The sequence below is a fragment of the Pseudomonas sp. WS 5412 genome (assembly GCF_012985615.1).
Classification (GTDB): domain Bacteria; phylum Pseudomonadota; class Gammaproteobacteria; order Pseudomonadales; family Pseudomonadaceae; genus Aquipseudomonas; species Aquipseudomonas shahriarae.
Map to the genome: position 1 here is coordinate 563,557 of NZ_JAARMB010000001.1, position 85,100 is coordinate 648,656.

Below are 85,100 nucleotides of genomic sequence, written 5' to 3' on the forward strand. Positions count from 1 at the left end.
AATGAACGCCAGCTCGCCGACCCTCGAGGTGCGGCGTAACAACCAGCTGCTGTGCCAGTTCCGCCTGGATACCGCCAATGCGCACAGTGAAAACGACGTGCTGATGATTGGGGATTTGCGCTGCACGCCGGACACCCTGGCCGACTCCACCTTTACCCAGCAGACCGCAGGTTGAGTGGCATGACGAGATTACCGACCACCATGAAACGCATCAGAACTTTGATCTGCCAGTTGGGAGGAGTAGGCGCTACGTTGTTGTTCAGTTCGACGGCGGTGGCGCTGACCCAGGACATCACGGCCGTGTTTACGCCGGACCCCGGCAATCCGTTTGTGAACCAGTTTCGTAATACAACGCCTATCAGTTCTATTTGCGAGTCTCACATTCCAAACCAGTGCAAGGCGTTGAATATCTTCAGCCTGCGGGAGTGGAACTTTGAGGCGTTATCCAACGGGCCGATCCTGGCCAACCATGAGAATGACCGCCAGGGCTATTACGTAAAAGTGCCATCCGAGTGGCGAGATGTGCTGGTGACGCATAACAGAACCGGGGAAGTCGAGACCGTAAAGATGCGTATTGCCGGGCTAGGTGGCGTCTGGACTGCGGCCAATCCGCCGGGGGTGGCGGCTTGGGCGCAACCTGGACGTGCATGGCATGCGCAATGGCAAAACGCTCCGAGCCCGTGCCGAAGTACTGGTCACCTTAAGTTTACCAATGCCTCTGCCACGTATTTCTGGTTGGTCCCTGAAGGAGCAGGCGCCTGTGGTCGCAAGCCCTCGCTGGATATTCCCAGGTTGCGCCTGTTCCAACTCGAGTATGCCTATGAGCTTAAAACCCCCAATCCGCTAGGCATGTCCAGCGGTGAATACTCTGGCAGCCTCACCTACACCATGGGGCCTGGGGGAGATTATGACTTCGGCGATGTGCTGATTCCGTCGGACAACCAACTGACCTTCAATTTCGCCCTGGAAGTGCAACACCAGCTCCAGGTGGACGTCCCCCCGGGCGGTAACCGTGTCGAACTGGTGCCCCAGGGCGGCTGGCAAGGCTGGGTGAACCAGGGGCGCAAGCCGGCACGGTTGTTCCGTGACCAGACGTTCAATATTTCCGCCTCGTCGCGCTTCAAGATGCAGATGGCCTGCGATCAGGTCGTAGGGGACACCTGCGCCTTGAAAAACACCACGGACGGTCATGAAGTGCCGCTGGACGTCAGCGTCAGCCTGCCCCATGGCCTGAACCGTGAAGACGGCAGCGCGGTGAATCGCCAGCCGCTGCTGCTCAGCGGCGCCGGCACCGAGCAGTTCAATCCGGGCTTCTACGTCAACAGGCGGCCCGGCACCCTGCACTTCGAGGTCAAGAAAGATTACGCCGAGCAGATGCTCAGTCGAGGCGGTAGCACCTACACGGGCCAGGTCTCAGTGGTCTGGGATTCACAAATATGAGCTGCCGTCAGATAGAGGCCGTCAGTGGTAGCGGCATGAATGTAGCGAAGTGGCTAGGGCGTGGCTCGCAGGTGGCGGCCAGCGTGTTACTGGCGTCGCTGGCAATGCCTGCAATCGCTGTGGAGATGAGCATTCATGCTGAGTTTCGGCCGGACCCTGCACAGCCGCACTTGAACAAGTTCGAGAACAAAACGCCCAGTGTTGGTTACTGTGTGTCATTCCCTGCCCAGTGTAAGTCCTTGAACATATTCAGCCTCAGGGCTGCTATTTCGGCTGAGTCCGTGACGCAAATCTCTGCGTTTCATACGGATCAACGGCAAGGCGCAATGTTTAAGGTCCCAACGGAGTGGCAGGATCTGACCGTGGTGCATCGGCAGACTCAGGAGACCGAGACGTTAAAGGTACGGATCATGGGGGTCGGTTCGACATATTCCATTCCCAACCTGATTAGCCTGGTCGGAGGGGGCGTGACCCCTTTGCAGGCTCATCAGAGAATGTGGACCGGCTCCAGTTGGGTGTACCCGCCGCGTACCTGCCTGGGCACCGGGGTGAGCCTTTATGGGACGATAACCTATGGGTTTTTCTGGCGAACACCCGTCGGCTCTCTATGTGCCAGACAGGCCAGGTTCGACATTCCCACCATGCGCTTAAACAGCCTGGAGTTTGCCTATGAACTCATCACGCCCAACCCATTGGGCATGTCTTCAGGGGAGTACATCGGTAGTCATCAATACACCGTAGGGCCCGGCAAGGACTTCGATTTGGGCGACGTGATGATGCCCAGCAGCCCTACGCTGACTCTGAATTTCACCCTGGCGGTGCAACATGACCTCAAAGTCGAAGTTCCCCCCAACGGCAACCGTGTCGAGCTGGTGCCCCAAGGCGGTTGGCAAGCCTGGCTGAATCAGGGCCGCAAACCTGCGCGTCTGTTTCGCGACCAGACCTTCAGCATTTCTGCCTCGTCGCGCTTCAAGATGCAGATGAGCTGTGAGCGGTCTATCGGCGACACCTGTGCCTTGAAGAACACCACCGACGGCCACGAGGTGCCGCTGGACGTCAGCGTGAGCCTGCCCCATGGCCTGAACCGGGCGGACGGCAGCGCCGTGATTCGCCAGCCGCTGCTGCTCAGCGGCGCCGGTACCGAGCAGTTCAATCCGGGCTTCTACGTCAACAGGCGGCCCGGCACGTTGCACTTCGAGGTCAAGAAAGACCACGCCGACCAGATGCTCGAGCGCGGTGGCAGCACTTACTCGGGCCAGGTCACGGTGGTCTGGGACTCGGAACTTTAAATGAGACTGATGAAGATGAAACATCTGTTGGCGCTGTGTGCGCTGTGCTGGTTGCCGATCTCGGCACCGGCCGCTCCCAACATCAATGTCGGGGTGTTCTATGACTACCTGGACGGCGATAAAAGTACCTACCTCAAACGGGTTTTCAACGGCGGTGACAGCACGGCATTTATCAAAGTCTCGGTGATGGAGATCCTCTACAACGCCGACGGCACCTCCGAGGAAGTGGAGCTCAAGAGCAACCTCGAGAACACCGCCCGCGACGGCTTGATGGCCACCCCGGCACGCCTGATCGTCCCTGCCGATGGCATGCAAGGCACACGTTTGCTGTACCTGGGCGAGCGCGACAAAGAGCGCTATTTCCGCGTGCGTTTTGTGCCGGTGATGCCGGAGCCGGAGGACGATTTTGCCGTCTCCAGCGACGAGCGCGAGGCCTATAAAACCAACCTCTCGGCCGGCGTCACGGTACTGGCGGGGTTCGGCACAGTGTTTTTCGTGCGGCCCAAGGTCACGCGCTTTGCCACCCGTATCGACGATCAGCCTACTGAGTATGGGATGCATAACGATGGCAACAGCGTGGTGGTGGTCGACCAGTTCAAGGACTGCGCCAGCGACGGTGCCCAGGAATGTTTGCCCGTCACCAAGAACCACATCCTGCCGGGCCGTGCCTTCAGCTTCCCCAAGCAGGCAGGGCGTACGTATCGCTTCACTCTGGTCGAGGGCAGCGAGAAAAAACCATATGAGGTCAAAGGCTAATGGTCATTGAAAGAGCACATAGGCACGGGCACCGCCCATGCAGAGGCTGCAAAGTCGTGTTGGCAGCGCTGTTACTGGTGGTTGTCACGTTGCTCAGTACCCAGGCCCACGCGATCCGTGAAGAGCAGGTGTTCGAGGTTTCCGTCACCATTCCCACCGCCGACTTTTATGTGCTGCCGATCAACCCGGTGTTTTTGGAGCGTGAGCAAGAAATGGCGTGGAACCTGGTGACCCGCACGCTCAAGCCGTTGCGCGAACACTTCGACGTGAAAAACAGCGCCGGCGGGATTGTCGCGCGCCTGGGCGATCTGCCGGTGCTGTCCAACGGCCGGCGCCTGATCCTGTTGAACGTGTCCTTCAACGGCCAGGTGCTGGACCTGACGGACACCCTGGTGGTGCCCGCCGATCAAGCGCGGGTCGGCAAGCGAGTGCTGTTGGACATTGCTGCCGTCGAGCCGGAGGACGGCTACGTGCCGGGCGACTATTTTGGCAGCGTTAACCTGATATTCGACGCGTTGCGACCGTAAGAGGTGGTTATGAAATACGTTTATGCAGTACTGGGCGCGTGGCTGTGGTCCTTCAATGCCTATGCCGGGCCGGCCATCAATGTCGGGGATTTTTACGATTACTTGAATGGCGACAAAAACACTTATCTCAAGCGCGTGTTCAATGGCGGCACCAGCACCGCGTTCGTCAAGATCAATGTCACCGAAATGCTCTACAAACCCGATGGCAGCTACGACGAAGTACCGCTCAAAAGCCAAGGCGACGGCATGGTGCGCGATGGTCTGATGGCCAGCCCGGCACGCTTGATCGTGCCGGCCAATGCGATGCAAAGCACGCGCTTCCTGTTTATGGGCGAGCGGGACCGGGAGCGTTACTTCCGGGTGCGCTACTTGCCCGTGGCGCCGGAAAAGGACGATGACTTTGGCGTCAACGACGAGGACCGCGCGGCGTATGAGGCCTCATTGACGGCAGGTGTGCGGGTGATGTCGGGGTACGGCACGGTGTTCTTTGTGCGGCCCGAGCACAGCCGTTTCGATACCCGCACCGAAAACGGTGGCCGCACCTACACCCTGCGCAACGCCGGCAACACCGTCGTGGTGGTGGATGAGTTCAAGGACTGTTCGGTAGCGGATCGCACGGACTGCGCCCCTGTGACCAAGAACCATATCTTCCCGGGGCGGGTGTTCAGCTTTGAAAAACAGGCCGGGCGGACCTACCGGTTTTTCCTGGTGGAAGGCAGCTCCGAGAGAGTCGTCGAGATCAACGGCTAGGGCGCGCGGCACAAGGTGTGGCCAGCGGGCTGCAAATAGGGCGTCAGCACCGGCGCCATGCCCTTGAGCACCTGTACCGGCAGCGCCGAGGTAAACGTGAAATTCTGCGCACCGTTGCCGGGGACAAAGGCGGTCAAGGTACCGAAATGCCGGTCGCCGATATAGAACACAAACGTCGCCGTGCGGTTGATTGCCTTGGAACTGAGGACGCGCCCGCCGGCGCCAATGGCTTCGATGCGATTATCCCCGGTGCCGGTCTTGCCGCCCATGGCCAGTGGCGTGCCGTCGGCCAACTTGAAGCTGCCCGACAGCCTTTTTGCGGTGCCCGCGTCCACCACCTGGGACAGCGCACTCCGTAGGGCTGTGGCGACTTCGCTGGGCATCACCCGCTTGCCTTTATCGGGGTGGTTCACCAGCCGGGTTTCATAGGGCGTGCCCGGGGCGAAGTGCAGGCTGTCGATCCGCAGCGTCGGCTCACGTACCCCATCGTTCAGGATCGTCCCTACCAGTTCCGCCAAGGCTGCCGGGCGGTCACCGGAGCTGCCGATGGCGGTGGCCAGGGACGGCACCAGGTGGTCGAAGGGATAGCCAACCGCCTGCCAGCGCTGATGAATATCGAGGAACGCCTCAATCTCCAGCATGGTGCGGATACGGCTGTCCCGGGCGCTTTTGTGGCGGCTCTTGAACAGCCAGCCATAGACTTCCTGGCGCTCGTACTGGCTGGCGGCGACGGCCTGGGTGAAGGTGGCGTCGGGGGTGTTCAGCAGGTAGCCGAGCAGCCACAAGTCCAGTGGGTGGACCTTGGCGATATAGCCTTGGTCCGGCAGGTCATAGGCGCCGGGACCGTAGTCTTGATAGAGCTTTTCCAGGCGCGCATCGGTGAGTTTTTCCGCGGCCTTGGTGCCGGTCAGATGGGAGCGCACAAAGCTGTTGAAGCTCTGCTGGCTGGCCTGGGGCAACAGGTACCGGTGCACGGCGGCCAGGCGAATGGCGGTGGGGTGAATGCTGTCGAGAAAAGTCGCTAGCCGGGCCTGGGTGTCCTTGTTGCGGTACTTTTTCCAGAACCGCAGCAAAAAGGTCTTGCCCTCGCGGTCGGCAAACTGGGCCAGGTATTCCTGGCGGCGCGGGTCGTTGTCGTCCTTGAGCAACTGGGCGCTGTTGCCCGGTGCCTGGTAGGTGCTGTAGCGCACCAGGTCACGCATCAGCCGGATAAACGGCAGGTTGATGGATTCGCGCAGGGCATCACGCAGGGTCGGGTTGCGGCCATTGTCTTCGTTGCGAAAGTTATTGAAGTGATGCAGGCCGCCGCCGGTGAAAAAACGTTCGCCGGGGCTGGCGGAGTACTGCCGGTCGAGGGCCGCGTCGAGCATGTTCGCCAGGCTCCGGTCGCTGTTTTGCACCAGGTAATCCACGGCCCAGCGGGACAGGCGGTCCTGCTCGTCGAACACGACTTTTTTCAGCGCGGCGGGCGTCTGCCCGGCATAGCGCGCGTGCAGTTCGCCGATGATTTGCAGGTAGGTGGTGAGCACCCGCAGCTTGGCGGTGGAGCCCAGTTCCAACTTGCTGCTCTCGTTGATATCGAAGGGTTGGTCGGTGTTGTCGGTTTGCACCCGCACCCGGGCGCCGTCGGGTGTCATTTCGTAGAGGTTGAAGCTGTAGCGCACCTGAGCGGTGCTGGCCGCGGTCAGCAGGCGCGGGCCGAGCAGGCCGAGTTGGCCGGCGACGCTCGGGTCTGCCAGGCGCTTGAGGTACTCGGTGGCCTGGGTTTGCAGATCGCTTTGCAGGGTACTGGTGGCGGCCAGGTCGAGGCGGTCCAGGTCGTACAGCGAACGGTTGAGCAGGGCGGCCAGGCGGCTGCGGGCGACGCTGATGCCCTTGTTGGTTTCGATTGGCCGGAGGGTGGGTTGCTGCTGCCAGTCCCGATAGTTGACCTGACTGGCCAGGGCCGCCGTGGACAGTGCCGGTTCGATCACGCCGTTCTGGGCCAGCAGGCGGATATGGCTGTCGGTGAGCTGCGCCAGTTCATCGCGGCCCTTGGTCAGGTAATGGGACGGGCGGCGCTGGGCAATCATCAGCGACAGCACTTCACGCAGGGCCAGGCCTTTTTGCGCCAGGGATTGCGGGTCGCTGCCGGCGAGCAGGGCGTTGGTCTGGTTGAAGTCCGCGCCGTACCACACCCGCAGGCCCTCGGCCATGCCATGCACTTCGCCATGCCCCGGCACTGCCGACAACGGCACGCTGTTGAGGTAATCGCGCACGAGGTTTTGCCGTGCCTTCAGTGTCTGCGGACCATTCTGATAAGTGCGCACACTGGCGGAAATCATCTGACGAATTTTTTCGCCGCCGGACAGGGTCAGCCCGTCGGGGGAGTGGCGGTACTTTTCCAATTGCGTGGCGAGGGTGCTGCCGCCCGCCGTCTGGCCGGGCAAGTGCAACACTTTGGCGACCTGGGACCAGGCCGCCTTGGCAAAGCGCGGCCAGTCCACGGCGGGGTTGGCCTGGGGCTGGGCGGGGTTGAGCAACTCGCGGTTTTCGATAAACAGCAGGCTGTTGACCACCAGTGGCGGGATATCGGCAAAGGAAGGGTAGAGCTGCTGCGGGTAACTGAACTGGTACAGCGCGGTGCCACGGCAATCGGTGATCGACAAGCCCGCCTGGACTTTCTCGGCATAGGGCACGAACAGGCCGTGGCGAGTGTGGTTCATCAGCGCGTCGGAGAAGCGCGCCTGGGACTGGATCAGGTAATCGCGCTTGAGCAGCCTGGGTAAGAAGTCACCCAGGGCGCTGTAGCCCAGGCGCTGATCGAACGGGCCGGCACCGGGGTAGACGATGGCATCGCTGGGGCCGGGCTGCACGCTATAGGTCAGGGTTGCCGCCAGGCGACTGAACTCCCGCGCCTGCCACTTGGACGTGCGCATTTCCCGGGAAGCGGCAAACCCCAGCGCGATCAGGCCCATTACCAGCAACAACCACAACATACGCCAGGCATAGCGTCGTTTGCGGGGCTTTTGGGGCGGTGGCTGTTCATCCGGGCTGTCGGTTGGCACCGCAGCCTTGACCGAATTGGTTTGCCACGAAGCACCCATAGTCGATTGATCCATTCACGCAGATTGATCGGACTTGTCTGAAGCTTAGACGCTGGTAGGCGTGTAGGAAGGATTTGTGTGGAGTGTGAGATTTTGGCCGAATGCACGTGGCGGGGTGCGGGGGGATCTACCTATCTCTCCTGTGCAGGTGTTTGGGTGGGTGTGCATACCCGTTGTTTACAGCCAGCCCTCTGAATGTCTGCAAACACCGCGAGCGGTGGTCAGGCAAGGGGACAAGCCCCCACGCCAGCACACCGCAGGGAAGGCCCGTCCTAGAGCCATCCCCACAGGTAAATCCGCCAAAGGTAGGGGCATGACTGTGCACCATCCTTGTGCAATACTCGCCGCCGTTTAATGAAGGCAATTCCTACATTGCCCAGGTGATGCTCCTCCGTAAAAGGCGCTTTTGCCGAGAGTTCTCGCTGAATCTTGCTGTTTATTGAGTGAAAAGCCCTGCTCATGGCTTTTTATACTGCACCCCCGCTGAGCGGGCCCGGATTCTAGGGCCAGGCAGGTTTGCCCAAAAGGCAGCCTGGCAGGAGGGCGTCGTGGCGATCCGCCGTGATGCCGGACACTCGGTGGTTCATATCCAATAACAAAATGAGGTTGTACCCCTATGCCTGTTGGCAACCATCTGCCCCATGGCGAGACCGCTCAAGGCGGTCCGCTCAAACGCGAACTCGGCGAACGGCATATTCGTTTGATGGCGCTCGGCGCCTGTATCGGTGTCGGTCTGTTCCTCGGTTCGGCCAAGGCCATCGAGATGGCCGGCCCGGCAATCATGTTGTCCTACATCATTGGTGGCCTGGCGATCCTGGTGATCATGCGCGCCCTCGGTGAGATGGCCGTACATAACCCGGTGGCCGGTTCCTTCAGCCGTTATGCCCAGGATTACCTCGGCCCGTTGGCGGGCTTTCTTACCGGCTGGAACTACTGGTTCCTCTGGCTGGTGACCTGCGTTGCGGAAATCACCGCCGTTGCCGTGTATATGGGCGTGTGGTTCCCCGATACGCCGCGCTGGATCTGGGCCCTGGCGGCTCTGATCAGCATGGGCACGATCAACCTGATCGCGGTAAAAGCCTTCGGTGAGTTCGAGTTCTGGTTCGCCCTGATCAAGATCGTCACCATCATTGCCATGGTTATCGGCGGTGTCGGCATCATTGCCTTTGGTTTCGGCAACGACGGCGTGGCGCTGGGGATTTCCAACCTGTGGGCCCACGGCGGCTTTATGCCCAATGGCGTGCAGGGCGTGTTGATGTCCCTGCAGATGGTGATGTTTGCCTACCTCGGCGTGGAAATGATCGGCCTGACCGCCGGTGAAGCGAAGAACCCGCAGAAGACCATCCCCAATGCCATCGGCTCGGTGTTCTGGCGCATTCTGTTGTTCTACGTCGGCGCGTTGTTCGTGATCCTGTCGATCTACCCGTGGAATGAAATCGGCACCCAGGGCAGCCCGTTTGTGATGACCTTCGAGCGTCTTGGCATCAAGACGGCTGCCGGCATCATCAACTTCGTGGTGATCACCGCCGCGCTGTCGTCGTGCAACGGCGGGATCTTCAGCACCGGGCGCATGCTCTACAGCCTGGCGCAGAACGGCCAGGCCCCGGCGACCTTCGGTACCACCTCCAGCAACGGCGTGCCGCGCAAGGCCCTGCTGTTGTCGATCTTCGCCCTGCTGCTGGGGGTGTTGGCCAACTACCTGGTACCGGACAAGGTCTTCGTATGGGTCACCTCCATCGCCACCTTCGGTGCGATCTGGACCTGGGTGATGATCCTGCTGGCCCAGCTCAAGTTCCGTAAGAGCCTGAGCCCGGCCGAACAGAAGGCCCTGAAGTACCGCATGTGGCTGTACCCGGTCAGTTCGTACCTGGCCCTGGCGTTCCTGGTACTGGTGGTGGGCCTGATGGCTTACTTCCCGGATACCCGCGTGGCGCTGTATGTGGGCCCGGTGTTCCTGGTATTCCTGACCGTGCTGTTCTACGTCTTCAAGCTGCAGCCGACCCAGGACGGTCTTGGCGCGCAACGTTCGGCGTAATCCCCTGACCCCTGGCCTGCCTGTTTGCTTCACAGGCAGGCCAGTCGCGCTTCAGACGTGCATCAACGTCCGTTGCGTGCCCTCGGTCAACTGACGCACAAGGCGGTTCTGTTCGGCCGTTTCCTCGTCGAGCAGTTGCTGGTGGCGGGTCCAATACTCATCCGAGTCCTTGGTCGGAAACTCCTGATTCAGCGCGCCGACTTTGTAAGCGATGGTGCCCTTGACGGTGAAAAACGCTTCCGGCTCGCTGCTGGCCAGATACTCGATCCAGAAGTCGGTCATCAAGATTGCTTCCTGCAACGCCGGTGACTGGCCGAGTGCCCGCAGACTCCTGCGCGCTTCATTGACCACCTCGTCGGTGACGTAAACATCCACGGTGTACAGCAACGCCAGTGGATAAAACGGCAGGTTGAATTCACGGGCCAGTTTGTCCCGCAGGTAAACGGTGACCTCGGCGGGGTCGACTTCAAGCCCGGCCTGCTCGCGCTCAAGAATAAACCGGTCGCAAAAGTGATCCAGCTGGTTCAGGTAAAAGCAGCTCTTGGCCAGCTCCAGCAATGCCCTGTCGGCCAGGTAACTCCTTGGCTGCTGCTTGGCCTGATGGATCCGGTGATGCAGCTCCATGTTGGTAAATGCCAACAGGACGCTGTCGCCGCAATTGCCTGAGCCATAGGTATTGAGGCAGACCGTGTTGCGCAGTTGCGTCGACTCGCCCATGGCGATCAGCAAGGTCCAGACCCGCTCGGTCAGGCGCGCCCTCGATGCCGTGTGGCGATAGGCGTGGGTTCGCTTCAGGTCACGCAGCACCCGGAACACATCATCGGCCCTGGCGGTTTCATTCGCTTTCAACTGTTCCCACAGCTCTCGGCGGGCGGGCACGTCTTGTGCTGCGACGCCTGTCAGCCAGGTGTCGAGGTCGTTTGCCGCTACGGGAGCATGGGCCGGTGTGCGAAGTTGCCCGCCCAGGCGGATGCCGGTATCCAGGCGGTATGTGTCGATGCGCGCCAGGGTCTCGGCGGACAACGGGTTTTCATGGAGCAGGGTGTTGCGATTGGCAGTTTGCAGCCATGGGTTGGTGAAAACCTCTTCAGGGACGCTGGTGATCCCGTTTGCCTGCAAGTGCAGTTCTGTCAGGCTTGGCAGGGCGCTGGCGCCGATGGGCCACTGAGTGATGCCTGTATTGGCCAGGTGCAAGGTATTCATCTGCAGCATCCGGCTGACATCCGGTACGAGGGTCAGGTCCGGATTATCGTTCAGATCGAGTTTCTGCAGGTTGACCATGCTTGCCAGGCGTTGCACAGACTCTGGGGTCAAGTGCAGGTCGTTGTCGTTCAGGTCAAGGTGGGTAAGTGTGGTCATGTCGGTGATCGCCTGGGGCAGTTCAGTCAGGCGACAATCAATGCGCAATGCCTTGAGCTGGGTGAACTTGCCAAGAAACTCCGACCCTGTCGCAGGGAACGCATTGCCGGAAATCCGCAGGTATTCAATGTGATTGAAGCCGGTGGTGCCCGTCAGGAATGACGCAGGAGGCAAGCCTTCGTCGTCCAGTTGCAACTCCAGCGAGGGCACGTTGAATAGCCCGGCGATGTAAAACGTAGCGTTTTCCTGACGCCATGCGCTGCGCAGTTGGTAGGCAATATGGCGTCGCCTTCCGCGGTTCATGCCCAGGGGATCGTTGAGTTCGTTGTCGGTCGGCAACAGGGTTTCACTCCAGCGCGACAGCTCCACATCCATGGCCTGATACTCCGCCTGGCGGCGTTCCAGTTCGAGCAGTTTTTCTGGGTCGGTCATGTTCAATGACTGCAGCAGTCGCCGTGCATCGTCATTGTTGAAATGGGGGTACAGCTCTTGGACCTTGGCCACCAGGTCCGGTGGCCGGGGGCCGCGAAAAGGCCAGATTCGTTGCCATAACGGATACACCAGGAACGAACGGTCAACACCCATCGCCGGTTGCATCCAGGGTTGCAGGTGTGGGATATCCAGCAGGCCCTTGATTTCAATACGGCGGGCGAAGGCCAGTTCGGCAAGCTGGTACTGCAGCTCGGCGATACCGCTTTGGGTGTCAACCTGAATCAAGCTCTGCTCGGCAGCAGACAAGGTACTGAGAATGACCCGCAGCAATCTGTTCGATGGCTGGCCCAGCGGTTCGCCCTGTTGGTCATAGGCCTGATACCCCCGGTTGGTCCTGGCGATCGTCTTGCGTGATGTCCCCACCAGATGCCCTGCCGTTTCCAGCAAGCGTCCCTGGTTGTCCCATTCGCGAATATCAATACGCAGGGTTTTCGGCCAGGCGGGCAGGAGCCGCAGCAGGTACAGGGTGATCCGGTCGCTGTCGGCATTGGCGCAGGCATCCACATACAGGCCTTCGTACGCACGGTTCAGGCGCAAGTCGTGGGCACTTGTGCGCGCCTGTTCCGCCAGGCGCAGGCTCAATTGGTTGTGCTTATGCAGTTGTCTGAGCTCCCGTGACGAGGCCTGGCCCAGGATCGCCTTGACCGTGCTGGTGGGCAGGTCCGGGTGTTTGGCCTTGAAACGCCGCTCTTGCTCGGTGCCGCCGGACTCGCTGCGTCGGTACAAAGACTTGAGGAGTTGCGCCCGCTCCCGTTCGGTGTATTCGACGATCCGGGTGACCAGTTGGACCAGACGCTGCTCGGTGGTCTTGGGGACCTGCCCCAGGAGGCCCTCGATAACGTCATCGTGGGGCACGATGGCCTCGAGCAGCCGGGCACTTTTGAACTGCGCATCGGTGACCGTCACCACCTGGTTGTCGGGCCGCTGGTGCTCGGGGTATTGGTGGGTGACGCGATTATCGCGGTCGACAATCTGCAATACGTGGGTGTCGGGCCATCCGGGCAGGCTGGAAATCACCAGCAATTGCAGGTCCGGACGGGCGAAAGGGTTGCTGGGCAGGGCATACATCGCCTCGATGAACCGGTTGATTTCCTGGTCGATGCGCAAGCGCTTGCACGTATCGGCCAGCAGCGGCGGCGATGCCCGATTGCCACGGTGTATCTGGCGCAATACATGGGGCGGGGTGTCGCTCAGGGCGAGAATGGACGTGGCCATATCCTTGGGGAATGCGTAGTGGTCGCTGCCGAGGCGATAGAGCAGGCTGTGGTCATCCCAGCTCATCGGGTTCTCGCTGGACAGGCGCCAGGCACCTTCACCGTTGTGCTCCAGGGTCGGGGTGTCGACGCCGACCTTTTGCGGGTGCATGAGCCGCCACTTGAATACCCGTCTGTCATAGATGATCCGATACCAGGAGCCAAACAGGGGCAGGTAATGGTCACCGCTGAGGGGAAGCAGGCCCAGGGCGTCGAGCTGCAGTTTGTGTGGCAAGGACAGGGTGTGTTCGTACTGCGCCAGCGAACCGTTGGCCAGCCTGACAAAGCCTGAAGGGCCGCGCTGGTTGCTCATGTAGTCGCCCAGGGTAGCGCGCAGGCCCAGGGCATCGGTTTCGCTGCTCATGCTGAGTAGCTGCCGTTCATGGGGTTGCAGCACTGAGCCAATGGCCAGGTAGAAGCTGTCCACCGCCGGTGACACGGCAATCGTGCCGGCATTGCGCATGTCATAGGCCTCGTAGACGCCTTCGCCGAAGTGGCGCAGTTCCACGGTGAGGTCGTCGGGGCCGCTGGAGACATAAGGGCGGGCGATGGTGTCAGCGATCACTTCGGTGATGACGAATCTGCGTTTGAGACGTTGCTGTATCAAGGCGGAAGCGAACTCCCTGGCCCATTGGTCGGCGTCGTTGTTGAACTGACGGGGGTGATACAGCGCGTCGATGGCGGCGTCGATGCGCAGGGCGGTGCGGTGAGTCTCCAACAGCTCATAAAAGGCCGTCGGCAAAAGCCCGCCACGCAGGTAGGCCTGTTGTTGGCTTGGGCTCAGTGGATGCTGTTCCAGCAGCCGTTGGAGCAGTGCCGGTGACAATGGGCTGTTGAGGTCGCGCATTTTTTTCAGCAGCGGGGTGACGGCCACCAGGGGCTCTGCTGCCTTGACCGGCAAGAAACGCCGGACAGAGGGGGGCGGCAGTTGCTCGCTTTTTTCATAACTGGCGTAGTTCACCAGGGCCGCGAACAAGGCCGTGCGTTCGCGCCGTGCCAGGTCTGCAACGGCACGGCGCACTGCCATGATCCGCTGGGCGGGCGTGGCATCGGCTTGCTCCGTCAGGCCCAGTTGCGAGGTGTCGGGCTGCAGGCTGATGACCAGGTCCAGCAGGGGGGCGGCGCGGTAGCGCGGCTGGCCGCGATAACGTTCGGCCTGGTAACTGCCGTCTTCGTTGCGCACGATTGTCAGGGTCGTCAACCCAGGCACCCGCTGTTCAGTCTTGCCAAAGGTTTCGATCACTGAGCGTTGTGGGTCGCTGATGCTCAACAGGACTGCGGCGGGCCACTCGGGCAGTTGGGTCAGCAGGCACAGCACCACGCTATCGCCATAGGGGGGCAAATAACCGGCTTCGTGGAAGTGTTCGATAATCTGCTGGATCACCTGATCGGCCTGCAGGCGCCGCACGCCTTCGATCAGGTTCAGGGGGGGCGGTGCGCCGCGCCAGACATTTTCCAGGATGGCGCGGGAGGTGGCGGTGCTGCGCAGCATCCGTTCCAGGTCGACCGGGGAGATGATCGACGAACCATTGTGCAGCATCTGTTGCAGCAACTGCGTATCCGACAGGTTTCGGGTGTGGTGCAAGTCGAAGGTCCAGGCTTGCAGGTGCGGGGCAAACACAATCGCAGGCTTGTAGGCGCTGCGGCTGTTCTTGAGCACGTAGCGCTGATTGTGCTGGTCGTGGATGACCTCGGCCACCAGGGTCTGGCGCTCGTGCTGCAGTTTGACGTACTGCCTGCCTTGTACGGTGAACACGCACAGGGCATCGGCACTTTTACCTTCGAGCAGGTATTGCTGGTCATGGGCGTAGTGGCGGGCGTCGGGTTTCCACAATTCATCCACGCCGTCGGGGCGCGTGACCTTGCGCGGGTTACCCAGCTGTTGCAGGTAGTGGAGCATGCGCTGGCGATGGGCTTTGCCGGCAACGCTGATCAAGCGCCCGCTGACGGCCAGATCGGCGACATCGGTCAGGGTCGAAGCGAAGCCGCTGGCGTCGCCCTTGATGGCTTCATCCAGGCCTGCGCTGACGCTGTAGGTCATGCTCCCGAGCACCGCCAGTTGCATGACCCGATTCATCCCCGTGACCCCACCGGGCAGGGGGGTGAGCAACAGTTGCAGGACTTCGTTGGCGATAGCGGCGGTGGCGTCCTTGAGCGCTTGCCAGTCGGCTTCGGAGCGGGTGTTGGCGAGGGTGTCGATATCGGCCTGGCAGCGCTGGATCTGGCGATAAGTCAGGGCTTGCAGCAGGGTTTCGGTGGGGCCGGTGGCAGGGTCGGTGGCGAAATGAATGTCGTTGAGCGTCTGTTCCGGGAAGGCTTTGTGAAAGCCGTCATACAGAAGCCCGGCCAGCCAGTTCATGCCCTCGGGGCGTGGTTCCTGGGTCAGCAACGGCCGGAACAACGACAGGCCTACCAGCGGTAATTGGCGGGAAAACCAGCCGAGGTCGCCTTGCTGGTGACTGTCGAGCAACTGCTGGCGAAAATCAGCCTCGGCCGAGCGTGCGTCGCGGTGGTAGCGGAACGCGCCGCCGGGGCGAAAGGGGAAATAGGACAGCACCGCGAGGCTGGCCACTCTGATCAGCAGCAATGGAACGGGAATCGCACTCTGCCAGGGCACAAAGGGCACGGCAATCACGGGGGTGACGCCGGAGGTCAGGCTCAGGCTCTCGACGACCAGGGGCGGCCCGTTGCCCTCGATCAACGCCGTGAGGCTGTCGTATACTGCCTGGGTCATGCCGTTGTGGGCACGGTTGCGCCAGGCGTCCAGCGCATCGAACCGCAAGAGTGCCAGCGCCGCCTCGCTCATCAACCGGCGCAGCGTGCCGCTCTCGCCGAGTGTGGCCTTGATCTTTACTTGCAACTGGTGGCCCAGGTCCAGCTCGCGGGCGATGGCGATGAACGCCCGGGCGCTGAGGCTGCGATCGCCATCGGGGCCTACCACGCGGCTGGCGTCCACCAGGCTGTAGCCGGAGTCCTGGCGAATGGCGGAGGTAAAGCCGAAATTCACGCAGGCGGCTTCCCACAAGGTCATGCTCTTGACGTGTTCGATTTCGCGCAGATTGCTATCGGAGCGGCGGGGCACGCGGATGTGGCTGCCCGGCTGACGATCCCAGGGCAAGGCTTGCTCGACCTTTTCCAGGTAGGTGGTCTCGAAGCGGTATAACTGCGGGTCGCGTCCGCCGATCCGGTTGCGCAACTGCATCAGGCCGTCTGTCTTGAAGGCCCGGACCACTCGCTCTTTCTCGGTTTCAACCGCCGCCAGGGCTGCGAGAGCGTCGCGTTGCAGCTGCAGAAAGCGTTGTTTTTCCTGGGTGTCCAGGCCATCGAGGGCCTGGAGAACGTTGCGCTGGATCAGCTCCAGCGCCTGTTGTTGGGCCCAGGCGGTACTCGATTGCAGATTGCCAGACAGGCCGTTGAGTAATTGATGAGTCGGCATGTGCTCTACCTTTCACGATAAGTGGAAGGTAGATGGAATCAGCCCGCACCCAGGCTCGGGGGCTAACTATTTAAGGGGCGCTCATCACTGCGCCGGGCCTGGTCCAGTTGCTTGTTGAACTCCAGCCATGCCGCCAGCCCAGCCATCAACGCCAGGCCCAGCAGTGCACTGAATATCTGCATAGGCCAGGCGTCGTCGACCTGGGCGTTGAGCATATCCGCCAGCGGCGCCAGTAAGACCCCCAGGCAGAACACTTCCAGGGAATAGCGACCCATGCGGCAGCTTTGTTGCGCCAGCCAGTTTTGTGTCCAGGCGCGGCCGGGCAGCAGCTTGGCGGTGACATAGGCCAGGGCGAGGAAGTGCAGCAGGCGCACCGGCGACAGATCGGTCTTGCTGATCGGGTACAGCAGGTTACTCAAGGCGGCGGGCATCAGCTCATCGTGGATCTCGGGCCAGCGCCAGGACACGGTAATCACGCCGGCCAGCAGTGTGTAGGTGGCGGCGGCAAGAAACAGCGGTTGTCGCTGCAACGGCCGGGTCTCAGGTGCATGGGGCTGCCCGGCGCGGATTGCCGCCGCGCCGCCGAGCACGAACAACAACTGCCAGGTCACCGGGTTGAAGTACCACACGCCATCGGCAATCGCCGCCAGGTTCCAGCCCAACTTGGGCGCCAGCAGGTACACCACCAGCGACACCGCCACCACCGCCAGGGGCGCGCGCACCAGTACCGGCAGCACCAGCGGCAAACCGAGCAGCAACACGATGTACAGCGGCAGCGGGTCCATCAGGTTGGGCTTGAAGCGCAGCAGCAATTCATCGGTCAGGGCTTGCTGCGGGTTGGTGATGAAGTGCGTGAGGCCCATTTCCTGGACCAGGTCGCGGGTCTCTACCTTGCTGTTGGCGAAGAAGACGATGCCCATCAGCATCGCCAGCAAGAAAATATGCACCACATACAACACCCAGGTACGGCGCAGGATTTTCAGGCTGACCATCCAAAAACCTTCGCGCTGCAACACTTTGCTGTAGGCCAGTATCGAGGCGTAGCCAGCGAGGAACACGAAGACTTCGGCGGCATCGCTGAAGCCGAAGTTACGCAGGGTGATCTGACCAAGGGGGTTGTGAGGCACGTGATCCCAAAAAATGAAAATCAACGCCAGGCCTCGAAAAAAGTCGATGCGCGGGTCGCGTCCGTTAAGCATGGCTGCGGGCTCTTGAACAGTGGGTTAAATAGTGACCCGTGAGTATCGGCAATGGTCCTGCCGCGCGTCGGGCGGGCGCAGGTTGGCGGTATTTGTAAGCAATTGCAAAGGATGGGTATTACTGAATGTCTCAATTTCGGGATGGGATTATACCGTCGGTCGTCTAACCGTCCCCACCTGTTATTTCTGACAGTAGACGAGGTTTTTTCGGCATGGCTTGCTTGCCCATCGACGGCGATGGGCAACGAGGCGCGATGGTGGCATGGGCAGACTATGGATGGGGTTCTCCACCTACACGGTGATCGGCATCGCCAATACGGTGATCCACTGGCAGCTGTTTTTCGTGCTCCGGGCCGCCTTTGATCTGAGCCAGGCCTTCAGCAATTTCCTGGCCTTTTGCGTGGCGGCGACCTTTTCGTTTTTTGTGAATGCCACTTTCACCTTTGGTATGGCGGCTTCGCTGGGCCGCTACCTGCTGTTCATCTTCTGCCTGGGCAGTTTGAGCCTGGCGGTGGGGTGGCTGGCGGATCGCTGGCGCTTGCCCGGGCTAGTCACCGTGGTGGTGTTTTCCCTGGTCAGCCTGGTGTGCGGTTTCCTGCTATCGAAGTACTGGGTGTTCCGCAGGTCCGCCCCATGAGGCTCTCGCTGATCGTGCCGTTGTTCAATGAGGAGCAGGCGACACACCTGTTTTACCGGGCCGTACGCCAGGAGCCGTCGTTGCAGGATCACGAAGTCGAGATCGTGTTTATCAATGACGGCAGCACCGACCGCACGGCTGATATCGCCAGGGATATCGCGTTGGCCGATAGCGATGTGGTGTTGATCAACTTTTCCCGCAATTTTGGCAAGGAACCGGCACTGTTTGCCGGCCTGGAGTACGCCAGCGGTGAGGCGGTGGTGCCCATGGACGTCGACTTGCAAGACCCGATTGAAGTGGTCGCGCGCCTGATCGAGAAATGGAAGGAGGGCGCCGATGTGGTCCTGGCCAAGCGTCGTGATCGCTCCAGCGATGGCTACCTCAAACGCCACAGTGCCTCGATGTTCTATCACCTGCTCAATCGCATCGCCTACACCCATATCGAAGAAAACGTCGGCGACTTCCGCCTGATGGACCGCAAGGTGGTGGACGTGATCAAGGCGTTGCCGGAGCAGCAACTGTTCATGAAGGGCGTACTGTCCTGGGCCGGGTTCACCGTGGCGATCGTCGAATATGACCGGGTTTGCCGGGTGGTCGGCCACAGCAAGTTCAATGCCTGGAAACTGTGGAACCTGGCGCTGGAGGGCATCACTTCGTTCAGCACCTTGCCCTTGCGGTTATGGAGTTACATCGGTGCCGGTATTTCGTTATTGGCGCTGGGGTACGCGGGGTATCTGATCATCGCCAAATTACTGTTTGGCAATGAGGTGCCGGGGTATCCGTCGCTGATGACGGCGATTCTTTTTTTAGGCGGTGTGCAACTGATCGGGATTGGCATATTGGGGGAATATGTGGGGCGGATCTATATGGAAGCCAAGCATAGGCCGCGGTATGTAGTCGCCAATGTAGTGAAGAACCAGGGGACGCCAGATGAGTCAATTTGATGGGGTGGCTATGGGCGGTGTTGATAACTCGAAGCGAACAAAAATTGATATTTCCCTGGCTCTTATAGCGTTCTATTTTTTTGTGTTGTTGGTTTCAGTGGGGGTGCGGTTTGCCGAGTTGACTGAAACAGGTATATGGCTTGATGAGGCTTTCAGCTTGCTGCTGAGTATGAAGCCGCCTTCTGAAATTCTGTTTCATACGGCCCGTGATGTTCATCCGCCACTGTACTATCTGATGTTACATGAGTGGATCAAGGTGTTCGGTAATGGCGCTTTTGCCGCCCGCAGTCTGAGTGTGTTTTTTGGGGTTGTTTCGGTGGCGCTGGGGATCTGGTTGTCGCACCTGTTGCTCCCTCGACGTGCGGCAATGCTGGCAAGCATATTATTGGCGATCTTTCCGGCGGCCGTTCGCTACAGCCAGGAAGTTCGTATGTACTCGTTCCTGGGGGCTTTGATGCTGGGCGCGACGATTGCATTTATCTACTGGCTTGACCGTCCGCAGAGTAAAGTTCCGCTCACCCTGTACATCCTGCTGATGGTGGCAGGGCTTTATACGCACTATTTTGCGGCTTTATGCCTATTGTCCCATTGGGCCTATATTTCGCTTCTGGCAACGTCTCGACAGATAAAATATAAGTATCTGTGGAGTCGTAGTTGGTGGCTGGCCAATGGTTTGATTGTGATTTGTTTTTTACCCTGGTTGCCCAGCCTGCTAAATCAATTGACGTATTCGAGGTTGGACTGGATCGCCAAGCCGGGTATTAAGGAATTGGTCGAACTGACTTGGTTTTTTCTGAATTTCAGTGAAGGTCAGCAGGTGCCTGTCTGGGGGTTTTATGGCCTGGCCTTGGTGGTGTGGATAGCGTCCGTATTTATTTGTCTGTGGGATGCAAGTGATCGAAAAAATAATGCACTTCTTGTTGTGTATGTATGGTGCCCGATAGCGGCGATCATGCTGGTGTCATTGTTTTGGCCGCTGCTGTATCCACGTTATTTTTTATTTGCCGGGCTGGCGTTGCCTCTCGTCATTGCAATGGCGCTGGAGGGCGTGTCGACACGAAGTAAGTCGGCGTTCGTCATCGGTTTTTCAGCGGTTATTCTGCTTGAGTTGAGTGGTTTGTGGCATGTGTATAACAAGACGTGTACGTGGTGTTATGAAAACAATCAGCTGGGCGCGCTGGCCGATTATGTTGACCACACTTCGCAGCCGGGAGACGGGGTGTTGGTGCTGGAGCCTTTCATGCACTTGTCCATGATCTATTACCTCAAGAACGAACGCCCTGCGATGCAGTACACACCAATAAACGCGGATGGCACATCAGGGCGTCCCAACGGGTATCAGATTTCCACACTGATTCAAGACAGGGCCGATCAGATCTATGTCGATGACCTGGAATCGCTCACAACGGCCTCAGGCCGACTTTGGCTGATTGATGCCCAGGACCGTGGCACCCTCACGCGAAAGCTTCCTGCCCATTGGCAGTTGCTTGGCACCTATAGGGTAGGTAAGGAAAAAGCCCAGCTTATGGCTATTTGCCCGTTGGCGAGTGGCTGCCAGAAACCGCCTCTTCAATGACGGATTAAAACCCATCCATCAACAACACCCGGCAAGGCTTGGCCTGATACGCGTTGATCTGCGGCACCAGCCGGGTGAAGTGTTCGGTCTGGCAGTGGGCATCCAGCGCGGCCTGGTCGGGCCATTGCTCGATAAACACAAAGTGCCCCGGGTCTTTCTGGTCGACGAACAAGTCGTAGGCGATGCACAGCGGTTCCTGGCGGGTTTTTTCCACCAGTTCGGCGTACCAGGGGCGCACGGTTTCCAGGTGTTCGGGTTTGATAAAGTCTTCGGCGATCACTTTCAACACAACAGTTGTCCTTTAAGCCGCTTCTACTTCATGGGGCTCGAAACTGTCGGCCCGCGCCATTTGCCACATCCGCGAATAAAACTCGCCGTTCACTTCACCGGTCAGCAGTTCCCCTGGCTTGAGGAACACATGCAACTGCGAGAACAGCTTGATCTCGGTGGCTGACATGCGCCGTACCAGGTGTTTGGCCGACAACTGCGAAGGGTGATCCAGGCCGGCCGCCGCGAGCATTTCCGCGAGGGCCTTAAGGGTGTTGCGGTGGAAGTTGAACACGCGCTGGGCCTTGTCCGGTACCACCAGTGCGCGCTGGCGCAACGGGTCCTGGGTGGCCACGCCGGTTGGGCATTTGTTGGTGTGGCAGCTCTGCGACTGGATGCAGCCGATGGCGAACATAAAGCCCCGGGCCGAGTTGGCCCAGTCGGCGCCGATGGCCAGGACGCTGGCGATATCGAAGGCGCTGACGATCTTGCCGCTGGCGCCCAGTTTGATTTTGTCCCGCAGGTTCAGGCCCACCAGGGTGTTGTGCACAAACAACAGACCTTCACGCAGGGGCACGCCGATATGGTCGGTGAACTCCACGGGGGCGGCGCCGGTGCCGCCTTCCTTGCCGTCGACCACGATAAAGTCCGGCAGGATCCCGGTCTCGAGCATGGCCTTGGCGATGCCCATGAACTCCCACGGGTGGCCCAGGCAGAATTTGAAGCCCACGGGTTTGCCGCCGGACAATTCACGCAACTGGGCAATAAAGTGCATCAGCTCAATCGGCGTGGAGAAGGCACTGTGGCGTGACGGCGAGATGCAGTCTTCGCCCATCATGATGCCACGGGTCTCGGCGATTTCCTTCGTCACCTTGTGATTGGGCAGGATCCCGCCATGGCCGGGCTTGGCGCCCTGGCTCATCTTGATTTCGATCATCCGTACCTGCGGGTTTTGCGCCTGCACGGCAAAGCGTTCGGGGTCGAAACGGCCGTCGCTGGTGCGGCAGCCGAAGTAGCCGCTGCCCAGCTCCCAGGTCAGGTCGCCGCCATTTTCCCGGTGGTAGGCGCTGATGCTGCCTTCGCCGGTGTCGTGGGCGAAGTTGCCGAGCTTGGCGCCCTGGTTGAGGGCGCGGATGGCGTTGGCGCTCAACGAGCCAAAGCTCATGGCCGAGATATTGAACACCGACGCCGAGTACGGCTGGGTGCACTGCGGGCCGCCGACCACCACGCGAAAGGCGCTGGGGTCGCTCAACGGGGCCGGGCGCATGGAGTGGCCGATAAATTCGAAACCGGACTGGTACACGTCGATCAGGGTGCCGAAGGGTTTGTCGGCGCTTTCATTCTTGGCCCGCGAATACACCAGCGAACGCTGGGCCCGGGAGAAGGGCAGGGCGTCGCTGTCGGACTCCAGCAGGTACTGGCGGATTTCCGGGCGAATGCCTTCCACCAGGTAGCGGATATTGCCCAGGATCGGGTAGTTGCGGCGCACCGCGTGGGGGCTTTGCAGCAGGTCGAACACGCCGATCAGGCTGAGCACGCCGGTCACCAGGGTCATCGGCCAGAGCCATTCGTGTTGGATAAAGGGGAGGCTGGCGAGGGTGAAAATGACACACACGGCAAAGAATGCATAACGGCTAAGCAACGACAGGCTCATACGGTTTCCTTGGGTTCGGACGCTCTATGACCTGTAGGAGCCTGCTCCTACAAGGTTCTATTCTTTATGCGGGTTCACGGTTCAACACGGGGCCCAGCTTACGGTCGAGTTCCTTGCCGGGGCAACCGCAGAGAACCCAAGCCTCTCTTGGTATTGCAATACGTTCTCGTTTAGGTGCATTATTTACGTTACTGTATAACATATTAATCCTGCCCAGATGCCCCGGAGGCCCTATGAAAGCTGGTATTCACCCCGACTACCGCACCGTGCTGTTCCACGATACTGCCGCCGATGTGTTTTTCCTGATCGGCTCCACGGTCGACACGGATCGCACCCACCAACACACCGATGGCAACACTTACCCTTACATGGCCCTCGACGTGTCCAGCGCGTCCCACCCGATCTACACCGGCCAGCAGCGCAAGACTCAGGTCGAAGGGCGGATTGCCGGGTTCAACAAGCGGTTTGCCTCGTTTGGTTCCAGCCCCAAGCCCGCTGAAGCCTGAACAGCAGAGGCGTCACGCCGCTGTCTGCCGGATCGGCAGCACCACCCGAAAGGTGGTGCCCCTGCCGACTTCACTGCTCACCGAGATATCCCCGTGGTGTTTCTTGACGATGCCATAGGACAGCGACAGCCCCAGGCCCGTGCCTTCGCCCACCGGCTTGGTGGTGAAAAACGGGTCGAAGATTTTCTGCAGGCTGTGGGGCGCAATCCCGCAGCCGTTATCCGCCACCTCCAGCCACACCCGATCGCCCTCGACCCCATTGCTGAGGGTGATCGTGCCGCGTTCCGGGCCCATGGCCTGGGCTGCGTTGATCACCAGGTTCATCACCACCTGGTTGATTTGTGAGGCCAGGCATTCAATCTCGGGCAGGGGCTGGTAGTGCTTGATCACGTCCGCCTTGTGCTTGAGTTCACTGGCCACGATGTTCAGGGTCGAGTCGATCCCTTGCTGCAGGTTCGCCCATTGCCATTGCTCGTCGTTATCGACCCGGGAGAAGTTCTTCAGGTCTTTGACGATCTGCGTCACACGGCCGATGCCGTCCTTGGATTCGCGGATCAGGATCGGGATGTCCTCCTTGAGGAAGTCCAGGTCCAACTCGTTGCGCAAGGCGCTCAGTTGTTCAAGGCAGTCACCGGGCGCCAAGGCTGCCTCAGCCTGTTGATAGGCGTCGAGCATGCGCTGCAATTGTTTGAAGTCACTCTCCAGCGTGCCAAGGTTGGAGGTGACGAAGCCCACGGGGTTATTGATTTCGTGCGCCACCCCGGCGGCCATCTGCCCCAGGGAGGCCAGTTTCTCCGATTGGATCAACTGGCTTTGTAGCTGCTTGCGTTCGTCGATTTCCTGCTGCAAGGCCTGGCTGGCGAGGGTCAGTGCCTCGGTGCGTTGTTCTACCAACTGCTCCAGGTGCCCGGTCTTCAGGCGAGCACGACGGGCCATGTCCCATTTGGCCGCCAGGGTATTGGCCATCTGCTGGACTTCGATATTGTCGAAGGGCTTTTTCAGGATCAGCAGCCGGTCGTGGGCCTTGAGACGCGACAGCAACTCTTCCCAGGAGTAATCCGAGTAGGCGGTACACACCACCACTTGCAGGTCCGGGTCGACCTTCCAGAGTTCTTCCATGGTCTGTGCGCCGTCCCAGCCCTGGGGCATGCGCATGTCGACAAAGGCCAGGGCGTAGGGGCGTGCTTGTTGCATGGCGGTACACAGTAGTTGCAGGCCCTCCTGGCCGCCATAGGCCGAGTCAAGTTCAAACGGTGGGGCCTGGGGTTTGGCGGCCTCGCCAAACAGTGCGCTTTCCATTTCGTCCAGTGCCGCGTTCTGTTCCATAGGCGGCATGAGGATCTTGCGAAAGTCTTCGTGGATCGACGGGGTGTCGTCAATCAGCAGGATGCGCCGGTTCGGGGGTTGATTCATGGTCAGGTCTCGGCACGCTCAAGAGGGATTTGCAGGGTAAACACGGCCCCCAGGCCGGGCCCATCGCTGTGTGCGGTCAGGTGACCATTCATTTCGATGGCGGCCAGGGCACAGCTGTGCAGGCCGAAGCCGTGGCCTTCCTTGCGGGTGGTAAAACCATGGGTAAAGATCCGCGTCATGTTCTCTGCGGGGATGCCTTCGCCTTCGTCCTTGACGCTGATCTGCAGGGTGTCGCCCTCCACGGCCTGGACCGTCAGGGTTATCTGGCGTGGCCGGTCGCTGAGGTTGGACATGGCGTACTTGGCGTTGCTGATCAGGTTCACCAGAATCAACAGCAACCGGTGTTTGTCGGCCATGACCTCGGGGACCGGCTGATAGTCCTTGACCACGGTGACATGGTGGCGACTCAAGGCCCCGGAATTCATGCGCAGCGCGTCTTCGACCAGGGCGCTGATATGGACCGGTTCCAGCAGCTTGGAGGCGCCAGCATAGGACTGCTGGGTGGAGACGATGTCCTTGATGTGGTCGACGCTCTTGGTCAACTGCACCAGTTCATCGGCCATGCCTTGCTGCTCGATGGCAATCGCGTCCACCAGTTGATTGAGGTATCCCGGCAACATTTTGCCCTTGTCATCCTCCGTCAGGAAGGTGCCCAGGTCATGGGGATGCTCGTTGATCAACTGCATGGCCTTGCCCAGCCCCAGGGCCTTGCTGGCCCGCAGCTTACGGGTGACCAGGTCGGCGGACACATTCACGCTGTTGAGCACGTTGCCGACGTTGTGCAGCACATTCGTGGCGATTTCCGCCATGCCGGCCTGGCGGGCGCTGTCGAGCAGCTCGCTCTGGGCGTCCTTGAGTTCCCGGGTGCGTTCCTCGACCCGTTGTTCGAGGCTTTCGTTGGCGGCCTGCAGGGCGCGGTTGACCCGGTTGATCTCGGCGAAGCTGCGTAACAGGCGAACAGCCAGGTACACCAGTACCAGCATCAATAACGTCGAAAACACCAGCAGGTAACGGTGGTACTTCTGCTCGGTCAGTTCGGCGACCCGTTGATCCTGGTCGAGTTGGTTGGTCATGACGTCCAAGTGCTCGGACAGCGGGATTGCGGCGATGCGCTCAAGCAAACTGTTGACCACCGGTTGCTCACGCAGAATCAGGGCAATGTGCTTGCTGAGAAGCTCGATAGGGCTCTGGAAATCCCCAGGCAGGTGTTCTTTGTTGATCGCCAGTTTGTTCAACCCGACAAGAATCTCTGCGGCCTTGTCATTATTGGCAACCAGCGCGAACTCAAGACTGCTGAGCAACAAGTCGTAGGTGTCGCTGGTAACGTCTTGCAACTGCAGGCGGCTGTTGTCGTCCAGCAGTCCGAACTGCGCCTGGATATCGTCCTCGGCGGTCGGCAGGAAGGCCAGGGAGTTGCGCAGCAAGGCGTTATGGGATTTGAACTGGTCCACCAGCCGCGCTTTTTCCTCGACCGCCGCTCGATAGTTGTTCTGTTCCCATTGCCATTTGGTTGGATCGGCATGCTGGTGCAGGTGCTCGCGCACCTCCAGCTCGGCCCAGAGGCTGTTCATCTCGTTGAGGGGCGCGACCAGCGGGTCGTAGTTGTGGGTCAGGGCGATCCGCGCCTTGAGCACCTCGCTGTCCCATTGCGCGTTCAATTGCTTGATATGGCGGATCAGGTCCCGGGACGGGGTGTAGTTGCTGCTCTGGTCGGTGGAAGACTTGATGTACAAAAAAACCAGGATCGAGGCCAGCACTAAAGTGACGAAACCGAGCAGGGCCAGGCTGGCGCGGCGAGTCAGCTTCATAGCGGCTTGCCCTCCCACTCGCCGGTCAGTGTCTTGAGGAACAGCGCAATCCGGGCCTTGTCATCCGCCGACGGCGTGCGTCCCAACTGGTACTTGAACATCACGTCGATCGCCTCGTCCAGGGTCTTGGCCGAGGCGTCGTGAAAGTACGGGGCGGTGACGGCGACGTTACGCAGGCTGGGCACTTTGAACACATGGCGGTCTTCCTCATCCAGGGTGACCAGGTAGCGCCCCAGGTCCGCGTCCACCGGGTTGCCGCGGTCCTTGAAGTAGTCACCCAGCACGCCGAACTTCTGGTACATGTTGCCCCCGATGTTGACCCCTTGATGACAGGCAATACAACCGTACTCCTTGAAGCGCAGGTAGCCCTGTTTTTCGTCATAGCTGAGGATGTCGGTGTTGCCCAGCAGGTACTGGTCGAAGCGTGAATTGGGCGCGAGCAGGGTGCGTTCGTACGTGGCCAGGGCATTCTGCACGTTGGCGGCCGTGACGCCATCGGGGTACGCCTGGGTGAATGCGCGTTGATATTCAGGCGCAGCGGACAGCGTCGCGACCACGGTTGGCCAGGTGTTACCCATTTCCACGGGGCTGGTCACCACTTGTTCGATCTGTGCCTCCAGGGTGTCTGCCCGGGCGTTCCAAAACTGTTTGAAGTTCAGGCTGGCGTTGAACACCGTGGGCGTGTTGAGGGCCACGGGCTTGCCGTCGAAGCCCAGGGAGAAGGGTTTGTCATCCGCGCCGCCTTTGTCCAGGCGATGGCAACTGGCGCACGACAGGGTGTTATTGATCGAAAGACGCGTTTCATTGAACAGCCGACGCCCCAACTCGACACGGGCGGCATCCAGCACCGGCGTTCCAGGCAGCGGTTTGAGCGCCTCATCGAGTGGCGCTGCGAGTGCCGTTGAACCGCCCAGCCATACGCCGAATACCAGGCTTATGACCCATACCGACGGGTAACGCGGTGATGTATTGCTCAACTTCAATTCCTTGTGAGCAGAGAATCATTGATCCGGCATCAGATGATGTGGGCCGGTTTGCAGCAGCCGGGCAAAATCCTCGGCCGCCACGGCTTTGCTGAACAGATAGCCCTGGCCCTCCTCGCAGTGCCGGGCCTTGAGGAACTCCAGTTGTTCGACGGTCTCCACGCCCTCGGCAATGATATTGAGGTCCAGGCTCTTGCCCAGGCTGATAATGGCACTGATCAATTGCATGTCCTGGGTGTTCTCGCCCAGGCCACGAACAAACGACTGGTCGATTTTTAGCACATCGACGGGAAAGCGCCGCAGGTAACTGAGGCTGGAGTAGCCGGTGCCGAAGTCATCAATGGCCAGCCGCACCCCCATTTTTTTGATCTCGTGCAGGATGGCAATAGTGTCCTCGACGTTTTGCATCAATACACTTTCGGTAATCTCCAGCTCCAGCAGGGCGGGCGCCAACCCTGTCTGCTCGAGTATGGTCGCAAGGTTGCTGACAAACTCGCGCTGACGGAAGTCGATAGCCGAGATGTTCACCGAGACACAAATGGGCGCCAAGCCCTGGGCTTGCCAGCGTTGCGCCTGTTCGCAAGCCTGGCGCAAGACCCACTGGCTCAAGGGCACGATCAGGCCGCTGTCTTCGGCCATCGGGATGAAGTCCGATGGGTAGACCCAGCCATGAGCCGGTTGAAACCAGCGAATCAACGCTTCGGCGCCGACAATCCGCCCACTCTTCAAGTCCAGCTTCGGCTGATAGTGCAAGACGAACTCATCGCGCTCCAGGGCCAGGCGGATAGCGGCCTCCAGGGTCTGCTGCTGGCGCGCGATGAGGTTCATGTCTTCGATAAAAAAGCTGAAGTTGTCCGGCCCCTGTTCCTTGACGTTACGCATGGCGGTTTCCGCCTTCTTGATCAGCTCCACGGCGTTGAAACTGTCATTGGGGTAAATGCTGATGCCAAGGCTGGCAGTGACACGCAGGTCATGGCCCGCCACATGGCGGGTGCGGCCCAGAGCCTTGAGGACCTTCTCGGCAATGCTTTTGGTTTGCTGGGGGTGATGAATGTCGTTGAGGATCATCACGAACTCGTCGGCGCCATAGCGGAACACCGAGTCGGATTTGCGGACCGTTGCCGCCAGGTCCTCGCCGACCTGTTGCAACACTTGATCGCCCACGGGGTGGCCCAGGGCGTTGTTGATACGCTTGAAGCGGTCCAGGCCAATAAACATCACGGCCAGTTGAGTATCGTGGCGCCGGCCCAGGGCAATGGCCTGCGTCAGTCGGTCGCCGAGCAACGTGCTGTTGGGCAGGCCGGTGAGGGCATCGTATTGCAGCAGGTGCGAGACCTTGAGCAGTTCCTGGACCCGTTCTTCGATCGTGCGCTCCAGGTTCGACACCTTGAGCAGCGCATCCTGTGCCAACTGCCATTTCCAGGTCAGGGCACTGGCCATCTGACGGATTTCCAGATGGTCGAAGGGTTTTTTCAGGATCAGCAACTGATCGCTGAACTTCAGGCGCGCTTCAATCGCTTCGAAGGAGTAGTCGGAATAGGCGGTACACAGGGCGATTTGCAGGTTGGAGTCGATGTTCCACAGCTGCTCGATGGTCTCCAGGCCATCCCATCCCGGCGGCATGCGCATGTCGATGAACGCCAGGGCGTATGGCGCGCCATCAGCCAGCGCCTGGCTCACCAACGCCAGGGCTTCCTGGCCCTGGTAGGCGGAGTCCAGGGTGTAGCGCTGGTGAACCGCGGGTGCCGTACCGAACAGGCTTTGCTCGATACTTTCCAGCGTCTGGTCAGCGATGGCCTCGGCACAGAGGATTTTGCGGAAGTCCTGATGGATAGAGGCCGTATCGTCAACGATCAGAATGCGTCGGTTTGCATGTTTAGGGCGCTGGCTCATGACCCGGACCCATCGGCATGCAACAACATGGAGGGGTGCATAAGGATTCCTTTCCGCAACGGGTGAGAGGAGTGAGTCAATTGCTGACTCTATGTACAAGCGTAGTCGGCTCCCTTGAATTAGTCGGCCAGTTGGCGTCAAATCAACGGCAGCTCACCCTTTGACGTAGAGCGCTGATTGCCTGGGCAAGCACCGCGCAGTCAACGGCAGGTGCAAGGGTTAAATCTAGTTCAAGTTTGAGTAGGTGTCGCCATGGATGAGCAACTCGCTACAACTTCTCCCTACAGGCCCACGGTTTTGCTGGTCGATGATGAAGAGTCGATCCTCAACAGCCTGCGCCGCCTGCTGCGCGGTCAGCCTTATGACGTCTTGCTGGCCGGCAGCGGTGCCCAGGCGCTGGAAATCATGGCGGCCCAACCCGTGGACCTGGTCATGACCGACGCCCGGATGCCGGCCATGGACGGGGCGACGTTGCTGGCCGAAACCCATCGCCTGTACCCGGCGACGTCGCGCATCCTGCTGACGGGCTACGCCGACCTGACGATGATCATCAAGGCCATCAACGAGGGGCAGATCCACCGCTATATCAGCAAGCCGTGGAACGATGATGAACTGCTCCTGATCCTGCGCCAGTCCCTGGAGCATCAGTTTTCCGATCGCGAAAGGCTGCGCCTGGAGCAACTGACCCGCGAACAGAACGATCAACTCAAGGCGCTCAATGCCACCCTGGAAAAGCGCGTCCTCTCGCGCACCAGCGAGCTGCAACAGACCGCCGACATGCTTGACCTGGCCTACGATGAACTCAAACGCAGCTACGTGACCGGCACCGAAGTCTTTTCCCTGCTGGCCAACCTGCGCCTGCCCAAGGAAAAACAGACCAACCGCCCATTGATCGAGCTGATCCGGGTGTACTGCCGAGCCCAGTCGATGGATGAGTCCAGTGTGCGCGACCTGACCATGGCTGCGGCGCTGTACAACGTCGGCAAGTTGAGCTGGACCGACAGGATGATGATCGCTCCCGCCGACCTGTTGCACAGCACCGACCGCGAGCTGTATCGCACCTACCCGACCCAAAGCGAATCGCTGCTGATGACCCTGGAGCCGATGAAGGATGCGGCGCGCATCATCCGCCATCACCAGGAACGCTGGGACGGCAGTGGTTTCCCCGACCACCTCAAGGGCGATGGGATTCCGTTTGGCTCGCGTTTGCTGAAGTTGGCGGTGGACTTTATCGAATTGCAGCGCGGCTTGATTCTGGAGCGGCAGATGAACAGCGACGAAGCGCTGCTGTACATCCGCAAATACGCCGGGCGCCTGTATGACCCGGATATGGTGGAAGACTTCGTCCAGGCCTGTGCGGCCTTCCTCAGCGACGTGACCCTGGGCGACCCGACGGTCAAGGTGCTTGGCACGCGGGAATTGGCCGAAGGCATGATCCTGGCGCGCAATCTCAATGCCGACAACGGCATGCTGTTGCTCAACGCTGGCAAGGTGCTGAACCTGCCGCTGGTGGACAAGCTGATCGCCTTTGAAGCGATGGAAGGCGCCAAGTACAGCGTGTTCATCAAGGAGCCTGACGAACCGCTCCCCGCTCAATAAAAAATCACACAACCTGTGGCAAGGGGGCGACCAGCCTTGTTGTGGCGAGCGGGCTTGCCCGCGCTGGGCTGCGAAGCAGTCCTAATCAGGCCACCGTGTTTTCTCAGTTGGAGCTCGGTGGGTGGTCTGGGGCGGCTTCGCCGCCCAGCGCGGGCAAGCCCGCTCGCCACAACAAACCCGTCATCACAAAAAATCGGCCACAAAGCTGGCAGCGCAGCGCAGGGTCGTGTGATCCTTTGCGGCCTTTACTCCAAGGCGTTTATTTCATGTCCCAGACCATCCGTATCGCCGCCGCCCTGTTGATCGGCAGCGACGGCCAGACCCTGCTGGTGCGCAAGCGCGGCACCCAGGCGTTCATGCAGCCGGGCGGCAAGATCGACGCGGGCGAACAACCGGTGCAGGCCCTGGCACGTGAGCTGTACGAAGAGCTGGGGCTGCGTATCGACTCGGCCCAGGCACACTACCTGGGCCACTTCTCGGCGCCGGCGGCCAACGAGCCGGGGTTTACCGTGGCGGCCGAGCTGTTTGAAGTGCGTATCGACGTGCCGGTAACGCCCGCTGCCGAGATCGAAGAAGTGCGCTGGATCGACCCGGCCGGCGACGGCGGCCTGCAACTAGCGCCCTTGACACGTGACTTGATCCTGCCGTTTTATCGCGCATCGCTGACCACTACTGCCTGAACTGTCGGGCGCAAAGGACTGAGCCGTGATCCCCCTCAATGAACTGCTGATTTTTGCCGCCGCCTCGCTGCTGCTGGTACTCACGCCCGGGCCGAACATGATCTACCTGATCTCCCGCTCGATCTGCCAGGGCCGCAAGGCCGGGGTCACGTCGTTACTGGGGGTGGTCGCAGGTTTTTTTGTGCACCTGTTCGCCGCGGCTGCCGGGTTGACCGCAGTGTTTCTCACGGTGCCGGTGGCCTATGAAGTGCTGAAATGGGCCGGCGCGCTATACCTGCTATGGCTGGCCTGGCAAGCAGTGAGACCGGGCGCCCGTTCGCCGTTCGAGGCCCAGCAACTGCCCGCCGACTCGCCGCGCAAGCTGGTGACCATGGGCTTTCTGACCAGTGCCCTGAACCCGAAAATCGCGGTGTTCTACCTGTCGGTATTCCCGCAGTTCATCACCCCGGAGCACGGTTCGGTCTTCACCCAGAGCCTGATGCTGGGCTTTACCCAGATCAGCGTCAGCTTTGTGGTCAACCTGCTGATCTCGCTGTGCGCCGCGAGCATCGCCGCCTGGTTTATCCACAACCCCACGTGGCTGGCGGTGCAGCGTTATTTCATGGGGTTTGTGCTGGCCGCCCTGGCGGTGCGCCTGATGCTGGAGCAACGGCGCAGCGCGTGAGCAATCAACGGACTGCGCTGACCCCATCCAGGGTCGAAAACGAGGTGTCCTTGGCCGTCAGCAAAAAGTCGCGCATGTACGGCGCATCCAGCATATCCGCGCGGATCCCGGCGTACAGCGTGGCAAACAGACCCCTCTCGCCCAACCGCTTGGCCTTCACATAACCCCGCGAGCTGTACTCGTGCAGCGCCCAGTGGGGCATGCCACACACGCCGCGTCCGCTGGCCACCAACTGCATCATCATCACCGTCAGCTCCGAGGTACGGACCTGGGCCGGCTCGACGTCGGCCGGCTCCAGGAAACGGGTGAAGATGTCCAGGCGGTCGCGCTCCACCGGGTAGGTGATCAGGGTTTCGCTGAGCAGATCCTCGGGCACGATGTACGGCTTATTGGCCAGGGCGTGCTGGTTGGCCACGGCGAGCATCGCTTCGTAGGTGAACAACGGCACATAGGTGATGCCCGCCAGCTCCAGCGGGTCGGAGGTCACTACCAGGTCCAGGTCGCCACGGGCCAGGGCTGGCAGCGGGGCGAAGGCAAAGCCGGAAGCCAGGTCCAGCTCGACTTCCGGCCAGGCATCGCGGAACTGGTCGATGGTCGGCATCAGCCACTGGAAGCAGCTGTGGCACTCGATCGCCATATGCAGGCGCCCGGCGGTGCCGCCGGCCAGGCGTGCGATATCCCGTTCGGCACCGCGCAGCAGCGGCAGGGTGGCGTCCGCCAGTTGCAGCAGGCGCAGGCCGGCGCTGGTGAAGCGTACCGGTTTGGTCTTGCGCACAAACAGCGGCATGCCCATGCGCTCTTCCAGCTCTTTGAACTGGTGGGACAGTGCCGACTGGGTCAGGTGCAGGCGCTCGGCGGCTTCCACCAGGCTGTCGGCTTCGCGCAAAGCGTGCAGGGTCTTGAGATGACGGATTTCGAGCACGGGCTCTCCATGAAGATAATTTGTGACAAGTTCGGATAGCGTGAGTTTGTCTCATGTTGCCAATTCTGTCGACCATGACCGCTGGGCACTCTTCATCAAACTGTCACGTAACTGTGGCAGCGCGCTTGAACAAACTTCATCAGACTCGCGCTCTACTGGGGTTCTGCGTTTCGGTGTTTTTCATGCGCGTGTTGCTTTTACTGGCCGCCTTATTGTTCGGCCTGCCGTCTTTTGCGGCTTCTCGATGTGATGTCAATGTCCCGACTGAGCGGGTCGCCCTGGACCAGGTGAGCCTGGCGTACCAGAGCATCGGCCGTGCTTCCGACCCCGCGTTGCTGCTGGTGATGGGCCTGGGCGGGCAGTTGATCCACTGGCCGGACGAAGTGGTGGTCGCCTTGTGCCAACAAGGTTTTCGGGTGATCCGCTACGACAACCGTGACGTTGGCCTGTCCACCTGGCGCCAGGCCCCGGCCAGCGCCAACCTGACCTTTGAAGTGCTGCGCTACAAACTCGGCCTGCCGGTGGCTGCGCCCTACACCCTGACCGATATGGCCGACGACGCCCTGGGGTTGATGGATGCGTTGCAGGTGCGCCAGTTCCATGTACTGGGCGCGAGCATGGGCGGGATGATCGCCCAGCATCTGGCGGCGATGGCGCCGCAGCGCGTAGAAAGCCTGACCCTGATCATGACCAGCTCCGGCGCCGAAGGCCTGCCCGCGCCGAATGCCGCGCTGGTGCAGCTGCTGTCGCGGCGCAGTGCGCCCAACCGTGAAGTGGCCCTGGAGCAGCAGGCCGACTTGCTGGCCGCCCTGGGCAGCCCCCAGGTTGAGGATGATCGCCAGGCGTTGCTGCAGCAGGCGGCGCAGTCTTACGACCGGGCATTCAACCCCGAGGGTGTGAAGCGCCAGATCATGGCCATCCTTGCCGAACCGAGCCGGGTGCCATTGCTCAACCAACTGCGCGTGCCGACCCTGGTGGTGCATGGCACGGCCGACCCGTTGTTGCCGGTGATGCATGGTGTGCACCTGGCGGCGCATATCCAGGGCAGCCAGTTGCGGCTGATCCCGGGTCTGGCCCATCGTTTTCAGGAAGCGTTCAAGGCGCCGTTGCTGGCGGCGGTGTTGCCGTACCTGCAAGCCCACCGCGAAGAGGCGGCGCATTGGGCGCAGGTTGAGCCCCTGGCCCCCGCCAAGGTTTTATGACGGCCGCGTAGAGGTGTATGGTGCGAACTTTGTGGCGTGTAATGCCTGCGAGGTTGCCTGAATGAGTACTTCCCTGAAAATCGACTTTGTCAGCGACGTGTCCTGCCCCTGGTGCGTCATCGGCCTGCGCGGCCTGACCGAAGCCCTGGACCAACTGGGCGCCGAAGTGCAGGCCGAGATCCACTTCCAGCCCTTCGAGCTGAACCCGAACATGCCCGCCGAAGGGCAGAACATCACCGAGCACATCACCGAGAAATACGGCTCCACTGCCGAAGAGTCCCAGGCCAACCGCGCGCGCATCCGCGACATGGGCGCCGCCCTGGGCTTTGCGTTTCGTACCGATGGCCAAAGCCGTATCTACAACACCTTCGACGCCCATCGCCTGCTGCATTGGGCCGGGCTCGAGGGCTTGCAGTACAACCTCAAGGAAGCGCTGTTCAAGGCTTACTTCAGCGATGGCCAGGACCCGTCCGACCACGCCACGTTGGCAATCATTGCCGAGAGCGTTGGCCTGGACCTCAAGCGCGCAGCCGAGGTTCTGGCCTCGGACGAGTACGCCGCAGAAGTCCGCGAGCAGGAGCAGCTGTGGGTATCACGCGGGGTGAGTTCGGTGCCGACCATCGTGTTCAACGACCAGTACGCGGTCAGTGGTGGGCAGCCGGTTGAAGCGTTTGTCGGTGCAATCCGCCAGATCATCAACGAAGCCAAAAGCTAACAAACACCACCGACCAAATGTGGGAGCGGGCTTGCTCGCGAAAGCGGTAGATCAGCTAAGTATCTCTTGACTGACCCACCGCCTTGGCGAGCAAGCCACATGGGTTCCTGGCCCATCCCTTGCATTACCCCCCTAAAGCCCCGCCGGTAAGCGGCTGGGCACTGCCAGGGGGTGAAACATTACCTTGAATATTCTTGATCTCGACCACAGCCTCACAGCCCAGGCACCCATCGCCCGGCGTCTGGCCAGTGGTCAAGCGACGCGCCTGGACCTGCTCGACCTGGGCCCGAAACTGCGCCTGTGGTCCACCGAAAAAACCTGGAAACGCTTTGTCCAGCGCCTGGCCCAACGGCCCCGGCCAAGCACGGCGCGCCCGGAAATCTTCTTTGTCGGCTCCGGCGACTATCACCACCTGACCCCGGCTTTTCTCGCCGAAGTGCAGGAACCTATCAGCCTGATCCACTTCGACAACCACCCCGACTGGGTACGCCTGGCCCCGCGCCGACACTGCGGCTCATGGGTCAATCAGGCCCTGAAGATGCCGGCGATCCAGCGCATCGTCACCCTCGGCCCGTGCAGCGATGACCTGCATAACCCGCAACTGCGCGGCGGCAATCTTGGCGCCCTGAAGCGCGGGCATTTGCAGTTGTTTCCCTGGCAGCACGCGCCGTCGAAAGTCTGGGGTCGGGTAGGGGATGGCGCCGGCCATGCACAACAGGAAAACCACCTGCACTGGCGCAACCTCGCTGAGCTCGACTGGCCTGCATTCCTTGAGCAAATGATCGCCAGCCTGCCCACCGAGGCGGTATGGATCACCCTCGACAAGGATGTGCTGGCCAGCGAAGACGCGGCCACCAACTGGGACCAGGGCGGCATGCGCTTGACGCACCTGCTGCAAGCCCTGCGTGCGTTGGCGGCGAGCAAGCGGATCCTTGGCATCGACGTATGTGGTGAGTTTGCCCAGCCTGCGTTCAGCAACGCCTTCAAGCGCTGGGAAGCCAAGTCCGACCAGCCGCCGGCCGCACGCTGGAGCGCTGAGGATCTGCTGCGTAACGCCACCACCAATGAAGCGTTGATCAACCTGTTCGAGGAGCTGTTCCCGTGACCCTGACCGTCGTGTTGCTGGTGGCCTTTTCCATCGTTCTCGATGTGATCGGCCAGTTGTGTTTCAAATTGGGCCTGGACCGCTTGCCCGAACTCGAAGGCGGTTTTCGCCTGAATGCCTTCTGGGGCCAGGTGTTTAATGCGCCGTTGCTGTGGGCGGGCATCGGCGCCTATGTCATCGAATTCTTTGTCTGGCTTGAAGCCTTGTCCCGCGCGCCGTTGAGCCTGTTGTTCCCGGCCGCCGCACTGGCTTACTGCGGGGTGGTGTTGGCGGGCAAGGTGATACTGGGCGAAACCGTCAGCCGCCGGCGCTGGCTGGGCACGATGGTGATTACCGCCGGCGTGATGTTGGTGGCTGTAGCAGGAGCACAATCATGAGTTCGCAAGAGATGGCTATCCGTCCGGTTGGCTGGCTGCATGGGCGCCTGGGCACCGTAGTGTTATGGGCGTTGTTGATCCTCACCGAAAGCGCCGGCCAGTTGTTTACCAAGGTGGCTGGCGATCAAATTGGCCAGATGGATTTCAATTGGCAATGGTTGGCGGCGGTGGCGGTCAACCCGGGGATCCTCGCGGCGATCGCCTGCTATATCGGCGCGTTCTTTGTGTGGATGCTGATCCTGCGGCGCAGCAGCCTGTCCCTGGCCTTCCCCCTGAGTTCGCTGGTGTTTGTGGTGGTGCTGCTCGGCTCGTGGTTGGGGCTGGGCGAGCACATCAGCTTCCTGCACTGGGTGGGCGTGGTGGTGATTATTGGCGGGATTGCACTGCTGGCCGAGGGCGAAGAAAACTGAGCCCAGACTGGAATGACGGACAAATATGGGAGCGGGCTTGCCCACGATGCAGGCGCCGTGGTGTATCAGCTACACCGCGGTGATGCTATCGCGGGCAAGCCCGCTTCCACACAATCAATCGAAGGTGTAGCTGATCGCCGTCTGCACCTGTCCCTGGTTCACCTCGCCGGTCTGGCGCACGATGCTGCTGTCCGCCGCTGATCCCAGCAGATGCACCCAACTGGCACTGGCCAGCAACGACCATTTGGGCGCCAGGGGAATCTGCACGCTCTGGGTCAGTGTCAGGTTCTGGAACCCGCCGCTGGCGTTGTACGGGCGAATCCCGGAGCCTGCCGCTTCCTGCTCATCCACCCCGAAAAACGTCTGGGTCTGGCGGCCATCGGCAAAATGCGCGACCAGCCCCGTGCTGCCAATCACCGCGCCGCCCAACGGGTAACCCAGTTCTCCGCCGAGCTTGCCGAGCACGCCGCTTTGCGCGCGGGCACCGCCCACGGCCCGCCCCAGTTGCGCGTAGACCCGCCAGAAGTCCGCTGGCGCGTACTGGATAAACCCGCCGACCTCGGCCATGTCCGATACATCCCGCAGGCCCTTCAGCGGCCCGTTGGCCGTGCGTCCCGCCAGGTAATTGAGGTACGGCCCGGCACTCAAGCCATTGCTGTTGAGCGCACTCCAGGTCAGGCCGTCATCGGTATCGAGGCTGACATCTCCCCAATCCAGGTCGAAGTAGGGCACCGGCACGGTCTGATAGCGGCTGGCGGCGGGTTCCCGTGGCTGATAGCTCAGGCCCAGGCCCACCTCGCCGCTGATGTCGGCCGCTGCTGCCGAACCCATCCACAGCCCCAGGACGCCGGCGAATACCCGCGAAGTCACCCTGAACATATTGCTTGCTCCTCTTGCAAAATATGCGCGCATGAACGCGCAGGCGCAGGGCCCTACGCAAGCACTCATGTTGTTTGTAGCGACCTACAAAAATTGTAGCTTGGGCGCTGGGTATTTCACCGCGACATGCGGCAGAAGCCCGGCCCCATTGGGTTTTGTGCACTTGGCACAGTCCCTGCTCTAACCCTGGTACAAGCGCATCCGCGCTGTCATCTCCAAGGTAAACGCAGATGAATGACTGGCATATCGTGTGTGACTTCGATGGGACCATCACACCCACCGATGTCATCGACAATGTTCTCCAACGCTTCGCCGGCCCCGAGTGGGAAACCATCGAGCAACAATGGCTGGATGGCCATATCGGTTCCCGCGAATGCCTGAGCCGCCAACTGGCATTGATCAAGGCGACACCGGCCGAACTGCTGGCGTATTTCGACACCGTCGAGATCGACCCGGACTTCCCGGACTTCGTCGACCATGTCCTTGGCCTGGGCGCGTCCCTTGAAGTGGTCAGCGACGGCATCGAGCAAGGCATCGCGCGGATCCTTTCGCGCAACTACGTGACCCTGCTGCCGATCATCGCCAACCGCCTGCGCCAGGTTGACCAGAACAGCTGGCGCATCGACTTCCCCCATGCCAGCGACGCTTGCCGCGCGGCCTCGGGCAACTGCAAATGCAAGTCCACCCCGCGTAACAAACGGGTGTTGGTGATCGGCGACGGCAAGTCCGATATGTGCGTCTCGACCACCGCCGATTTTGTTTTCGCCAAGGGCAGCCTGGCCCAGTACTGCCAGGCCCACGCCATCCCCCATCTGCGCTTCGACACCTTTGCCGAACTGCCGGCCTTGCTGGCCAGGCTGCCCCAGGGCATCGCCGCCAACGCCACCCATTTCACTTCCGAAAATCAGGAACTCTTTCATCATGTCTGATATCCGTATCGCTACCGCCGAAGACCAGGTTCTGCTGGATAAAGAAGCCAAATACTGCTCCTACGGCGACACCGTCCACTACATCGACCCGCCGCGTATCTTCAGCCGTTGCGAAGGCTCCTACGTGTGGGACACCGAAGACCAGGCCTACCTCGACCTGCAAATGTGGTACTCGGCGGTCAACTTCGGTTATGCCAACCCGCGCCTGAACAATGCGCTGAAACAGCAGATCGACACCCTGCCGCAAATCGCCAGCCAGTACCTGCACAAGGGCAAGATCGAGCTGTCGGAAATGATCGCGGTGGATGCCAAGAAAAAATTCGGCCTCGATGGTCGGGTGCATTTCAACGTCGGCGGTTCGCAGTCCATTGAGGACTCGCTGAAGGTGGTGCGTAACGCCACCAACGGCAAGAGCCTGATGTTCGCCTTCGAGGGCGGTTACCACGGGCGTACCCTCGGTGCGTCGTCCATCACCTCCAGCTATCGCTACCGTCGCCGCTACGGCCACTTTGGCGAGCGCGCCAACTTCATCCCGTTCCCGTACCACTTCCGTGGTCCCAAGGGCATGACCAAGGAAGAGTACGGCAGCCACTGCGTGCAGCAGTTCGCCCGTCTGTTCGAGACTGAATACAACGGTGTGTGGGACCCGAAAGTCGGCCAGAGCGAGTACGCAGCGTTCTACGTCGAGCCGATCCAGGGCACCGGCGGCTACGTGATCCCGCCGATGAACTTCTACAGCGAACTCAAGCAGGTGCTCGACCAGCACGGCATCCTGATGGTGGTCGATGAGATCCAGATGGGCTTCTGGCGCACCGGTAAGTTGTGGTCGATCGAGCACTTCGATGTGCAGCCGGACGTGATCGTGTTCGGTAAGGCCCTGACCAACGGCCTCAACCCCCTGGGCGGCATCTGGGCCAAGGAAGAGTTGATCAACCCGAAAATCTTCCCGCCGGGTTCCACCCACTCCACCTTCGCCTCCAACCCGCTGGGTACGGCGGTGGGCCTGGAAATGTTCAAGATGACCAGCGAAGTCGACTACGGCGCGATGGTCATGGCCAAGGGCAAATACTTCCTTGAAGGTCTGCAAGAGTTGCAAAAGCGCTTCCCGATCATCGGCGACGTCGATGGCCTGGGCCTGGCCCTGCGTTGTGAAATCTGCGGTCCCGATGGCTTCACCCCGGACAAGGCGACCCTGGACTACATGGTTGACGAGGGCATGAAAGGCGACATGCTGGTAGACGGCCAGAAGCTCGGGCTGATCCTTGATGTGGGCGGCTACTACAAGAACGTGATCACCCTGGCGCCGTCCCTGGAAATCAGCTACCCGGAAATCGACCTGGGCTTGAAGCTGCTGGAGCAACTGCTGACTCGAGCGATGAAGCGGTGAACCCGGCCGATATCGATCTCGGCGAAGGCAACGCCGGCTTCGTTCTCGGCAACGGTCCGGTCGGGGTCTTGTTGATCCACGGCCTGACCGGCACCCCGACCGAGTTGCGTCGGGTCGCCCAGGGCCTGGCCAAGGAGGGCAACTGCACCGTGTATGTGCCGACCCTGGCCGGGCACTGCGGGGGCAACGAAGACCTGCAGGCCACCGGTTGGCGCGACTGGTACGAGGGCGTGCGCAAGACCTTTGTCGGCGTGCAGCAGCGCCATGCGCAGGTGTTCGTCGGTGGCTTGTCCATGGGCGCGGTAATGTCGATGTACCTGGCCTCGGAGTTTCCGGGCCAGGTCGCCGGGTTGCTGATGTACTCCACGACCCTCAAGTACGACGGCTGGAGCATCAACAAATTTGCGTTCATCACGCCGTTGCTGATCCGTATTCCGTTCGGTGTGCGCCTGTTCCGTTTTACCGAGAAGCCGCCCTACGGCATCAAGAACGAACGCCTGCGGGCCATCGTCGAGCGGCAGATGAAGGAGGGCGAGAGCAGCGAGGCCGGGTTGTTGACCATGGAAGGCGTCACTGTGCGCGAGCTGCACTGGATGAATGCGGTGGTGAAGAAACGCATGCCGTCGATCAAGACCCCGGCGCTGGTGCTGCACTCCATCGAGGACGACATCACCAGCCGCTGGAACGCCGACTACGTGGAACGCCACCTGGGGGGGCCGGTGACCAAGATCCTGTTGGACAACTGCTATCACATGATCACCGTCGACCTGCAATACCGCCGGGTGATCGAGTTGAGTGCCGACTTTATCGAGCAGCACACCGGTTCAAAAATGGGCGATGTCTCGTTCTGCGAGCCCGCGCTGGCGGCGGCACAGTAAACATTGATGTTGCCTGAGCCACCGCTATCGCAGCCTCGCGGGGCAAGACAGCCCCTACAGGAGCACTTACAGGGATATTCCGATGTGATCACCGCACACACCTTCCCGAGCATCCACGCCATCGAACGCAGTGCCTGGAATGACTGTTTTCCCCAGGCGTTGGAGGATTGGGATTACTACGTCGCCGTAGAAAACGCTGCCATCGACGACTTCCAGTGGCGCTACCTGGCCCTCTATGAGGACGGGCAACTGCTGGCCGTCGCCCCGGCGTTCATCACCCATTATCGCCTCGATACCACCGTGTCGGGCATCGCCAAACGCTTTACCCAACGCCTGGAACGCTGGTGGCCGGGAGCGTTGCGCCTGGGCTTGTACGCCATCGGCTCGCCGGTGGCCGAGCAATGCCATGCCGGTGTCGCCAGCCATGTGCCCGCTGCGCGCCGCAGTGCGCTGTTGGAGCAATTACTGGTCGCGGCGCGTCGGGATGCCGATGCATTCGGCATCGGCCTGCTGGCGGTCAAGGACGCGCCGAGCCTGGATCAGGACTGGGCCGACAGCTGCAAGACCGCCGGCCTGCATAGCATGCCGAGTTTGCCTACCGGGTTGCTGCCGCTGCCCTACGGCTCAGTGGATGCCTATCTGGGCTCCCTGGGCAAATCCACGCGCAAGGATTTGCGGCGCAAGCTGCGTGCGCCGGGGCCACAGGTGGAGTGGCGGGACAATGTCGATGATGTGTTGCCGGATATCATGCGCCTCTACGAAGCCACGCTGGCTCGCGCCGACCTGCAATTCGAGCGCCTGCCTGCCGGTTATTTCAGCCAGGTGCTCGCCCAGCTTGAACAACGGGCGCGCTGTGTACTTTACTGGGTGGATGGGCAACTGGTGGCGTTCAACCTGGTGCTGCTGGACCAGCACCGGCTGATCGACAAGTTCTTTGCCCACGACCTGGCCCACAGCCGCGAACATAACCTGTACTTTCGCAGTTGGCTGACCAACGTCGACTACTGCATCGAGCACAATATTGCGTTGTACGAGTGCGGGCAGGCCGGGTATGCCAGTAAGCTACGCCTGGGCTGTGAGTTCGCCGGCAATACGCTGTTCTTCCAGCACCGCAACCGGCTGCTCGATACCCTGCTCAAGCTGGTAAAAGTGTTTATTCGCCCGGACCGATCCGACCCTGCCATGGCTGCTGCAATAAGCGAAACCCGATGATCGCCAAAACCCGTCAGAAAGCCCGCCCATTTGCCATTTCCCGCTGGAGCCTGCAGCGCAAGCTGGTGTTGGCGTTCTGGCTGGTGACGGTGATCCCGACCATGATCGCCGCCGAGCTGGCAGCCACCACCCTGTCGCAGATTTTCGACAGCAACGTGCGCATCTGGCTGCAAGAGTCGACCCGCATCGTCAAGGATGAAGTCAGCGACATCCTGCACGACAACGCCCGTGTGGCGCAGATCTTCCTGCGGTATGTGCGTCCGCCTTCCAGCCATGAAGCGATGCGTCATGACCGTTTGATCGCGGACATTGCCCGCGCCACTGATATTGATGTGGTCACGCTGATTCGCAGCAGTGACAGCAAGGTGATGTTCAGCACCGTGGGCGATGATGTGGTGAAACAAATCAGCCTCGCTCCCAATGCCGTGTTGCAAACCGTGCAGGTCGGCGGCGTGGCCACCGGGGCCGTGATTTCCTCGTTCGAGACCAGCCAGGATGGCGTCGACTACGAACTGTTGGTCGGTACCTACCTGGACAGCAGCTTCCTGACCAGCGTCGCCGAGGTGCACTCCCTGGACTTGCGTCTGTACCTGGCCAATACCGAAGGCTTTTCGGAGATCTTCTCTACTCAGCGTTTTGAAGACCACCCGACCCGCGTGCCGAAATCCGTGGAAACCCTGCTGCGCAGCACCAAGCAGCCCAGTGAACAGTTCACCAGCAACTACAGTGGCCTGTACTGGCCGATCTTCAATGACACCGGCGAGTTACAGGGCGTGATCTTCAGCGGCCTGCTGCGCCACACCAGCCTGGTGGGGCTGGTGAACCAGAGCAATCTGTTTGTGCTGATCTTCCTGCTCAGTTCCGCTTTGTCCCTGGGGGCCGGTGTGCTGGTCTCCCGGCACCTGACCCGGCCACTGCGCGAATTGTCCCAGGGTGTGAGCGCGGTGATCAGCGGCAACTACCAGCACCGCGTGGCCGTCACCGGCGGTGACGAGCTGGCGCAATTGAGCAGCACCTTCAACCATATGACCGAGCGCCTGGGCGAGTTGCATCACCTCGAAGCCCAACTGCGCCGCCGCGACCGCCTGCATGCCCTGGGCGAAGTGGCGATGGGCCTGGCCCATGAAATCCGCAACCCGCTGGGCATCATCAAGACCGCGACCCAACTGCTGCACCGTCGCACGGACCTGCCGGAGACCGACAAGCGCCACCTGGAATACGTGATCAGCGAAGTCAGCCGGATCAATGACCTGATCACCGATTTCCTCGACTTCGCCAAGCCCAGCGAACCGCTGCGCAGCCAGCAACCGGCGCGGCCGCTGGTGGAAGAAATCCTCGGTTTCTGCGCGCCGGAGCTGGCCAGCCACGCCATCGACGCCCATCTCGACGACCAGGCGCCGGGTGCGACCCTGTATGTGGACGCCAAGCAATTCAAGCAGGCCTGCCTGAACCTGATCCTCAACGCCATCGACGCCATGCCCCAGGGCGGGCGCCTGACCTTGAGCATCAGCCGTGTCGATCACTACACGGTGATCAGCATCAGCGATAGCGGCCAGGGCATCCCCCCTGAAATGATCGAGCGGATCTTTACCCCCTTTGTTACCACCAAGGCCTCGGGCACCGGCCTGGGCCTGGCGAAAGTCTATTCAATCATGGAGAGTCACGACGCCAGCATCGAATGCACCAGCGAGAAAGATGCCGGCGCCACCTTCAGCCTGTACATTCCGGCCAACGGTGAAGATGACGGCGACGACGAGGACAGTCATGACACATAACATATTGGTGGTCGACGACGAGCCCAAGCTCTGCGATTTGCTGTCGTCGGCCCTGAGCCAGAACCATATCCAGGTGTTTATCGCCGGCAATGGCCTGCATGCGCTCAAGGTGCTGGAGCAGGAGGACATCGACCTGGTGATCAGCGACTGGCGCATGCCCGGCATGGACGGCCCGCAACTGCTGGCCGAGATCAAGGTGCGCTACCCGCAATTGCCGGTGATCGTGATGACGGCCTACAGCACCGTGAAAAATGCTGTGCAGTCCATGCGTAACGGTGCCTACGACTACATTGCCAAGCCCTTCGATATCGACGAGCTGGACATCACCGTGGCCAAGGCCTTGCAGTTTCGCGACATCATGCGCGACAACGCACGGCTGCGTGCCGAACTCGATGAACATGCCCAGTTCGATAGCCTGGTCGGGGAAAGCCCGGCGTTCCGCCGAGTGTTGCAGGCGGTGGATTCGGTGCGTGAAAGCAACGCCACCATCCTGTTGACCGGCGAAAGCGGCACCGGCAAAGAAATGGTCGCCCGCGCCATTCACAAGCATGGCAACCGTGCAGACAAGCCTTTTGTGGCGGTCAACTGCGCGGCGATCCCCGAAGGCTTGCTGGAAAGCGAAATGTTCGGCCATCGCAAGGGTGCGTTTACCGGCGCCGTGGCCGACCGGGTAGGGCGCTTTATGCAGGCCGACAAGGGCACGCTGTTTCTCGACGAAGTGGGGGATATGCCCCTGGCGTTGCAGGCCAAGATCCTGCGCGCCTTGCAGGAACGGGTGATCGAGCCGGTCGGCGACCCGCGTGAGCGCAAGGTGGACGTGCGGGTGATCGCCGCCACCAACAAGAACCTGCTGGAAGCGGTGGCGAACAAAGAGTTTCGCGAAGACCTCTACTACCGCCTGAATGTGTTCCCGATCCCACTGCCAGCATTGCGCGAGCGCGTCGAAGACATCGCCCCGCTGGCCCGCCACTTTGCCCGCAGCCTGAGTGCCAACGCCGGTAAACGCATCACCGGCTTCAGCCCCGACGCCTTGCAGGCCATGGCCGCCTACAACTGGCCGGGGAACATCCGCGAGCTGCAAAACTGCGTGGAGCGCGCGACCATCGTCGCCTCCAGCCCGGTGATTGAAGATATCGACCTGCCGGCCTACCTGTTCGCGTCCCAGCCGACCGAGCGGGATGTGACGACAATCCTCAGCGAAGGCCCAGGCGTGCCCCAGGACCTGGACGCGGCGCTGGCCGAGGTGGAAAAGGCCTACATCCTCGCGGCCTTGCAGGAGAGCAATGGCGTACAGGCGGCTGCGGCGTCGCGGATTGGCATCTCCGAACGCAGCTTCTGGTACCGCTTGAAAAAGCTGGGGATCCAGATCGACAAAATCGTACGCTGAGCCCTGGGAACCACACATAAGCAAATGTGGGAGCTGTCGAGCTTTAGCGAGGCTGCGATGCAGGCAGCTGGGTTTTTCAGGTGTACCGAGTCGACCCCATCGCAGCCTCGCCGGGGCTCGACAGCTCCCACAAGGGATTGGGGAATCACAGGGATCAAATGTGGGAGCTGTCGAGCTTTAGCGAGGCTGCGATGCAGGCAGCTGGGTTTTTCAGATGTACCGAGTCGATCCCATCGCAGCCTCGCCAGGGCTCGACAGCTCCCACAAGGGATTGGGGAATCGCAGGGATCAAATGTGGGAGCTGTCGAGCTTTAGCGAGGCTGCGATGCAGGCAACTGGGTTTTGCAGGTGTACCGAGTCGATCCCATCGCAGCCTCGCTGGGGCTCGACAGCTCCCACAAGGGATTGGGGAATCGCAGGGATCAAATGTGGGAGCTGTCGAGCTTTAGCGAGGCTGCGATGCAGGCAGCTGGGTTTTTCAGGTGTACCGAGTCGATCCCATCGCAGCCTCGCTGGGGCTCGACAGCTCCCACAAGGGATTGGGGATGCACACTGAGCAAATGTGGGAGTTCTCGAGCTTTAGCGAGGCTGCGATGCAGGCAGCTGGGTTTTGCAGGTGTACCGAGTCGACCCCATCGCAGCCTCGCCGGGGCTCGACAGCTCCCACAAGGGATTGGGGAAGCACACTGAGCAAATGTGGGAGCTGTCGAGCTTTAGCGAGGCTGCGATGCAGGCAACTGGGTTTTGCAGGTGTACCGAGTCGATCCCATCGCAGCCTCGCCGGGGCTCGACAGCTCCCACAGGGGATTGGGGAATCACAGGGATCAAATGTGGGAGCTGTCGAGCTTTAGCGAGGCTGCGATGCAGGTAGCTGGGTTTTGCAGGTGTACCGAGTCGATCCCATCGCAGCCTCGCCAGGGCTCGACAGCTCCCACAAGGGATTGGGGAGCCACACTGAGCAAATGTGGGAGCTGTCGAGCTTTAGCGAGGCTGCGATGCGGGCAACTCGGTTTTATGGGGGTACCGAGTGGGTCCAGTTCCCACAGTGGAGCCGTGGAGTGTCAGGCGTGAATTCGAATCCACACACTCACCAGCACCGTCGCCGCCATCAGCCACGCCACCGCGGCCACCGCCAGGGAGGCCTCCAGGCGCATGCGGTCGACCATCACATACAGCGTCGCCAGGTACACAAAGTACGGAATGATCGACCACATGCCGAACACAATAGTGGTCTTCAGGTCGTCCACCGAGCGGCCCTTGCCGACGATGTAGTGGGCGATCAGTGCGAAGGTCGGAAACAGCGGCACCAGGCCGGCGATGTAATAGTTCTTGGTTTTGGCCAGCACCGCCAGGAGCAACACCACCGCCGCTCCGAGGGCGGCCTTGAAGACTAAATCCACGCATGACTCCTTAGTGGCTCAGGCCGTATTTCTTGACCTTGTCGAACAGGGTGGTCTTGGCCATTCCCAGTTCCAGGCTGGCCTGGGTCAGGTTGCCGCCGCTGCGTTGCAGGGCGTCGCTGAGCAGGTTGCGTTCAAAGGCTTCCACCGCTTCGGTAAAGGCCAGGCCATGGTTGTCGGGGCTGGCGCCGCTTTTCTTGAAGGCGGGCAGGCCCAGGGCAAAACGTTCGGCGACGTTGCGCAGTTCACGTACGTTGCCGGGCCAGTCATGGCTCATCAGGCTGGACAGGGTCTGGTTGTCCAGCTCCGGGGCGATGCGGTCGAAGCGCAGGGATGATTGCTGCAGAAAGTGTTCGAACAACTGCAGGATATCTTCGCGGCGCTCGCGCAGCGGTGGCAGTTCCAGGGTCACCACGTTCAGGCGGTAGTACAAGTCGCTGCGGAACTGGTTGGCGCGGCTCAAGTCGTCGAGGTCGGACTTGGTCGCGGCAATCACCCGGCAATCCACCGCCACGCTCTGGTTCGAACCCAGGCGCTCCAGGGTGCGCTCTTGCAAGACCCGCAGCAGTTTGATCTGCAGGTTCATCGGCATGCTTTCCACTTCGTCGAGGAACAGCGTGCCTTCGTGAGCATGCTCGATCTTGCCGATCCGCCGTTTGCCCGCACCGGTAAAGGCGTTGGCTTCGTGGCCGAAAATCTCGCTCTCAAACAGGTTTTCCGGCAGGCCGCCGCAGTTCAGGGCGACGAACTGGTGGGCGTGGCGGCGGCTAAAGTCGTGCAGACAGCGGGCGACCAACTCTTTGCCGGTGCCAGTCTCGCCTTCGATCAGCACGTTGGCCGAGGTGTCGGCGACGTTGGCGATCAACTCGCGCAGGTTCTGCATCGCCGGCGAGCGCCCGATGATCCGGCCTTCCAGGGAGTCACGTTCGGCCAGTTGCCGGCGCAGCGCCCAGACTTCCCGGGCCAGGCCACGCTGTTCGAGGGCGCGGCGCACCACGTCCACCAGGCGCTCCGGAGAAAAGGGTTTCTCCATGAAGTCATAGGCACCGTTGCGCATCGCGCCCACTGCCATGGAAATATCGCCGTGGCCGGTGATCAGCACCACCGGCAGGCTTTTATCCAGGGCCTTGAGACGGGTCAACAGCTCCAGGCCGTCAATGCCGGGCAGGCGGATGTCACTGATGACAATGCCGGCAAAATTCTCGCCGACACGCTTGAGTGCCTCTTCAGCGCTGGCCACGCCGACGCTGGGAATATCTTCCAGGGCCAGGGCTTGCTGGCAGCCGAGCAACACATGGGGATCGTCTTCGACAATCAGCACGGTCAGCTCGGTGTTGGGTTGGCTGTTCATATCGACTCGCCGGGTTGATGGCCTGCCAGGGGCAGGCTCAGGACAAAGGCTGTACCACCAGCGGCCGGATGCTCGACGGCCAGGTTGCCGCCGGTGGCTGCGGCAAGGCTGGCCGACAGGGTCAGGCCCAGGCCCAAGCCTTGCTCGCCGGGTTTGGTGGTGAAAAAGGGTTCGAACAAATGTTTGCGGGTCTCAGGGTCGATGCCATGCCCGTTGTCCCGCACCCGCAGGCGGTATTTGCCTTCGCTGATGTCACTTTCCAGCCACAGCTGCGGGGCGGGTTGGGCGTGCATCGCGTCCAGGGCGTTGCCGATCAGGTTGACCAGGATTTGCTCCAGGCGCGTCTGGTCGATCTGCAACATGGCCTGGCTGAACTGACGGTGTACGGTCAGCGGCAGGCTGTCGAGGCGGCTGCCCAGAACCTGGAACGCCGCATCCACGGCCTTGCCCAGGCTGGCTTCGCCCTGGTCGTCACCCCGCCGGGCAAACGAGCGCAGGCTGGCGGTGATGCGTCCCATGCGGTCGATCAGTTCATTGATGGTCTTGAGGTTGGTGCTGGCAGTATCCAGGGCGCCGCGCTCGAGGAAGCGCACGGTATTGCCGGACAAGGTGCGCAGGGCCGCCAGCGGCTGGTTCAGTTCATGGGCGATGCTGGTGGACATCTGGCCGATGGCCGCTAATTTGCCGGCCTGGACCAATTCGTCCTGGGCCCGGCGCAGGGTTTCTTCGGCCTGGCGCCGCTCGCGGATCTGCGCCTTGAGCCGTTCGTTGCTGGCGCGCAGGTCGGTGGTGCGCTCGGCAATCCGCCGCTCCAGCTGGTTGTTGGCTTCCTGCAGGGCCTCGCGGGCGGCCAGGCGTGTGGCGATTACCTTGCGCCGCTCATTCCAGGCAATCAGCAGGAACGCCACCAGGGCAAAGGCCACCGCAACGAGGATGCCCTGGTTGATCGCGGCCTGGCGCAGGTCGTTGAGCGGGGTGAGCAGGGTGAAATTCCACGGTGTGTCGTTCAGGGGCCGGGTCTGGGCCAGGTAGGTGACTTCCCGGTCGTCGGCCACCACTTCACTGTTGGCCGGGAAGGTCAGTTTTTCGGTGCCGGTGTCGAGCTGTTCGCGGGCCAGGGGTTGCAGTTCGTTGAGGGTCGCCCAGTAATATTGCAGGCTGCGGGCCAGGCGCTCCTTGGTATCGTCGCTCAGCGGGCGCACCGCCTTGAGCCGGCGTGCCGGGTCGCTGGAGAGGATGATGATGCCGTTCTCGTCGCTGACAAAGGCTTCCAGGCGCGCGCGCTGCCAGCGTTCTTCCAACGCTTCGAGGCGCACCTTGACCACTGCGACACCAATGATCTTGCCGTGTTCTTCCAGGCCGTGGGCCAAGTAGTAGCCAGGCTCGCCATTGGTGCTGCCGATGCCATAGAAACGGCCCGGCTGGCCACGTACGGCATTCTGGAAATAGGCGCGGAACGACAGGTCTTCACCGAGGTAGCTGTCGACATCGCGCCAGTTACTGGTGGCCATCACGCGGCCGGTGGTGTCCATCACATAAATCGCCCGACTGCGGCTGCGCCGGTTCAGGCCTTCGAGGTATTCGTTGACCGCTTGCCGGTGTTCCGGGTTCGGGTCGGCCAGCAGTTTGGAGACGCTGGATTCCAGCTCCAGCAGGCTGGGCAGGTAGGTGTACTTGCTGATCTCACTCTCGACCGTGCGCGCATGCAGCTCCAACTGGCGCTCGCCGTTCTCGCCCAGGGTCCGGATGCCGTAGTACTCGCTGGTCCAGAAGCCGATAAAACCCAGGCCGATCATCAACAGGATGATCAGGGGCGGCAGGAACAGCTGGCGAATCAGACGAGGCTTCACGGCAAGGGATGGCGGTGCGGCGCGATAGAGGGTGGGGTCGCATTTCATCACAGATGCCTTGGGTCAACCAGCGCTTGCCTGGACCAGTGTGGGGGGGCGGGCTTGCCCGCGATGACGGTAAGTCAGCCACAGAGGTTGACTGATATGCCGCAATCGCGGGCAAGCCCGCTCCCACAGGGCCCGGTTTCTACAGTGGACGCTGTGTTGTGCTTAGTGCTGCAGGATTTTCTCGAGGAAGTGCTGCGCACGTTCGGAGCGGGCGCTGATATCGCCGAAGAACTCTTCTTTAGGGCAGTCTTCGATGATCTTGCCGGCATCCATGAAGATCACGCGGTCGGCCACTTTGCGGGCGAAGCCCATTTCGTGGGTCACGCACATCATGGTCATGCCTTCCTGGGCCAGTTGCACCATCACGTCCAGTACTTCGTTGACCATCTCCGGGTCCAGGGCCGAGGTCGGTTCGTCGAACAGCATGACGATCGGGTCCATTGCCAGAGCACGGGCAATCGCCACGCGCTGCTGCTGGCCGCCGGACAGTTGGCCCGGGTGCTTGTCCTTATGTGCCGACAGACCTACACGCTCCAGCAATTGCAGGCCTTTCTTCTCGGCTTCTGCCTTGCTGCGGCCCAACACCTTGATCTGCGCAACCGTCAGGTTTTCGGTGATGGTCATGTGCGGGAACAGTTCGAAGTGCTGGAACACCATGCCCACGCGCGAGCGCAGTTTCGGCAGGTTGGTCTTCGGGTCGGCAATCGAGGTGCCATCGACCACAACGTCACCTTTCTGGAACGGTTCCAGGGCGTTGACGCACTTGATCAGGGTGGATTTGCCCGAGCCGGACGGCCCGCACACCACGATCACTTCGCCTTTTTTGACCTCGGTGCTGCAATCGGTCAGCACCTGGAAGTCGCCATACCACTTGTTGATGTTCTTGATAGAGATCATACGGCAAACCTTTTTTGCAGACGCTTGACCAGCAGCGAGGCGGCAAAGCTGATGATGAAGTAGACGACACCGGCAAAGATCAGGAACTCATTGGAGCGGCCGATAATGTCGCCGTTGGAACGGGCGGAGTTGAGGAAATCCACCAGGCCCACGGTGTAGACCAGCGAGGTGTCCTGGAACAGGATGATGCTCTGCTGCAACAGCAGCGGGGTCATCTTGCGGAACGCCTGGGGCAGGATGATCAGGCGCATGGTCTGGCCGTAGGTCATGCCCATCGCTTGTGCCGCAGCCATCTGGCCCTTGGGGATCGACTGCACGCCGGCCCGCACGATTTCGCAGAAGTACGCCGCCTCGAACATCATGAAGGCCACGACGCAGGAGGTGAACGCACCGATTGGCGTGTCTTCGCCGGTGATCCAGCGCAACACGAACGGCACTGCCAGGTAGAACCAGGTGATCACCAGCAGCAGCGGGATCGAGCGGAAGTAGTTCACATAGGCGCCGGCCACGCGGGACAGCAGTTTGCTGGAGGACAGGCGCATCAAGGCCAGGATAGTACCGAGAATGATGCCGCCGACCACGCCCATGACCATCAGCTTCAAGGTCATGACCATGCCGTTCCACAGGCCAGGCATGGCCGGGATAATGCCGCTGAAATCAAATTCCATTATTTGCCCCCCACGGAAATCAGGCCGGGCACAGCGACTTTCTTCTCGACCAGGCGCATCAGCAGCATCAGGCTCATGTTCAGGGTGAAGTAGATCAGCGTGGCCAGGGTGAAGGCTTCAAACAGGTTGGCCGAGAACTCGGCGGTCTGCTTGGTTTGCGCCAGCAGTTCCATCAGGCCGATCAAGGACGCCACGGAGGAGTTCTTGAACACGTTGAGGAATTCCGAGGTAAGCGGCGGAATGATGATCCGGTAGGCCTGGGGCAGCAGCACGTTCCAGTAGATCTGCGACAGGCTGAAGCCCATGGCGCGCGCGGCGGCTTCCTGGCCACGGGGCAGCGCCTGGATACCGGTACGCACTTGTTCACATACGCGGGCGGCGGTGAACAGGCCCAGGCACACGACAACGCTCAGGTAGGCCGAGGTGGTCGGGTTCAAGTCTTGTTTGTACCAGTCCTGCAGGTTTTGCGGCAGCAGGTCGGGCACCAGGAAGTACCAGATGAACAGCTGTACCAGCAGTGGCACGTTACGAAACAGTTCCACATAGCAGGTGGCGATGCCGGCTACGAGGCGGTTAGGCATCGTGCGCATCACGCCCAGTATCGAGCCCAGCAGCAAGGCGACGATCCAGGCCACGACGGCGATGGCGATGGTCCAGCCCAAACCGGAGATGAACCAGTCGAGATAGGTCTCGCTGCCCACGCCGGTGGACTTGAAGAATACGCCCCAGTCCCAGTTGTAATTCATTAGGGTCTCCCCCGAAATCAATCGATGTACAAGCACCCGCTTGGGGAAGATCCATTCCCGCCTGACGGTGAACGTCAGGCACACGCGATCGGCTCGGAAACCGCCAGGTCGAGTGTTCCAAATAATAATGCCAGCAGGTAGTAACAGACGCCTGAGGGAGGGTTGGCTCCCTCAGGAGATAAGGTTAGTTCGGAATCAGGACTTTTTTTCAGCCGTTTTGTCGTCGGCTGCTTTGTCGGTCGGATTGGCGATCAGGGCCTTGAGTTCGTCGCTCATCGGGAACATCAGGTTCAGGCCTTTTGGTGGGATCGGCGAGCTGAACCACTTGGTGTAGATGTTGTTGATTTCGCCAGACTTGTAGGTAGCGACGATAGCGTCATCCACAGCCTTCTTGAACGGTGCATCGCCTTTGCGAACCATGCAGCCGTAGATTTCGAAGGATTGCGGCGTGCCGGTCACGGCCCAGTCGGTAGGCTTCTTGGCCTTGGCCATTTCACCGGCCAGCAGCGCATCGTCCATCATGAAGGCAACGGCGCGGCCGCTTTCCAGCATCTGGAAGGACTCACCGTGGTCTTTGGCGGAGATGACGTTCATGCCCATCTGCTTGTCAGCGTTCATGGACTTGAGGATGCGCTCGGACGTGGTGCCGGCGGTGGTCACGACGTTCTTGCCCTTGAGGTCAGCGAAATCCTTGTAGGTCGAGTCCTTTTTGGACAGCAGACGGGTACCGATTTCGAAGATGCCGACGGAGAAGTCGACTTGCTGCTGACGCTCAACGTTGTTGGTGGTGGAACCACACTCAACGTCCACGGTGCCGTTCTGCACCAGCGGGATACGGGTTTGCGAAGTGACCAGGTTGTATTTGACCTTCAGCTCGCCTTCCTTCATGCCGAGGTCTTTCTCGACAGCTTTGACGATGGCCAGTTGAATGTCGTGGGAGTAGCCCACTGGTTTGCCCGAACCATCCGCAATGTAGGAAAACGGAATGGAGGCGTCGCGGTGGCCCAGGGTGATGGTGCCCGACTCTTTGATTTTCTTCAGCGTGCCGGTCAGTTCGGCGGCGAAGACTGGAGTGCTAATCAGAGCAGCAGCGATAGCTGCGCCCAAAATATGGGGAACGATACGCATCAATACTTCCTCGACATTTGTTTTTTTTATGAAGCCTGGACGGCTCTTTCGATACAGCGAATGCCTGTGACGGCTCCTGAAGCATCTCAGACAAACACGTACCAAGTGTAGAGCATGAGTCGTGCCAGACTGTGATTAAAAATCTAACTGTATGATTTATATGGCGATTAACTTTATATGACGAGGTTTATCCGGTGTTTAAATCCGGCAAACCGAATAGGTGGCGTTACCACGTTCGGAAAACCGAATCTGTAGGCATTGGCTGCCGGCGATCACCGCCCGTTGTTGCAGGCCAGCCAGCTCCCACATTGATCGCATTTCACATCAAGACGTTCATAAAAAAGCCCCTGGGCCTTTCGGCGCAGGGGCTGGATGCATCAGGCTGCTTCGATCTTGCTGCGGTTCTGTTCGACCTTGACCAAATAACGCTGCAGGTTTTCCTGCTCCTCGGGGGTGGTGAACAGCCCGAGTTTGGTGCGCCGCCACAGGATGTCGTAGGCCTGGGTCGCCCATTCCTCGGCGCACAGGTAGTCGACTTCCCGGGTGTACAGGCCGCCACCCAGGTGCTCGCCCAGGTCGGCCAGCGATTGCACGCCTTCGAGCAGGCGCCAGGTGCGGCTGCCATAGGTGGTCGACCAGCGGCGGGCGATTTCGCTGGGGATCCACTCGAACTTGCTGCGAATGTCGGTGGCCAGGGCTTCTGGCGTGCTCATGTCTTCACCGCCGGGCAGGCTGGCCTTGGCGGTCCAGCTCGGCTTGATATGCGGGAAGTAGGGGGCCAGTTGCGCCAGGGCCGACTCGGCCAGCTTGCGGTAAGTGGTCAGCTTGCCACCGAACACCGACAGGATCGGCGCTTCTTCGCCGCTGCCGGACAGTGCCAGGGTGTAGTCGCGGGTAATGGCCGACGGGTTATCCGACTCGTCGTTGCACAGCGGGCGCACGCCGGAATAGGTGTGCACGATATCGTCGCGGCTCAACTGCTGCTTGAAGTGGGCGTTGACCACCTTGAGCATGTAGTCCGTTTCACCTTCGGTGATCGCCACTTTCGCGGGGTCGCCGGTGTACTCACGGTCGGTGGTGCCGATGATGGTCAGGTGATTGAGGTACGGAATGGTGAAGACGATACGCCCATCCTCGTTCTGCAGGATGTGCGCATGGGCGCCTTCGTACAGTTTCGGCACGATCAGGTGGCTGCCCTGGATCAGGCGGATGCCATACGGCGAATCGAGCTTGAGGTCATCCTTGATGAACTTGGCGACCCATGGGCCGGCCGCGTTCACCAGAGCCTTGGCGCGGATCGACAGCAGGCTGCCATCGGCGCGCTCCAGGTGCAGGTGCCACAGGCCCTTGCTGCGACGGGCGCTGACGCAACGGGTCTGGGTGTGGATATGTGCACCCTTTTCCCGGGCGGCCATGGCGTTGAGTACAACCAGGCGCGCGTCGTCGACCCAGCAATCGGAGTATTCGAAGCCCTTGGTGATTTCGCTTTTCAGCGGGCTGTCGGCGCCGAACTTCAGGCTTTTGGAGCCTGCAAGTTTCTCGCGCTTGCCAAGGTGGTCGTACAGGAACAGGCCGGCACGGATCATCCAGGCCGGGCGCAGGTGCGGGCGATGGGGCAACACAAAACGCATCTGCTTGACGATGTGCGGGGCCTTGGCCAGTAGCACTTCGCGTTCGGCCAGGGCTTCGCGCACCAGGCGGAATTCGTAATGTTCAAGATAGCGCAGGCCGCCATGGATCAGCTTGCTGCTGGCAGACGAGGTGTGGCTGGCCAAGTCATCCTTTTCGCAAAGGAATACCGACAGGCCGCGACCGGCTGCGTCTGCCGCGATGCCTACACCATTGATCCCGCCGCCAATCACGGCAACATCATAGACTTCGGCAAGGGGTGGAGCAGGCAAGGTAGAAGGGGTCATCGGCTGGCCTCGCGATCTTTTTTAATATTGGAATTCGAACATTAATGTTCATTTGCGAAAATGGTAGCTCATAAACGCGGGCACAGCCAGCTGACTTCGATTGAAAAAACTCATCGAAGGGCGGGAAAAGGAAAAATTGTGAACATTGAGCCGGATGCTGGCTCAAGAGCGTTGTGGTCTCTGGGCCGCCATCGCTGGCGCCTGGACCTGCGCCAGCGAGCTCAGGGGTCGCTCAGACGACTTCCAGACGAATCTTGTTCTGGCTCAACAACTGCACCAGCGCCGGCACCGGCTGCTGATCGGTGACCAGGCAATCAATCAAACTGATCGGCCCCAGGCGAATCATGGCATTGCGCCCGAATTTGCTGGAGTCCGCCGCGAGGATCACCTTGCGTGCGTTGGCAATGATTGCCTGGGAAACCCGCACTTCCTGGTAATCGAAGTCCAGCAGGCTGCCGTCCTCGTCGATACCGCTGATACCCACCAGGGCGAAGTCGACCTTGAACTGATTGATGAAGTCCACGCTGGCCTGGCCCACCACGCCGCCGTCACGGCGTACATTGCCGCCGGTCAGCAGCACGTCGAAGTCGTCCTTGGCGCTGAGCATCATGGCGACGTTGAGGTTATTGGTGATGATCTTCAGGTGGCTGTGGTTGAGCAGCGCCCGGGCAATGGATTCGGTGGTGGTACCGATATTGATGAACAGCGAGGCATGATCGGGGATCTGTGCGGCAATGGCTTCGCCGATACGCTGCTTTTCATCGCGCATCTGGTCGGCACGCATGGCGTACTCGGTGTTTTCGACACTGGAGTCGTAGGCGGCGCCGCCGTGATAGCGACGCAGCAGATTGGCGTCAGCCAGCTGATTGATATCGCGGCGGATGGTTTGCGGGGTAACAACGAACAACTGCGCCATTTCCTCGATACTGACGTAGCCGCGTTCGCGGACCAGTTCGAGGATTTGTTGCTGACGGGGAGGCAGATTCATTGGGCGTCCTGTGGGCTGCCATACAAAAGTGGCCCATGATGACGCAGGAATCTGCTCCCTGCCAGTTACAACCCGATGTGGGTCCTACGCTTGGCTTATTCAGCGCCTTCGTGAGGTTCCCAGTCACGGGTGCGGCTGACCGCTTTTTTCCAGCCAGCGTAGAGTTTTTCTTTGGCGGGCTCGTCCAGTTGTGGTTCGAACTCGCGTTCGATCACTGCCTTGCCACGCAGCTCATCCAGGCTGCCCCAGAAGCCACAGGCCAGGCCGGCCAGGTAGGCAGCGCCCAACGCCGTGGTCTCGCGCATTTGCGGGCGCTCGACCTGGGTGCCGAGGATGTCGGCCTGGAACTGCATCAGGAAGTTGTTGGCCACTGCGCCGCCGTCTACCCGCAGGGATTTGAGGCGTTCGCCGGAGTCCTGCTGCATGGCGTCGAGCACGTCGCGGGTCTGGTAGGCAATCGACTCCAGGGCTGCACGAATAATGTGATCGACACGTACGCCACGGGTCAGGCCGAACAGCGCGCCACGGGCGTAGGGGTCCCAGTACGGAGCGCCGAGACCGGTGAACGCCGGTACCAGGTACACGCCGTTGCTGTCTTTGACCTTGTTGGCGAAGTATTCGGTGTCGTGGGCGTCATTGATGATCTTCAACTCATCGCGCAGCCACTGCACGGTGGAACCACCGTTGAACACAGCGCCTTCGAGGGCGTAAGCCACTTCGCCACGCGGGCCGCAGGCGATGGTGGTGAGCATGCCGTGCTGGGATTTGACCGCTTTGTCGCCGGTGTTCATCAACAGGAAGCAACCGGTGCCGTAGGTGTTTTTCGCCTGGCCCGGCTCAACGCACATCTGGCCGAACAGGGCGGCTTGCTGGTCGCCGGCAATGCCGCCGATGGCAATCCCGCTTTTGGTGCGGCCATAGATTTCCGAGGAGGACTTCACTTCCGGCAGCATCTCGCGCGGGATGTCCAGGACCTCCAGCATCTTCGCATCCCACTCCAGGGTGTGGATGTTGAAGAGCATGGTGCGCGAAGCGTTGGTGTAGTCGGTGACGTGGGTCTTGCCGCCGGTAAATTTCCAGATCAGCCAGCTGTCGATGGTGCCGAACAGCAACTCGCCGTTGCGCGCGCGTTCGCGGCTGCCTTCGACGTTGTCGAGGATCCACTTCAACTTGGTACCGGAGAAGTACGGGTCGGTGACCAGGCCGGTGGTGTCGCTGATGTATTGCTCATGGCCGTCGCGCTTGAGCTGCTGGCAGATTTCGGTGCTGCGCCGGCACTGCCAGACGATGGCGTTGTAGATCGGGCGGCCGGTGACCTTGTCCCAGACCACGGTGGTTTCACGCTGGTTGGTGATGCCGATGGCGGCGACCTGGTCGTGGTGCAGGCCGGCTTGTGCCAGGGCCTCGACCATCACTGCGCTCTGGGTGGCGAAGATTTCCATCGGGTCATGCTCGACCCAACCGGCTTGCGGGTAGTGCTGGACGAATTCACGCTGGGCGGTACACACCACGTTGGCGTCACGATCAAAAATGATCGCCCGGGAACTGGTGGTGCCCTGATCGAGGGCAATGATGTAGTTCTTATTCTGTGTGTCGGTCATGTCGATTGCCTTGGACGGAAAAAGGAGTGGGTAAGTAGCCTGGGCCGCAAGGGGCAGAAGGGCTCAGGCTACCGCTTTCAAGAAGTTCGGGTATTGCCGCTGGTGGCGGTTTCGGCTGCATCAGTTGTAGCAGCTGCGGCGTTGGGCAGATGGCGGGCAATCAACCCGCGATAGGCCGCAGCGCCGAGGCAGGCACCGACAATCGGTGCAACGATCGGAATCAGGAAGTAAGGAATATCGCGCCCGCCGGTGAAAGCCATTTCACCCCAACCGGCGAAAAAGGTCATCAGCTTGGGGCCGAAATCCCGAGCCGGATTCATCGCAAACCCGGTCAGCGGGCCCATGGCGCTGCCGATCACGGCGATCAGCAAGCCGATCAACAGCGGGGCCAGAGGGCCGCGGGGCAAGCCGTTATTGTCGTCGGTCAGGGCCATGATCACGCCCATCAGGATCGCGGTGATGACCATTTCCACCAGGAACGCCTGGGCCGTATTCAGCAGGGCGTGCGGGTAGGTGGAGAACACCGAGGCCAGTTCCAGGCTGGCTGCGGAGCCACGAACCATCTGGTGAGTTTGTTCGTAATCGAAAAACAGGTTGCTGTAGAGCGTGTAGACCAGCGCGGCGGAGCAAAAGGCGCCGGCAACCTGGGCGATGATATAGAAGGGCAGTTTGCGCTTGTCGAAATCGGCAAAGATGCACAGCGCGATACTGACGGCTGGATTGAGATGAGCCCCGGAAATGCCGGCGCTCAGGTAGATCGCCATGCTCACGCCGATCCCCCAGATGATGCTGATTTCCCACAGGCCAAAGCTGGCACCCGCGACCTTGAGCGCAGCGACGCAACCGGTACCGAAGAAGATCAGCAGCGCGGTGCCGAGGAACTCGGCCATGCATTGGCTGGAAAGTGAAGGCTGTTGAAGAGCAGTTGTCATTGAAAACCTCGATTTTTTTTCTTGTCTGGCGCTGTGCCGCAACGGGCGATGCGCGATTTTCACCGTGGTCAGGATCCCCATCCTGCTCACGGCTTACTGCTCGGACACTGTGGATAGATTCTTACAGCATTCGGAAACGAAAAAATATAGACAAGAAACGCCGCTGTCAAAGGTCGAAAGTGAACGGCCGGTCATTTTCAAACTATTCGCGTGATGAATGATCTCGGCAACCCATCGGCGGGGCTGGCGGCAAGCGTGGCCAGGATCTGCGCGGATTCGTCGCACGACCCCCTGCACTAGAGCGTTTTGCCTGGGTTTGTCCTAGAATCGGCGGTCTGTTTTTCCACGTTTTCCCCAAGCCTGGAGCCTCCATGACACCTGCATTGGACTTGTTGAAAAAAGTTCGCGCCGAACATCGCATCCACAGTTATGAACATGACCCCAAGGCGGCATCCTATGGCCTGGAGGCCGCGGAAAAGTTGAGCCTCGACCCGGCGCAGGTGTTCAAGACGTTGCTTGCCAGCAGCGAAAAAGGTGAATTATTGGTGGCTGTGGTGCCGGTCGTCGGAAGTCTTGATTTGAAGGCCCTGGCTCACGCGGCGGGCGTAAAGAAAGTCGAGATGGCCGACCCGGCGGCGGCGCAGCGCTCGACCGGTTATTTGTTGGGTGGGATCAGCCCTTTGGGGCAGAAGAAGCGCTTGCGCACCTTCATTGATGTGAGCGCAGAGCCTTTTGCGACAATTTTTGTCAGCGCAGGCAGGAGAGGGTTGGAAGTGGAGTTGGCGGCGGCGGTGTTGGCCGAGCATACCCAGGGTAAATTTGCGCCGATTGGCCGGGCGTGATTTCAAGAACGGAGGAATCAGATGTGGGAGCCAGCCTCTGTGGGAGCTGGCTTGCCTGCGATAGCCTCACCTCGCTGTAGCTGACAGCCCGAGGCGCCTGCATCGCGGGCAAGCCCGGCTCCCACACAAGCCCGCTTCCACATTTTTGACTCGGTTTGTTCAGCTGGCGGTGCTGTAGCGCCGCACACCGGACTCCACCTGCGGGATCTGCGCCGCCGTGCTCCCCGAAGCCTGGAACAACACCAGATGCTCGGCCGCCACGCGGATCCCCACGTTTACACCCACCTGATGATCGGCATGGCTGGGGAAAATCGACTCCAGCTGGGCGCCGGTCGGCAACTGCAGGCGGTACAGGGTCGAGGCACCCAGGAAGGTCTTGCCGACGATCAGCGCGTTCAGCGGGCTGTCCGGTGCATACACGATGTCATCCGGGCGCAGCAACACATCCACCGCGCAGCCGGTTGGCCAGGTATAGGCACGATTGCCGCGCAGCTCGCCCAGTTCGGTAGTGACCGACTCCGGGGTGCTCAATTGGCCACGGATGAAATAACCCTGGCCAATAAAACTCGCGACGTAGGGCGTCAGCGGTTCGTGATAGAGGTTGTAGGGCGTATCCCACTGCTCCAGGCGGCCTTCCTTGAACACGCCGACATGGTCGCTCACCGCAAAGGCTTCTTCCTGGTCATGGGTCACCAGGATCGCACTGGTGCCACGGGCCTTGAGGATGTCGCGCACTTCATGGCTGAGCTTGCGCCGCAGTTCGCCGTCGAGGTTGGAGAACGGCTCGTCCAGCAACAGCAGTTGCGGTTCCGGCGCCAGAGCACGGGCCAGGGCCACGCGCTGTTGTTGGCCACCGGACAGTTCGTGGGGGAAGCGCTTGCCCAAGTTCTTCAGGTTGACCAATTCCAGCAGTTCGGCGACCACCCGCTCTTTGTACGGGTGTTTGCGAATGCCGAAGCCGATATTGTCGGCCACGCTCAGATGTGGAAACAGCGCGTAGTCCTGGAACACCATGCCAATGCGACGCTTCTCCGGGGCCAGGGTAAAGCCGGCGCTGGAGATCACTTCGCCAGCCAGGTTGATCTCGCCTTCGTGCACCGGCTCAAACCCGGCAATCGCCCGTAGGGTGGTGGTCTTGCCACAGCCCGAGGAGCCCAGCAGGCAACCGATATCTCCAGCGTTGAGGTGCAGGTTGAGATTCTGCACCACCCGTTGGTCCTGATAGCCGCATGCCAGATTGCGCAGGTTCAGCAGAAGTGGCTGGCTCATGCGTGGTGATACGCCGGTGGGACCAGGAATTCCAGCAGGGCCTTCTGCGCATGCAGGCGGTTTTCTGCCTGGTCCCAGGCGACGGAGCGCGGGTCGTCCAACAGGTCGAGGCTGATTTCTTCGCCGCGATGGGCCGGCAGGCAGTGCATGAACAGCGCATCCGGGGCGGCGAGGTCGAGCAATTCACGGGTGACTTGATAAGGCGCGAACAGGGCCAGGCGCTTGGCGGTCTCGTCTTCCTGGCCCATGGAGGTCCAGACGTCGGTGCTCACCAGGTGCGCGCCGATCACCGCGTCTTTAGGGTCACGCACGATTTGCACGCGGGCGTCGGCCTTGGCCAGGAATTCGGCGCTCGGCTCGTAGCCCTCGGGGCAGGCGATGCGCAAGTGGAAGTCGAACTGGATCGCCGCTTCTATATAGCTGTTGCACATATTGTTGCCATCGCCGATCCAGGCCACAGTCTTGCCCTGGATCGAGCCGCGATGTTCGAGGAACGTCTGCATATCGGCGAGCAACTGGCACGGATGCAGGTCGTCGGACAGCCCGTTGATCACCGGCACTCGCGAGTTGGCGGCAAATTCAGTCAGGGTGCTGTGGGCGAAGGTACGGATCATCACCGCATCGAGCATGCGTGACATGACGATGGCGCAATCGCTGATCGGCTCGCCACGGCCCAGTTGGGTATCCCGAGGCGACAGGAAAATCGCCTGGCCGCCGAGCTGGATCATGCCGGCTTCGAAGGACAGGCGGGTACGGGTGGACGACTTCTCGAAAATCATCCCGAGTACGCGGTTTTTCAAAGGCTCGAACAGTACGCCGCGATTACGCAGGTCTTTAAGCTCAATGCCTCGACGGATCACGCTGACCAGCTCTTCGGGCGTGCAATCCATCAGGGAGAGAAAGTGCCTTGCGCTCATCATTAACTACCTTTTTGCAACAGACCGCAGATACTCAAAGCCTTGTTTATTGTGACAACGGGCGAGACCTGCGGCGAAAGCCGCACGGGGCGACGAAATAGGGGAAGGCGCGATATTGACATTAAATGTCGCGTCTTACCAATAGGCTACGGTTTTTTAGGGATGTTCAAAGGGGCGGGAATTGCACTTTTGAGGCCTGTTTACGGACAGCAGCGGGTCATTTGTACACTGGCGCCGCGACCTTTTGCAATGTGTGATGGCGGCCCCGGGCTGGGTTGCGTCGGTTTCCGGGGCGGTGTGGGCGGTTTCTGAAACATTTGCTCATGCTTGCCCATGGTCTGGCCTGATGCCCATTGATTCACGGGGCGAACGATGCTGGTGCCGCCGCTGGCCGCAGCCCATAGTCAGGCCAAAGCCCTAATAAAGAGACTGGCCATGACCAAGACTCTCCATCACCGTGCCTGCCACCTGTGCGAAGCCATTTGCGGCCTGACCCTGGAAACCACCACTTCGGATGATGGCAGCATTGCCATCACCTCGATCAAAGGGGACGCCCAGGATACCTTCAGCCGTGGCCATATATGCCCCAAGGCCGTGGCCCTACAAGATATCCAGAACGATCCCGACCGCCTGCACCAGCCGATGTTGCGGGTGGGCAGCGAGTGGCAGCCGATCCCCTGGGACGAGGCCTTCGCCCTGGTGGCCGAACGGCTGGCGGGGATCCAGGCGCGGCATGGGCAGAATGCGGTGGCGGTGTATCAGGGCAATCCCAGTGTGCATAACTACGGCTTGATGACCCACAGTAATTACTTCCTCGGGCAGTTGAAGACGCGCAATCGCTTCTCCGCGACGTCGGTAGACCAACTGCCCCATCACCTCACCAGCCACCTGATGTACGGCCATGGCCTGTTGCTGCCCATCCCGGATATCGACCAGACCGACTTCATGTTGATTCTGGGCGGCAATCCACTGGCCTCCAATGGCAGCATCATGACCGTGCCGGACGTGGAGAAACGTCTGAAGGCCATTCAGGCACGGGGCGGCAAAGTGGTGGTGGTCGACCCCCGACGCAGTGAAACGGCGGCCATGGCCGACCAGCACCTGTTTGTGCGCCCCGGCGGGGATGCGGCGTTGCTGTTCGGGCTACTCAACACATTGTTTAGTGAGCACCTGACCCGCGACAGCCACTTGCTGGTGGACGGCCTGGAGGAGGTGCGCCGGGCCGTCGCAGGCTTTACCGCCGAGGCCATGAGCGCCCACTGCGCGGTGCCGGCCGAGCAGATCCGCCAGTTGGCGCGGGATTTTGCGGCGGCAGACAAGGCGGTCTGCTATGGGCGGATGGGGGTATCGACCCAGGCGTTCGGTACCCTTTGCCACTGGCTGGTGCAGTTGATCAACCTGGTCACCGGTAATCTGGACCGGGTCGGGGGCGCCTTGTGCACCGAACCAGCGGTGGACCTGGTGGCCGCCACGTCTGGTGGGCACTTCAACCGTTGGCAGAGCCGGGTGTCCGGGCGTCCCGAATACAGCGGCGAGCTGCCGGTGTCGGCCTTGGCCGAAGAAATGCTCACCGAGGGCGAAGGACAAATCCGTGCGCTGGTGACAGTGGCCGGCAACCCGGTGTTGTCCACCCCCAACGGACGCCAATTGGAGCAGGCCCTGGACGGTCTGGAGTTCATGGTCAGCGTGGACCTGTATATCAACGAAACCACGCGCTATGCCGACCTGATCCTGCCATCGACCTCGGCCCTGGAGAACGATCACTACGACACCACCTTCAATATGTTTGCGGTGCGTAACGTTACGCGCTTCAACCGGGCGATCCTGCCCAAGCCCGAGGGCGCGTTGCACGACTGGGAGATTTTTGTCGGCCTGGCCCAGGCGTTTGCGGTCCGCACTGGCAACCCGCTCAAGCCAACCCTGGCGCCGGCGCAGATGATTGACCTGGGCCTGCGGGCCGGGGCCTATGGCGATGCTTCCTCGCACAAGCTGTCGGTGGCGATGCTGGCCGAGCATCCCCATGGCCTGGACCTGGGACCGCTGAAGGCCAACCTGGCGGGACGCTTGAAAACCGCCAATGGTCGGGTGCAGGCGGCGCCAGCAGTGATCCTCGCGGACCTGGCGCGGTTTGCCGCATTGCCGTTGCCCAAGGTTGATGAGTTGCTGCTGATCGGCCGCCGGCACGTGCGCAGCAACAATTCGTGGATGCATAACTATCACCGACTGGTGAAGGGCAAGCCGCGGCATCAGTTGCTGATGCACCCGGATGACCTCGCCATTCGCCAACTGAGTGACGGCCAGCGCGTGCGGGTCAGTTCGCGGATCGGCATGATCGAGGTGCACGTACTGGCCAGCCTGGAGATGATGCCCGGCGTGGTCAGCCTGCCCCACGGCTGGGGTCATGACCGGCCGGGTGTGCAGATGAGTATTGCCAGCGCGCAGCCGGGGGCGAGTGCCAACGACCTGACGGATGAGCGTCAGTTGGACGAACTGTCAGGTAACGCGGCGTTGAACGGCGTGCCGGTGCAGGTCGCGGCGGCGTGACGCAGTGAGTCTGTCGGGGAGCCCGAGCACCACGCTGGGATTTTGCGTTACAATGCGCCACCGTGCCGACCTGTGAGTCGCAAAGTTCCAGCCGAGGTGTTCCATGGATATCATCGAAACGATTAAAGAGCAGATTGCTAACAACACCATTCTGCTTTACATGAAGGGCGCACCGAATGCCCCGCAGTGCGGCTTCTCCGCGAAGGCCTCCCAGGCCGTCATGCAGTGTGGCGAAAAGTTCGCTTACGTCGATATCCTGCAAAACCCGGAAATCCGCGCCAACCTGCCGAAATACGCCAACTGGCCTACTTTCCCACAACTGTGGGTGGCCGGTGAGCTGGTCGGCGGTAGCGACATCATCACCGAAATGGCGGCTGATGGTTCGTTGCAAGCGCTGATCAAGGACGCAGCTGAAAAAGCAGCGGCCAAGACCGAAGCGTAATTCGCGCGCAATAAAAAGCCCCGCTTCTCATTCGAGAGCGGGGCTTTTTTGTGCCTGTTGGCGCGGTTATTCACCCATCTGCGATTGCAGGTAGTTTTCCAGGGTCACTTTGTCGATCAGGCCGATCTGGGTTTCCAGCCAGTCGATATGCTCTTCCTGATCTTCGAGGATATCTTCCAGCAGTTCGCGGCTGCCGAAGTCGCCCTTGGTCTCGCAATGTGCAATGGCGGCCTTGAGGTCGGCATGGCTCTTGCGCTCAAAGCCCACATCGCTGTTGAGCATTTCCAGGGTGTGCTCGCCGATGTTCAGCTTGCCCAGGTCCTGGACGTTCGGCAGACCTTCGAGGAACAGGATGCGCTTGATCAGCGCGTCTGCGTCCTTCATGGCCTTGATCGACTCTTTGTACTCACGCTTGCCGAGCTTTTCCAGGCCCCAATCGTCATACATGCGTGCATGCAGGAAATACTGATTGATCGCGACCAGTTCATTGGCAAGGATTTTGTTGAGTTGCTGGATGACTGAGATGTCGCCTTTCATGATTGGGGTCCTGCCCTGTATTCGTTGTATATAAGGCGGAGTTTGAGCTGCACAACTACTAGTGTCAAACCTAAGTTATTGAATAATAAATGAAAATTAATCGGAATAAGAATGTTTGTGTTCCGCGTCTTGGCGCTAACTATTTGAATTACAGGCATAAAAAAACCGGACGCTAAGTCCGGTTCTTTAAAACACGCCACTTCAGGCGTGTGTAAATTCTGCCGAGTAGGCGATCGCGGCCTGGGCTGTTTGCAGCGATGTCAGGGTTTCCCGTACCACTTGCTTGGCAAGGCAGGCACATTTGCCACATTGGCTGGCAACGCCGGTGGTTTCACGCACTTCCTTGTAGCTGCAGCAACCTTCATAGATCGCTTCGCGGATTTGTCCGTCGGTGACGCCAGTGCAGAGGCAGACATACATAAGGGAGAACCATCGCGGTTTAAGGCTTAAGTGCGATGGATCTTAATGTTAACGAGAATGATTGTCAAAGTGCTTTCTCAAACCTTTGCCCGCCGTGGGCCCCTCACTGACGAACGGCTTTTTTCAGGTATGATGGTCGGTCTTTACGAAGCGTGATCGCGTCACAGGCCTGTCGTCAATTCACGGCAGACTCAGGGGCGGTCCATTTACTTCAATTACCATCAGGAGATAACCAATGAGCGTACTCGTCGGCAAACAAGCCCCGGATTTCGACGTACCTGCCGTCCTCGGCAATGGCGAAATCGTTGACAGCTTCAAGCTGTCTGAAGCCATCAAAGGCAAATACGGCCTGGTGTTCTTCTACCCGCTGGACTTCACTTTCGTCTGCCCATCCGAGCTGATCGCCCTGGATCACCGCATGGACGACTTCAAGGCACGTAACGTTGAAGTGGTTGCCGTGTCCATCGACTCCCATTTCACCCACAACGCCTGGCGCAACACTGCCATCAATGATGGCGGCATCGGCAAAGTCAAATACACCATGGCTGCCGACATGAAGCACGACATCGCCAAGGCCTACGACGTTGAGTCCGAAGGCGGCGTGGCTTTCCGTGGCGCGTTCCTGATCGACGACAAGGGCGTTGTGCGCTCGCAGATCATCAACGACCTGCCGCTGGGCCGTAACATGGAAGAGCTGATCCGCCTGGTCGACGCTCTGCAATTCCACGAAGAGCACGGCGAAGTCTGCCCAGCCAACTGGAAAAAAGGCGACAAAGGCATGAACGCTTCGCCAGAAGGCGTTGCGGCTTACCTGACCGAGAACGCTGGCAAGCTGTAAGCCAGATTCGCGGTAAAAAAAACCGGCCTGAGAGGGCCGGTTTTTTTATGCGTGGGATTTAGCGACCTGATCAGTCGCTGAAATCTTCCCAGCCGCCCATCTGCTTCCAGCGGTTGACGATGCCGCAGAACAGATCGGCAGTCTTCTCGGTGTCGTAGCGAGCCGAGTGGGCTTCACGACCGTCGAAGTCGATACCGGCAGCCTGGCATGCCTTGGCCAGTACGGTCTGGCCATAAGCCAGGCCAGCCAGGGTCGCGGTGTCGAAGCTGGAGAACGGGTGGAACGGGTTGCGCTTCATGTCCAGGCGCGCCACGGCGGCGTTGAGGAAGCCCAGGTCGAAACTGCTGTTGTGGCCGACCAGGATCGCGCGTTTGCAGCCGTTGGCCTTCAGGGCCTTGCGAACGCCACGGAAGATGTCGGTCAATGCCGCTTCTTCGCTGACGGCCATGCGCAACGGATGGTCGAGCTTGATTCCGGTGAACTCCAGGGCCGCCGCTTCGATGTTGGCACCTTCAAAAGGCTCGACGCGGAAGAAATGGGTGTGTTCTGGATACACAAAGCCCTGTTCGTCCATGCCGATGGTAGTCGCGGCAATTTCCAGCAGCGCATCGGTGGCGCAATTGAAACCGCCGGTTTCTACGTCGATAACGACAGGCAGATAGCCGCGAAAACGCTCGGCCATCGGGTGGCGCGAACCGCCGCCACTGTGTTCCTGTTCGTCGTCGTAATGGTCTTCACTCACGTGTGTTCCTCCAGCAGGCGCCAGCGCAGTGTTTCACCGGCGCGCAGCGGGATAACGGTCAGCTCGCCAAATGGCAGGCTGGTGGGGGCGGTCCAGTCTTCACGGACCAGGGTAATGCGGTCGGTATTCGCCGGCAGGCCGTAGAAGCGCGGGCCATTGAGGCTGGCGAAGGCCTCGAGTTTGTCCAGGGCGTTGCGTGCCTCGAAAGCCTCGGCGTACAGCTCGATCGCCGCATAGGCGGTGTAACAGCCGGCACAGCCGCAGGCAGCTTCCTTGGCGTGCTGGGCGTGGGGGGCCGAGTCGGTACCGAGGAAGAACTTCGCATTGCCACTGGTGGCGGCATCGAGCAGCGCCTCCTGGTGGGTGTTGCGCTTGAGGATCGGCAGGCAATAGAAGTGCGGCCGGATCCCGCCCACCAGCATGTGGTTGCGGTTGTACAGCAGGTGATGCGCGGTGATGGTCGCGCCAACGTTGGCCGAAGCCTCGGTGACGAATTGCACGGCGTCGGCAGTGGTGATGTGCTCGAACACCACCTTGAGGGTCGGGAACAGCTCGACCACACGGCGCATGTGTTCGTCGATGAAGATCTTCTCGCGATCGAACACATCGACATCACCACGGGTGACTTCACCGTGGATCAGCAGCGGCATGCCCACTTCGGCCATGGCTTCGATGGCGGGCAGGATCTTGTCGATACTGGTCACGCCGGAGTCGGAGTTGGTCGTGGCGCCGGCCGGGTACAGCTTGGCGGCATGCACGAAACCGCTGGCCTTGGCCTCGCGGATTTCTGCGGGCTGGGTGCGGTCGGTCAGGTAGAGCACCATCAACGGTTCAAAGCGGCTGCCGGCCGGTCGTGCAGCGAGGATGCGCTGGCGATAGGCGTCGGCTTCTGCGGCATTGCGCACCGGAGGTACCAGGTTAGGCATGATGATGGCACGGCCAAACGTGCGCGCTACATCAGCCACGGTTTGGGGCAACGCAGCACCATCGCGAAGATGAATATGCCAGTCGTCGGGACGCAGCAGGGTCAGGCGGTCGGACATTGGGGATTCCAGGCGGGTCAATCTGGTGGGAATGCTACCGGAAAAGACTCTTGCAGGCACTCGCTATCAAGTTTTGCAGGGCGCGACCGATATCCCTGGGTATGCCTTAACGATGTATGACGCCTTGTTGTGTTGTAGAAACCAGTGGAGCCGCCCGTGCGCCAGCAATATCTAGCCCTGCTCAGCGTGTTCGCCAGCCTGCCTGCGATGGCCCTGACCTTCCAGACGCGCCTGGAAAATATCGAGTGGAAGGTGGAAGGCGACAAGTTCGAGTGCCGCTTGAGCCAGCCGATCGCCGATTTTGGTTCGGGTGAGTTCGTGCGCCGGGCCGGCGAGCAGGCGACATTTCGCTTGAAGGCCTACAACAGCGCGCTGGGCGTCGGCTCCGCAACACTCTTGGCGGCGGCGGCGCCGTGGCAGCCGGGGCGCGGTGATATCAACCTCGGTGCGGTGCGTGCGGGCAGCGGCGATGTGCTGTTCAACAGCTCCCAGGCCCAGGCCGGGCGCCTGTTCAATGGCTTGCTCGATGGCCGCAGCCCGACTGTGCGCCACTATTCCCGGGATGGCGGCTATTCGGAAATCCGCTTGCTGCCGGTGCGCTTCAACAAGGCCTACAGCGATTACCAGTTATGTACTGCGAAATTGCTGCCGATGAATTTCGAGCAGGTCAAACAGGCTGAAGTCGGCTTTCCGGGTGGCGGTATCGACCTCGACCCGGCGGCCAAGGCCAAGCTGTTGGTCATGCTTGAGTTCATCAAGGCCGACCCTACGGTCAACCATATCGAACTGGACGGCCATTCGGATAACAGCGGCAATCGCCTGACCAATCGCGACCTGTCCCGGCGTCGAGGCCTGGCGGTGATGGACTTCTTCAAGGCCAATGGCATTCCCGAATCGCAGATCGTCCTGCGCTTCCACGGCGAGCGCTATCCGCTGGTGCCCAATACCAACCCGGCCAACCGGGCGAAGAACCGGCGGGTGAATATCCATCTCGACCGGGTGCCAGCCCCCGAGAAACCGGCACCCCAGGCCACCGCCCCGGCGAATGCGGCGGCGACCTCGTAGGCATCGGCCATTCGTCGCTCGCCCGACATAATCTGTCGCTTTATCTTCATTTGCTGTCGCGCCCCTGTAATTTCACGGTTTTGATCGGTAGAATCGACGCCTTTCCGTAAAACCCCGTGGAGTGATGGCATGGCCGACGTAAACAAGGTCGTTCTCGCGTATTCCGGCGGCCTGGACACTTCGGTGATCCTCAAGTGGCTGCAGGATACTTATAACTGTGAAGTGGTGACCTTTACCGCTGACCTGGGTCAGGGCGAAGAGGTCGAACCTGCACGAGCCAAGGCGCAAGCCATGGGCGTCAAAGAGATCTACATTGACGACCTGCGCGAAGAATTCGTCCGCGATTTCGTTTTCCCGATGTTCCGCGCCAACACCGTCTACGAAGGCGAGTACCTGCTGGGTACTTCCATCGCACGTCCGCTGATTGCCAAGCGCCTGATCGAAATCGCCAACGAAACCGGCGCTGACGCCATTTCCCATGGCGCCACCGGCAAAGGCAACGACCAGGTGCGTTTCGAACTGGGCGCCTATGCCTTGAAGCCTGGCGTGAAAGTGATTGCTCCTTGGCGTGAATGGGACCTGCTGTCCCGTGAAAAACTGATGGATTACGCTGAAAAGCACGCCATCCCGATCGAACGCCATGGCAAGAAGAAGTCCCCGTACTCGATGGACGCCAACCTCCTGCACATCTCCTATGAAGGCGGCGTGCTGGAAGACACCTGGACCGAGCACGAAGAAGACATGTGGAAATGGACCGTCTCCCCGGAGAACGCTCCTGACAAGCCGCAGTACCTGGAACTGACCTACCGCAACGGCGACATCGTCGCGCTGGACGGCGTCGAAATGACCCCGGCCACCGTACTGGCGACCCTCAACCGTATCGGTGGCGAGCACGGTATCGGCCGTCTGGACATCGTCGAAAACCGTTACGTGGGCATGAAGTCCCGTGGCTGCTACGAAACCCCGGGCGGCACCATCATGCTGCGCGCTCACCGCGCCATCGAGTCCATCACCCTGGACCGTGAAGTGGCTCACCTCAAAGACGAGCTGATGCCTAAATATGCCAGCCTGATCTACACCGGTTACTGGTGGAGCCCTGAGCGTCTGATGCTGCAGCAGATGATCGACGCCTCCCAGGTCCATGTGAACGGTGTGGTGCGCCTGAAGCTGTACAAGGGCAACGTGATCGTCACCGGCCGCAAGTCCGATGAGTCGCTGTTCGATGCCAATATCGCGACCTTTGAAGAAGATGGCGGTGCCTACAACCAGGCTGACGCTGCTGGCTTCATCAAGCTCAACGCACTGCGCATGCGCATTGCGGCCAACAAGGGCCGCAAGTTGTTCTGAAGTACCTGAAGCGACATAAAGAGTGGCCCCTTGAAAAAGGGGCCATTTTTTTTGTCCGTCATTCAGGAGGTCCGGGTTTTGTTTATCCGTGTTTAATGTCTTGCCGATGTGTTTGGGGTGTTGCTGTTTATTAGTTTTGCTTTTGTTTTTTTGTGTCGGGAAGTTGGTGCTTCAGGCATGCAGCCTTGTTTGTGTTTAAAATCATTCGGTTGTTTAGTAGGAAAGAGATGGAGTTCTATTTTATTTGTGGAAATATCTGTCAGATAATTCCAAGTGTTGTTAATGACTGTTGCACCGAGGGAACTTTTTTGCAGGGGCAATGGCCGCGTCAAGGCACGCAGGTCTGGCCCGTGCAAGGGGCATTTCCTGAAAATGGCGTGCGTCATGTTTACTTTTCTAGGGTAAACGGTGCTTTTTTTGCTCAAAATATGTTTGCCCACGGAAAGTTCTGAAAGGCTGAACAATAACCGGCACATCCATATAGGCGTTTTTTTGTAGGTCTATTCTCATAACTTTGTGGGTTGGGTCTCTGCTTGTCCTTACTTGGGGGGGAGTGCTATGCCAAGGAGGAAACGACTAGGCTATTGTGCTGGCTCTGAATAATTCGAACAGCGAAATTGGACTTGCCCATGAATAAAGTGCTGATCGTGGATGATCATCCCGTCATTCGCCTTGCTGTACGCATGCTAATGGAGCGTCATGGTTATGAGGTCGTTGCAGAGACCGATAACGGAGTCGACGCGTTACAACTAGCGCGGGAGCATATGCCGGATATTGTCATCCTGGATATTGGAATTCCCAAACTTGACGGTTTGGAAGTTATTTGTCGCCTGTCTTCCACAAAGCAGGCGCAACCCTTCAAGGTGTTGGTGCTGACCTCCCAGGCTCCCGGTCACTTCTCCATGCGCTGCATGCAGGCGGGGGCGGCGGGCTATGTGTGCAAGCAGCAGGACCTTACCGAGCTGCTGAGCGCAATCAAGGCCGTGCTGTCTGGCTACAGCTATTTCCCCAACCAGGCACTCAACTCGGTGCGGTCCACCCAGGGCAATACCAGCGAAGCGGATATGGTCGAACGGCTCTCAGGCCGGGAGATGATGGTGCTACAGCAGTTGGCCCAGGGAAAAACCAACAAAGAAATCGCCGATGGCATGTTCCTCAGCAACAAGACGGTGAGTACCTACAAGACGCGTCTGCTGCTCAAGCTCAATGCCCGGTCCCTGGTGGACCTGATCGAGCTCGCTCAGCGCAACGGCCTGGTTTAAGAAGCAGGGAGCAACAGGCAGGAAAAGCCTCCATCGCGGAGGCTTCTGTGTGATCGTTTGGCTAGAGATCGAAATCGTAATCGGCCAACTGTTTTTGCAGGCGTCGCTCTTCCAGAAGATTGTCGATGGTGCGGCGTTTGCTCAAATTGGTCTTGGCCACTTCTACGGGCGCCTCGGCTACTTCGTCAGTGTCCGTTGCCACAAAGTCATCTTCTACATCCAGTTGTTCTTTGCCAGTGCTCATAAGGTTAACTCCAGGCTAAGACTGCCGTTGGCGCTCCTTATATCGGCAATTGCGCACCGGGTAAAAAAGATTTTTTCAATCGACTCATCAATAAAAGCAATGACGGCTCAATCGTCAGACGTCTTTTCCTTGTATTCACACAGATCCTCGATGCGACAGCTGCCACAACGCGGCTTGCGGGCCTGGCACACATAACGGCCGTGCAGAATCAACCAGTGGTGGGAGTCGAGCAGGTAAGGCTTTGGCACAAATTTCATCAGTTTTTTCTCCACCTCCACCACATTCTTGCCCGGTGCGATCCCTGTGCGGTTACTCACGCGGAAAATATGTGTGTCCACCGCCATGGTCAATTGGCGAAACGCTGTATTGAGCACCACATTGGCCGTCTTGCGACCCACGCCGGGCAAAGCTTCAAGTGCTTCCCGGGTTTGTGGCACTTCGCCGCCATGCAACTCGACCAGCAGTCGGCAGGTTTCTATGACGTTTTTTGCCTTGCTGTTATACAGGCCAATGGTCTTGATGTACTGCGACAGCCCCTCCACCCCCAGGGCATGGATCGCCGCTGGAGTATTGGCCACCGGAAACAGCTTGGCCGTGGCCTTGTTGACGCCTACATCCGTCGATTGCGCAGACAGGATCACCGCAATCAGCAGCTCGAACGGCGACGAGTAGGCCAGCTCGGTCTTGGGTTCTGGGTTGTCCTCGTGAAACCGACGAAAGATCTCCAGGCGTTTTGCGGCATTCATGGGGCGAGCGGTTCCTTCAGTGTGATTTGCGGCGTTGGGTCCAGGCTTGCCACCCGGCAAGCCACAACCCGAGCAGGATAAACCCTGTGGGGGCGAGGGTGGCGATGCTGCTGCCGAGTAACAAGCGCGAGAGGGTGATTGCAACCAATAGCCCGGTAGCAACGGTGAATAGCTGAAGCTGCGCCCTGCGCTGGTTGGCGGCGAACAGGCCGGCATGTTCAAGCAATACGCATTGCACGCCAATTAACCCCAGGTAAGCTCCCAGGGCCATAGACGGGCCAAAGGCCAGGGCCTGGGCCACCAAGTGTGCGCAACTGACCCAGGTGGTGGCCAGCAACACATTGGCAATCAGCCGCCAATTGCCACTGAGGCGATTACGCACCCAGGCGCAGCTCCAGCCATACAGCGTCACGATCAGCACCCACAGGGCCCAGAAGGCAGCGGCGCCGGCCGGGGTGGCGCTGACACCCAGCAGCGCAGGCAGCAGCAACAGGCTGCCAAGGGCGAATGGTTTAGTCATGGCTGGCAGTCTCCAGCAGCGCCTGACGATGTTCGTCAAAATACCGCAAGGCATCATGGGTTGCGTTAATCACCGCGCGGGAGGTGATGGTCGCGCCCGCCATCTGGTCGAACTGGCCACCGTCTTTCTTCAGCGCCCATATCTGCGGACTTTCCCGCGACAACCCTTTGAACGAGGCAAGCCAGGGATTGCCGGGCTCGCCAATAGGTCCGCCCAATGTGGGGGTTTCTGCGTGGGCCAGGGTCTTTACCCCGAGCAGCTTGGCGTTGTGGTCGATGGCAATCAGCAATTGGATACGTCCACCGTAACCGTCGACCTGCGCGCGCAGCACGACGGCGCTGGGTTTACCGGCCAGGGTCGCGAGGTAACCACCCAGCAGTTGACTGTTATCCAGCATTTCCGAGGCGATACCCAGCGGGCGCTCCAGGGGGTGATTGTCATAACTGCCAGCGGGCAGTACATCCAGCAACGCCCGACTTTGCATCTCACGCTGCTGCGCGGCAATGGGCTTGGTCGTCAGCTGTTGCAGGCCAACGGTCAGGCCCACCGCGCCGACGGCGATCAACAGCACGATCAAGGCTTGCCAGGTGCGCGTCATGCCTTCACCGCCTGCGGCCGTGCCCAGCGCTCCAGGGTCGGCACCGCGAGGTTCATCATCAGTACGGCGAACGCCACGCCATCCGGGTAGCTGCCCCAGGTGCGGATCAGGTAGGTCAGCAGCCCCACGCCCACCCCAAACAGCAAGCGTGCCCGCGCACTTTTCGCGCCCGACACCGGTTCGGTGATGATAAAGAAGGCCCCGAGCATGGTGGCCCCGGTCAGCAGGTGAAACAGCGGCGAGCCATTGGAGTCCGAGCCCGAGCCGTTCCAGCCCAGCAGGCTGATGACAAACAGGCTGGCGAGCATGCCCACCGGCGCATGCCAACTGAATACCCGTTGCTGCAGTAAAAAGACGCCGCCGGCGAGAAACGCCAGGTTTACCCACTCGCTGCCTGTGCCGCCGATCTGGCCGAACGCCGGGTTGCTGGCAAACAGTTCATCAATGGTCAGGCTGTTATTGATGCGCAACGTATCCAGCGCCGTGGCCCGGGCCCAGGCATCGGCGGTCTCGCCGTGCAGGCCGAACACCTGTTGCAGGCCGGCCAGCAGGTCCAGGCCGTGGGATGCCGGCCAATGGGTCATTGGCTGGGGAAAGGCCAGCAGCATCAGCGCATAACCGAGCATGGCCGGGTTGAAGGGGTTCTGCTTGCCGCCATACAGATGTTTGCCCAGCAGCAATCCACTGCTCACAGCGCCCACGCATAGCCACCACGGGCAGTAAGGTGGCAGCGCCAGGGCCAGCAGGACCGCGCTGACCAGGCCACTGAGGTCGCCACCGCCCTGGCCGCGCAACCGGCGCACCCCGGCTTCGACGGCCCAGGCACAGGTGCCGGCCAGCAACAGATTGATCAACACGCCCCAGCCATACAGCCAGAACAGCACCAGCACGCCGGGCGTTACCGCCATCAACAGGCGCTGCATGGCCTGTTGCTGGCGCTCAACAACGTCAGGCCCCGACATGTTCATCCACCAACCGCTGAGCGTCAGCCAGGCGTTGTCTGGCGTCCATTAACGCGTTGGTACTGCTGGCGGGCTGGCGTTCGAGTTTGTTCAGGTCGGCGCGGGCATAGGCCAGGGCGGTCTTCAATTGGCGCAGTTGGCTGTCGATGGGCCGTTTCTCGACACGTTGCAAATCAGGCCTGGGCTGCTCGGAGGCTTCTTCGGCCGTATGCAAGGCTTGTTCAGCGTCGGCCAGGGCTGCGCCCAGGGCGGCCAGTTGTTCGGCATCGGCAAGCGCGTCCTGGGCTTTTTTCAGCTCGGCGCGACGCATGGCCAACTGGATTTTGGCGCGTTTGAGCGCTGGATCTTTATTGGCCTGGGGGATCACAACAGCGGGGGCGTTGGTTTCAAGGGCGGCCAATGCCTGTTCGGCGGATTCAAATTGCTGTTGCAGGATGATCAACTGCGACTGTTGCTCAAAGGTCGGCGGATGGCCGAAGGCTTTCAGGGATTTATGCAGTTGCGCCCGGCTCATCGCCAGGTTGATCTTGGCCTTTTTTAGCGCGGCGTCGATGTCGGCGTCTTTTTGCGCGCGCACGCGCTCGATGGCAGCCTGCAGCGGGTCGCCGTTGCTCTCTGCGCTGGGGGCCGGGCGTTTACTGCGGGCCAGGCGTTCTGCCAGCTTGTGCTCTTCCTCGCGTTGCAGCCTGGCGTTGCGTTGCTCGAAGCGGCGGCGGGCGCGATCACGCTTGGTCCCGCGCTCTTGGCGCTCCTCGGCGGTGCTGGCATAGCCCGCGACAATTGGCAGCACCGTGGCCAGCGGCAAGGGCAGCATGTCGATGCAGTCCACCGGACAGGGCGCGACACACAAGTCGCAACCGGTGCATTCATCCACGATCACGGTGTGCATCAACTTGGCCGCGCCGACAATCGCATCCACCGGGCAAGCCTGGATGCACTTGGTGCAACCGATGCACTCGGCCTCACGGATAAAGGCAATCTGCGCGGGGGCTTCACCACGGGTGCTGTCCAGCTCCAGGGGCGCCAGGTTCAACAGCTGCGCCAGCTCGGCGATGGTTTCCGTGCCGCCTGGCGGGCACTTGTTGATAGCCTCACCCCGGGCGATGCCTTCGGCGTAGGGTCTGCAACCAGGGTGCCCGCATTTGCCGCATTGGGTCTGGGGCAGCAGGGCGTCGATACGTTGAATCAGGCTCATGGTTTGATCATTGCGTTTAAGCCCAGCAACGCCACGGCCATCAGCCCGGCACTGAACAGGTCCACGGGCAGGCCTTTGAAGGGCTGGGGGATATCGTTGTGGTCTATGCGCTGGCGCAAATCGTTGAACAGGCTGAGGGTCAGCCAGAATGCCGGGCCGATGCCCAGGCTATAGATCAGTTGGGTGGTATTGCCAGGGCCCAGGAATACCACGCTGAGCACGCCGGCGTTCGCCAGCAGCGGCAGCCACAACCCGTCGAAGGGCAGTGCGGGCACGCGGCGGGAAAGTACCGTCAGCAATGGCTGGCTCAACAAGAACGCCACCGGCACATAAGCAAACAGCCATACAGCGTCCAGCGCCAAGGGTTGCAACACAAAGTGAACAACCAGGTAGCTGAAAGCGCCGCTGAGGGCGACCAAGAGTGTAGTCGCCAACCCCAGGGCATGCACCCGCCGTCGTTCCAAAGGCGGATCCCCAGGCAGCGCAACACGCAGCAGGTATTGGCTGATCAGGGCAGCGCAGAGAAGGGCGACAAGCAGTTCGGTCATGGTCGAGCCGGTTAAGCAAACAGGGCCTGATTATCCGGCAAGCAGGGAGAGGGTACTAGCGCAAACCGCCCTGTCGCGGCCAATCACCGCGACAGGGTTTTCCGGTTACTTGATGCGCTGGCCAGGCTTGGCGCCGCTGTCCGGGCTGAGCAGGTAGATTTCCTCGCCGCCAGGGCCGGCTGCCATCACCATGCCTTCGGAGATGCCGAACTTCATTTTGCGTGGCTTGAGGTTGGCGATCATCATGGTCAGGCGACCATCGAGCTTGGACGGGTCCGGGTAGGCACTTTTGATCCCGGAGAACACGTTGCGTTGCTCGTCACCGATATCCAGGGTCAGGCGCAACAGCTTGTCGGCGCCTTCCACGGCTTCTGCCTTGATGATCAGCGCGACCCGCAGGTCCACGGCGGCAAAGGTATCGAAGTCGATTTCCGGCGACAGCGGATCCTTGGCCAGCTCGCCATTGCCCACTGGGGCGGCGTTGCCGGTGTCGGTCTGGCTGGCGGTCAGGTCTTCCTTGGAAGCATCCGTCATGGCCTGCACCTTGACCGGGTCGATACGGGTCATCAGCGGCTTGAATTCGTTGAGCTGATGGTTGTTGAGCAGGCTGGTGTGGTCATTCCAGGTCAACGGTGCAACGTTGAGGAACGCCTCGGCGTCGGCGGCCAGCAACGGCAGCACCGGCTTGAGGAAGATCACCAACTGGCGGAACAGGTTGATGCCGGTGGCGCAGATGGCCTGGACTTCATCCTGCTTGCCTTCCTGCTTGTTCAGCGACCACGGTGCCTTGTCGGCGATCCAGGCGTTGGCGCGGTCGGCCAGGCCCATGATCTCGCGCATGGCGCGGGCAAAGTCGCGGGCTTCATAGGCGTCGGCGATGCTTGGCGCGGCCGCCAGGAAGGCGTCGGTCAGCTCTGGTGCGGCGTTGACCGGCACCATCACGCCAGCGTTGCCCTTGTGGATAAACCCGGCGCAGCGGCTTGCGATGTTGACCACCTTGCCCACCAGGTCCGAGTTGACCTTCTGCACGAAGTCTTCCAGGTTCAGGTCCAGGTCGTCGACGCCACGGCCCAGCTTGGATGCGTAGTAGTAGCGCAGGTATTCCGGCGACAGGTGGTCCAGGTAGGTGCGCGCCTTGATAAAGGTGCCACGGGACTTGGACATCTTCTGGCCGTTGACCGTCAGGTAGCCGTGCACGGCGATGCCGGTCGGCTTGCGGTAGCCCGACCCTTCGAGCATTGCCGGCCAGAACAGGGCGTGGAAGTTGACGATGTCCTTGCCGATGAAATGGTACAGCTCGGCGGTGGAGTCCTTGCCCCAGAACGCGTCGAAGTCCAGCTCCGGCGTGCGGTCGCAGAGGTTCTTGAAGCTGGCCATGTAGCCAATCGGCGCGTCCAGCCACACATAGAAGTACTTGCCCGGCTCATCGGGGATCTCGAAGCCGAAATACGGCGCATCGCGGGAGATATCCCACTGTTGCAGGCCGGCATCCAGCCATTCGGCGATCTTGTTTGCCACGGCGTCCTGCAAGGTGCCGCTACGGGTCCAGGTTTGCAGCATTTCCTGGAAATCCGGGAGCTTGAAGAAGAAGTGCTGGGAATCCTTGAGCACCGGGGTGGCGCCCGAGATCGCCGACTTCGGATCTTTCAGATCGGTCGGTGCGTAGGTTGCACCGCATTTTTCGCAGTTATCGCCGTACTGGTCTTCGGTGCCGCACTTGGGGCAGGTGCCCTTGATGAAGCGGTCGGCCAGGAACATTTTCTTTTCCGGGTCGAAATACTGGGTGATCGAGCGGGTGGCAATGTGCCCGGCATCACGCAGTTTCAGATAGATCTGGCTCGACAGCTCGCGGTTCTCTTCGGCGTGGGTCGAGTGGAAGTTGTCGAAATCCACCAGGAACTCGGCAAAGTCGGCGCTATGTTCAGCCTGGACGTTGGCGATCAGTTGTTCCGGGGTGATGCCTTCCTTTTCGGCGCGCAACATGATGGCCGAACCGTGGGCGTCGTCCGCGCAGACATAAATGCATTGATTGCCGCGATGCTTCTGGAAGCGCACCCACATATCGGTCTGGATGTACTCAAGCATATGGCCAAGATGGATGGAACCATTGGCATAGGGCAGGGCGCTGGTGACGAGGATCTTGCGTGGCTCGGACATGGGGCTCGGCTACTTGATGAAACGGAGGTCGGCCACTATAAAGCGCTGGGGAATTTATTTCACCCCGTGAGGCTGTTTCAGGGTTTTCCAATATCGCGAAAGCATGCCCCTCACGCCTCGGAACGGTTAGGATAGCCGCCTGTTTTAGTCTGTCTTTTCCGGGAGTAGCCCATGAGCGCCGTCAATCGCGCAGCGGTGGAAGCCGTTCTTCGCCAGTACACCGACCCCTACCTGAACCAGGACCCGGTCAGCGCCGGCTGTGTCCGGGCCATTGAGGTGCAGGGCGATCAGGTCACGGTCCAGCTTGAGCTGGGCTACGCCGCAGGCCTGTTCAAGAGTGGCTGGGCGCAGATGCTGCAAATGGCCATTGAAGGCCTGGACGGCGTGCGCTCGGCCAAGGTCGACATCCAGTGTGTGATCGCCGCGCATAAGGCCCAGGCACAGATCCCCGGCCTGGCCAACGTCAAGAACGTGGTGGCGGTGGCGTCCGGCAAGGGCGGCGTGGGCAAGTCGACCACGGCGGCCAACCTGGCCCTGGCCCTGGCCCGTGAAGGCGCGCGGGTGGGCATCCTCGACGCGGATATCTATGGTCCCAGCCAGGGCGTGATGTTTGGCATCGCCGAAGGCTCGCGGCCAAAGATCAAGGACCAGAAGTGGTTCGTGCCGATCCAGGCCCATGGTGTGGAAGTGATGTCGATGGCGTTCCTGACCGATGACAACACCCCGATGGTGTGGCGCGGGCCCATGGTTTCCGGGGCCTTGATGCAACTGGTGATGCAGACCGACTGGGGCAACCTGGACTACCTGGTGATCGACATGCCGCCGGGCACCGGTGATATCCAGCTGACCCTGGCGCAAAAAGTGCCGGTGGCCGGTGCAGTGATTGTCACCACCCCCCAGGACCTGGCGTTGCTGGATGCGCGCAAAGGCGTGGAGATGTTCCGCAAGGTCAACATCCCGGTGCTGGGTGTCGTGGAGAACATGGCGGTACACATCTGCTCCAACTGCGGCCATGCCGAGCATCTGTTCGGTGAAGGCGGCGGCGAAAAGCTCGCCACCCAATATGACGTTGAGCTGCTGGCTTCGTTGCCACTGGCGATGGGCATTCGTGAGCAGGCAGATGGTGGCAAGCCGACGGTCGCCGCCGAACCCGATGGGCAGATCGCCATGGTCTATCAGGAACTGGCCCGTCATGTAGGCGCGCGGATTGTCTTGCAGGAAGCCGGTGCCCAGGCAATGCCGACCATCACTGTCAGCGACGACTGATCGACCTGAAGGCAGACAAGCCTCGACCCTGTCGGGGCTTTTTCTTGTCTGGCGTAAACCTTTTGGGAGGGCGGGTGCGCATTTCCCTAATGGGCGGTGTAAGCATTCGCTTACTTTTTCGTAAGTGTTTGGTTTTTTAACCGGACCTGGATGCCTCGAATCACCTGGACATATTTCTATATCATTGAAATATAACGCTTATTTATTTGTGATCGAGAGCGGCGGCGGGGTGTGCTTGGGAATGGATCCCGTTGAACTTGTCTGGGAAGTCTCTACTATCAGCCCTGTGTCCACGGATTGACACAGTCATCACGGAACGATGATTCAGGGAACCTCGCAGGATGCGATTCATCAGGACGATGAAAAGGAACACAGGGACTAGGGAAAAAATGTGGGCGGGTCAAACCGCCCCTTTTTTTTGCCTGCAGAAAAGTAAAAGACCCGCGCGCAAAAACGCAAAAAGGCCCGCAAGGGGCCTTTTAGAGGGGCGCGACGCTGTTAGCGTTCGAGGTCTTTGATCTTGCCTTTAACGCCATCCCACTCTTCCGCATCTGGAAGCGATTCTTTCTTCTCAGTGATGTTGGGCCAGATTTCCGCCAGCTCGACGTTCAACTGAATAAATTCCTGCATGTCCTCCGGTACTTCATCCTCGGAGAAAATCGCAACGGCCGGGCATTCTGGCTCACACAGGGCGCAGTCAATGCACTCATCCGGGTGGATTACCAGGAAGTTCGGGCCTTCGTAAAAGCAGTCCACCGGACACACTTCTACGCAGTCGGTGTACTTGCACTTGATGCAGTTGTCGGTGACGACGAAGGTCATTTCTAGTTTTCTCCTCAGGCGGCGGCAGCGAAACCCCTTCTGGCAGGGCTCGCGAGGTTTGGGAGCGATAGTCTGCAGGCCAGGCTAAAAGCCCGCAGCATCCCAAACCGCGCGAGATTCTATCAGCTTGCACGCGTCTGCGTTAGACCCGTGTCTTCAGTGCATAGAGCAATTCCAACGCTTTTCGTGGAGTCAAGTCGTCCAGGTCAAGCTTTGCCAACTCATCCAGTACCGGGTGGGGCAGGCTGGCGAACATATCGCTCTGCATGGGCACACCCGGTTTGCTGGTGGCCTTGGCTGGGCTTGCAACCACGGTTTCGTGGGGCAGGGCAGTGGTTTCCAGGCGGCTGAGGTGCTCGCGGGCGCGCAGGATCACATCGTTCGGCACACCGGCCAACTGGGCCACGGCCAGGCCGTAACTCTGGCTGGCCGGCCCTGGCAGCACATGGTGCAGGAACACGATGCGCTCGTTGTGCTCGGTGGCATTGAGATGCACGTTAGCCACCAACGGCTCGCTTTCCGGCAGCACGGTCAGTTCGAAATAGTGGGTGGCGAACAGCGTGTAGGCCCGCAGGTGGGCCAGGCGCTCGGCAGCGGCCCAGGCCAGGGACAGGCCGTCGAAGGTACTGGTACCGCGCCCCACTTCGTCCATCAGCACCAGGCTGCGGTCGCTGGCATTGTGCAGGATATTGGCGGTTTCGCTCATTTCCACCATAAAGGTCGAACGGCCACCGGCCAGGTCATCGCTGGAACCGATCCGGGTGAAGATGCGGTCTACCAGGGACAGCTCGCAACTGGCCGCCGGCACAAAGCTGCCGATATGCGCCAGCAGCACGATCAAGGCGGTCTGGCGCATGTAGGTGGATTTACCGCCCATGTTCGGACCGGTGATCACCAGCATGCGGGTATCGTCGTCTAGCGACAGATCGTTGGCCACGAACGGCGTGGTCAGCACTTGCTCCACCACCGGGTGGCGACCCTGGACGATGCGCATGCACGGCTCGCTGACAAAACGCGGGCAGTTCAGGTCAAGGTTCAGGGCGCGCTCGGCAAGGTTGCTCAACACATCCAGCTCGGCCAGGGCCGCAGCGGTGTCCTGCAGCGGTGCCAGCTTGCCGATCAGGTCTTCGAGCAGGGCTTCATAGAGCATTTTTTCCCGGGCCAGGGCGCGGCTCTTGGCCGACAGCGCCTTGTCTTCGAATTCTTTGAGCTCAGGGGTGATAAAGCGCTCGGCACCTTTAAGGGTCTGGCGACGCTGGTAATCAATAGGTGCCTGCTCGGCCTGCTTGCTTGGCAACTCAATAAAGTAGCCGTGCACACGGTTGTAGCCGACCTTCAGGTTGGCCAGGCCGGTGCGGGCTTTTTCGCGGGCTTCCAGGTCGATCAGGAACTGCCCGGCGTTCTCGCTCAAGGCTTGCAGCTCATCCAGCTCGCTGTCGTAACCGGTCTTCAGCACGCCGCCGTCGCGGATGATCGCGGGCGGGTTGTCGATAATGGCCTTTTCCAGCAGCGCAGCCAGTTCCGGGTAGGTGCCGGCCGTGACAGCAAGTTGTTGCAGGTGCGGCGCGTCCAGTTCGGTCATCGCCTGTTGCAACTCGGGCAGCACACCCAGCGCGTCACGCAGGCGCGCCAGGTCACGCGGGCGGGCGTTACGCAGGCCGATCCGCGCAAGAATCCGCTCGATATCACCGATTTCCTTGAGCTGCGGTTGCAGCTTTTCAAAGCGGTAGCCGTCCAGCAGGCAGGTAATGGACGACTGGCGCGCCTGCAATACGGTCAAGTCGCGCAGCGGACGGTTCAGCCAACGGGTCAGCAGACGGCTGCCCATGGCGGTCTGGCAACGGTCCACCACCGACTGCAGGGTATTGTCGCGCCCGCCGGCCAGGTTGGTGTCCAGCTCCAGATTGCGCCGGCTGGCGCCATCGAGCACCACCGTATCGTCCAGGCGCTCATGGCGCAGGCTGCGCAAATGCGGCAGGGCGGTGCGCTGGGTTTCCTTGGCGTAATTGAGCAGGCAACCGGCGGCGCCGATGGCCAGGGTCAGGGTCTCGCAACCAAAACCCTTCAGATCCTGTACGGAGAACTGCTGGCACAGACTTTTCAGCGCCGAATCGCGCTCAAAATCCCACGGCGCACGGCGCTTGGCCCCACGGCGTTTTTCCGCCGGCAGATCCTTTGGCCAATCATCCGGGATCATCAGCTCCACCGGATTGATGCGCTCCAACTCCGCCAGCAGGTTCTCCCAGCCCTTGATTTCCAGGACCGTGAAGTTGCCACTGGTGATATCCAGCACCGCCAGGCCGAACAACCGCTCGTCCCCCAGCACCGCCGCGATCAGGTTGTCCCGCCGCTCATCCAACAGCGCCTCATCACTCACCGTCCCCGGGGTAATGATGCGCACCACCTGACGCTCCACCGGCCCCTTGCTGGTCGCCGGGTCGCCGATCTGCTCACAGATCACCACCGACTCACCGAGCTTGACCAGCTTGGCCAGATAACCTTCCAACGAATGATAAGGAATCCCGCACATCGGAATCGCCTGCCCAGCCGACTGCCCGCGCGCGGTCAGGGTGATATCCAGCAGCTTGGCGGCCTTCTTCGCGTCTTCATAGAAGATCTCGTAGAAGTCGCCCATGCGATAGAACATCAACTGATCAGGGTGCTGGTTTTTCAGGCGCCAGTACTGCTGCATCATTGGGGTGTGGGAGGACAGATCGGAGGTGTTTTTACTCATTGGGTAGTAGGCAAATTCGTTGAAAGTGATGGGGCAAAGGGGGCGCTTGGCCCAGCATTTTTTGCGATGGCGGCAAGGTTAACATGCAAGGTCCGTGCTTCGCAGTTCACAAACGGCCAGTACATCCACATACCCCATGCACAAAATATGCAAATTAGCATTTGCCAACCCCAAAAACTCCCGTCACTATCCCCGTTATGCAAAAACGCAACGTTTCAATCGTCTTAAGAGAGCTGCTCGATCGCGACGGGATCTCCCCCACGGAGCTTCACCGGCGTACCGGCGTGCCTCAATCCACTCTGTCACGGATTCTCAGCGGCAAGATCGTTGATCCGTCGGACAAGCACATCTCGCGTATCGCCGATTACTTCCGGGTGAGCACCGACCAGTTGCGCGGGCGCGCGGGGTCGGCGTGGCAGGATGAGCGCGACCCGATGCATTCGGAGCTCAAGGATATAAGCCTGTGGGACGACGACACGCCCGTTAATGATGACGAGGTGTCGATCCCCTTTTTGCGCGAGGTTGAATTGGCTGCTGGATCAGGAAGATTCGTCATCGAGGAAAGCGAGAAGGCCAGCCTGCGTTTTGGTAAGCGCAGCCTGCGGCATAACGGTGTGCAGTTCGACCAGGCCAAGTGTGTGACGGTACGCGGCAACAGCATGCTGCCGGTGTTGCGTGATGGCGCCACGGTGGGGGTGAATGCCGGCAAGAGCGGGATCGGCGATATCGTCGATGGCGACTTGTATGCCATCAATCACAACGGTCAATTGCGGGTCAAACAGCTCTATCGTCTGCCTTCGGGGATCCGCCTGCGCAGTTTCAATCGTGATGAGCACCCGGATGAGGACTACAGCTTCCAGGATATCCAGGAAGAGCAGATCAGCATCCTCGGTCACGTTTTCTGGTGGGGCATGTACGCCCGCTAACCCTTCTCTGTAAGAAACAGCCCGCCTGAGAGCGGGCTTTTTTTTCGGTGCGCCCGGCAGGGCGCGCTCACTCAGGGGTGGAAGTCCCCCGCACACCCGGCAAGGGGAAGTGCTAGCTAGAGGCAAGGGTTTCGCGGGCGACTGCGAGTCTGAAGGAAGCCCGAG

The 85,100-nt window shown here is 60.5% G+C and carries 73 protein-coding genes (1 of these 73 running past the window's edge); 34 read left to right on the forward strand and 39 right to left on the reverse strand.

Features of this window, described 5'->3' with window-relative positions; translation table 11 throughout:
• The 6 genes from HBR94_RS02660 to HBR94_RS02685 form a co-directional block, all read left to right on the forward strand.
• Positions 1 to 175, forward strand: partial view of a CS1-pili formation C-terminal domain-containing protein gene (locus tag HBR94_RS02660; protein ID WP_170044098.1) — the final stretch only. Its footprint begins 2,351 nt before the window's first position; only the last 175 of its 2,526 coding nucleotides appear in the window; its start codon lies beyond the left edge, outside the window; it ends in the stop codon at positions 173 to 175.
• Between the two features lie 5 nt (positions 176 to 180).
• The gene (locus tag HBR94_RS02665) at positions 181 to 1,440 is read left to right on the forward strand and encodes a hypothetical protein (protein WP_225923819.1); all 1,260 of its coding nucleotides are present in this window, start codon (positions 181 to 183) and stop codon (positions 1,438 to 1,440) included.
• A gap of 641 nt (positions 1,441 to 2,081) precedes the next feature.
• On the forward strand, positions 2,082 to 2,729 hold the full coding sequence (locus tag HBR94_RS28505; RefSeq protein ID WP_262383338.1) for a hypothetical protein: 648 nt from the start codon (positions 2,082 to 2,084) through the stop codon (positions 2,727 to 2,729).
• A gap of 15 nt (positions 2,730 to 2,744) precedes the next feature.
• Positions 2,745 to 3,485 carry a hypothetical protein gene (locus HBR94_RS02675; protein WP_057438396.1) on the forward strand — a complete coding sequence of 247 codons (741 nt, stop codon included), beginning with the start codon at positions 2,745 to 2,747 and terminating at the stop codon, positions 3,483 to 3,485.
• Positions 3,486 to 3,541: 56 nt separating this feature from the next.
• Positions 3,542 to 4,012, forward strand: coding sequence for a CS1 type fimbrial major subunit (locus tag HBR94_RS02680; RefSeq protein WP_346342829.1), 471 nt, complete (start codon positions 3,542 to 3,544; stop codon positions 4,010 to 4,012).
• 9 nt (positions 4,013 to 4,021) lie between these two features.
• Positions 4,022 to 4,762: a hypothetical protein gene (locus tag HBR94_RS02685; RefSeq protein WP_057438313.1), complete on the forward strand. Its 741-nt coding sequence runs from the start codon at positions 4,022 to 4,024 to the stop codon at positions 4,760 to 4,762.
• Here HBR94_RS02685 and HBR94_RS02690 read toward each other — a convergent pair.
• Positions 4,759 to 7,848 carry a transglycosylase domain-containing protein gene (locus tag HBR94_RS02690; RefSeq protein ID WP_170044100.1) on the reverse strand — a complete coding sequence of 1,030 codons (3,090 nt, stop codon included), beginning with the start codon at positions 7,846 to 7,848 and terminating at the stop codon, positions 4,759 to 4,761. The genes HBR94_RS02685 and HBR94_RS02690 overlap by 4 nt on opposite strands.
• Positions 7,849 to 8,464: 616 nt before the next feature.
• Between HBR94_RS02690 and HBR94_RS02695 the strand changes: the two genes are divergently transcribed.
• Entirely contained in the window at positions 8,465 to 9,883 is a 1,419-nt protein-coding gene (locus HBR94_RS02695; RefSeq protein WP_057958570.1) for an amino acid permease, read from the forward strand.
• Positions 9,884 to 9,934: 51 nt separating this feature from the next.
• On the opposite strand, the gene HBR94_RS02700 is transcribed toward HBR94_RS02695, so the two are convergent.
• Positions 9,935 to 16,423: an NEL-type E3 ubiquitin ligase domain-containing protein gene (locus tag HBR94_RS02700; protein ID WP_170044101.1), complete on the reverse strand. Its 6,489-nt coding sequence runs from the start codon at positions 16,421 to 16,423 to the stop codon at positions 9,935 to 9,937.
• 62 nt (positions 16,424 to 16,485) lie between these two features.
• Entirely contained in the window at positions 16,486 to 17,622 is a 1,137-nt protein-coding gene (locus HBR94_RS02705) for an OpgC domain-containing protein (RefSeq protein ID WP_115128918.1), read from the reverse strand.
• A gap of 262 nt (positions 17,623 to 17,884) precedes the next feature.
• Here HBR94_RS02705 and HBR94_RS02710 point away from each other — a divergent pair, with 262 nt between their 5' ends.
• From HBR94_RS02710 to HBR94_RS02720, 3 genes are read left to right on the forward strand one after another with little or no spacing between them, the layout of a single operon-like run.
• Positions 17,885 to 18,259 carry a GtrA family protein gene (locus HBR94_RS02710; RefSeq protein WP_115128917.1) on the forward strand — a complete coding sequence of 125 codons (375 nt, stop codon included), beginning with the start codon at positions 17,885 to 17,887 and terminating at the stop codon, positions 18,257 to 18,259.
• Positions 18,256 to 19,203, forward strand: a complete 948-nt coding sequence (locus tag HBR94_RS02715) for a glycosyltransferase family 2 protein (RefSeq protein ID WP_170044102.1) — start codon at positions 18,256 to 18,258, stop codon at positions 19,201 to 19,203. The genes HBR94_RS02710 and HBR94_RS02715 overlap by 4 nt, the downstream gene beginning before the upstream one ends.
• On the forward strand, positions 19,190 to 20,779 hold the full coding sequence (locus HBR94_RS02720) for a glycosyltransferase family 39 protein (protein WP_170044103.1): 1,590 nt from the start codon (positions 19,190 to 19,192) through the stop codon (positions 20,777 to 20,779). The genes HBR94_RS02715 and HBR94_RS02720 overlap by 14 nt, the downstream gene beginning before the upstream one ends.
• A gap of 4 nt (positions 20,780 to 20,783) precedes the next feature.
• On the opposite strand, the gene HBR94_RS02725 is transcribed toward HBR94_RS02720, so the two are convergent.
• Both HBR94_RS02725 and HBR94_RS02730 read right to left on the reverse strand, forming a co-directional pair.
• Positions 20,784 to 21,068 carry a putative quinol monooxygenase gene (locus HBR94_RS02725; RefSeq protein ID WP_057438320.1) on the reverse strand — a complete coding sequence of 95 codons (285 nt, stop codon included), beginning with the start codon at positions 21,066 to 21,068 and terminating at the stop codon, positions 20,784 to 20,786.
• A gap of 12 nt (positions 21,069 to 21,080) precedes the next feature.
• Positions 21,081 to 22,700: an FMN-binding glutamate synthase family protein gene (locus HBR94_RS02730; RefSeq protein WP_170044104.1), complete on the reverse strand. Its 1,620-nt coding sequence runs from the start codon at positions 22,698 to 22,700 to the stop codon at positions 21,081 to 21,083.
• Between the two features lie 233 nt (positions 22,701 to 22,933).
• Here HBR94_RS02730 and HBR94_RS02735 point away from each other — a divergent pair, with 233 nt between their 5' ends.
• The gene (locus HBR94_RS02735; protein ID WP_057958577.1) at positions 22,934 to 23,206 is read left to right on the forward strand and encodes a type B 50S ribosomal protein L31; all 273 of its coding nucleotides are present in this window, start codon (positions 22,934 to 22,936) and stop codon (positions 23,204 to 23,206) included.
• A gap of 12 nt (positions 23,207 to 23,218) precedes the next feature.
• On the opposite strand, the gene HBR94_RS02740 is transcribed toward HBR94_RS02735, so the two are convergent.
• The 4 genes from HBR94_RS02740 to HBR94_RS02755 all read right to left on the reverse strand — a co-directional run bounded on the left by HBR94_RS02740 (position 23,219) and on the right by HBR94_RS02755 (position 29,303).
• The gene (locus HBR94_RS02740) at positions 23,219 to 24,619 is read right to left on the reverse strand and encodes an ATP-binding protein (protein ID WP_057438327.1); all 1,401 of its coding nucleotides are present in this window, start codon (positions 24,617 to 24,619) and stop codon (positions 23,219 to 23,221) included.
• Positions 24,620 to 24,621: 2 nt separating this feature from the next.
• Positions 24,622 to 26,427, reverse strand: coding sequence for a DAHL domain-containing protein (locus HBR94_RS02745; RefSeq protein ID WP_170044105.1), 1,806 nt, complete (start codon positions 26,425 to 26,427; stop codon positions 24,622 to 24,624).
• Positions 26,424 to 27,365 (reverse strand): cytochrome c peroxidase, encoded by a 942-nt coding sequence (locus tag HBR94_RS02750; protein ID WP_170044124.1) that lies wholly within the window; start codon positions 27,363 to 27,365, stop codon positions 26,424 to 26,426. The genes HBR94_RS02745 and HBR94_RS02750 overlap by 4 nt, the downstream gene beginning before the upstream one ends.
• 63 nt (positions 27,366 to 27,428) lie before the next feature.
• Entirely contained in the window at positions 27,429 to 29,303 is a 1,875-nt protein-coding gene (locus HBR94_RS02755) for a GGDEF and EAL domain-containing protein (protein WP_170044106.1), read from the reverse strand.
• A 252-nt stretch (positions 29,304 to 29,555) separates the two neighbouring features.
• Between HBR94_RS02755 and HBR94_RS02760 the strand changes: the two genes are divergently transcribed.
• From HBR94_RS02760 to HBR94_RS02770, 3 genes are all read left to right on the forward strand, one after another.
• Positions 29,556 to 30,902: an HD domain-containing phosphohydrolase gene (locus HBR94_RS02760; RefSeq protein ID WP_057438331.1), complete on the forward strand. Its 1,347-nt coding sequence runs from the start codon at positions 29,556 to 29,558 to the stop codon at positions 30,900 to 30,902.
• 266 nt (positions 30,903 to 31,168) lie between these two features.
• Positions 31,169 to 31,582 carry an NUDIX domain-containing protein gene (locus HBR94_RS02765; RefSeq protein ID WP_170044107.1) on the forward strand — a complete coding sequence of 138 codons (414 nt, stop codon included), beginning with the start codon at positions 31,169 to 31,171 and terminating at the stop codon, positions 31,580 to 31,582.
• Positions 31,583 to 31,607: 25 nt separating this feature from the next.
• Positions 31,608 to 32,246 carry a LysE family translocator gene (locus HBR94_RS02770; protein WP_057958583.1) on the forward strand — a complete coding sequence of 213 codons (639 nt, stop codon included), beginning with the start codon at positions 31,608 to 31,610 and terminating at the stop codon, positions 32,244 to 32,246.
• A 4-nt stretch (positions 32,247 to 32,250) separates the two neighbouring features.
• Here the strand turns inward: HBR94_RS02770 and metR are convergent, their stop codons facing one another.
• Positions 32,251 to 33,168, reverse strand: coding sequence for a transcriptional regulator MetR (gene metR / locus HBR94_RS02775; protein WP_169959708.1), 918 nt, complete (start codon positions 33,166 to 33,168; stop codon positions 32,251 to 32,253).
• A 182-nt stretch (positions 33,169 to 33,350) separates the two neighbouring features.
• Between metR and HBR94_RS02780 the strand changes: the two genes are divergently transcribed.
• From HBR94_RS02780 to HBR94_RS02800, 5 genes are all read left to right on the forward strand, one after another.
• Positions 33,351 to 34,370 carry an alpha/beta hydrolase gene (locus HBR94_RS02780; protein ID WP_170044108.1) on the forward strand — a complete coding sequence of 340 codons (1,020 nt, stop codon included), beginning with the start codon at positions 33,351 to 33,353 and terminating at the stop codon, positions 34,368 to 34,370.
• Positions 34,371 to 34,431: 61 nt separating this feature from the next.
• A complete protein-coding gene (locus HBR94_RS02785; protein ID WP_057438339.1) occupies positions 34,432 to 35,085 on the forward strand; it encodes a DsbA family oxidoreductase in 654 nt (217 codons plus the stop codon).
• Between the two features lie 184 nt (positions 35,086 to 35,269).
• Positions 35,270 to 36,190 (forward strand): arginase, encoded by a 921-nt coding sequence (locus HBR94_RS02790; RefSeq protein ID WP_170044109.1) that lies wholly within the window; start codon positions 35,270 to 35,272, stop codon positions 36,188 to 36,190.
• The gene (locus HBR94_RS02795) at positions 36,187 to 36,567 is read left to right on the forward strand and encodes a transporter (protein WP_057438341.1); all 381 of its coding nucleotides are present in this window, start codon (positions 36,187 to 36,189) and stop codon (positions 36,565 to 36,567) included. Before HBR94_RS02790 ends, HBR94_RS02795 begins: the two co-directional genes overlap by 4 nt.
• Positions 36,564 to 36,977 (forward strand): EamA family transporter, encoded by a 414-nt coding sequence (locus tag HBR94_RS02800; protein ID WP_057438343.1) that lies wholly within the window; start codon positions 36,564 to 36,566, stop codon positions 36,975 to 36,977. The genes HBR94_RS02795 and HBR94_RS02800 overlap by 4 nt, the downstream gene beginning before the upstream one ends.
• A gap of 114 nt (positions 36,978 to 37,091) precedes the next feature.
• Here the strand turns inward: HBR94_RS02800 and HBR94_RS02805 are convergent, their stop codons facing one another.
• A complete protein-coding gene (locus HBR94_RS02805; RefSeq protein WP_057438345.1) occupies positions 37,092 to 37,856 on the reverse strand; it encodes a MipA/OmpV family protein in 765 nt (254 codons plus the stop codon).
• Between the two features lie 230 nt (positions 37,857 to 38,086).
• Here HBR94_RS02805 and HBR94_RS02810 point away from each other — a divergent pair, with 230 nt between their 5' ends.
• The 6 genes from HBR94_RS02810 (at position 38,087) to HBR94_RS02835 (ending at position 45,424) form a co-directional block, all read left to right on the forward strand.
• Entirely contained in the window at positions 38,087 to 38,785 is a 699-nt protein-coding gene (locus HBR94_RS02810) for an MtnX-like HAD-IB family phosphatase (RefSeq protein ID WP_057438346.1), read from the forward strand.
• Positions 38,778 to 40,172, forward strand: coding sequence for an aminotransferase class III-fold pyridoxal phosphate-dependent enzyme (locus HBR94_RS02815; protein WP_057438348.1), 1,395 nt, complete (start codon positions 38,778 to 38,780; stop codon positions 40,170 to 40,172). The genes HBR94_RS02810 and HBR94_RS02815 overlap by 8 nt, the downstream gene beginning before the upstream one ends.
• Positions 40,169 to 41,050, forward strand: coding sequence for an alpha/beta fold hydrolase (locus HBR94_RS02820; protein ID WP_170044110.1), 882 nt, complete (start codon positions 40,169 to 40,171; stop codon positions 41,048 to 41,050). Before HBR94_RS02815 ends, HBR94_RS02820 begins: the two co-directional genes overlap by 4 nt.
• Before the next feature lie 84 nt (positions 41,051 to 41,134).
• Positions 41,135 to 42,262 carry a GNAT family N-acetyltransferase gene (locus tag HBR94_RS02825; RefSeq protein WP_057438352.1) on the forward strand — a complete coding sequence of 376 codons (1,128 nt, stop codon included), beginning with the start codon at positions 41,135 to 41,137 and terminating at the stop codon, positions 42,260 to 42,262.
• Positions 42,259 to 44,037 (forward strand): HAMP domain-containing sensor histidine kinase, encoded by a 1,779-nt coding sequence (locus HBR94_RS02830; RefSeq protein WP_057438354.1) that lies wholly within the window; start codon positions 42,259 to 42,261, stop codon positions 44,035 to 44,037. The genes HBR94_RS02825 and HBR94_RS02830 overlap by 4 nt, the downstream gene beginning before the upstream one ends.
• On the forward strand, positions 44,027 to 45,424 hold the full coding sequence (locus tag HBR94_RS02835) for a sigma-54 dependent transcriptional regulator (protein WP_057958591.1): 1,398 nt from the start codon (positions 44,027 to 44,029) through the stop codon (positions 45,422 to 45,424). The genes HBR94_RS02830 and HBR94_RS02835 overlap by 11 nt, the downstream gene beginning before the upstream one ends.
• Before the next feature lie 1,061 nt (positions 45,425 to 46,485).
• Here the strand turns inward: HBR94_RS02835 and HBR94_RS02840 are convergent.
• From HBR94_RS02840 to HBR94_RS02890, 11 genes are all read right to left on the reverse strand, one after another.
• A complete protein-coding gene (locus HBR94_RS02840) occupies positions 46,486 to 46,824 on the reverse strand; it encodes a GlpM family protein (RefSeq protein WP_057438356.1) in 339 nt (112 codons plus the stop codon).
• Between the two features lie 10 nt (positions 46,825 to 46,834).
• Positions 46,835 to 48,175, reverse strand: coding sequence for a sigma-54 dependent transcriptional regulator (locus tag HBR94_RS02845; protein ID WP_057438358.1), 1,341 nt, complete (start codon positions 48,173 to 48,175; stop codon positions 46,835 to 46,837).
• On the reverse strand, positions 48,172 to 50,073 hold the full coding sequence (locus HBR94_RS02850) for a sensor histidine kinase (protein WP_115128904.1): 1,902 nt from the start codon (positions 50,071 to 50,073) through the stop codon (positions 48,172 to 48,174). The genes HBR94_RS02845 and HBR94_RS02850 overlap by 4 nt, the downstream gene beginning before the upstream one ends.
• Positions 50,074 to 50,235: 162 nt before the next feature.
• The gene (locus tag HBR94_RS02855) at positions 50,236 to 50,970 is read right to left on the reverse strand and encodes an amino acid ABC transporter ATP-binding protein (RefSeq protein ID WP_057438360.1); all 735 of its coding nucleotides are present in this window, start codon (positions 50,968 to 50,970) and stop codon (positions 50,236 to 50,238) included.
• The gene (locus tag HBR94_RS02860; RefSeq protein ID WP_057438361.1) at positions 50,967 to 51,638 is read right to left on the reverse strand and encodes an ABC transporter permease subunit; all 672 of its coding nucleotides are present in this window, start codon (positions 51,636 to 51,638) and stop codon (positions 50,967 to 50,969) included. The genes HBR94_RS02855 and HBR94_RS02860 overlap by 4 nt, the downstream gene beginning before the upstream one ends.
• Positions 51,638 to 52,384 (reverse strand): amino acid ABC transporter permease, encoded by a 747-nt coding sequence (locus HBR94_RS02865; protein WP_057438362.1) that lies wholly within the window; start codon positions 52,382 to 52,384, stop codon positions 51,638 to 51,640. Before HBR94_RS02865 ends, HBR94_RS02860 begins: the two co-directional genes overlap by 1 nt.
• Positions 52,385 to 52,579: 195 nt before the next feature.
• Positions 52,580 to 53,512, reverse strand: coding sequence for a glutamate/aspartate ABC transporter substrate-binding protein (locus HBR94_RS02870; protein ID WP_029295166.1), 933 nt, complete (start codon positions 53,510 to 53,512; stop codon positions 52,580 to 52,582).
• A 377-nt stretch (positions 53,513 to 53,889) separates the two neighbouring features.
• Positions 53,890 to 55,428: a glycerol-3-phosphate dehydrogenase gene (glpD, locus tag HBR94_RS02875; RefSeq protein ID WP_057438364.1), complete on the reverse strand. Its 1,539-nt coding sequence runs from the start codon at positions 55,426 to 55,428 to the stop codon at positions 53,890 to 53,892.
• A gap of 232 nt (positions 55,429 to 55,660) precedes the next feature.
• Positions 55,661 to 56,416 carry a DeoR/GlpR family transcriptional regulator gene (locus HBR94_RS02880; protein WP_057438366.1) on the reverse strand — a complete coding sequence of 252 codons (756 nt, stop codon included), beginning with the start codon at positions 56,414 to 56,416 and terminating at the stop codon, positions 55,661 to 55,663.
• Positions 56,417 to 56,511: 95 nt separating this feature from the next.
• On the reverse strand, positions 56,512 to 58,017 hold the full coding sequence (gene glpK / locus HBR94_RS02885) for a glycerol kinase GlpK (protein ID WP_057438368.1): 1,506 nt from the start codon (positions 58,015 to 58,017) through the stop codon (positions 56,512 to 56,514).
• A gap of 77 nt (positions 58,018 to 58,094) precedes the next feature.
• On the reverse strand, positions 58,095 to 58,949 hold the full coding sequence (locus HBR94_RS02890; RefSeq protein ID WP_057444414.1) for an MIP/aquaporin family protein: 855 nt from the start codon (positions 58,947 to 58,949) through the stop codon (positions 58,095 to 58,097).
• A 371-nt stretch (positions 58,950 to 59,320) separates the two neighbouring features.
• Here HBR94_RS02890 and ybaK point away from each other — a divergent pair, with 371 nt between their 5' ends.
• Positions 59,321 to 59,791, forward strand: coding sequence for a Cys-tRNA(Pro) deacylase (gene ybaK / locus HBR94_RS02895; RefSeq protein ID WP_057438370.1), 471 nt, complete (start codon positions 59,321 to 59,323; stop codon positions 59,789 to 59,791).
• Positions 59,792 to 59,950: 159 nt separating this feature from the next.
• Here the strand turns inward: ybaK and HBR94_RS02900 are convergent, their stop codons facing one another.
• Together HBR94_RS02900 and argF are read right to left on the reverse strand one after the other, a co-directional pair.
• Positions 59,951 to 61,060 (reverse strand): ABC transporter ATP-binding protein, encoded by a 1,110-nt coding sequence (locus HBR94_RS02900; protein ID WP_170044111.1) that lies wholly within the window; start codon positions 61,058 to 61,060, stop codon positions 59,951 to 59,953.
• Positions 61,057 to 61,977 (reverse strand): ornithine carbamoyltransferase, encoded by a 921-nt coding sequence (argF, locus tag HBR94_RS02905; RefSeq protein WP_115128901.1) that lies wholly within the window; start codon positions 61,975 to 61,977, stop codon positions 61,057 to 61,059. Before argF ends, HBR94_RS02900 begins: the two co-directional genes overlap by 4 nt.
• A 435-nt stretch (positions 61,978 to 62,412) precedes the next feature.
• Between argF and HBR94_RS02910 the strand changes: the two genes are divergently transcribed.
• Together HBR94_RS02910 and grxD are read left to right on the forward strand one after the other, a co-directional pair.
• Entirely contained in the window at positions 62,413 to 64,521 is a 2,109-nt protein-coding gene (locus tag HBR94_RS02910) for a molybdopterin oxidoreductase family protein (protein WP_170044112.1), read from the forward strand.
• 103 nt (positions 64,522 to 64,624) lie between these two features.
• Positions 64,625 to 64,963 carry a Grx4 family monothiol glutaredoxin gene (gene grxD / locus HBR94_RS02915; RefSeq protein WP_032858447.1) on the forward strand — a complete coding sequence of 113 codons (339 nt, stop codon included), beginning with the start codon at positions 64,625 to 64,627 and terminating at the stop codon, positions 64,961 to 64,963.
• 66 nt (positions 64,964 to 65,029) lie between these two features.
• Here the strand turns inward: grxD and bfr are convergent, their stop codons facing one another.
• Together bfr and HBR94_RS02925 are read right to left on the reverse strand one after the other, a co-directional pair.
• On the reverse strand, positions 65,030 to 65,500 hold the full coding sequence (bfr, locus tag HBR94_RS02920) for a bacterioferritin (protein ID WP_057439332.1): 471 nt from the start codon (positions 65,498 to 65,500) through the stop codon (positions 65,030 to 65,032).
• A 201-nt stretch (positions 65,501 to 65,701) separates the two neighbouring features.
• The gene (locus HBR94_RS02925) at positions 65,702 to 65,920 is read right to left on the reverse strand and encodes a bacterioferritin-associated ferredoxin (protein WP_170044113.1); all 219 of its coding nucleotides are present in this window, start codon (positions 65,918 to 65,920) and stop codon (positions 65,702 to 65,704) included.
• A gap of 235 nt (positions 65,921 to 66,155) precedes the next feature.
• Here HBR94_RS02925 and HBR94_RS02930 point away from each other — a divergent pair, with 235 nt between their 5' ends.
• Positions 66,156 to 66,758 carry a peroxiredoxin gene (locus tag HBR94_RS02930; protein ID WP_003172097.1) on the forward strand — a complete coding sequence of 201 codons (603 nt, stop codon included), beginning with the start codon at positions 66,156 to 66,158 and terminating at the stop codon, positions 66,756 to 66,758.
• A gap of 70 nt (positions 66,759 to 66,828) precedes the next feature.
• Here HBR94_RS02930 and rnt read toward each other — a convergent pair whose 3' ends face one another.
• The gene (rnt, locus tag HBR94_RS02935) at positions 66,829 to 67,500 is read right to left on the reverse strand and encodes a ribonuclease T (RefSeq protein WP_057958607.1); all 672 of its coding nucleotides are present in this window, start codon (positions 67,498 to 67,500) and stop codon (positions 66,829 to 66,831) included.
• Entirely contained in the window at positions 67,497 to 68,543 is a 1,047-nt protein-coding gene (gene pyrC, locus HBR94_RS02940; protein ID WP_170044114.1) for a dihydroorotase, read from the reverse strand. The genes rnt and pyrC overlap by 4 nt, the downstream gene beginning before the upstream one ends.
• 156 nt (positions 68,544 to 68,699) lie before the next feature.
• Here pyrC and HBR94_RS02945 point away from each other — a divergent pair, with 156 nt between their 5' ends.
• Together HBR94_RS02945 and HBR94_RS02950 are read left to right on the forward strand one after the other, a co-directional pair.
• Positions 68,700 to 69,608, forward strand: coding sequence for an OmpA family protein (locus HBR94_RS02945; RefSeq protein WP_057439335.1), 909 nt, complete (start codon positions 68,700 to 68,702; stop codon positions 69,606 to 69,608).
• A 129-nt stretch (positions 69,609 to 69,737) separates the two neighbouring features.
• On the forward strand, positions 69,738 to 70,955 hold the full coding sequence (locus HBR94_RS02950) for an argininosuccinate synthase (RefSeq protein WP_029295244.1): 1,218 nt from the start codon (positions 69,738 to 69,740) through the stop codon (positions 70,953 to 70,955).
• Positions 70,956 to 71,047: 92 nt separating this feature from the next.
• On the opposite strand, the gene HBR94_RS02955 is transcribed toward HBR94_RS02950, so the two are convergent.
• Positions 71,048 to 71,341 carry a hypothetical protein gene (locus tag HBR94_RS02955; protein ID WP_170044115.1) on the reverse strand — a complete coding sequence of 98 codons (294 nt, stop codon included), beginning with the start codon at positions 71,339 to 71,341 and terminating at the stop codon, positions 71,048 to 71,050.
• A 243-nt stretch (positions 71,342 to 71,584) separates the two neighbouring features.
• On the opposite strand from HBR94_RS02955, the gene HBR94_RS02960 reads away from it, so the two are divergent.
• Positions 71,585 to 72,217, forward strand: coding sequence for a response regulator transcription factor (locus tag HBR94_RS02960; RefSeq protein WP_032858436.1), 633 nt, complete (start codon positions 71,585 to 71,587; stop codon positions 72,215 to 72,217).
• Positions 72,218 to 72,278: 61 nt separating this feature from the next.
• Here HBR94_RS02960 and HBR94_RS02965 read toward each other — a convergent pair whose 3' ends face one another.
• From HBR94_RS02965 to metG, 8 genes are all read right to left on the reverse strand, one after another.
• Complete coding sequence (locus HBR94_RS02965; RefSeq protein WP_057439336.1) at positions 72,279 to 72,461, reverse strand: hypothetical protein; 183 nt, start codon at positions 72,459 to 72,461, stop codon at positions 72,279 to 72,281.
• A gap of 107 nt (positions 72,462 to 72,568) precedes the next feature.
• Positions 72,569 to 73,207: an endonuclease III gene (gene nth, locus HBR94_RS02970; protein ID WP_115128897.1), complete on the reverse strand. Its 639-nt coding sequence runs from the start codon at positions 73,205 to 73,207 to the stop codon at positions 72,569 to 72,571.
• Between the two features lie 16 nt (positions 73,208 to 73,223).
• Complete coding sequence (locus HBR94_RS02975; RefSeq protein WP_115128896.1) at positions 73,224 to 73,727, reverse strand: Rnf-Nqr domain containing protein; 504 nt, start codon at positions 73,725 to 73,727, stop codon at positions 73,224 to 73,226.
• The gene (locus HBR94_RS02980) at positions 73,720 to 74,325 is read right to left on the reverse strand and encodes an RnfABCDGE type electron transport complex subunit G (protein ID WP_115128895.1); all 606 of its coding nucleotides are present in this window, start codon (positions 74,323 to 74,325) and stop codon (positions 73,720 to 73,722) included. Before HBR94_RS02980 ends, HBR94_RS02975 begins: the two co-directional genes overlap by 8 nt.
• Positions 74,322 to 75,293 carry an RnfABCDGE type electron transport complex subunit D gene (locus HBR94_RS02985; protein ID WP_115128894.1) on the reverse strand — a complete coding sequence of 324 codons (972 nt, stop codon included), beginning with the start codon at positions 75,291 to 75,293 and terminating at the stop codon, positions 74,322 to 74,324. The genes HBR94_RS02980 and HBR94_RS02985 overlap by 4 nt, the downstream gene beginning before the upstream one ends.
• Positions 75,274 to 76,482, reverse strand: coding sequence for an electron transport complex subunit RsxB (gene rsxB, locus HBR94_RS02990; protein ID WP_170044116.1), 1,209 nt, complete (start codon positions 76,480 to 76,482; stop codon positions 75,274 to 75,276). The genes HBR94_RS02985 and rsxB overlap by 20 nt, the downstream gene beginning before the upstream one ends.
• On the reverse strand, positions 76,479 to 77,030 hold the full coding sequence (locus HBR94_RS02995; protein ID WP_115128892.1) for an Rnf-Nqr domain containing protein: 552 nt from the start codon (positions 77,028 to 77,030) through the stop codon (positions 76,479 to 76,481). The genes rsxB and HBR94_RS02995 overlap by 4 nt, the downstream gene beginning before the upstream one ends.
• 105 nt (positions 77,031 to 77,135) lie before the next feature.
• On the reverse strand, positions 77,136 to 79,187 hold the full coding sequence (metG, locus tag HBR94_RS03000; RefSeq protein WP_115128891.1) for a methionine--tRNA ligase: 2,052 nt from the start codon (positions 79,185 to 79,187) through the stop codon (positions 77,136 to 77,138).
• A 171-nt stretch (positions 79,188 to 79,358) separates the two neighbouring features.
• Here metG and apbC point away from each other — a divergent pair, with 171 nt between their 5' ends.
• Entirely contained in the window at positions 79,359 to 80,453 is a 1,095-nt protein-coding gene (gene apbC / locus HBR94_RS03005; RefSeq protein ID WP_057958615.1) for an iron-sulfur cluster carrier protein ApbC, read from the forward strand.
• A 498-nt stretch (positions 80,454 to 80,951) separates the two neighbouring features.
• On the opposite strand, the gene fdxA is transcribed toward apbC, so the two are convergent.
• Positions 80,952 to 81,275 (reverse strand): ferredoxin FdxA, encoded by a 324-nt coding sequence (fdxA, locus tag HBR94_RS03010; RefSeq protein ID WP_003222178.1) that lies wholly within the window; start codon positions 81,273 to 81,275, stop codon positions 80,952 to 80,954.
• A 142-nt stretch (positions 81,276 to 81,417) separates the two neighbouring features.
• On the reverse strand, positions 81,418 to 84,009 hold the full coding sequence (gene mutS / locus HBR94_RS03015) for a DNA mismatch repair protein MutS (protein ID WP_169959697.1): 2,592 nt from the start codon (positions 84,007 to 84,009) through the stop codon (positions 81,418 to 81,420).
• A gap of 197 nt (positions 84,010 to 84,206) precedes the next feature.
• Here mutS and HBR94_RS03020 point away from each other — a divergent pair, with 197 nt between their 5' ends.
• Complete coding sequence (locus HBR94_RS03020) at positions 84,207 to 84,935, forward strand: XRE family transcriptional regulator (protein WP_081044189.1); 729 nt, start codon at positions 84,207 to 84,209, stop codon at positions 84,933 to 84,935.
• Positions 84,936 to 85,100 lie beyond the last annotated feature (165 nt).

Coding starts and splice junctions, on each gene's coding strand:
- HBR94_RS02665 (WP_225923819.1), top strand. CDS start 181: ATGACGAGATTACCGACCACCATGAAACGCATCAGAACTTTGATCTGC.
- HBR94_RS28505 (WP_262383338.1), top strand. CDS start 2,082: ATGCGCTTAAACAGCCTGGAGTTTGCCTATGAACTCATCACGCCCAAC.
- HBR94_RS02675 (WP_057438396.1), top strand. CDS start 2,745: ATGAAACATCTGTTGGCGCTGTGTGCGCTGTGCTGGTTGCCGATCTCG.
- HBR94_RS02685 (WP_057438313.1), top strand. CDS start 4,022: ATGAAATACGTTTATGCAGTACTGGGCGCGTGGCTGTGGTCCTTCAAT.
- HBR94_RS02690 (WP_170044100.1), bottom strand. CDS start 7,848: ATGGGTGCTTCGTGGCAAACCAATTCGGTCAAGGCTGCGGTGCCAACC.
- HBR94_RS02695 (WP_057958570.1), top strand. CDS start 8,465: ATGCCTGTTGGCAACCATCTGCCCCATGGCGAGACCGCTCAAGGCGGT.
- HBR94_RS02700 (WP_170044101.1), bottom strand. CDS start 16,423: ATGCCGACTCATCAATTACTCAACGGCCTGTCTGGCAATCTGCAATCG.
- HBR94_RS02705 (WP_115128918.1), bottom strand. CDS start 17,622: ATGCTTAACGGACGCGACCCGCGCATCGACTTTTTTCGAGGCCTGGCG.
- HBR94_RS02710 (WP_115128917.1), top strand. CDS start 17,885: ATGGGCAGACTATGGATGGGGTTCTCCACCTACACGGTGATCGGCATC.
- HBR94_RS02715 (WP_170044102.1), top strand. CDS start 18,256: ATGAGGCTCTCGCTGATCGTGCCGTTGTTCAATGAGGAGCAGGCGACA.
- HBR94_RS02720 (WP_170044103.1), top strand. CDS start 19,190: ATGAGTCAATTTGATGGGGTGGCTATGGGCGGTGTTGATAACTCGAAG.
- HBR94_RS02730 (WP_170044104.1), bottom strand. CDS start 22,700: ATGAGCCTGTCGTTGCTTAGCCGTTATGCATTCTTTGCCGTGTGTGTC.
- HBR94_RS02735 (WP_057958577.1), top strand. CDS start 22,934: ATGAAAGCTGGTATTCACCCCGACTACCGCACCGTGCTGTTCCACGAT.
- HBR94_RS02740 (WP_057438327.1), bottom strand. CDS start 24,619: ATGAATCAACCCCCGAACCGGCGCATCCTGCTGATTGACGACACCCCG.
- HBR94_RS02745 (WP_170044105.1), bottom strand. CDS start 26,427: ATGAAGCTGACTCGCCGCGCCAGCCTGGCCCTGCTCGGTTTCGTCACT.
- HBR94_RS02755 (WP_170044106.1), bottom strand. CDS start 29,303: ATGAGCCAGCGCCCTAAACATGCAAACCGACGCATTCTGATCGTTGAC.
- HBR94_RS02760 (WP_057438331.1), top strand. CDS start 29,556: ATGGATGAGCAACTCGCTACAACTTCTCCCTACAGGCCCACGGTTTTG.
- HBR94_RS02765 (WP_170044107.1), top strand. CDS start 31,169: ATGTCCCAGACCATCCGTATCGCCGCCGCCCTGTTGATCGGCAGCGAC.
- HBR94_RS02780 (WP_170044108.1), top strand. CDS start 33,351: ATGCGCGTGTTGCTTTTACTGGCCGCCTTATTGTTCGGCCTGCCGTCT.
- HBR94_RS02785 (WP_057438339.1), top strand. CDS start 34,432: ATGAGTACTTCCCTGAAAATCGACTTTGTCAGCGACGTGTCCTGCCCC.
- HBR94_RS02800 (WP_057438343.1), top strand. CDS start 36,564: ATGAGTTCGCAAGAGATGGCTATCCGTCCGGTTGGCTGGCTGCATGGG.
- HBR94_RS02805 (WP_057438345.1), bottom strand. CDS start 37,856: ATGTTCAGGGTGACTTCGCGGGTATTCGCCGGCGTCCTGGGGCTGTGG.
- HBR94_RS02810 (WP_057438346.1), top strand. CDS start 38,087: ATGAATGACTGGCATATCGTGTGTGACTTCGATGGGACCATCACACCC.
- HBR94_RS02815 (WP_057438348.1), top strand. CDS start 38,778: ATGTCTGATATCCGTATCGCTACCGCCGAAGACCAGGTTCTGCTGGAT.
- HBR94_RS02830 (WP_057438354.1), top strand. CDS start 42,259: ATGATCGCCAAAACCCGTCAGAAAGCCCGCCCATTTGCCATTTCCCGC.
- HBR94_RS02835 (WP_057958591.1), top strand. CDS start 44,027: ATGACACATAACATATTGGTGGTCGACGACGAGCCCAAGCTCTGCGAT.
- HBR94_RS02845 (WP_057438358.1), bottom strand. CDS start 48,175: ATGAACAGCCAACCCAACACCGAGCTGACCGTGCTGATTGTCGAAGAC.
- HBR94_RS02850 (WP_115128904.1), bottom strand. CDS start 50,073: ATGAAATGCGACCCCACCCTCTATCGCGCCGCACCGCCATCCCTTGCC.
- HBR94_RS02855 (WP_057438360.1), bottom strand. CDS start 50,970: ATGATCTCTATCAAGAACATCAACAAGTGGTATGGCGACTTCCAGGTG.
- HBR94_RS02860 (WP_057438361.1), bottom strand. CDS start 51,638: ATGGAATTTGATTTCAGCGGCATTATCCCGGCCATGCCTGGCCTGTGG.
- HBR94_RS02865 (WP_057438362.1), bottom strand. CDS start 52,384: ATGAATTACAACTGGGACTGGGGCGTATTCTTCAAGTCCACCGGCGTG.
- HBR94_RS02870 (WP_029295166.1), bottom strand. CDS start 53,512: ATGCGTATCGTTCCCCATATTTTGGGCGCAGCTATCGCTGCTGCTCTG.
- glpD (WP_057438364.1), bottom strand. CDS start 55,428: ATGACCCCTTCTACCTTGCCTGCTCCACCCCTTGCCGAAGTCTATGAT.
- HBR94_RS02880 (WP_057438366.1), bottom strand. CDS start 56,416: ATGAATCTGCCTCCCCGTCAGCAACAAATCCTCGAACTGGTCCGCGAA.
- glpK (WP_057438368.1), bottom strand. CDS start 58,017: ATGACCGACACACAGAATAAGAACTACATCATTGCCCTCGATCAGGGC.
- HBR94_RS02890 (WP_057444414.1), bottom strand. CDS start 58,949: ATGACAACTGCTCTTCAACAGCCTTCACTTTCCAGCCAATGCATGGCC.
- ybaK (WP_057438370.1), top strand. CDS start 59,321: ATGACACCTGCATTGGACTTGTTGAAAAAAGTTCGCGCCGAACATCGC.
- HBR94_RS02900 (WP_170044111.1), bottom strand. CDS start 61,060: ATGAGCCAGCCACTTCTGCTGAACCTGCGCAATCTGGCATGCGGCTAT.
- argF (WP_115128901.1), bottom strand. CDS start 61,977: ATGAGCGCAAGGCACTTTCTCTCCCTGATGGATTGCACGCCCGAAGAG.
- HBR94_RS02910 (WP_170044112.1), top strand. CDS start 62,413: ATGACCAAGACTCTCCATCACCGTGCCTGCCACCTGTGCGAAGCCATT.
- grxD (WP_032858447.1), top strand. CDS start 64,625: ATGGATATCATCGAAACGATTAAAGAGCAGATTGCTAACAACACCATT.
- bfr (WP_057439332.1), bottom strand. CDS start 65,500: ATGAAAGGCGACATCTCAGTCATCCAGCAACTCAACAAAATCCTTGCC.
- HBR94_RS02925 (WP_170044113.1), bottom strand. CDS start 65,920: ATGTATGTCTGCCTCTGCACTGGCGTCACCGACGGACAAATCCGCGAA.
- HBR94_RS02930 (WP_003172097.1), top strand. CDS start 66,156: ATGAGCGTACTCGTCGGCAAACAAGCCCCGGATTTCGACGTACCTGCC.
- pyrC (WP_170044114.1), bottom strand. CDS start 68,543: ATGTCCGACCGCCTGACCCTGCTGCGTCCCGACGACTGGCATATTCAT.
- HBR94_RS02950 (WP_029295244.1), top strand. CDS start 69,738: ATGGCCGACGTAAACAAGGTCGTTCTCGCGTATTCCGGCGGCCTGGAC.
- HBR94_RS02955 (WP_170044115.1), bottom strand. CDS start 71,341: ATGACGCACGCCATTTTCAGGAAATGCCCCTTGCACGGGCCAGACCTG.
- HBR94_RS02960 (WP_032858436.1), top strand. CDS start 71,585: ATGAATAAAGTGCTGATCGTGGATGATCATCCCGTCATTCGCCTTGCT.
- HBR94_RS02965 (WP_057439336.1), bottom strand. CDS start 72,461: ATGAGCACTGGCAAAGAACAACTGGATGTAGAAGATGACTTTGTGGCA.
- nth (WP_115128897.1), bottom strand. CDS start 73,207: ATGAATGCCGCAAAACGCCTGGAGATCTTTCGTCGGTTTCACGAGGAC.
- HBR94_RS02975 (WP_115128896.1), bottom strand. CDS start 73,727: ATGACTAAACCATTCGCCCTTGGCAGCCTGTTGCTGCTGCCTGCGCTG.
- HBR94_RS02980 (WP_115128895.1), bottom strand. CDS start 74,325: ATGACGCGCACCTGGCAAGCCTTGATCGTGCTGTTGATCGCCGTCGGC.
- HBR94_RS02985 (WP_115128894.1), bottom strand. CDS start 75,293: ATGAACATGTCGGGGCCTGACGTTGTTGAGCGCCAGCAACAGGCCATG.
- rsxB (WP_170044116.1), bottom strand. CDS start 76,482: ATGAGCCTGATTCAACGTATCGACGCCCTGCTGCCCCAGACCCAATGC.
- HBR94_RS02995 (WP_115128892.1), bottom strand. CDS start 77,030: ATGACCGAACTGCTTGTCGCCCTTCTCTGCGCTGCCCTGATCAGCCAA.
- metG (WP_115128891.1), bottom strand. CDS start 79,187: ATGTCCGAGCCACGCAAGATCCTCGTCACCAGCGCCCTGCCCTATGCC.
- apbC (WP_057958615.1), top strand. CDS start 79,359: ATGAGCGCCGTCAATCGCGCAGCGGTGGAAGCCGTTCTTCGCCAGTAC.
- fdxA (WP_003222178.1), bottom strand. CDS start 81,275: ATGACCTTCGTCGTCACCGACAACTGCATCAAGTGCAAGTACACCGAC.
- mutS (WP_169959697.1), bottom strand. CDS start 84,009: ATGAGTAAAAACACCTCCGATCTGTCCTCCCACACCCCAATGATGCAG.
- HBR94_RS03020 (WP_081044189.1), top strand. CDS start 84,207: ATGCAAAAACGCAACGTTTCAATCGTCTTAAGAGAGCTGCTCGATCGC.